Origin of the sequence: Burkholderia seminalis, from assembly GCF_001718535.1 — a bacterium.
In the GTDB taxonomy this organism is placed as follows: Bacteria; Pseudomonadota; Gammaproteobacteria; order Burkholderiales; family Burkholderiaceae; genus Burkholderia; species Burkholderia seminalis.
On record NZ_CP013398.1, the window covers coordinates 2,845,029 to 2,958,808 of the forward strand.

General features: G+C 68.7%; 102 protein-coding genes, 1 tRNA gene and 3 pseudogenes (2 of these 106 cut by a window edge). 51 read left to right on the forward strand and 55 right to left on the reverse strand.

Features of this window, described 5'->3' with window-relative positions; genetic code table 11:
- Together tsaE and WJ12_RS12895 are read left to right on the forward strand one after the other, a co-directional pair.
- Window positions 1-503, forward strand: partial view of a tRNA (adenosine(37)-N6)-threonylcarbamoyltransferase complex ATPase subunit type 1 TsaE gene (tsaE, locus tag WJ12_RS12890; protein WP_034190550.1) — the 3' portion only. It extends 49 nt beyond the left edge of the window; only the last 503 of its 552 coding nucleotides appear in the window; its start codon lies off the left edge, out of view; the stop codon is at window positions 501-503.
- Window positions 485-2,008 (forward strand): N-acetylmuramoyl-L-alanine amidase, encoded by a 1,524-nt coding sequence (locus WJ12_RS12895; protein ID WP_059560256.1) that lies wholly within the window; start codon window positions 485-487, stop codon window positions 2,006-2,008. Before tsaE ends, WJ12_RS12895 begins: the two co-directional genes overlap by 19 nt.
- 45 nt (window positions 2,009-2,053) lie before the next feature.
- Here the strand turns inward: WJ12_RS12895 and WJ12_RS12900 are convergent, their stop codons facing one another.
- The gene (locus WJ12_RS12900) at window positions 2,054-2,932 is read right to left on the reverse strand and encodes an EamA family transporter (protein ID WP_175905825.1); all 879 of its coding nucleotides are present in this window, start codon (window positions 2,930-2,932) and stop codon (window positions 2,054-2,056) included.
- Window positions 2,933-3,159: 227 nt separating this feature from the next.
- On the opposite strand from WJ12_RS12900, the gene WJ12_RS12905 reads away from it, so the two are divergent.
- Window positions 3,160-4,041, forward strand: coding sequence for a pirin family protein (locus tag WJ12_RS12905; protein WP_059560251.1), 882 nt, complete (start codon window positions 3,160-3,162; stop codon window positions 4,039-4,041).
- Between the two features lie 52 nt (window positions 4,042-4,093).
- On the forward strand, window positions 4,094-4,942 hold the full coding sequence (gene trxA / locus WJ12_RS12910) for a thioredoxin (protein ID WP_034190546.1): 849 nt from the start codon (window positions 4,094-4,096) through the stop codon (window positions 4,940-4,942).
- 109 nt (window positions 4,943-5,051) lie between these two features.
- On the opposite strand, the gene WJ12_RS12915 is transcribed toward trxA, so the two are convergent.
- Window positions 5,052-5,909: a tRNA threonylcarbamoyladenosine dehydratase gene (locus WJ12_RS12915; protein WP_034190545.1), complete on the reverse strand. Its 858-nt coding sequence runs from the start codon at window positions 5,907-5,909 to the stop codon at window positions 5,052-5,054.
- Between the two features lie 128 nt (window positions 5,910-6,037).
- On the opposite strand from WJ12_RS12915, the gene pdxH reads away from it, so the two are divergent.
- The 3 genes from pdxH to WJ12_RS12930 all read left to right on the forward strand — a co-directional run bounded on the left by pdxH (window position 6,038) and on the right by WJ12_RS12930 (window position 9,349).
- Complete coding sequence (gene pdxH, locus WJ12_RS12920; protein WP_049029783.1) at window positions 6,038-6,682, forward strand: pyridoxamine 5'-phosphate oxidase; 645 nt, start codon at window positions 6,038-6,040, stop codon at window positions 6,680-6,682.
- Between the two features lie 121 nt (window positions 6,683-6,803).
- Window positions 6,804-8,024, forward strand: coding sequence for an SAM-dependent methyltransferase (locus WJ12_RS12925; protein ID WP_069245693.1), 1,221 nt, complete (start codon window positions 6,804-6,806; stop codon window positions 8,022-8,024).
- Window positions 8,025-8,047: 23 nt separating this feature from the next.
- Complete coding sequence (locus WJ12_RS12930) at window positions 8,048-9,349, forward strand: DUF72 domain-containing protein (RefSeq protein WP_034190542.1); 1,302 nt, start codon at window positions 8,048-8,050, stop codon at window positions 9,347-9,349.
- A gap of 38 nt (window positions 9,350-9,387) precedes the next feature.
- Here WJ12_RS12930 and msrA read toward each other — a convergent pair whose 3' ends face one another.
- On the reverse strand, window positions 9,388-9,948 hold the full coding sequence (gene msrA / locus WJ12_RS12935) for a peptide-methionine (S)-S-oxide reductase MsrA (protein WP_034190541.1): 561 nt from the start codon (window positions 9,946-9,948) through the stop codon (window positions 9,388-9,390).
- 598 nt (window positions 9,949-10,546) lie between these two features.
- Between msrA and WJ12_RS12940 the strand changes: the two genes are divergently transcribed.
- From WJ12_RS12940 to WJ12_RS12950, 3 genes are all read left to right on the forward strand, one after another.
- The gene (locus tag WJ12_RS12940) at window positions 10,547-11,953 is read left to right on the forward strand and encodes a selenium-binding protein SBP56-related protein (protein ID WP_034190540.1); all 1,407 of its coding nucleotides are present in this window, start codon (window positions 10,547-10,549) and stop codon (window positions 11,951-11,953) included.
- Window positions 11,950-12,615 carry a hypothetical protein gene (locus WJ12_RS12945; protein ID WP_059560248.1) on the forward strand — a complete coding sequence of 222 codons (666 nt, stop codon included), beginning with the start codon at window positions 11,950-11,952 and terminating at the stop codon, window positions 12,613-12,615. The genes WJ12_RS12940 and WJ12_RS12945 overlap by 4 nt, the downstream gene beginning before the upstream one ends.
- Before the next feature lie 281 nt (window positions 12,616-12,896).
- On the forward strand, window positions 12,897-13,406 hold the full coding sequence (locus tag WJ12_RS12950) for a flavin reductase family protein (RefSeq protein ID WP_034190538.1): 510 nt from the start codon (window positions 12,897-12,899) through the stop codon (window positions 13,404-13,406).
- Here the strand turns inward: WJ12_RS12950 and WJ12_RS12955 are convergent.
- Complete coding sequence (locus WJ12_RS12955; RefSeq protein WP_006477992.1) at window positions 13,393-13,893, reverse strand: Lrp/AsnC family transcriptional regulator; 501 nt, start codon at window positions 13,891-13,893, stop codon at window positions 13,393-13,395. The genes WJ12_RS12950 and WJ12_RS12955 overlap by 14 nt on opposite strands.
- 130 nt (window positions 13,894-14,023) lie before the next feature.
- On the opposite strand from WJ12_RS12955, the gene kynB reads away from it, so the two are divergent.
- The 6 genes from kynB (at window position 14,024) to WJ12_RS12985 (ending at window position 21,213) form a co-directional block, all read left to right on the forward strand.
- Complete coding sequence (kynB, locus tag WJ12_RS12960; RefSeq protein ID WP_059560245.1) at window positions 14,024-14,665, forward strand: arylformamidase; 642 nt, start codon at window positions 14,024-14,026, stop codon at window positions 14,663-14,665.
- A 25-nt stretch (window positions 14,666-14,690) separates the two neighbouring features.
- Window positions 14,691-15,944, forward strand: coding sequence for a kynureninase (gene kynU, locus WJ12_RS12965; RefSeq protein WP_034190536.1), 1,254 nt, complete (start codon window positions 14,691-14,693; stop codon window positions 15,942-15,944).
- A gap of 68 nt (window positions 15,945-16,012) precedes the next feature.
- On the forward strand, window positions 16,013-16,936 hold the full coding sequence (gene kynA, locus WJ12_RS12970; protein WP_034190535.1) for a tryptophan 2,3-dioxygenase: 924 nt from the start codon (window positions 16,013-16,015) through the stop codon (window positions 16,934-16,936).
- Between the two features lie 256 nt (window positions 16,937-17,192).
- Window positions 17,193-18,587 carry a D-arabinitol 4-dehydrogenase gene (gene dalD, locus WJ12_RS12975; protein WP_034190534.1) on the forward strand — a complete coding sequence of 465 codons (1,395 nt, stop codon included), beginning with the start codon at window positions 17,193-17,195 and terminating at the stop codon, window positions 18,585-18,587.
- 83 nt (window positions 18,588-18,670) lie between these two features.
- Window positions 18,671-20,152 (forward strand): xylulokinase, encoded by a 1,482-nt coding sequence (xylB, locus tag WJ12_RS12980; protein ID WP_059560241.1) that lies wholly within the window; start codon window positions 18,671-18,673, stop codon window positions 20,150-20,152.
- A gap of 47 nt (window positions 20,153-20,199) precedes the next feature.
- A complete protein-coding gene (locus WJ12_RS12985) occupies window positions 20,200-21,213 on the forward strand; it encodes a sugar-binding transcriptional regulator (RefSeq protein ID WP_080287921.1) in 1,014 nt (337 codons plus the stop codon).
- A 19-nt stretch (window positions 21,214-21,232) separates the two neighbouring features.
- Here WJ12_RS12985 and WJ12_RS12990 read toward each other — a convergent pair whose 3' ends face one another.
- Window positions 21,233-22,444 carry an MFS transporter gene (locus WJ12_RS12990; RefSeq protein ID WP_059560238.1) on the reverse strand — a complete coding sequence of 404 codons (1,212 nt, stop codon included), beginning with the start codon at window positions 22,442-22,444 and terminating at the stop codon, window positions 21,233-21,235.
- 163 nt (window positions 22,445-22,607) lie between these two features.
- Between WJ12_RS12990 and WJ12_RS12995 the strand changes: the two genes are divergently transcribed.
- Window positions 22,608-23,492 carry a LysR family transcriptional regulator gene (locus WJ12_RS12995; protein ID WP_059560235.1) on the forward strand — a complete coding sequence of 295 codons (885 nt, stop codon included), beginning with the start codon at window positions 22,608-22,610 and terminating at the stop codon, window positions 23,490-23,492.
- A gap of 19 nt (window positions 23,493-23,511) precedes the next feature.
- Here the strand turns inward: WJ12_RS12995 and WJ12_RS13000 are convergent, their stop codons facing one another.
- The 8 genes from WJ12_RS13000 to WJ12_RS13035 all read right to left on the reverse strand — a co-directional run bounded on the left by WJ12_RS13000 (window position 23,512) and on the right by WJ12_RS13035 (window position 31,855).
- The gene (locus tag WJ12_RS13000; RefSeq protein WP_034190529.1) at window positions 23,512-24,621 is read right to left on the reverse strand and encodes an ABC transporter ATP-binding protein; all 1,110 of its coding nucleotides are present in this window, start codon (window positions 24,619-24,621) and stop codon (window positions 23,512-23,514) included.
- A 55-nt stretch (window positions 24,622-24,676) separates the two neighbouring features.
- Window positions 24,677-25,390 carry an HAD family hydrolase gene (locus WJ12_RS13005; protein WP_059560232.1) on the reverse strand — a complete coding sequence of 238 codons (714 nt, stop codon included), beginning with the start codon at window positions 25,388-25,390 and terminating at the stop codon, window positions 24,677-24,679.
- Window positions 25,387-26,238, reverse strand: a complete 852-nt coding sequence (locus WJ12_RS13010; protein WP_034190527.1) for a carbohydrate ABC transporter permease — start codon at window positions 26,236-26,238, stop codon at window positions 25,387-25,389. The genes WJ12_RS13005 and WJ12_RS13010 overlap by 4 nt, the downstream gene beginning before the upstream one ends.
- Window positions 26,235-27,188, reverse strand: a complete 954-nt coding sequence (locus WJ12_RS13015) for a carbohydrate ABC transporter permease (RefSeq protein ID WP_006496497.1) — start codon at window positions 27,186-27,188, stop codon at window positions 26,235-26,237. Before WJ12_RS13015 ends, WJ12_RS13010 begins: the two co-directional genes overlap by 4 nt.
- Before the next feature lie 112 nt (window positions 27,189-27,300).
- Window positions 27,301-28,626: an ABC transporter substrate-binding protein gene (locus tag WJ12_RS13020; RefSeq protein WP_034190525.1), complete on the reverse strand. Its 1,326-nt coding sequence runs from the start codon at window positions 28,624-28,626 to the stop codon at window positions 27,301-27,303.
- Between the two features lie 68 nt (window positions 28,627-28,694).
- Window positions 28,695-30,056 carry a D-tagatose-bisphosphate aldolase, class II, non-catalytic subunit gene (locus WJ12_RS13025; protein WP_059560230.1) on the reverse strand — a complete coding sequence of 454 codons (1,362 nt, stop codon included), beginning with the start codon at window positions 30,054-30,056 and terminating at the stop codon, window positions 28,695-28,697.
- A complete protein-coding gene (locus tag WJ12_RS13030) occupies window positions 30,044-31,000 on the reverse strand; it encodes a sugar kinase (RefSeq protein ID WP_034190523.1) in 957 nt (318 codons plus the stop codon). The genes WJ12_RS13025 and WJ12_RS13030 overlap by 13 nt, the downstream gene beginning before the upstream one ends.
- 78 nt (window positions 31,001-31,078) lie before the next feature.
- Entirely contained in the window at window positions 31,079-31,855 is a 777-nt protein-coding gene (locus WJ12_RS13035) for an L-iditol 2-dehydrogenase (protein WP_034190522.1), read from the reverse strand.
- Window positions 31,856-32,185: 330 nt separating this feature from the next.
- On the opposite strand from WJ12_RS13035, the gene WJ12_RS13040 reads away from it, so the two are divergent.
- Genes WJ12_RS13040 through WJ12_RS13055 form a run of 4 tightly spaced genes read left to right on the forward strand, consistent with a single transcriptional unit; the run spans window position 32,186 to window position 35,294 of the window.
- Window positions 32,186-32,647, forward strand: coding sequence for a Fur family transcriptional regulator (locus WJ12_RS13040; RefSeq protein ID WP_011546084.1), 462 nt, complete (start codon window positions 32,186-32,188; stop codon window positions 32,645-32,647).
- A 46-nt stretch (window positions 32,648-32,693) separates the two neighbouring features.
- On the forward strand, window positions 32,694-33,620 hold the full coding sequence (locus tag WJ12_RS13045; RefSeq protein WP_059560227.1) for a metal ABC transporter solute-binding protein: 927 nt from the start codon (window positions 32,694-32,696) through the stop codon (window positions 33,618-33,620).
- A gap of 14 nt (window positions 33,621-33,634) precedes the next feature.
- Window positions 33,635-34,519, forward strand: a complete 885-nt coding sequence (locus WJ12_RS13050; protein WP_059560224.1) for an ABC transporter ATP-binding protein — start codon at window positions 33,635-33,637, stop codon at window positions 34,517-34,519.
- Window positions 34,512-35,294: a metal ABC transporter permease gene (locus tag WJ12_RS13055; RefSeq protein WP_034190519.1), complete on the forward strand. Its 783-nt coding sequence runs from the start codon at window positions 34,512-34,514 to the stop codon at window positions 35,292-35,294. Before WJ12_RS13050 ends, WJ12_RS13055 begins: the two co-directional genes overlap by 8 nt.
- Before the next feature lie 113 nt (window positions 35,295-35,407).
- Here the strand turns inward: WJ12_RS13055 and fghA are convergent, their stop codons facing one another.
- The 3 genes from fghA to WJ12_RS13070 form a co-directional block, all read right to left on the reverse strand.
- Window positions 35,408-36,256 carry an S-formylglutathione hydrolase gene (fghA, locus tag WJ12_RS13060; RefSeq protein ID WP_034190518.1) on the reverse strand — a complete coding sequence of 283 codons (849 nt, stop codon included), beginning with the start codon at window positions 36,254-36,256 and terminating at the stop codon, window positions 35,408-35,410.
- Window positions 36,257-36,272: 16 nt separating this feature from the next.
- Entirely contained in the window at window positions 36,273-37,379 is a 1,107-nt protein-coding gene (locus tag WJ12_RS13065; protein ID WP_006483756.1) for an S-(hydroxymethyl)glutathione dehydrogenase/class III alcohol dehydrogenase, read from the reverse strand.
- 225 nt (window positions 37,380-37,604) lie between these two features.
- A complete protein-coding gene (locus WJ12_RS13070) occupies window positions 37,605-39,071 on the reverse strand; it encodes a xylulokinase (protein ID WP_059560222.1) in 1,467 nt (488 codons plus the stop codon).
- 439 nt (window positions 39,072-39,510) lie between these two features.
- Here WJ12_RS13070 and WJ12_RS13075 point away from each other — a divergent pair, with 439 nt between their 5' ends.
- Window positions 39,511-40,887, forward strand: a complete 1,377-nt coding sequence (locus WJ12_RS13075) for a nucleobase:cation symporter-2 family protein (protein ID WP_034190516.1) — start codon at window positions 39,511-39,513, stop codon at window positions 40,885-40,887.
- A 139-nt stretch (window positions 40,888-41,026) separates the two neighbouring features.
- Here WJ12_RS13075 and WJ12_RS13080 read toward each other — a convergent pair whose 3' ends face one another.
- The 4 genes from WJ12_RS13080 to WJ12_RS13095 all read right to left on the reverse strand — a co-directional run bounded on the left by WJ12_RS13080 (window position 41,027) and on the right by WJ12_RS13095 (window position 47,797).
- Window positions 41,027-41,596, reverse strand: coding sequence for a chloramphenicol phosphotransferase CPT family protein (locus tag WJ12_RS13080; RefSeq protein WP_069245694.1), 570 nt, complete (start codon window positions 41,594-41,596; stop codon window positions 41,027-41,029).
- A 187-nt stretch (window positions 41,597-41,783) separates the two neighbouring features.
- Window positions 41,784-43,307, reverse strand: coding sequence for an efflux transporter outer membrane subunit (locus tag WJ12_RS13085; protein WP_069245695.1), 1,524 nt, complete (start codon window positions 43,305-43,307; stop codon window positions 41,784-41,786).
- The gene (bpeB, locus tag WJ12_RS13090; protein ID WP_069245696.1) at window positions 43,307-46,507 is read right to left on the reverse strand and encodes an efflux RND transporter permease BpeB; all 3,201 of its coding nucleotides are present in this window, start codon (window positions 46,505-46,507) and stop codon (window positions 43,307-43,309) included. Before bpeB ends, WJ12_RS13085 begins: the two co-directional genes overlap by 1 nt.
- Window positions 46,508-46,522: 15 nt before the next feature.
- Window positions 46,523-47,797, reverse strand: a complete 1,275-nt coding sequence (locus WJ12_RS13095) for an efflux RND transporter periplasmic adaptor subunit (protein ID WP_069245697.1) — start codon at window positions 47,795-47,797, stop codon at window positions 46,523-46,525.
- A 399-nt stretch (window positions 47,798-48,196) separates the two neighbouring features.
- Between WJ12_RS13095 and WJ12_RS13100 the strand changes: the two genes are divergently transcribed.
- Window positions 48,197-48,838, forward strand: a complete 642-nt coding sequence (locus WJ12_RS13100) for a TetR family transcriptional regulator (RefSeq protein WP_034189098.1) — start codon at window positions 48,197-48,199, stop codon at window positions 48,836-48,838.
- 37 nt (window positions 48,839-48,875) lie between these two features.
- Here WJ12_RS13100 and WJ12_RS13105 read toward each other — a convergent pair whose 3' ends face one another.
- On the reverse strand, window positions 48,876-49,547 hold the full coding sequence (locus tag WJ12_RS13105) for a cysteine hydrolase family protein (RefSeq protein ID WP_069245698.1): 672 nt from the start codon (window positions 49,545-49,547) through the stop codon (window positions 48,876-48,878).
- Window positions 49,548-49,698: 151 nt separating this feature from the next.
- Here WJ12_RS13105 and WJ12_RS13110 point away from each other — a divergent pair, with 151 nt between their 5' ends.
- Complete coding sequence (locus WJ12_RS13110; protein WP_034189096.1) at window positions 49,699-50,688, forward strand: helix-turn-helix domain-containing protein; 990 nt, start codon at window positions 49,699-49,701, stop codon at window positions 50,686-50,688.
- A gap of 27 nt (window positions 50,689-50,715) precedes the next feature.
- Here the strand turns inward: WJ12_RS13110 and WJ12_RS13115 are convergent, their stop codons facing one another.
- From WJ12_RS13115 to WJ12_RS13140, 6 genes are all read right to left on the reverse strand, one after another.
- On the reverse strand, window positions 50,716-51,423 hold the full coding sequence (locus tag WJ12_RS13115) for a CoxG family protein (protein WP_034189095.1): 708 nt from the start codon (window positions 51,421-51,423) through the stop codon (window positions 50,716-50,718).
- 28 nt (window positions 51,424-51,451) lie between these two features.
- Window positions 51,452-51,811: a DUF427 domain-containing protein gene (locus WJ12_RS13120; RefSeq protein WP_034189094.1), complete on the reverse strand. Its 360-nt coding sequence runs from the start codon at window positions 51,809-51,811 to the stop codon at window positions 51,452-51,454.
- A gap of 136 nt (window positions 51,812-51,947) precedes the next feature.
- Window positions 51,948-52,385: a carboxypeptidase-like regulatory domain-containing protein gene (locus WJ12_RS13125; RefSeq protein ID WP_059560422.1), complete on the reverse strand. Its 438-nt coding sequence runs from the start codon at window positions 52,383-52,385 to the stop codon at window positions 51,948-51,950.
- Between the two features lie 100 nt (window positions 52,386-52,485).
- Window positions 52,486-53,967, reverse strand: coding sequence for a DegQ family serine endoprotease (locus tag WJ12_RS13130; RefSeq protein ID WP_034189092.1), 1,482 nt, complete (start codon window positions 53,965-53,967; stop codon window positions 52,486-52,488).
- A 111-nt stretch (window positions 53,968-54,078) separates the two neighbouring features.
- Window positions 54,079-55,425 carry an ATP-binding protein gene (locus WJ12_RS13135; RefSeq protein WP_034189091.1) on the reverse strand — a complete coding sequence of 449 codons (1,347 nt, stop codon included), beginning with the start codon at window positions 55,423-55,425 and terminating at the stop codon, window positions 54,079-54,081.
- 3 nt (window positions 55,426-55,428) lie between these two features.
- Entirely contained in the window at window positions 55,429-56,091 is a 663-nt protein-coding gene (locus WJ12_RS13140; RefSeq protein WP_034189090.1) for a response regulator, read from the reverse strand.
- 186 nt (window positions 56,092-56,277) lie between these two features.
- On the opposite strand from WJ12_RS13140, the gene dacB reads away from it, so the two are divergent.
- The 3 genes from dacB to WJ12_RS13155 all read left to right on the forward strand — a co-directional run bounded on the left by dacB (window position 56,278) and on the right by WJ12_RS13155 (window position 60,298).
- Entirely contained in the window at window positions 56,278-57,810 is a 1,533-nt protein-coding gene (gene dacB / locus WJ12_RS13145) for a D-alanyl-D-alanine carboxypeptidase/D-alanyl-D-alanine endopeptidase (protein ID WP_034189089.1), read from the forward strand.
- 338 nt (window positions 57,811-58,148) lie between these two features.
- Window positions 58,149-59,063 (forward strand): sterol desaturase family protein, encoded by a 915-nt coding sequence (locus WJ12_RS13150; RefSeq protein WP_059560424.1) that lies wholly within the window; start codon window positions 58,149-58,151, stop codon window positions 59,061-59,063.
- A 95-nt stretch (window positions 59,064-59,158) separates the two neighbouring features.
- Window positions 59,159-60,298 (forward strand): SGNH/GDSL hydrolase family protein, encoded by a 1,140-nt coding sequence (locus WJ12_RS13155; protein ID WP_059560427.1) that lies wholly within the window; start codon window positions 59,159-59,161, stop codon window positions 60,296-60,298.
- An 82-nt stretch (window positions 60,299-60,380) separates the two neighbouring features.
- Here WJ12_RS13155 and WJ12_RS13160 read toward each other — a convergent pair whose 3' ends face one another.
- From WJ12_RS13160 to pyk, 6 genes are all read right to left on the reverse strand, one after another.
- Window positions 60,381-61,409 carry an L-threonylcarbamoyladenylate synthase gene (locus WJ12_RS13160; protein WP_059560429.1) on the reverse strand — a complete coding sequence of 343 codons (1,029 nt, stop codon included), beginning with the start codon at window positions 61,407-61,409 and terminating at the stop codon, window positions 60,381-60,383.
- A gap of 11 nt (window positions 61,410-61,420) precedes the next feature.
- Window positions 61,421-62,617, reverse strand: coding sequence for a 5-(carboxyamino)imidazole ribonucleotide synthase (locus WJ12_RS13165; RefSeq protein WP_034189085.1), 1,197 nt, complete (start codon window positions 62,615-62,617; stop codon window positions 61,421-61,423).
- Between the two features lie 80 nt (window positions 62,618-62,697).
- Window positions 62,698-63,219, reverse strand: coding sequence for a 5-(carboxyamino)imidazole ribonucleotide mutase (gene purE, locus WJ12_RS13170; RefSeq protein ID WP_034189110.1), 522 nt, complete (start codon window positions 63,217-63,219; stop codon window positions 62,698-62,700).
- A 21-nt stretch (window positions 63,220-63,240) separates the two neighbouring features.
- Window positions 63,241-64,131 carry a phosphoribosylaminoimidazolesuccinocarboxamide synthase gene (locus WJ12_RS13175; RefSeq protein WP_034189084.1) on the reverse strand — a complete coding sequence of 297 codons (891 nt, stop codon included), beginning with the start codon at window positions 64,129-64,131 and terminating at the stop codon, window positions 63,241-63,243.
- Window positions 64,132-64,364: 233 nt separating this feature from the next.
- Window positions 64,365-65,429 (reverse strand): class II fructose-bisphosphate aldolase, encoded by a 1,065-nt coding sequence (gene fba, locus WJ12_RS13180; RefSeq protein ID WP_034189083.1) that lies wholly within the window; start codon window positions 65,427-65,429, stop codon window positions 64,365-64,367.
- 316 nt (window positions 65,430-65,745) lie between these two features.
- Complete coding sequence (pyk, locus tag WJ12_RS13185; RefSeq protein WP_059560432.1) at window positions 65,746-67,182, reverse strand: pyruvate kinase; 1,437 nt, start codon at window positions 67,180-67,182, stop codon at window positions 65,746-65,748.
- On the opposite strand from pyk, the gene WJ12_RS37035 reads away from it, so the two are divergent.
- A complete protein-coding gene (locus WJ12_RS37035; protein WP_021164118.1) occupies window positions 67,181-67,309 on the forward strand; it encodes a hypothetical protein in 129 nt (42 codons plus the stop codon). The two genes, pyk and WJ12_RS37035, sit on opposite strands and share 2 nt — an antisense overlap.
- Window positions 67,310-67,466: 157 nt before the next feature.
- Here WJ12_RS37035 and WJ12_RS13190 read toward each other — a convergent pair whose 3' ends face one another.
- From WJ12_RS13190 to WJ12_RS13200, 3 genes are all read right to left on the reverse strand, one after another.
- A complete protein-coding gene (locus WJ12_RS13190; protein ID WP_034189081.1) occupies window positions 67,467-68,663 on the reverse strand; it encodes a phosphoglycerate kinase in 1,197 nt (398 codons plus the stop codon).
- Between the two features lie 279 nt (window positions 68,664-68,942).
- A complete protein-coding gene (locus tag WJ12_RS13195) occupies window positions 68,943-69,266 on the reverse strand; it encodes an AzlD domain-containing protein (protein WP_034189080.1) in 324 nt (107 codons plus the stop codon).
- A complete protein-coding gene (locus WJ12_RS13200; RefSeq protein WP_034189079.1) occupies window positions 69,263-70,018 on the reverse strand; it encodes an AzlC family ABC transporter permease in 756 nt (251 codons plus the stop codon). Before WJ12_RS13200 ends, WJ12_RS13195 begins: the two co-directional genes overlap by 4 nt.
- A 194-nt stretch (window positions 70,019-70,212) precedes the next feature.
- Between WJ12_RS13200 and WJ12_RS13205 the strand changes: the two genes are divergently transcribed.
- The 6 genes from WJ12_RS13205 (at window position 70,213) to WJ12_RS13230 (ending at window position 74,770) form a co-directional block, all read left to right on the forward strand.
- The gene (locus WJ12_RS13205) at window positions 70,213-71,136 is read left to right on the forward strand and encodes a branched-chain amino acid transaminase (protein WP_034189078.1); all 924 of its coding nucleotides are present in this window, start codon (window positions 70,213-70,215) and stop codon (window positions 71,134-71,136) included.
- Window positions 71,137-71,186: 50 nt separating this feature from the next.
- Complete coding sequence (locus WJ12_RS13210) at window positions 71,187-71,381, forward strand: zinc-finger domain-containing protein (RefSeq protein ID WP_006749970.1); 195 nt, start codon at window positions 71,187-71,189, stop codon at window positions 71,379-71,381.
- 140 nt (window positions 71,382-71,521) lie between these two features.
- Entirely contained in the window at window positions 71,522-72,559 is a 1,038-nt protein-coding gene (gene waaF, locus WJ12_RS13215; protein ID WP_069245699.1) for a lipopolysaccharide heptosyltransferase II, read from the forward strand.
- Window positions 72,560-72,674: 115 nt separating this feature from the next.
- Window positions 72,675-73,121: a nuclear transport factor 2 family protein gene (locus WJ12_RS13220; protein WP_034178922.1), complete on the forward strand. Its 447-nt coding sequence runs from the start codon at window positions 72,675-72,677 to the stop codon at window positions 73,119-73,121.
- 34 nt (window positions 73,122-73,155) lie between these two features.
- Window positions 73,156-74,193 carry a hydrolase gene (locus WJ12_RS13225; RefSeq protein ID WP_034189076.1) on the forward strand — a complete coding sequence of 346 codons (1,038 nt, stop codon included), beginning with the start codon at window positions 73,156-73,158 and terminating at the stop codon, window positions 74,191-74,193.
- Window positions 74,186-74,770: a DUF2946 family protein gene (locus tag WJ12_RS13230; protein WP_059560438.1), complete on the forward strand. Its 585-nt coding sequence runs from the start codon at window positions 74,186-74,188 to the stop codon at window positions 74,768-74,770. Before WJ12_RS13225 ends, WJ12_RS13230 begins: the two co-directional genes overlap by 8 nt.
- A 48-nt stretch (window positions 74,771-74,818) precedes the next feature.
- On the opposite strand, the gene WJ12_RS13235 is transcribed toward WJ12_RS13230, so the two are convergent.
- Window positions 74,819-76,513: a M48 family metalloprotease gene (locus WJ12_RS13235; protein ID WP_034189074.1), complete on the reverse strand. Its 1,695-nt coding sequence runs from the start codon at window positions 76,511-76,513 to the stop codon at window positions 74,819-74,821.
- 178 nt (window positions 76,514-76,691) lie between these two features.
- On the opposite strand from WJ12_RS13235, the gene moaC reads away from it, so the two are divergent.
- The 3 genes and pseudogenes from moaC (at window position 76,692) to WJ12_RS13250 (ending at window position 79,233) form a co-directional block, all read left to right on the forward strand.
- Window positions 76,692-77,180 (forward strand): cyclic pyranopterin monophosphate synthase MoaC, encoded by a 489-nt coding sequence (gene moaC, locus WJ12_RS13240; RefSeq protein WP_034189073.1) that lies wholly within the window; start codon window positions 76,692-76,694, stop codon window positions 77,178-77,180.
- Window positions 77,181-77,209: 29 nt separating this feature from the next.
- Window positions 77,210-77,835, forward strand: a pseudogene (locus WJ12_RS13245) (type VI secretion system Vgr family protein); the annotation flags it as partial.
- A 219-nt stretch (window positions 77,836-78,054) separates the two neighbouring features.
- On the forward strand, window positions 78,055-79,233 hold the full coding sequence (locus WJ12_RS13250; protein ID WP_059560444.1) for a WD40/YVTN/BNR-like repeat-containing protein: 1,179 nt from the start codon (window positions 78,055-78,057) through the stop codon (window positions 79,231-79,233).
- Window positions 79,234-79,414: 181 nt separating this feature from the next.
- Here the strand turns inward: WJ12_RS13250 and WJ12_RS13255 are convergent, their stop codons facing one another.
- The 9 genes from WJ12_RS13255 to recA all read right to left on the reverse strand — a co-directional run bounded on the left by WJ12_RS13255 (window position 79,415) and on the right by recA (window position 88,582).
- Window positions 79,415-79,765, reverse strand: coding sequence for a TonB family protein (locus WJ12_RS13255; RefSeq protein ID WP_049035921.1), 351 nt, complete (start codon window positions 79,763-79,765; stop codon window positions 79,415-79,417).
- Between the two features lie 449 nt (window positions 79,766-80,214).
- Window positions 80,215-81,993 (reverse strand): PglL family O-oligosaccharyltransferase, encoded by a 1,779-nt coding sequence (locus WJ12_RS13260; RefSeq protein ID WP_059560446.1) that lies wholly within the window; start codon window positions 81,991-81,993, stop codon window positions 80,215-80,217.
- A gap of 153 nt (window positions 81,994-82,146) precedes the next feature.
- On the reverse strand, window positions 82,147-82,743 hold the full coding sequence (locus tag WJ12_RS13265) for a pilin (protein ID WP_034189068.1): 597 nt from the start codon (window positions 82,741-82,743) through the stop codon (window positions 82,147-82,149).
- A gap of 95 nt (window positions 82,744-82,838) precedes the next feature.
- Entirely contained in the window at window positions 82,839-83,543 is a 705-nt protein-coding gene (locus WJ12_RS13270) for a TerC family protein (protein WP_034189067.1), read from the reverse strand.
- A gap of 156 nt (window positions 83,544-83,699) precedes the next feature.
- Window positions 83,700-84,581, reverse strand: a complete 882-nt coding sequence (gene sucD / locus WJ12_RS13275; protein ID WP_006477916.1) for a succinate--CoA ligase subunit alpha — start codon at window positions 84,579-84,581, stop codon at window positions 83,700-83,702.
- Between the two features lie 69 nt (window positions 84,582-84,650).
- Complete coding sequence (gene sucC, locus WJ12_RS13280) at window positions 84,651-85,817, reverse strand: ADP-forming succinate--CoA ligase subunit beta (protein WP_006477915.1); 1,167 nt, start codon at window positions 85,815-85,817, stop codon at window positions 84,651-84,653.
- Window positions 85,818-85,885: 68 nt separating this feature from the next.
- A complete protein-coding gene (locus WJ12_RS13285) occupies window positions 85,886-86,494 on the reverse strand; it encodes a DUF2889 domain-containing protein (protein ID WP_034189066.1) in 609 nt (202 codons plus the stop codon).
- Window positions 86,495-86,639: 145 nt separating this feature from the next.
- Window positions 86,640-87,509, reverse strand: coding sequence for a recombination regulator RecX (recX, locus tag WJ12_RS13290; RefSeq protein WP_059560449.1), 870 nt, complete (start codon window positions 87,507-87,509; stop codon window positions 86,640-86,642).
- Window positions 87,509-88,582, reverse strand: coding sequence for a recombinase RecA (recA, locus tag WJ12_RS13295; RefSeq protein WP_034189064.1), 1,074 nt, complete (start codon window positions 88,580-88,582; stop codon window positions 87,509-87,511). Before recA ends, recX begins: the two co-directional genes overlap by 1 nt.
- 188 nt (window positions 88,583-88,770) lie before the next feature.
- Here recA and WJ12_RS13300 point away from each other — a divergent pair, with 188 nt between their 5' ends.
- From WJ12_RS13300 to WJ12_RS13325, 5 genes are all read left to right on the forward strand, one after another.
- Window positions 88,771-89,499 carry a response regulator transcription factor gene (locus WJ12_RS13300; RefSeq protein ID WP_034189063.1) on the forward strand — a complete coding sequence of 243 codons (729 nt, stop codon included), beginning with the start codon at window positions 88,771-88,773 and terminating at the stop codon, window positions 89,497-89,499.
- A 17-nt stretch (window positions 89,500-89,516) separates the two neighbouring features.
- The gene (locus WJ12_RS13305) at window positions 89,517-91,064 is read left to right on the forward strand and encodes a sensor histidine kinase (protein ID WP_034189062.1); all 1,548 of its coding nucleotides are present in this window, start codon (window positions 89,517-89,519) and stop codon (window positions 91,062-91,064) included.
- A gap of 227 nt (window positions 91,065-91,291) precedes the next feature.
- Window positions 91,292-92,950, forward strand: a complete 1,659-nt coding sequence (locus tag WJ12_RS13310; protein ID WP_049029339.1) for an MFS transporter — start codon at window positions 91,292-91,294, stop codon at window positions 92,948-92,950.
- A 162-nt stretch (window positions 92,951-93,112) separates the two neighbouring features.
- Window positions 93,113-93,189, forward strand: a tRNA-Met gene (locus tag WJ12_RS13315).
- A gap of 432 nt (window positions 93,190-93,621) precedes the next feature.
- On the forward strand, window positions 93,622-94,110 hold the full coding sequence (locus tag WJ12_RS13325; RefSeq protein ID WP_156444814.1) for a hypothetical protein: 489 nt from the start codon (window positions 93,622-93,624) through the stop codon (window positions 94,108-94,110).
- A gap of 73 nt (window positions 94,111-94,183) precedes the next feature.
- Here the strand turns inward: WJ12_RS13325 and WJ12_RS13330 are convergent, their stop codons facing one another.
- Both WJ12_RS13330 and WJ12_RS13335 read right to left on the reverse strand, forming a co-directional pair.
- Window positions 94,184-95,158, reverse strand: coding sequence for a LysR family transcriptional regulator (locus WJ12_RS13330; RefSeq protein WP_049034673.1), 975 nt, complete (start codon window positions 95,156-95,158; stop codon window positions 94,184-94,186).
- 176 nt (window positions 95,159-95,334) lie between these two features.
- Complete coding sequence (locus WJ12_RS13335; RefSeq protein ID WP_049034671.1) at window positions 95,335-96,306, reverse strand: GlxA family transcriptional regulator; 972 nt, start codon at window positions 96,304-96,306, stop codon at window positions 95,335-95,337.
- A gap of 117 nt (window positions 96,307-96,423) precedes the next feature.
- On the opposite strand from WJ12_RS13335, the gene WJ12_RS13340 reads away from it, so the two are divergent.
- Together WJ12_RS13340 and WJ12_RS13345 are read left to right on the forward strand one after the other, a co-directional pair.
- Entirely contained in the window at window positions 96,424-97,107 is a 684-nt protein-coding gene (locus tag WJ12_RS13340) for a DJ-1/PfpI family protein (RefSeq protein ID WP_049034669.1), read from the forward strand.
- Between the two features lie 59 nt (window positions 97,108-97,166).
- Entirely contained in the window at window positions 97,167-97,478 is a 312-nt protein-coding gene (locus WJ12_RS13345; RefSeq protein ID WP_059560527.1) for a cupin domain-containing protein, read from the forward strand.
- 46 nt (window positions 97,479-97,524) lie between these two features.
- Here WJ12_RS13345 and WJ12_RS13350 read toward each other — a convergent pair whose 3' ends face one another.
- The 4 genes and pseudogenes from WJ12_RS13350 to WJ12_RS13365 all read right to left on the reverse strand — a co-directional run.
- Complete coding sequence (locus tag WJ12_RS13350; protein WP_059560460.1) at window positions 97,525-97,809, reverse strand: PAAR domain-containing protein; 285 nt, start codon at window positions 97,807-97,809, stop codon at window positions 97,525-97,527.
- 144 nt (window positions 97,810-97,953) lie between these two features.
- Window positions 97,954-99,156 (reverse strand): porin, encoded by a 1,203-nt coding sequence (locus WJ12_RS13355; RefSeq protein WP_059560463.1) that lies wholly within the window; start codon window positions 99,154-99,156, stop codon window positions 97,954-97,956.
- A gap of 116 nt (window positions 99,157-99,272) precedes the next feature.
- Entirely contained in the window at window positions 99,273-100,745 is a 1,473-nt protein-coding gene (locus tag WJ12_RS13360) for an amidase (protein ID WP_082744749.1), read from the reverse strand.
- A gap of 114 nt (window positions 100,746-100,859) precedes the next feature.
- Window positions 100,860-102,101 (reverse strand): annotated as a pseudogene (locus tag WJ12_RS13365) (MFS transporter); the annotation flags it as partial.
- Between the two features lie 199 nt (window positions 102,102-102,300).
- On the opposite strand from WJ12_RS13365, the gene WJ12_RS13370 reads away from it, so the two are divergent.
- The gene (locus tag WJ12_RS13370; RefSeq protein WP_049029828.1) at window positions 102,301-103,218 is read left to right on the forward strand and encodes a LysR substrate-binding domain-containing protein; all 918 of its coding nucleotides are present in this window, start codon (window positions 102,301-102,303) and stop codon (window positions 103,216-103,218) included.
- A gap of 9 nt (window positions 103,219-103,227) precedes the next feature.
- Here WJ12_RS13370 and WJ12_RS13375 read toward each other — a convergent pair.
- Window positions 103,228-103,609: pseudogene (locus tag WJ12_RS13375) on the reverse strand (MAPEG family protein).
- A gap of 423 nt (window positions 103,610-104,032) precedes the next feature.
- Here WJ12_RS13375 and WJ12_RS13380 point away from each other — a divergent pair.
- Complete coding sequence (locus WJ12_RS13380; RefSeq protein ID WP_059560466.1) at window positions 104,033-107,140, forward strand: biosynthetic peptidoglycan transglycosylase; 3,108 nt, start codon at window positions 104,033-104,035, stop codon at window positions 107,138-107,140.
- Between the two features lie 304 nt (window positions 107,141-107,444).
- Entirely contained in the window at window positions 107,445-107,690 is a 246-nt protein-coding gene (locus tag WJ12_RS13385) for a DUF1272 domain-containing protein (RefSeq protein WP_034189046.1), read from the forward strand.
- A gap of 27 nt (window positions 107,691-107,717) precedes the next feature.
- Here WJ12_RS13385 and WJ12_RS13390 read toward each other — a convergent pair whose 3' ends face one another.
- Window positions 107,718-108,422: a FadR/GntR family transcriptional regulator gene (locus tag WJ12_RS13390; RefSeq protein WP_034189045.1), complete on the reverse strand. Its 705-nt coding sequence runs from the start codon at window positions 108,420-108,422 to the stop codon at window positions 107,718-107,720.
- 134 nt (window positions 108,423-108,556) lie between these two features.
- On the opposite strand from WJ12_RS13390, the gene dgoD reads away from it, so the two are divergent.
- Window positions 108,557-109,705, forward strand: coding sequence for a galactonate dehydratase (gene dgoD, locus WJ12_RS13395; protein WP_034189044.1), 1,149 nt, complete (start codon window positions 108,557-108,559; stop codon window positions 109,703-109,705).
- A gap of 123 nt (window positions 109,706-109,828) precedes the next feature.
- On the opposite strand, the gene WJ12_RS13400 is transcribed toward dgoD, so the two are convergent.
- Window positions 109,829-110,761 carry a CopD family protein gene (locus tag WJ12_RS13400; protein WP_059560469.1) on the reverse strand — a complete coding sequence of 311 codons (933 nt, stop codon included), beginning with the start codon at window positions 110,759-110,761 and terminating at the stop codon, window positions 109,829-109,831.
- A gap of 375 nt (window positions 110,762-111,136) precedes the next feature.
- On the opposite strand from WJ12_RS13400, the gene WJ12_RS13405 reads away from it, so the two are divergent.
- The 3 genes from WJ12_RS13405 to WJ12_RS13415 form a co-directional block, all read left to right on the forward strand.
- Window positions 111,137-111,901 (forward strand): c-type cytochrome, encoded by a 765-nt coding sequence (locus WJ12_RS13405; RefSeq protein WP_034189042.1) that lies wholly within the window; start codon window positions 111,137-111,139, stop codon window positions 111,899-111,901.
- 19 nt (window positions 111,902-111,920) lie between these two features.
- A complete protein-coding gene (locus tag WJ12_RS13410) occupies window positions 111,921-113,219 on the forward strand; it encodes a c-type cytochrome (RefSeq protein WP_034189041.1) in 1,299 nt (432 codons plus the stop codon).
- A 127-nt stretch (window positions 113,220-113,346) separates the two neighbouring features.
- Window positions 113,347-113,780, forward strand: partial view of a DEAD/DEAH box helicase gene (locus WJ12_RS13415; protein WP_059560472.1) — the 5' end (the start) only. The gene runs 1,018 nt beyond the window's last position; only the first 434 of its 1,452 coding nucleotides appear in the window; its start codon is at window positions 113,347-113,349; the stop codon falls past the right edge of the window.

Consider the following 113,780-nt stretch of genomic DNA (forward strand, 5'->3'; position numbering starts at 1 on the left):
TCGCGGAGCGCGTGATCGCACTCGCCGACGAAGCGGCGACCGAGGCATTCGGCACCCGCTTCGCGCACGCGCTCGACGCGGCGCGCATCGCGCTCGATCGCGCGCATGCGTTCGACGGGCTCCAGATCCAGCTGGTCGGCGATCTCGGCGCGGGCAAGACGACCCTCGTGCGCGCGATCCTGCGCGGCCTCGGCCATCAGGGCCGCGTGCGCAGCCCGACCTACACGCTCGTCGAGCCGTACGCGCTCGAACGCAGCGATGGGGAACTCGAGGTCTATCACTTCGATCTGTATCGATTCAACGATCCGGCCGAATGGTCCGACGCAGGCTTTCGCGAATATTTCAATTCGAGCGCGATCTGCCTCGTCGAATGGCCGCAACAGGCGGGCGCCCTGCTCGGCGTGCCCGATCTGGTTTTCTCGCTCGACGTGGATGGCGACGGCCGCGCCCTCACCGTCCGGGCGTACAGCGCTTCAGGAAAGGCATGTCTCGAAAGATGTTGATCAAACCGTTCCGCTCGATCGAATCGGCGGCCACCGCGACGCACAACTGGCGGCGCCGCCAGATCCTGCGCGCGGGTGCGTCGACGCTGGTGCTCGGTCTCGTCGCGCCGCGGCTCGCGCACGCGTCGTCGGTGCTCGGCGTGCGCGTGTGGCCCGCGCGCGATTACACGCGCGTCACGATCGAATCCGACCAGCCGCTGCAGAATAGCCAACAGCTGCTGCAGGGTCCCGACCGTCTCGTCGTCGACCTGACCGGCCTCGATCTCGACCAGGCGCTGCGCGACCTCGTGTCGAAGATCGCGCCGAACGACCCGCAGATCCAGTCGGTGCGGGTCGGCCAGTATCAGCCGCACGTCGTGCGGATGGTGTTCGACCTGAAGGGCTCGGTGAAGCCGCAGGTGTTCACGCTGCCGCCCGTCGGCACCTACAAGTACCGGCTCGTGTTCGACCTGTATCCGGCCGTCGCGCCCGATCCGCTGTCCGACCTGATCGCGCAGACGGAACGCAAGGAGCAGGCGCTCAACGACACGACGCGCGCGCAGCAGATGCAACCGCCGACCACGCTGTCCGGCCCCGGCACGCCGCCCTCCACGGGCGACAACAGCGACGCGTTCTTCCAGCGTTTCGCGCAGAACACGCCGGCCGCGCCGCATACGCCGCCGGCCGCCGGCACGCCTTCGACACCGCCGAAGCCGGCCGTCAAGCCGCCGCCCGTCATCGCGCGCCGCGACGACAGCGACGACGACGGCGACACCTACAAGTTCACCGCGCCGAAATCCGGCAAGGGCGGCACGGTGCGCCTGCTGACGGTCGCGATCGATCCGGGCCACGGCGGCGAGGATCCGGGCGCGATCGGCGGCGCCGGGACGTACGAGAAGCACATCGCGCTCGATATCGCGAAGAAGCTGCGCGCGAAGATCGACGGCGCGCCGAACATGCGCGCGATGATGACGCGCGACGCCGACTTCTTCGTACCGCTGAACGTGCGCGTGCAGAAGGCGCGCCGCGTCGGCGCCGACCTGTTCGTATCGATCCACGCGGACGCGTTCACGACGCCGTCCGCGCGCGGCTCGTCGGTGTTCGCGCTGTCCGACCACGGCGCGACGAGCGCCGCGGCGCGCTGGATGGCGAACAAGGAGAACTCGTCGGACCTGATCGGCGGCATCAACATCAAGACGGCGGACGCGGCCGTGAACCGCGCGCTGTTCGACATGTCGACGACCGCGCAGATCCGCGACTCGCTGCGCTACGGCAACTACGTGCTGAAGGAAGTCGGCGGCATCAACAAGCTGCACAAGGGCTCGGTCGAGCAGGCCGGGTTCGCGGTGCTGAAGGCGCCCGACATTCCGTCGATCCTCGTCGAGACCGCGTTCATCAGCAACCCCGACGAAGAGCGCAGGCTCAACGACGACAGCTATCGCGACGAGATGGCCGACGCGATCTTCCGCGGCATCAAGCGTTACTTCGCCGCGAATCCGCCGCTCGCGAAGAACCGGATGGCCTGACGGCCGCCCCTTCCCTGCCGCCGGCACGCGTGGCGTGCCGGCGCGTCACGACGCCGCGAAGCGGCTCAGCACTTTCCCGCCGAACACGTTCACGGCGAGCCCGCCCATCACGAGCACGGTGCCGATCAGCTGCGTGCGCGTCAGATGTTCGTCGAGCAGCAGCGCCGACGACGCGAGCCCGACGACCGGCACCAGCAGCGAGAACTGCGCGACCTGCGCGGCCGGGTAACGCGACAGCAGGCGGCTCCACAGCCCGTAGCCGAGCAGCGTCGCGACGAACGCGAGATAGACGACCGCGAAGATCGATGCGCGGTCGAGCCCGGCGAGCGCGGTCGCGATGCGCTGCGGCCCCTCGAACCACAGCGACAGCAGGAAGAACGGCACGGGCGGCACGAGGCTCGCCCACACGACGAGCGACACGAGGTTCGCCTTCCCGACCTTCTTCGTGACGATATTGCCGAACGCCCACATCGCGGCCGAGCAGATCGTCAGCAGGAAGCCCGCGAGCGTCATCGCGCGGCCGCCCTGTGCGGCGATCACGACGAGCCCGCCGGCGGCGATCGCGAGCCCGACCAGGTTCTGCACACGGAGCCGCTCGCCGAGAAACAGCATCGCGAACACGAGCGTGAAGAACGCCTGCGACTGCAGCACGAGCGATGCGAGGCCGGCCGGCATGCCGACGTACATGCCGGTGAACAGGAACACGAACTGGCCGAGCTGGATCGTCGCGCCGTACAACACCAGCAGGCGCCACGGAATCCGCGGCCGGCGCACGAAGAACACCGCGGGCACGGCCGCGAGCGTGAAGCGCAGCGCACCGAGCAGCATCGGCGGCATCCCGTGCAGGCCGACCTTGATCACGACGAAGTTCACACCCCACGCAAGGATCACGACCAGCGCGAGCAGCAAGTCCTTCGGGGCCATCATCGGCGTCTCCTCGATTCGAATCGTTGTGCAAAGCCCCCGTCCTGTCGCTTCGCGCCAGCCCCCGAGGGGGTCGGGAAAACCTGGGGCGGCCCGGCGTTTTCCCGAGAAGCGCGTCAGTCTACCGGGTTTCGCCGCGCGGCCCGATACCCGCGCGGCGCGCATGGAATCGACGGCGGGCGCCCAGTACAATGACCGGCATCCCCCGCCGCCCCACTGGAGCCGCCATGACCGACTCGATCAAAGCCCTGCTGAAGCCGCACGTGCGCGACATCGGCAACCTGCAGGTGCGCCGCACGCTGCCCGCACTCGCCGCGCGTCTCGTCGGCCCGTTCATCTTCTTCGATCACATGGGGCCGGCCACGCTGTCGGCCGGCACGGGGCTCGACGTGCGCCCGCATCCGCACATCGGGCTCGCGACCGTCACCTACCTGTTCGACGGCGCGATCCTGCACCGCGACAGCCTCGGCTCGCTGCAGGAAATCGTGCCGGGCGACGTGAACTGGATGACGGCCGGCCGAGGGATCGTGCACTCCGAACGCACGCCCGATGCGCAGCGCGCCAGCGGCCATACGGTGCACGGCATCCAGACCTGGGTCGCGCTGCCGCAGGCGCACGAGACGACCGAGCCGTCGTTCGAGCACCATGCGGCCGACACGCTGCCCAAGCGCAACGAAGACGGCGTGGCGCTGACGGTGATCGCCGGCGACGCATTCGGGCTGCGCTCGCCCGTCACGACGTTCTCGCGCACGCTGTACGTCGCGGCCGAATTCGCGGCCGGCGGCCGGCTCGAACTCGATGCGTCGCACGAGGAGCGCGCGGTCTATGTGGTCGACGGCGAGCTCGCGATCGACGGCACGCCGGTGCCGGCCGAACAGATGGCCGTGCTCGCGCCGGGCGCCACGGTCACGCTGACGAGCGGCAGCGGCGCGCGCGCGATGCTGCTCGGCGGCGACAGGATCGACGGCGAACGCTTCATCGAGTGGAATTTCGTCGCCAGCAGCCGCGACGCGATCGAGCGCGCGAAAGCAGCGTGGACGCGCCAGGAACTGGGCAAGGTGCCGGGCGAGACCGAGTGGATTCCGCTGCCCGAGCCGAAGCCGCGTTGAAAAAGGGGCGCGCCGCCCCCATCCTGACGATATTCGAACCGAAGAGAACGACATGGACACCACGCTTGCCACTTTCGAGAAAGACGTCATCGAGGCGTCGCTGGACACGCCCGTGCTGGTCGACTTCTGGGCGCCGTGGTGCGGCCCCTGCAAGACGCTCGGCCCGCTGCTGGAAAAGCTCGAAGCCGACTACGAAGGCCGCTGGAAGCTCGTGAAGGTCAACGTCGACGAGAACCAGGAACTGGCCGCGCACTTCCAGACGCGCAGCATCCCGCACGTGATCGCGTTCGCCGACGGCCGCCCGGTCGATCAATTCGTCGGCGTCCTGCCCGAAGGCCAGTTGCGCGCGTTCCTCGACCGGCTGCTGCCGGCGCCCGAGGAAGCCGAGCGCCGCGCCGCGCAATACGCGATCGCCGAGCAGCGCTACGACGATGCGCTCACGCACCTCGAAGCGGCGCTCGCGCTGAACCCCGGCTTCGACGACGCGCGCCTCGACCTGATCGAACTGCTGCTCGCGCACAACCAGGTCGACGCCGCGCGTGCCGAGACCGAGCGCCTGTCGCCGCAAACGGTGCAGAACGGCGATCCGCGCTACCAGGCGATCAAGACCCGGTTCGACGCGCTCGACGCCACGGCCGACCTGCCGCCGACCGACGCGCTCGAAGCCCGCATCGCGGCGAACCCGGCCGACCTCGACGCGCGCTTCGACCTCGCGCAGAGCCTGATCGCGCGGCGCGCGTACGAAGGCGCGGTGGAGCAGTTGCTGGAAATCGTCAAGCGCGACCGCGCATACGGCGACGATCTCGGCCGCCGCACGTTGATCTCGGTGTTCGAGCTGGCCGGCGATCGCCCCGATCTCGTCGCCGGGTGGCGACGCAAGCTGAGCATGGCGCTCAACTGACCCGATACGGCGATTCAGCCGGGCCGCCACGGCCCGGCCCGACGCCGGATCGCTTGCGGCGCACGACTCGCGCCGCACCCTCAATCGTCGATGCGCGCGCGTCGCTCGCTCAGCCGGCGGCCCGCGCCGCGATCGCGCGCAGCGCATGCGCGGCGGCCGCGAACCCGAAGCTCGCGGTCACGCACACGCTCGAGCCGAATCCCGCGCAGTTGAGCCCCGCGACATGCGCAGCCGCGGACGGCTCGGCACCGTCCTCGAGGTCGCACGCGGCCGCTTCCGGATAGATCAGCGGCTCGTCCGAATACACGGCGCTGACCTTGAAACGCGCCTTCGGCCCGCGCGGAAAACCGTGCTGCTTGCGCAACTGCGCACGCACCTTCGACAGCAGCGGATCCTGGATCGTCAGCGCGAGATCGTCGATGCGGATGCGCGTCGGGTCGAGCTGGCCGCCCGCGCCGCCGACGACGATCAGCGGCTGCCGCTTCGCGACGCACCATGCGATCAGCGCGACCTTCGTGCGCACGCTGTCGATCGCATCGATCACGTAGTCGAAGCCGCCGCCGAGCAGCGCGTCGAAGTTGTCGGGCTCGACAAAATCCTCGATCCGGTTCACACGGCACGCGGGATCGATCAACGCGATCCGCTCGGCCATCGCGTCGACCTTCGGCTTGCCGTAATTGCCGTCGAGCGCGTGGATCTGCCGGTTCGTATTGCTTTCCGCGACGTTGTCGAGATCGATCAGCGTCAGCGTGCCGACCGCGTTGCGCGCGAGCGCCTCGGCCACCCACGACCCAACGCCGCCGATGCCGATCACCGCGACGTGCGCGCGCTCGAACGCGGCGGCCGCCGGCGCGCCGTACAGGCGCGCGACGCCGCCGAAGCGCCGCGCGCGATCCACGTCAAGCTGGATTTGCGGGGTCGGGGTAAGATCAGAAGAACTGGGCGGGGCAGCGTCGGCAGCGGACATGGCAGCAAGGAAAACGTAAGTCGTGCAGCCCTCTATTTTGCCTGAACTCCCCGCTCGCACGCGCCACTGTGCACGCACGATTCCCGCGCGTTCGCTATACTGGCCCCAGATTGAAGCGTTTGCATAACATGACGACTCTCGCCGATCTCCGCATCAACTATTCACGCGCTTCGCTCGACGAAGCCGATGCCGCCCCCAACCCTTTCGCCCAGTTCGATCGCTGGTTCAAGGAGGCGCTCGCCGCCAAGCTGCCCGAGCCGAACACGATGACGCTCGCGACCGTCGGCGCCGACGGCCGGCCGTCGGCGCGGATCGTGCTCATCAAGGGCGTCGACGAGCGCGGGTTCGTCTTTTTCACCAATTACGAAAGCCGCAAGGGGCACGATCTCGCCGTGCATCCGCAAGCCGCGCTGCTGTTCTACTGGATCGAGCTCGAACGCCAGGTGCGCATCGAAGGCCGGATCGAGAAAACCAGTGCGGAAGAAAGCGACCGCTATTTCGCGTCGCGCCCGCTCGGCTCGCGCATCGGCGCATGGGCGTCCGACCAGAGCACCGTGATCGACAGCCGCGCGACGCTCGAAGCGCGCGAACAGGCCGTCAGCGAACGCTACGGCGACAACCCGCCGCGCCCGCCGCACTGGGGCGGCTACCGCCTCGTGCCCGACTCGATCGAGTTCTGGCAAGGGCGCCCGTCGCGGCTGCACGACCGCCTGCTCTATACGCGCGACGCCTCGACGGCGGCGGGCTGGACGATCTCGCGCCTGTCGCCGTAAGCGCGGCGCCGGCGCACGCCGGTCGTGTCTCGTGTTGCATCCGGGCGCCCGCTTCGCAAGCGGCGGGCGCCGGTCAAGATACTTGGCTGTATTCGATTCAACGAACAAACGGAGAATCCAAATGTTCTGGGAAAAGAAGCTGGCACAGTGGGCGGACGAAGTACGGGCGAAAGCGAACATACCGGCGCGCCTCGTGCTGTGGAACGGCGAGCAACTCGATTTCGGCACCTTCAGCGCACCGCAGGTCACGCTGAAGGTAAACAGCGCGTCGGCGTTGCCGCTGCTGCTCGAACCGAGCCTCGACAATCTCGGCGAGGCGTACGTGAAGGGCAAGATCGACATCGAAGGCAAGCTGTCGGACATCATCAACATCGGCTACTCGCTCGCCCGCAGCACCGTGACGAGCGCGAGCAAGCTCGCGCGCGTGAAACGCTACTTCAATCATTCGAAGAGTACCGACAAGAAGGCGATCCAGTACCACTACGACGTCTCGAACGCGTTCTACCAGTTGTGGCTCGACGAGAACATGGTGTACTCGTGTGCGTACTTCGAGAACGGCGACGAGGATCTCGCCACCGCGCAAATCAAGAAGATCGACCACATCCTGACGAAGATCCAGCTCGAGCCCGGCCAGCGCCTGCTCGACATCGGCTGCGGCTGGGGTGCGCTCGTGCTGCGCGCCACGCAGAAGTTCGGCGCGACGTGTCTCGGCGTGACGCTGTCGCAGAACCAGTTCGACCTGGCGACCGCGCGTGTAAAGGCCGCGGGGCTGGAAGACAGGATCGAGATTCGTCTGCAGGATTACCGCGAGATCGAAGGCCAGTTCGACCGCATCACGAGCGTCGGGATGTTCGAGCACGTCGGCCGCAAGAACCTGCCGCTCTACTTCTCGCGCATCCATGACCTGCTCGCCGACGACGGCATCGCGATGAACCACGGGATCACGTCGACCGACGCGGAAAGCGGCGAGACGGCGCTCGGCGGCGGCGAATTCATCGACCGCTACGTGTTCCCGGACGGCGAGCTGCCACACATCAGCCTCGCGCTCGAAGCGGCGCAGCGCGGCGGGCTCGAAGCGGTTGACGTCGAAAGCCTGCGCCGGCACTATGCGCGCACGCTCGACATCTGGACGGAAAACTTCGAGGCGAAGGCCGACCAGGCGAAAGCCCTCGTCGACGACGAAAAATTCCGCATCTGGCGCGTGTATCTTGCCGGCTGCGCGTATGCATTCGAGCACGACGACGTGTCGATCTTCCAGATCGTGTGCCGCAAGGCCGGACGCAGCGCGAAAACGCTGCCGTGGTCGCGGCGCTATATGTACGAACACGCGCTGCCGCGCTAGGCGGCGCTTCACGCTGGGCATGCATGGGTGACGGCAGGACGCGGCGCAAGACGCCGCCGGAACGACAGCAGCGCGACGACACGGACGGGTCGCACGCCGACGGGCAATTCGACCTGTTCGGCGTGCCGGCGGACGCGGCACGCGCGTCGCCGTCACCCACTGACGACCCCCGCCCCGCCCGCACCGATGACCCCGTGACGCCGCAGGCGCAGGACGAAGCGCCGCCGGCACCGCGTGCCAGGGCCCCCTCCCGCGCGGCCGACGACGAACCGGCACCGTCCTCGGGGCTGCTGTGGGACGAACCGTCGCCGCCCGCCGCGCCGCCGAAGAAGGGCCGGCGCAAGCGCGGCGTGCTGCCCGCGCCGATCTCGGCGGACGTTGCCGACGCCGCGGCCGGCCTGCCGCCGAACGTCCGGCTCGGCACGTCGTCGTGGTATTTCCCCGGCTGGAACGGCATCGTCTACGACGGCGATTTCGCGCAGACGAAGCTGTCGCGCGAAGGGCTCGAAGCGTACGGCGCGCATCCGCTCCTCAGGAGCGTGAGCCTCGACCGGTCGTTCTACGGCCCGCTGTCGGTGGCCGACTACCTGCGCTACGCGCAGCAGGTGCCCGACGACTTCCGCTTCGTCGTGAAGGCGCCGGCCTCGGTGACCGACGCGGTGATCCGCGGCCGCCGCGGCGAACCGTCGGGACCGAACCCGACCTTCCTCGACGCCGCGCTCGCGACCCGCGAATTCGTGCAGCCATGCCTCGAAGGGCTCGGCCGGAAAGCCGGCGTGCTCGTGTTCCAGTTCTCGCCGCTGCCCGACCCGTTGCTTGCCGAACCGGCCGCGCTGATCGACCGGCTGACCGCGTTCTTCGCGGCGCTCCCGCCGCTCGCGCCGGCAGCCGACGGCCCGCGTTATGCGATCGAGATCCGTGACGCGAGCCTGCTCACGCCGCGCTTCATCCGCGCGCTCGCGTCGCTCGGCGTGCGCTACTGCGTCGGGCTGCACGCGCGAATGCCCGACCCGCTGCGCCAAGCCGCCGCGCTCGCGCTGCTCGACGGCGACGCACCGGGCCCGCTGATCGTGCGCTGGAGCCTGCACGGCGGCTTCAAGTACGAACAGGCGAAAGCGAAATACGAGCCGTTCGACAAACTCGTCGACGAGGATCCGGCCACGCGCTCGGCGCTCGCCGAACTGGCCGCGCGCTACGCGCTGGCCGGGCAGCCGGTGATCATCACGATCAACAACAAGGCGGAAGGCTCCGCGCCGCTGTCATGCATCGCGCTCGCGCGCGAAATCGCCGCCGCGTGCGCGCAGTGGCGCAACGAGGCGGCGTAACGGAGGGGGCGTAACGCCCGGCCCGGCCGGCTACCCGCTTACGCGCCGCGCAGCGACTTCAGCCGGTGTGAGAACTTCTGCCGGAATTTCGCGAGCTTCGGCCCGATCACGACCGAGCAGTAGCCCTGCCCCGGGTTGCGCGCGTAATAGTTCTGGTGATAGTCCTCGGCCGGCCAGTAGTTGCCGTCGAGCGGCACGACCTGCGTGACGATCGGCTGGCCGAACACCTGCTCGCGCTCGAGTTCGCGGATCACGTCGAGCGCCGTGTCGCGCTGCGCATCCGAATGCGTGAACACGACCGACCGGTACTGCGTGCCGACGTCGTTGCCCTGCCGGTTCAGTTGGGTCGGATCGTGCGTCGCGAAGAAGATCTCGAGGATCTCGCGATACGCGATGCGCGCCGGATCGAACGTCACGTTGACGACTTCCGCGTGGCCCGTGTCGCCTTCGCAGATGTCGCGGTAGCCCGGATTGCGCGTATGGCCGCCCGCATAACCCGACTGGACGGCCGTCACGCCGTCGACGTCGAGAAACACGGCCTCCGTGCACCAGAAACACCCGCCTCCCAAAGTCGCGGTTTCAAGCATCTCGTTCCCCATGAATTCAGACCCTCGTTGATGACGGCCGCGGCACGCCCGTGCCGGCTGCCGCCGTTCCATCCCGCCGCCGCGCGGCCCGCGATGCGGGGCACGGCGACACTCCGGCAAGTATCTCACTCGCGCGCGAACCTGGCAGATTGCACAGGTGCCGCGCGCGACTCGCCGCACGTTTCTCGTCTACACTGAGGCACGCGCGAGCGGCGGCAAACCCGTCGCCGCGCACGCAGCGCCCGATGCATGCCCGACCCTGATGCAAACATCATCTGCCGGAACATCGATATGCACGCCTTAACAGAATTCGCCTGCATCGCCTGCATCGCCCGCGTGGCCGCTGTCGCGCCGCGGGCCGCCGCTTCAACCGTACCAACGCCAGGCCACGCGTCCGTCCCGCCCCCGGCGCGGCGCTCCCGCGTATTGCCTTTACCGGCTTTCCCCGCTTTCACGATCTGATGCATGGCAACGCGCGTGGCACCGACACGTGCGTCCGCCTGCCGATCGCATCCGCCGGCACGATGCGCGCCGCGCGGCCATCCCGACCCGCACGCCCGCAACGAACGGCCGTGCGTTCACGATCCGAACCCATCGAGAGGGCATCACCATGAGCATGCGGCCTGACCCGACGTTTCATGCTTCACCCGAGCTTGCGATGCAGGCGCCGGCGGAGGAATTTGCCTATACGTTGTTGCTGAGCCCCGATTTTTCCAGACCCGACGCGCTCGCCGTGATCGACGTGAAGCCCGGATCGCCGACCTACGGAAAAATCGTGCATACGGTGACGATGCCGAACACCGGCGACGAGTTTCACCACTTCGGCTGGAATGCGTGCTCGTCGTCGCTGTCGCCGCTGACCGGCCATGCGTTCCTCGAGCGCCGCTTCCTGATCATCCCGGGCCTGCGCTCGTCGCGCATCTACGTGATCGATACGAAACCGCACCCGACGCAGGCGCGCATCCACAAGATCATCGAGCCCGACGAGATCTTCGCGAAGACCGGCTACTCGCGCCCGCACACCGTGCATTGCGGCCCCGAAGGCATCTACGTGAGCACGCTCGGCGGCGCGGGCAAGGACGGCACCGACGGCGCGCCCGGCATCTTCATCATGGATTGCGAGACGTTCGACGTGCTCGGCCGCTGGGAGATCGACCGCGGCTCGCAGGACAAGCACTACGACTTCTGGTGGAACCTGCCGCGCGACTACATGGTGTCGAGCGAATGGGCGCTGCCGCCGCAGTTCGAGAACGGCATCGTCCCCGAGGACCTGCTCGCGAACAAGTACGGGCACCGGCTGCATTTCTGGGACCTGCGCGCGCGGCGCAACGTGCAGACGATCGATCTCGGCGCGCAGCACCAGATGGCGCTGGAGGTACGGCCCGCGCACGACCCGGCGCGCGAATACGGGTTCGTCGGCGTCGTGGTCGACACGACCAACCTCGAAGGCTCGATCTGGACCTGGTGGCGTGAGGACGGCAAGTTCCATGTGAAGAAGACCGCGACGATTCCCGCCGAGCCGGCCACGGCCGATGAGCTGCCGCCGCTGCTGCAGGGATTCGGCGCGGTGCCGCCGCTCGTGACCGACATCGACCTGTCGCTCGACGACCGCTTCCTGTACGTGTCGTGCTGGGGCACCGGCGAGATGCGCCAGTACGACGTGTCGGATCCGCACAATCCGGTGCTCGCGGGGTCGGTACGCATCGGCGGCATCGCGCGCCGTGCGCCGCACACGAACGGCCGCCGGTTCGCAGGCGGCCCGCAGATGGTCGAGATCAGCCGCGACGGCCGGCGCGTGTACTGGACCAATTCGCTGTATTCGACGTGGGACGACCAGTTCTATCCGGACGGCGTGCCGGGCGCGCAGGTGCTCGCGCATGCGGGGCCGGACGGCGGGCTGACGCTCGCCGACGACTACTGGGTCGAATTCCCCGACGGCTATCGCGCGCACCAGATCCGGCTCGAAGGCGGCGACTGCTCGACCGACTCGTTCTGCTATCCGTCGGTCAGGCGTTGAACGCCGGCCTGCACGCGCAGGTCGCCCTGTGGGCGGCCGTGCTCGCGAGCGGCGTCTATCACGGGCTCAATCCCGCGATGGGCTGGCCGCTCGCGGTATCGAACGCGCTGATGACGCGCCGCGGCACCGCGCTCGTCGCGGCGCTCGGCTATCTCGCGCTCGGCCATGCGCTCGCGGTCTTCGCGGTGATGCTGCCGTTCGGGCTGCTCGCCGCGCTGCTCGCGTGGCAGTCGGCGATCCGGATCGGCGCGAGCGCGCTCGTGATCGGCTTCGGCGCCGTGCTGCTGATCCGGCGCCGGCACCCGCGCGCGCTCGCGCGAATCCCGCCGGCGCGACTCGGCCTGTGGTCGTTCGCGGTCGCGATCGCGCACGGCGCGGGGCTGATGCTGGTGCCGGTCTACCTCGGGCTGTGCGGCTTCGACCGCGATGCGGGCCACCGCGCCGCGACCGTGCTCGTCGATGCGCATCTCGGGATGGCACTCGTCGTCGCGGCCGTGCACGCGGCCGCGATGATCGCCGCGGGCGGCGGGCTCGCATGGCTCGTGTACCGCTATCTCGGGCTGAAGTTCGTGTCGCGGAGCTGGTTCAATCTCGATGCCGTGTGGGCATCGAGCCTGATCGTGACGGGTGCGCTGTCGCTCGGACTGGCGGCGGCGCGATAGCGCGGGAGCGACGGCCGGCGGGATGCGCCGGCGCGGCACCCGAACGGGCACGACGGCCAGGCCGCCCGCCCGCGGCAGCGCATCCCGCCGCGCGACGCAGTGTTCGCTATGCCACCCTGCCCCCGCGATGCGCCGTCCGGCCGGGCCCGCCAGCCCCGATTCCGCTAAAATCGGGCCATGCGCACCCCTTCCCAATCGACCGCCTTGTCGCCTTTCGTCCGCCGTGCCCGCGCCACCCGCGTCGCGCCGCGCCTGCCTGTCTCGTTCCGGATGGTGGCCCGATGAGCCGCGCCAACCCGCCGGATTTCGACGCGACCGCCTTCCGGCAGGCACTCGGCCAGTTCGCGACGGGCGTGACGGTGATCACGACGCGCGCACCGTCCGGGCAGCTGATCGGCATCACCGCGAGCTCGTTCAACTCGGTTTCGCTCGATCCGCCGCTGGTGCTGTGGAGTCTCGCGCACAAATCGGCGTCGACGCCCGTGTTCCGCGGCAACAGTCATTACGTGGTGAACGTGCTCGCGGCGTCGCAGCTCGACCTGTGCAAGCGCTTCTCGACCTACAAGGGCGACCGCTTCGAAGGGATCGCGCATGCGGCCGGCAACTCGGGGATGCCGGTGCTCGACGGCGCGCTCGCGTGGTTCGAATGTCACAACCGCAGCCGTTACGACGAAGGCGATCACGTGATCTTCGTCGGCGAAGTCGAACGCTGCGGCGTGCGTGCGGTATCGGACGCGACCCCGCCGCTGGTGTTCCACGGCGGCGGCTTCCACGGCCTCACACCGCTTTGATCGCCCCCGTGCGCGCCAGCCCGACCGGCGCGCCGGCTTCATCCTTCAGCGTCTGCAGCACGATGTTCGAACGGATGTCCATCACGCCCGGCGCCTTGTAGAGCCGGTTCAGCACGAAATCCGAATAGTGCTTGAGGTTGTGCGCGAGCACGCGCAGCAGATAGTGGCTCTCGCCGGTCACGACGAACGCGCCGACCACCTCCGGCCATTCGCGCAGCGCTTCCGCGAAGCGCTCGTGCCATTGATTCTCTTCGTTGCGCATCGACACCTGTACGAACGCCTCGAGCTCGAAGCCGAGCTTCTCGCGGCTCAGGCACGCGCGATAGTGCTCGATCACGCCCTGCTCCTCGAGCAGGCGCATGCGGCGCAGGCAGGCGGACGGCGAAAGCGAAATGCGTTCCGCCAGGTCGAGATTGCTGATTCTGCCCTCCTCCTGCAGTACCGCCAGAATCCGGCAGTCGGTGGCATCGAGCGTGATCGCGTGCATTTTTGGTCCCCGTTTTCCCTCTCAGTCGAATTATCTGCCAATCCGGCGGATTGTCCATGTTTATTTCGCAAGCACTTTCTGCGAGCGTCCACCTATCATTCGAAGCATCGACTCACCGATTCGTCATGCCATGGACACCCTCTGGGACATCTCGCCGCCTGTCAGCCCCGCCACGCCCGTGTGGCCGGGCGATACGCCGGTTTCCGTCGAACGCGTATGGCGGATGGAAGCCGGCTCGCCGGTCAACGTCGCGCGCGTGACGCTGTCGCCGCACACCGGCGCGCACTGCGATGCGCCGCTGCATTACGACGCCGACGGCGCGCCGATCGGCGCCGTGCCGCTCGCCACCTATCTCGGCCCGTGCCGCGTGATCCATTGCATCGGCGCATCGCCGGTCGTGCAGCCGGCCGACATCGCGGCCGCGCTCGACGGCGTGCCGCCGCGCGTGCTGCTGCGCACCTGTGCGCGCGCCAGCGTCGAGCAGTGGGACAGCGATTTCTGCGCGGTCGCGCCCGCGGCCGTCGACCTGCTCGCCGCCCGCGGCGTGAAGCTGATCGGCATCGATACGCCGTCGCTCGACCCGCAGGAATCGAAGACGATGGACGCGCATCACCGCGTGCGCGCGCACCGGATGGCGATCCTCGAAGGCATCGTGCTCGACGACGTGCCGCCCGGCGACTACGAACTGATCGCGCTGCCGCTGAAATTCGCGACGCTCGACGCGAGCCCCGTGCGCGCGGTGCTGCGCGCGCTGCCCGCGCATGCTTCCTGATTACCCCGACCCACGACCCCACATCATGATCAAGACCCGTGAAGACGCGCTCGCGCTCGACCGCGACGACCCGCTTGCCCCGCTGCGCGACCAGTTCTCGCTGCCCGACGGCGTGATCTACCTCGACGGCAACTCGCTCGGCGCGCAGCCCCGCGCGTCGGCCGCGCGTGCGCAGCAGGTGATCGGCGCCGAATGGGGCGAAGGCCTGATCCGCAGCTGGAACACGGCCGGCTGGTTCGCGCTGCCGCGCCGTCTCGGCGACAAGCTCGCGACGCTGATCGGCGGCGCGCCCGGCGAAACGGTCGTCACCGATACCATCTCGATCAACCTGTTCAAGCTGCTGTCGGCGATGCTGCGCCACCAGGCCGGGCGCGCGCCCGAACGCCGCGTGATCGTGTCGGAACGCTCGAACTTCCCGACCGACCTGTATATCGCGCAGGGGCTGATCGAACAGCTCGGCGGCGCTTACGAGCTGCGCCTGATCGACGATCCGGCCGACCTGCCGGCCGCGCTCGGCGCGGACACGGCCGTCGCGATGATCACGCACGTGAACTACCGCACCGGCTACATGCACGACATGCCGGCCGTCACGCAGCTCGTGCACGACGCGGGCGCGCTGATGCTGTGGGATCTCGCGCACTCGGCCGGCGCGGTGCCGGTCGACCTGAACGGCGCGCGCGCGGACGGCGCGGTCGGCTGCACGTACAAGTACCTGAACGGCGGCCCGGGCTCGCCCGCGTTCGTATGGGTGCCGCAGCGCCATCACGCGCATTTCTCGCAGCCGCTGTCCGGCTGGTGGGGCCACCGCGCGCCGTTCGCGATGCAGCCGGGCTTCGCGCCCGATCCGGGCATCGCGCGCTTCCTGTGCGGCACGCAGCCGATCGTGTCGATGTCGATGGTCGAATGCGGGCTCGACGTGTTCCTGCAGACCGACATGCAGGCGATCCGCCGCAAGTCGCTCGCGCTGACCGATGCGTTCATCGCGCTCGTCGAAGCACGCTGCGCGGGCTTGTCGCTGAAGCTCGTCACGCCGCGCGCGCATCACCAGCGCGGCTCGCAGGCGAGCTTCGAACATCCGCACGGCTACGAAGTGATGCAGGCGCTGATCGCGCGCGGCGTGATAGGCGACTACCGCGAGCCGTACGTGCTGCGCTTCGGCTTCACGCCGCTCTATACGCGCTTCGCCGACGTGTGGGACGCCGTCGAAACGCTGCGCGACATCCTCGCCACCGACGCGTGGAAGGCGCCCGAGTTCGCCGAACGCGGCGCGGTGACCTGACCGTCATTACCCGGCGCGCGCCGCGCGTTCGTCATTCAAATCTGGAGAGAGTCGTGAATTCTGGTCATATGCAGCCACCCGGCGGCGACGCGCCGGCAGGCTGCCCGTTCTCGGGCGCACGCGCCCCCCAACCGGCACCGGCCGCGCACGAAGCGCCGCACGTGCCCGGCGATGCCGGCTGGCACAACGCGCAACTCGATTTCTCGAAGTCGATGAGCTATGGCGACTACCTGTCGCTGAATTCGATCCTCGATGCGCAACATCCGCTGTCGCCCGATCACAACGAGATGCTGTTCATCATCCAGCATCAGACGAGCGAGCTGTGGATGAAGCTCGCGCTGTTCGAGCTGCGCGGCGCGCTCGACGCGGTGCGCACCGACGCGCTGCCGCCCGCGTTCAAGATGCTCGCGCGCGTGTCGCGCATCCTCGAGCAACTGGTGCAGGCGTGGAACGTGCTGTCGACGATGACGCCATCCGAATACTCGGCGATGCGCCCGTACCTGGGCCAGTCGTCGGGCTTCCAGTCGTACCAGTATCGCCAGCTCGAATTTCTGCTCGGCAACAAGAACGCGCAGATGCTGCAGCCGCATGCGCACCGGCCCGACCTCCTCGAACAAGTGCGCGCGACGCTCGAAGCGCCGTCGTTCTACGACGAAGTCGTGCGCCTGCTCGCGCGGCGCGGGTTCCCGATCGCGGCGCAACGGCTCGATCGCGACTGGACGCAGCCGACACGGCACGACGAGACGGTCGAAGCCGCATGGCTCGAGGTGTATCGCCACCCGCAGCAGCACTGGGAGCTGTACGAGATGGCGGAGGAACTCGTCGATCTCGAGGATGCGTTCCGCCAGTGGCGCTTCCGTCACGTGACGACGGTCGAGCGCATCATCGGCTTCAAGCAGGGCACGGGCGGCACGAGCGGCGCGCCGTACCTGCGCAAGATGCTCGACGTCGTGCTGTTCCCCGAACTCTGGCACGTGCGCACCACGCTGTAACGCCCGTCATGCGCCCGCCGTCACGACGACGTGCGGGCCGCCCCCTGCCTTCATGCGGCCGCACGCCGCCGACACCGTTTTCCCATCCGGCCCTTTGCGCGCGCGGCTCCCGCGCCGTGCCCGCGCCGCCGCAGTGCACCATCGAAATGCCGTTTCCCCGCCTTGACTTTCGCTCGCCCGAATACGATCATTCGCTCACATAAAGAGCAAATGATCGTATTCGACTGAGAAGACTGGCACGAACAGGAGACAACGGATGAGCGAATCGCCCTCCGCCCGCGCGCCCGTGCTGCTGCACATCGGCGCTGGCTCGTTTCACCGCGCGCACCAGGCGTGGTATCTGCATCGCGTGAACGCGGCCGTCCCGGCCGACGAACGCTGGTCGCTGACCGTCGGCAACATCCGCGACGACATGCGCGCGACGATGGACGCGCTCGCCGCACAGCACGGCGCCTACACGCTCGAAACCGTCACGCCGCAAGGCGAGCGTGCGTACGAGACGATCCGCGCGATCACGCGCGTGCTGCCGTGGTCGATCGACCTCGCCGCGCTGGTCGACGCCGGCGCCGATCCGGCCTGCCGGATCGTGTCGTTCACCGTCACCGAAGGCGGCTACTACCTCGACGAACACAACCGGCTCGACGTCGCGAACGCCGATCTGGCGGCCGACCTGCAGGGCGCGCGCACGACGCTGTACGGCGCGCTCGCGGCGCTGCTCGCCGAACGCGTGAAGCGCGGCGCGGGCCCGCTCACGCTGCAGAGCTGCGACAACCTGCGCAACAACGGCGCGCGCTTTCGCGCGGGGATGCGCGAATTTCTCGAACGGCGCGGCGAAACGGCCCTTCTCGCGTGGTTCGACGCGCACGTCGCGACGCCGAGCGCGATGGTCGACCGCATCACGCCGCGCCCGACCGCCGACGTGCGCGAACGCGTGCGCGCGGCCACCGGCATCGACGATGCGTGCCCGGTGATGGGCGAATCGTTCATCCAGTGGGTGATCGAGGACCGCTTCGCGGCCGGCCGGCCGCGCTGGGAACTGGCCGGCGCCGAACTCGTCGACGACGTGCACCCGTACGAGGAAGCGAAGATCCGCATCCTCAACGCGACGCACAGCTGCATCGCGTGGGCCGGCACGCTCGCGGGCTACACCTACATTCACGAAGGCACGCACGACGCGGCGATCCGCCGCTTCGCGCACGACTACGTGACGCAGGACGTGATCCCGTGCCTGAGCCCGAGCCCGCTCGATCTCGCGCGCTACCGCGACGTCGTGCTCGAACGCTTCGGCAACCCGTACGTGCTCGACACCAACCAGCGCGTCGCGGCCGACGGCTTCTCGAAGATCCCCGGCTTCATCGCGCCGACGCTCGTCGAATCGTTCGCACGCGGCGCGGCGCCGGTGGCCACCGCGGTGCTGCCCGCGTTGTTCCTGCGCTTTCTCGAACGCTGGGCGCGCGGCCTGCTGCCGTATGCGTACCAGGACGGCGTGATGGACGACGGCGCCGCGCGGGCGATCGCCGAAGCCGACGACCCGGTCGTCGCGCTGGGCGCGAGCCGCGCGCTGTGGGGCTCGCTCGCCGGCAACGCGGCGCTGTTCGAGGCGCTGCGCGGCGCGCTCGCGCGGGTCGACGCATGGCTGGCGCAGCGCTGACGCGCATCCGGGCGAACCTGCCTTGGCACGTGCGCTGCCGCGCGGCTAAAGTAGCGACTCCCCACTGACGGAACGGATCGCTCATGTATCTCGGCATCGACCTCGGCACCTCGGAAGTGAAGGTATTGCTGCTGGCCCCCGACGGCACGGTCGTCGGCACGGCCGGCACGCCGTTCACCGTGTCGCGGCCGCATCCGCGCTGGGCGGAACAGCATCCGGACGACTGGTGGCAAGGCACGCTCGCCGCGCTCGCCACGTTGCGCGAGCGGCACCCGCACGCGTTCGCGCAGGTGCGCGGCATCGGCCTGTCGGGGCAGATGCACGGCGCCGTGCTGCTCGGCCGCGACGATCGCGTGCTGCGCCCGGCGATCCTGTGGAACGACATGCGCAGCGCCGACGAATGCGCGCTGCTCACCGAGCGTGCGCCCGATCTCCATGCACTGGCCGGCAATCTCGCGATGCCGGGCTTCACCGCACCGAAACTGCTGTGGGTCGCGAAGCACGAACCCGACGTGTTCGCCGCCACCGCATGCGTGCTGATGCCGAAGGACTACCTGCGGTTCCGGATGACCGGCGCGAAAGTGTCCGACCCGTCGGACGCGGCCGGCACGCTGTGGCTCGACGTCGCGCGCCGCGACTGGTCCGACGCGTTGCTGGCCGCCTGCGACATGACGCGCGACCAGATGCCGCGCATCGTCGAGGGCAACGCGCCGTCCGGCACGCTGCGCGCGGACGTCGCACGCGCGCTCGGGCTGTCGGAGGCCGTCGTGGTCGCGGGCGGCGGCGGCGACAACGCGACGAGCGCGCTCGGCATCGGCGCGATCCACGCGGGCGACGGCTTCGTGTCGCTCGGCACGTCGGGCGTACTGAGCGTGGTCGGCGACCGTTTCATGCCGAACCCCGCGTCCGCCGTTCATGCGTTCTGCCACGCGATTCCCGATCGCTGGCAATTGATGAGCGTCGTGCTGTCGGCCGCGAGCTGCCTGCGCTGGGTCTGCAAGCTGACGGGCACCGACGAGCCCGCGCTGCTCGCCGAAGTCGAAGCGCTCGACGCCGACGCGCTCGCGACGGCGCCGCTGTTCCTGCCCTACCTGTCCGGCGAACGCACGCCGCACAACGACCCGTATGCGCAGGGCGTGTTCTTCGGCATGACGCATGCGACCGAGCGCGCGCATCTCGGCTACGCGGTGCTCGAAGGCGTGACGCTCGGCCTCGCCGACGGCCTCGACGCATTGCATGCGGCCGGCGTCGAAACCGACCAGCTGTCGCTGATCGGCGGCGGCGCGCGCAGCGCGTTCTGGGCGCAATTGCTCGCCGACGCGCTGAACGTGCGCACGCGCCAGATCGGCGGCGGCGAAACGGGCGCGGCGCTCGGTGCGGCGCGGCTCGGCTGGCTGGCCGTCGGCGGCGATCCGCACACGGTGCTGACCAAGCCGCCGGTGCGTGCCGAATACGCGCCGGACGCCGCCCGCCATGCACGGCTGCGCGAACGCCTCGACGCATTCCGCTCGCTGTACCGTCACGTACAGCCGCTGTACGAACCGTCGCGCACGCGGCTCGCATAGGCGCGACCGCGAGGCAGCGCACGACATGCGTTACAGTGGACGCCGTCGTGCGGCCTGCCGGCCGGCCCGCGGGGCGGCCCCCTGATCCAAACCGAATCGCTATCGTGTCCAAGTCCTCAGAAAAACTCGATCTCGCCACCCGTGCCGCGTGGCTCTACTACGTCGCGGGCGACACGCAGAACGAAATCGCCGAGAAGCTGCAGGTCTCGCGCCCGGTCGCGCAGCGCCTCGTCGCGTTCGCGGTCGAGAAGAACCTGATCCGCGTGCGCGTCGATCACCGGCTCGCCGACTGCCTCGATCTCGGCGCGCAGCTGTCGAAACGCTACGGCCTCGCGATGTGCGAAGTCGTGCCCGTCGATGCCGATGCGCCCGACGCGATCGACCGCAAGCTCGCGGTCGCCGGCGCGCAGGTAATGGAGCGCTACCTGAACGAAACGCGGCCGATGGTGATCGCGGTCAGCAGCGGCCGCACGCTGAAGGCGGCGGTCGCGCAGATCGCGCAGATCGACCGCCCGCAGCACCGGCTCGTGTCGATGGTGGGCGCGATCGCGGCCGACGGTTCGTCGAACCGCTACGACGTCGCGCAGTACATCTCCGAGAAAACCGGCAGCAAGCATTTCCTGCTGCCCGCGCCGCTGTTCGCCGACAGCGACGCCGAGCGCGCGCAGTGGTGCAATCACCGGCTGTACCGGATCGTCGAGGCGCTGTCGGGCCAGGCCGACGTCGCGTTCGTCGGGATCGGCAACATCGGGCCGCACTGCCCGCTCTACGAAGACGGCTTCATCACCGAACAGGAACGCGACGAGATGACCGCGCTCGGCGCGGTGGCCGAGCTGCTCGGCGTGCCGATCGACGCGCAGGGTACGCAGATCACGGTGTCGACCAGCGCGCGCGTGACGAGCGTCGCACTCGCGACGCCGCCGAAGCTGCCGACGATCGCGTTCGCCGGCGGCCCGAAGAAACATGACGCGGTGATCGCCGCGCTGCGCGGCGGCTGGCTGTCGGGGCTCGTCACCGACGAAACCTGCGCGCGCGCCGCGCTCGCCGCGAAGGCGGCCTGACGCCGCCGGTGCCGCCCGCTTAGGCCGCGCGCGGCGCCGGGAACGCATGCCGGCGCGCGCGCCACGCGCCGATCCACGCGGCCGCCAGCAGCGCGACGAGCACCCACGGAATCGCGCCGGCGCCCGTCGCGCCGAGCAGCATCCCGCCCGCGATGCCGCCGCCGGCGATCGCGAGGTTCCACACCGTCACGAGCATCGACTGCGCGACGTCGGCCGATTCCCCCGCCGCGTTCGCGGCGGCCGTCTGGAACAGCGTCGGCGCGCCGCCGAACGCGAGCCCCCACAGCGCGACGCCCGCATAGACGATCGCCATCCCGGACCCGGCGCCGAGCATCAGCGCCGCGAGCGCGAACAGCGCGATGCTGGCGAGCGTCAGCCGTCGTTGCGCGGCGCCGATCCATGCGCCCGTCAGCGCGATGCCGGCCAGCGACGCAAGGCCGAACACGAACAGCACCACATCGACCTGCGTGCCCATCCGCACGCCTGCCAGGAACGGCGCGACATACGTGTACAGCATGTTGTGCGCGAGCACGTACGCGAACATCACGGTCAGCACCGGCCGCACGCCGGGCAGCATCATCACGCCAAGCACGGGCTCGCGCGCGCCGGCGGGCTGCCCCGCGTAATCGGGCACGCGCAGGCGGATCCAGCCGATCAGCGCGAGCGCCGCCAGCGTGATCAGCGCGAACGCGACGCGCCAGCCGAGCGCCGCGCCCAGCGCGGTACCGGCCGGAATGCCGACCGACATCGCGACCGGCGCGCCGAGCATCGCCACCGCGATCGCACGGCCGCGCAGCGACGCATCGACCATCCGGCTCGCGTAGCCGGCCAGCAGCGCCCACAGCAGCCCCGCCGCCATGCCGGCGACGAAGCGCGCCACGAGCGTGAGCGCGTAGTACGGCGACACGGCCGTCAGCGCGTTCGACACGACGAAGCCGGCGAGCGCCGCGAGCAGCAGGCGGCGCCGGCGCATCGCGCGCGTCGCGGCGACAAGCGGGATCGCCGCGACGATCGAGCCGAGCGCATACACGGTCACGAGCTGGCCGATCAGCGCCTCGGGCACGCGCAGGTCGGCGCTCATCAACGGCAGCAGGCCGGCCGGCAGCGCTTCGGTGAGGATCGTGATGAAGCCGGCGGTGGCGAGCGCCAGCAGGTTCGCGACCGGCAGCCGCTCGGCCGCCTGTGCCGGCAGGCCGGCAACGCGGCTGTCCATCGACGGGCAATCGCTCATGACGCGCTCCCGGTTTCGACGCGACGGGCGGTGACAGGCAGGAATGACATGGCGTGACCTCGAACGGTGAAGGAACGCCCATCGTAGGGAGCCGGCGCGGGAAGAAAAACCGGGGTAGAGTTCCGGACAATCCGGACATCGATGTCCGCAATCGGGAACCGGCATGGAAAATCTGGGCGGCTTCGTCGTGTTCGTTCAGGTCGCGGAAACGCGCAGCTTCGTCGCGGCCGGCCGCGCGCTCGGGCTGTCGGCATCGGCGATCGGCAAGCGCATCGCGCGGCTCGAGGCGCGCCTGAACGTGCGGCTCTTTCACCGCAGCACGCGCAGCATCACGCTGACGGCCGAAGGCGCGCGTTTTCTCGAACGATGCCGGCGCGTGATCGCCGAGCTCGACGCGGCCGAACAGGAACTGACGCACAGTGCCGAAGCGCCGCGCGGGCGGCTGCGCGTGAGCCTGCCGACGATCGGCACGCTGCTGCTGCCGGTGCTCGCCGATTTCATGGCCGCGTATCCGGAGATCGAGCTCGACATCGATTTCAGCGACCGGCTCGTCGACGTCGTCGACGAAGGATTCGACGCGGTGCTGCGCACCGGCCAGCCGTCGGACTCGCGGCTGTCGTCGCGGCTGCTCGGCCATTTCCGCCAGCACCTCGTCGCGTCGCCCGCCTATCTCGACCGGCACGGCACGCCGCGCACGCCGGCCGATCTCGCGCGTCACCGCTGCCTGCACTACCGCTTCCCGAGCAGCGGCCGGCTCCAGACCTGGCCGCTGCGCGTGCCGCGTCACGGCCCGCCGCCCGAGGTGCCGGTCACGATGGTCAGCAACAGCGCGGAAGCGCGCCTGTGCTTCGTGCTGCGCGGGCGCGGCATCGCGTGCCTGCCGGAGTTCTTCGTACACGACGCGCTGGCCAACGGCACGCTGCGCACGGTGCTCGACGAGCACGTCGCGAGCCGCACGCCGTTCCATGTGCTGTGGCCGTCGGGCCGGCACCCGACGCCGAAGCTGCGCGCGTTCGTCGACTACCTGGCCGACCACCTGCGCATCTGAGCGGCGCGGCCGCCGGTCGTCACGCGGCCTTCGCGTGCGCGCTCAGCCGACGGAACGCGTGGCCTTGCTCGTCGAACAGGTGGCAGTGCTCGGCCTGCGCATGCACGCGCAGCGCCTCGCCGGTGCGGTACGTGTCGAGCGGCGGAATCCGCGCGATCAGCCCGTCCGGCGCGGCGGCCGACTCCGCATACAGATAGGCGGCATCGCCGAGCGACTCGACCGCCATCGTCCGCGCGGCCACCCCGTCCGCGGCGGCGTCGACCAGCAGGTGCTCGGGCCGCACGCCGACGGTCACCGCGGCGCCGCGCTGCAGCGCGCTCGCGTCCACCGCCACGCGCTGCGTCTCGCCGCTGTCGAAGCGCACGAGCACGCCGCCCGCGTCGGCCGATTCGACCGTGCCCTTCAGGAAGTTCATCTTCGGCGAGCCGATGAAGCCCGCGACGAACTGGTTCGCCGGCGCGTGATACAACGTGTTCGGCGTGCCGACCTGCTGCACCGCGCCGCCCGACAGCACGACGATCTTGTCCGCGAGCGTCATCGCCTCGACCTGGTCGTGCGTCACGTAGATCATCGTCGTCTTCAGCTCGTCGTGCAGCCGCGCGAATTCCAGCCGCATCTTCACGCGCAAGGCGGCGTCGAGGTTCGACAGCGGTTCGTCGAACAGGAACACCTTGGGCTTGCGCGTGATCGCGCGGCCGATCGCGACGCGCTGCCGCTGGCCGCCCGACAGCTGCTTCGGCTTGCGGTCGAGCAGGTGATCGATGTGCAGGATCTTCGCGGCCTGCTTCACGGCCTGGTCGATCTCGGGCTTCTTCGCGCCCGCGAGCTTCAGGCCGAACGCCATGTTGTCGTACAGCGTCATGTGCGGGTACAGCGCATACGACTGGAACACCATCGCGATGCCGCGCTTCGCGCTCGGCACGTCGTTGACCTTCGCGCCGTCGATCAGCAGGTCGCCGTTCGAAATATCCTCGAGGCCCGCGATCATCCGCATCAGCGTGGATTTGCCGCAGCCGCTCGGCCCGACGAACACGACGAATTCGCCGTCGGCGATGTCGAGGTTGACGTTGCGCAGCACTTCGGTGTCGTCGTAGCGCTTCGCGATGTTGCGCAGGAGCACGCTTGCCATGATCTGTCTCCGTTCGTTCGTGATGCACCGCCTCGCCGGCGGCGCGCAATCGTTGCTAGTTCGGCAGCACCGCGCCCGTCGCCTGCCAGCGCGCGACGTAGCCGGGCAACTCGTGCATGTCGTCGAATACGTGACGCGCGCCGATCCCGCGCAGCGCGTCGATCTGGGCCGCCGACGCGTGCCCGCCGCCGACGAAGCCGAGCACGGTCATGCCGGCCGCGGCCGCCGCGGTGATGCCCGTCACGCTGTCCTCGACCACGAGGCAGTGCGCGGGCGCCGCGCCGAGCGAGTGCGCGGCCGCGAGGTACACGTCGGGCGCGGGCTTGGGCCGCGCGACGGCATCCGCGCAGAACAGCCGGTCGCCGAAGAAGCGCGCGAGGCCCGTGCGCGCGAGCGCCGCCTCGACGTATGCGCGGTAGCTGTTGCTCGCGCAGGCCGTCGTCAACGGGATCGCGGCCAGCGCGGTGTCGATGCCGTCGACCATCGGCGCATTGACGGCCGCCGCCTCGACCGCGCGGCGGATCGCGTCGACGTCGGCGGCCGACAGCGTGCGGCCAACGGCCTCGCCGGCACCGGCCAGCACGCGCTCGATGCGCAGCCCGAGCAGCGGCATCACGGCCGGCCGCGCGTCGACGCCCGGCCAGCGCGCATCGAGTTCGCGCACGATCACGTCGGCGGCCACGGCCTCGCTGTCGATCAGCACGCCGTCGCAATCGCAGATCAGGACGTTCGCGGCGTGGCCGGCAGCCCCCTCGCCGGCCGCGCTCATTTGACCGCCCCGAACGTGAGCCCGCGCACGAGCTGCTTCTGCGACAGCCAGCCGACGATCAGGATCGGCGCGACCGCGAGCAGGGAAGCGGCGGACAGCTTCGCCCAGAACAACCCTTCGGGGCTCGAGTACGACGCGATGAACACCGTCAGCGGCGCGGCGTTCGAACTCGACAGGTTGATGCTCCAGAACGCCTCGTTCCACGACAGGATCACGAGCAGCAGCGCGGTGGACGCGAGCCCCGGCAGCGCCATCGGCATCAGCAGGTAGACGATCTCCTGCCACGTCGACGCGCCGTCGATGCGCCCGGCCTCCAGGATGTCCTTCGGGATTTCGTTGAAGTACGTGAAGGTCATCCACACCGCGATCGGCAGGTTGATCAGCGTGTAGACGATCACGAGCCCCGATACCGTATCGAGCAGCCCCGCGTTCTTCCACAGCAGGTAGATCGGCACGAGCACGCCGACCGACGGCATCATCTTCGTCGACAGCATCCACAGCAGCACCTTCTGCGTGCGATGGTTCGGAAAGAACGCCATCGCGTAGGCGGCCGGCACCGCGAACAGCAGCGAGATCACCGTGACGCCGGCCGAGATCAGCACCGAATTCCACGCGAACGCGAAGTAGTTGCTGCGCGCGAACACCTCGCGGAAGCTGTCGAGCGTCGGCATGAAGAACAGCGTCGACGCGTAGGCCTGCTGCTCGGTCTTGAACGCGGTGATCGCCATCCAGAAGATCGGGAAGAACAGCAGCAGCGCGATCAGCCACGCGAGCGTGCCGGGCAACGCGCGCCGCACGAGGTCGAACACGGCCGGCCCGCGCCGGCCTTCGAAGGTCAGGTCGCTCATTTCTCGTACTCTCCCTTCAGGTTGCGCGCGAGCATCCGCACGAGGAAGAACGACACGACGTTCGCGACCACCACGGCGATGATGCCGCCCGCGGACGCGAGGCCGACGTCGAACTGCTGCAGGCCCAGCGCGTAGATCAGGTAGGACAGGTTGGTCGTCGCGTCGCCCGGGCCGCCGCCCGTCGTCGTATAGATTTCCGCGAAGATCGACAGCAGGAAGATCGTCTCCATCATCACGACCACGGCGATCGCACGCTTCAGGTGCGGCAGCGTGATGTAGAAGAACATCGCGATCGGGCCCGCGCCGTCGATGCGCGCGGCTTCCTTCTGCTCCTGGTCGAGCGACTGGATCGCGGTGAACAGGATCAGGAACGCGAACGGCAGCCACTGCCACGCGACGATGATGATCACCGCGGTGAGCGGGTAGTCGGCGAACCAGTCGATCGGCGTCATCCCGAGCGCGCGCATCGCGTTCGCGACGAGCCCGTACACCGGGTGCAGGATCATGTTCTTCCAGATCAGCGCGGAGACCGTCGGCATCACGAAGAACGGCGCGATCGCGAGCAGCCGCGCGACGCCCTGCCCGTAGAACTTGCGGTCGAACAGCACGGCCATCAGCACGCCGCCGACCACCGTGATCGCGAGCACCGCGCCGATCAGCACGAGCGTGTGCCAGATCGCGGGCAGGAACGACGGATCGGTCGCGAGGAAGCGGTAGTTGTCGAACCCGGCGAAACCTTTCACGTCCGGGTTCAGCAGGTTGTAGCGCGAGAACGAATACCAGATCGTCATCGCGAGCGGAATCGACATCCACAGCAGCAGCACCGCGACGGACGGCGACACGAGCCAGCTCGCGCCGCCGCGCGCACGGCGCGGCGCGCCCGGCGGCGACGACGCGTCGCCGACCGACGGCGCGTGGGCGTGACTCAGGGGAAGACGCAGGTGACGCATGATCGGAGTCCCTCCGGTTGATGCGCGGGCGCGAACGGCCTGCCCGCCTTTCGGCTTCGCCGGCCCGCGGTGCGCAACGGCGCACGCCGCGGGCCGCGTGACTGCCGGCGCGTTACTTCTTGTAGCCGGCCTGCCGCACCGCGCGGTCGGCGGCGGCCTGCCCGGCGGCGAGCGCCTGGTCGACCGTCATCTGGCCCGCGACCGCGCCCGCGATCGACTGGCCGACCACCGTGCCGAACGACTGGAATTCAGGAATCCCGACGTACTGCACGCCCGTGTACGGCACCTTCTTCAGCGACGGATCGTTCGGGTCGGCCGTCTCGATCGCCTTCAGCACGAAGTCGGAGAACGGCGCGGCGGCCTTGTACTCGGGGCGCTGGTACGTCGACGCGCGCGTGCCCGGCGGCACCGATGCCCAGCCTTCGTCCTTGCCGACCATCTCGATGTACTGCTTCGACGTCGCCCACGCGATGAACTTGCGCGCGGCGTCCTGCTGCTTCGACGTCTTCGGCACGGCCAGCGCCCATGCCCACAGCCAGTGCGAACCCTTCGGCGTGGCGGCCACCGGCGCGGCCGCGAAACCGATCTTGTCGGCCACCTGCGACTGCTGCTTGTTGTAGAGCATGCCGGCCGCGACCGTCGCGTCGATCCACATCGCGCACTTGCCCGAGGCGGTCAGCGTCAGGTTCTCGTTGAAGCCGTTCGAGCTCGCTCCCGGCGGGCCGTCCTTCTTCAGCAGGTTCACGTAGAACGAGATCGCCTTCTTCCATTCGGGCGACGTGAGCTGCGCGTTCCAGTTCTCGTCGAACCAGCGCCCGCCGAACGTGTTCACCACCGTCGACACGTACGCCATGTTCTCGCCCCAGCCGGCCTTGCCGCGCAGGCAGATCCCGTAGGTGCCCTTCGCCTTGTCGGTGAGCTTGTCCGCGAATTCGGCGATCTGGTCGTAGGTCGGCTGGTCGGGCATCTTCAGCCCCTTCGCCGCGAACAGGTCCTTGCGGTAGAACGTCATCGAGCTTTCGACGTAGAACGGCAGCGCGTAGAGCTGGCCGTTGTACGACAGGCTGTCGCGCGCGGTCTTCACGATGTCGTTCAGGTCGTAGTCGGCGGGCAGCCCGGTGATCGGCGCGAGCCAGCCGCGCTTGCCCCACTGCGGCGTCTCGTAGGTGCCGATCGCCATCACGTCGAACTGGCCGCTGCCGGTCGTGATGTCGGTCGTCGCGCGCTGGCGCAGCACGTTCTCCTCGAGGATCACCCAGTTCAGCTTGATGTCGGGGTTCGCCTTCTCGAACGCCGGCGACAGCTTCTTCAGCTCGATCATGTCGGGGTTGTTCAGCGTCGCGATCGTCAGCGTGCCGGCGGACGCGGCGCAGGCCGCCGTCGCGAGCGCGGCTCCGGCAAGGCAGCGTGCGGCGGCGTCGAGCATCTTTCGTTGCATGGCATGTCTCCTGTGTTTGTTCGAAGTGTCGTCGGTGTTGCGTGTTGCGTCGTTTCCTTCGCGGCCCGTCATGCCGGCCGCTGCATCCCGCACGCGCGCGCATAGTGCGCGATCACGTCGCGTATCCGGTGGCGCACCCAGGCGCGCGGCTCCTGCGCGAGGCCGCCCGCGCGGCACGCCGCGTAGACGTCCGGCAGCCACTGCGCGACGAGCGTCTCCGGCACCGGCTGCCGCGCGAGGTTACCGAACAGCTGCTCGACCGCGGCCGCGACGGCCGGCTGCAGCCAGTAGTAGCGGATCCGGTCGCTGTAGCTGAACTGGCGCGCGAGCCGCTGCTCGGCCTCGTCGCCGCGGTAGTACGGCGCCCAGTGCTCGGGCTGCGCGCGCATCGCGGCGTCGACGACCTCCCGCAGCCGCGAGCGCTGCGCGACGTCGTCGATCAGTGCCTCCTCGATGAACGTCAGCGCGAACAGCGCCTCGCGCAGCGCGAACGTCAGCGCCGGGCCGACTTTCAGCACCGCGAAGTGGTCGCGCACGAGCGCGGCGAGCGCGCCTTCGGTCTGGTAATCGGTCGAGTGCGCCTCGAACACGAGGCGCGGTGTCTGCAGGATACTCGCGCCGAGCGACGCCGCCTTCGCGCTGTCGTAGTCGAGCACGTGGCGATCGTCGAAGTCGACGCCCGGCTGCGCGACGACCGCGACCACGCGTGTCCATGCGTCGTCGAGGCCGGCCGCCGCGAACGCGCGGCGGTGCGCGTCGAGCGTCGCCGCGACGCTGCCGCTGCGCGTGACCGAGATCCGCGCGATCGCCGCATCGTCCGCTTCGTTCGCGCCGCCGCTCACTTCGCCGCCCGGCGTCGGCACCTCGGTGCCGATCACGTAGACGGGCGCGAGACCGGCACGCGCCGCCGCGTCTTCCGCCGCGCGGCACAGCTCGGCCGCGCGCGCGGCGATCGTGCGATCGTCGAGCCGCACCGGATCGTCCGCGCACGCCATGCTCGCATCGAGGTGGATCTTCTCGAAGCCGGCTTCGACATACGCGGCGACCATCGCGACCGCCTCGCGCATCGCGTCGGCCGCGCGGCGGTGCCGCCACGGGTTCGGGCCGAGATGGTCGCCGCCGAGCACGAGCGCCGACGGCGCAAGCCCGCAACGCGCGGCGATCGCATCGACGTCGCGGCGAAAATCGGCGGGCGTCATGCCCGTATAGCCGCCGAGATGGTTCACCTGGTTGCAGGTCGCCTCGATCAGGAGCGGCGAGCCGTCCGCGCGCGCGGCTTCGCACGCGGCCTCCAGCACGAGCCGGTGCGCGCTGCAGATCGAATAGATGCCGCGCTGCGCGTCGGCGCGGTTCGCGTCGAAGATCATCCGCAGCACCGCGTCCGCGTGCGCGGTGCGCGGACGGTCGGCAAGGGTCGTCAGGCCGGACATGCGATACCTCGTTCGGTCAGGAAACGGTCGATCTCGGCCGCGTCGCTGTTGCCCTCCATCGGGCCGCGCCGCGTCACCGCGATCGCGCCGGCCGCGTTCGCGCGGCGCAACGCGGCATCGATCGGCACGCCCGCGACGAGGCTCGCGACGAGCGTGCCGCCGAAGCAGTCACCGGCACCGGTCGGGTCGACTTCGTCGACCGGAAAGGCCGGCGCGTCGACGCGGTTCGCGCGATCGAACGCGACGCTGCCTTGCGCGCCGCGCTTCAGCACGACGCGCTCGAGCAACGGGTGCGTCGCGAGCAGGCCCGCGATCGCGCGCTCGGCCGGTTGCGGCCCGCAGAAGAACGGCAGGTCGGCCTCGCTCGGCAGGAACAGGTGGCACGCGGCGAGCATCTCGTCGAGCGCCGCGCGCATCGGGCGAAAGCTCAGCATCTCGGGGCGCACGTTCGGATCGAACGACACCTTCGCGCCGGCGCGCGCGGCCTCGATCACGCCGCGCTGCACGGCCGCGATCGCCGATTCGCTCGTCAGCGACGAGCCCATCACGTGGAAGTAACGGCAGCCGTCGAACATCGCGGCATCGACGTCGGACGCATCGACGCACGCGGCCGCGCTGGTGGACAGCGTGAAGACGAAGCTGCGCGAGCCGTCGTCGCGATACGCGACGAACGCGGTGCCGGTCGGGCGCGCGACGCGGCGGATGCGCGCGACCTCGACGCCGTCGCGTTCGAGCCGCGCGACGATCGCGTCGCCGAACGCGTCGCGGCCGACGCAGCCCGCATACGCGACGCGCGCGCCGAGCCGCGCGGCCTGGTCGGCGAAGATCGCCGGCGCGCCGCTCGGGAACGGCCCCGCGAACAGGCCCGGCGTATCGAAGCCCTGGCCGCGCTCGGCGGCGACGAATTCGGCGAGCAGTTCGCCGGCCACGACGATCTCGGCCATCAGGCGTGCCCTCCTCGTCCGACCGCGGCCGCGTCGTCGCGGGCCGGCCGGCAGGTTGCGCGTGCGAGCGACATCACGTCAGCTCATCCAGTTGCCGCCGTCGACGTTCAGCGTCTGGGCGGTGACGTAATCGGCGTCGGCCGATGCGAGGAACAGCGCGGCGCCCGTCAGGTCGCCCGGCACGCCCATGCGGCCGAGCGGCACGGCTTCGCCGACGAGCCGCTTCTTCTCGCCGAGCGGCCGGTTCTCGTAGCGCGCGAACAGCGCATCGACCTGCTCCCACATCGGCGTGTCCACCACGCCCGGCGCAATCCCGTTCACGTTGATCCGGTGCGGCGCGAGCGCGAGCGCGGCCGACTGCGTATAGCTGATCACCGCGGCCTTGGTCGCGCAGTAGTGCGAAACGAGTGCCTCGCCGCGACGGCCGGCCTGCGACGACATGTTGACGATCTTGCCGCCGCGGCCCTGCTCGACCATTCGCTGCGCGACGGCCTGCATCAGGAAGAACAGCCCCTTCACGTTGACCGAGAACAACCGGTCGAACACGTCCCACGATTCGTCGAGGAGCGGCCGCATGTCGAACAGCGCCGCATTGTTGAACAGGATGTCGACGCCGCCGAAGCGCTCGACCGCCGTGGCGACGATCCGCTCGATGTCGTCGCGGCGCGTGACGTCTGCGGTGACGGCCACCGCGCGGCCGGGGTTCGCCTCGATCAACCGCGCGAGCGAGCCGCCGGCGGGCTTCAGATCGACCAGCACGCAGCGCGCGCCCTCGTCCAGATAGCGTTGCGCGACCGCCTCGCCGATGCCGCTTGCGGCGCCCGTCAGGATCGCGACCTTGTCTTCCAGTCTCACTGGCTGTCTCCGGTTTGTTCTGCTGTACGACGGTCGCGAGGTGAGCGAACGCTCGCAAACCGATCAATTGCTCTGTTTGTGATCGAATGATCGGATACGCGATTCACGCTGTCAAGGCGACGCGACGGCTTTCTATGACGCGCTGCGGCACAACCGCGCACGACGGCGGCCCGTCGCGCACGCCCGGCAAGGCGCCGCGCACGCGGTGCGGCGCAGTGGGATCGACGGTGAAGGGGACGGAGCGAGGCAGGAAACGGGGAATTCACGCTGCACGGCGCGACGATACGTTATATCATCGCGATACTGTGTTTCACCGCCCTGCTTTACGCCATGGCTACCTCATCGTCCATTGACGCCCGGCTGTCCCGGGCCGACGCATTCGCCGCCGAGCACGGGCTCGCGTGGACGCCGCTGCGCCGCCAGGTCTACGAGCGCGTGCTGGCCGCGCAGCGCCCGATCGGCGCGTACGACCTGCTCGCCGAACTCGAACCGCAACGCGGCCGCGTGCCGCCGACGACCGTCTATCGCGCGCTGGATTTCCTCGTCGAGCACGGCTTCATCCACCGGATCGAATCGAAGAACGCGTTCTTCGCATGCTGCGAGATCGGCGTGCCGCACGAAGGCCAGTTCCTGATCTGCGATTCGTGCGGCGACACCGTCGAGATTCCCGGCGGCGACCTCGCGAAGCAATTGTCCGCGAGCGAACCCGCGCACGGTTTCGAAGTTCACCACCAGGTCGTCGAGCTGAGCGGCCTGTGCGGACACTGCAAGCGCAAGCCCGCGCAGCGCTGACGCCGAATCGCGCGGCGCATGCGCCGCCCTTCCAACGAGGAGTTCCATGTCCATTGCCCTGAAGCGCCGCACGCCGCGGCGTGCCCTGTCGCCTGTTCGCCGCGTCGCCGCCGCGTTCGCCACGCTCGCCGCGCTGTCGCTCGCGGCGCCCGCGTTCGCGCAGGCCGCGACCGTCAACGTCGTCGCCGCCGAGAATTTCTACGGCGACGTCGCGACGCAGATCGGCGGCAGCCGCGTCGCGGTCACGAGCATCCTCAGCAATCCCGACCAGGATCCGCACCTGTTCGAAGCGAGCCCGAAGACGGCTCGCGCGCTGCAGCACGCGCAGGTCGTGATCTACAACGGCGCCGACTACGACCCGTGGATGGCCAAGCTGCTCGGTGCGTCGAAACAGGCGAAGCGCGCGACGATCGTCGTCGCCGACCTCGTCGGCAAGAAGGCCGGCGACAACCCGCACCTGTGGTACGACCCGGCGACGATGCCCGCCGCCGCGCGCGCGATCGCCGCCGAGCTCGGCAGTGCCGATCCGGCGCACAAGGCCGAATACGATGCGAACCTGCAGAAGTTCGTCGCGTCGCTGAAGCCCGTCGACGACCAGGTCGCCGCGCTGCGCGCGAAGTACAAGGGCGTGCCCGTGACGGCCACCGAGCCGGTATTCGGCTACATGTCCGACGCGATCGGTCTCGACATGCGCAACCAGCGGTTCCAGCTCGCGACGATGAACGACACCGAGGCCAGCGCGCAGGACGTCGCCGCGTTCGAGAACGACCTGCGCAAGAAGCAGGTGCGCGTGCTGATCTACAACAGCCAGGCCGAAGAACCGATGACCAAACGCATGCTGAAGATCGCGCGCGACGGCGGCGTGCCGACCGTCAGCGTCACCGAGACGCAGCCGGCCGGCAAGACCTTCCAGCAATGGATGGCCGGCCAGCTCGACGCGCTCGGCGCCGCGCTTTCCGCCGGCAAGCCATAAACGACCGTAACGACATGACCGCCACTCCCCATGCACTCGCCGTCGATCGCGTCACGCTCGAACTGGGCGGACGCACGATCCTGCGCGACGTCAGCTTCTCGATCGAGCCCGGCGAATTCGTCGGCGTGCTCGGGCCGAACGGCGCGGGCAAGACGACGCTGATGCGCGCGGTGCTCGGGCTCGTGCCCGTGTCGGCCGGCACGCTGTCCGTCGGCGGCGTGCCGGTCGTGCGCGGCAACCCGTCGATCGGCTACATGCCGCAGATCAGGAGCGGCCTCGCGAACCGCCGGATGCGCGGCTACGACTTCGTCGCGATGGCCGCCGACGGCCACCGCTGGGGGCTGCCGCACACGAACGCGGCCACGCGCCACGACGTCGACCGCGTGCTCGATCTCGTCGGCGGCCCTACGCTCGCGCGCCGGCCGCTGTCCGAGCTGTCGGGCGGCGAACGGCAGCGCCTGCTGCTCGCGCAATGCCTGCTCGGCAATCCGAAGCTGCTGCTGCTCGACGAGCCGCTGATCAGCCTCGACCCGAACCACCAGCGCGGCGTCGTCGAGCTCGTGCGCACCGTGCAGCGCGAGCTCGGCATCACCGTGCTGTTCTCCGCGCACGAACTGAATCCGCTGCTGAACGCGCTCGATCGCGTGCTGTATCTCGGCAACGGCGTCGCGGCGCTCGGCACCGTCGACGAGGTGATCACGAAGCCCGTGCTGTCGCGGCTCTACGGGTCGCCGATCGACGTGATGCGCGTGAACGGCAAGATCTTCGTGATGTCGGGCGACGTCGAGATCGAGAAGCACGACCACGAACACGAGGACGACGACGGCCACTCGCACGGCGGCGGCCACGGCCATCACCACCACGGACACGCCCATCCCGGGCATTCGCACGATGTTTGACTACGACTTCATGATCAACGCCTTCGCGGCGTCGGGGATCGTCGCGGTGCTCGCGGGCATCGTCGGCTACTTCCTGGTGCTGCGCGGGCAGACCTTCGCCGGCCACGCGCTGTCGCACGTCGGCTTCACCGGCGCGACCGGCGCGGTGCTGCTCGGCATCTCGCCGATCTGGGGAATGGTCGGCTTCACGCTCGCGGCCGGGATCGGGATGGGCGCGCTCGGCGAAAAGCTCGCGGGCCGCGACGTCGCGATCGGCGTGATCCTGTCGGGCGCGCTCGGCTTCGGCCTGCTGTTCCTGCATTTCTATACGTCGTTCGCGACGCAGGTCACCGCGCTGCTGTTCGGCAACGTGCTCGCGGTCAGCCACGACACGCTCGCGGTGCTCGCGGGCATCGGCGCGGTGAGCCTCGCCGCGCTCGCGCTGATCGCGCGCCCGCTGCTGTTCGCGTCGCTGCAGCCCGAGCTGGCCGAAGCGAAGGGCGTGTCGCTGCGCACGGTGTCGATGCTGTTCCTCGCGGTGTGCGCGCTCGCGGTGGCCGCGGCGACGCAGATCGTCGGCGTGCTGCTCGTGTTCACGCTGCTGGTCGGGCCGGCCGCGGCCGCGCAGAACGTGTCGACGCGCTTGTCGACGGGCGTGCTGCTCGCCGCGCTGTTCGCACTGTTCGAGGCGTGGGCCGGCATCGTGCTCGCGTATCACACCGACTGGCCGACGAGCTTCTGGATCACCGCGCTGTCGGCGCTCGTGTACGGCGCGAGCCTGTTGCGGCGCAACTGACCGCCGCCCGACGCGAAGTCAAAACGCCGGCGTGCCCGAAGGCAGCGCCGGCGTTTTTTATTGCCCGCGAATTCGTGCGGCGCGCCCCGTGCGCGACCGGCTTCCCTCTCCGCTCACCCAACCAGCACACGCGCATGATGCGCAATGTGATCGGCGATGAACGTCGAGATGAAGTAGTAGCCGTGGTCGTAGCCCGGATGACGACGCAGCGTCAGCGGCTGGCCGGCCTTCGCGCAGGCGGCCTCGAACACGTCGGGATTCAGCTGGTTCGCGAGGAATTGATCGGCCAGCCCCTGGTCGACGAGGATGCCTTCCGCGAACTTAGGCGCATCGGCGCGCGCGACAAGCTCGCTCGCATCATGCGCCTTCCAGGCGTCGCGATCGTCGCCGAGGTAGCCCGAGAACGCCTTTTCGCCCCACGGGCAGCGCGTCGGCGCGGCGATCGGCGCGAACGCCGACACCGACCGGTACAGGCCCGGATGGCGCAATGCGAGCGTCAGCGCGCCGTGCCCGCCCATCGAGTGGCCGAAGATCCCGAGCCGCGCGCCGTCGATCGGCAGCTCGGCCGCGACGAGCGCGCGCAGCTCGCCCGTCACGTACGACTCCATCCGGTAATGCGCGGACCACGGCGCCTCGGTCGCATCGACGTAGAAGCCCGCGCCGACGCCGAAATCCCACGCATCGGTCTCGCCCGGCACGCCCGCGCCGCGCGGGCTCGTATCGGGCATCACGAGCGCGATGCCGTGCTGCGCCGCGTACTGCTGCGCGCCGCCCTTGATCGCGAACGTCTCGTCGGTACACGTGAGGCCCGCGAGGTAGAACAGCGCCGGCACGCGGCCGTGCGCCGCCTGCGGCGGCAGGTACACCGAGAACTTCATCGGCAGGCCGATGGCCGCCGAATCGTGACGGTAGAAGCGCTGCTCGCCGCCGTGGCACGCATGCGAGGAAACGAGTTCGAGCATGACGGTGCGCTCCCGCTCAGTACAGCACGACCGAACGGATCGACTCGCCGGCCTTCATCAGGTCGAAACCTTCGTTGATCCGCTCGAGCGGCAGCGTATGCGTGATCAGGTCGTCGATGTTGATCTTGCCTTCCATGTACCAGTCGACGATCTTCGGCACGTCGGTGCGGCCGCGCGCGCCGCCGAACGCCGAGCCCTTCCACTCGCGGCCCGTCACCAGCTGGAACGGACGCGTGCTGATTTCCTCGCCCGCCGCGGCCACGCCGATGATGAACGACTGGCCCCAGCCCTTGTGCGTGCACTCGAGCGCCTGGCGCATCAGCTTCACGTTGCCCACGCATTCGAACGAGTAGTCGGCGCCGCCGTCGGTCAACTGCACGATGTGGTCGACGACGTTCTCGACTTCGTTCGGGTTGATGAAGTGCGTCATCCCGAACTTCTTCGCGAGCTCCACGCGCTTCGGGTTGATGTCGACGCCGATGATCTTGTCCGCGCCGACCATCTTCGCGCCCTGGATCACGTTCAGGCCGATCCCGCCGAGACCGAACACGACGACGTTCGCCCCCGCCTCGACCTTCGCCGAGTACACGACCGCGCCGACGCCCGTCGTCACGCCGCAGCCGATGTAGCAGATCTTGTCGAACGGCGCGTCCTCGCGCACCTTCGCCACCGCGATTTCCGGCACGACGATGTAGTTCGAGAACGTCGACGTCCCCATGTAGTGGAACAGCGGCTTGCCGTCGAGCGAGAAACGCGACGTCGCGTCGGGCATCAGGCCCTTGCCCTGCGTCGCGCGGATCTTCTGGCACAGGTTGGTCTTGCGCGACAGGCAGAACTTGCACTCGCGGCATTCGGGCGTATAGAGCGGAATCACGTGATCGCCCTTGCGCACGGTGCCGACGCCGGGGCCGACGTCGACCACCACGCCCGCGCCTTCATGGCCGAGGATCGCCGGGAAGATCCCTTCCGGATCGGCGCCCGACAGCGTGTAGTAGTCGGTGTGGCAAATGCCGGTGGCCTTCACCTCGATCAGCACTTCGCCGGCGCGCGGCCCTTCGAGATCGACTTCCTCGATCGTCAGCGGCGCACCCGCCTTCCATGCAATCGCGGCTTTCGTTTTCATCGTGTCACTCCTGTCTGTCTGTGAGGTCGGCCCGGGTGCGCGCTGCGGCGCCCGCCGGGTTCCATGCAAAGCTGTCGAAGCCGTGCCGCGCGGCATCGTGCGCGGCACCGCAACGGAATCCCGTGCTCGCCATGATCGCCGCTCCCGGCACGCACCGCGTGCGGGAAACGGTCGTCGGCTTGCCACGATGCGTCATGGCTGACGCAAAAGAACAAGTGTTCGAGTTTAAACGCCCGTCGTGAACCATGCATCCGTGCGCGCATACAGATCGATGAAGCGCGCGTGGCGCGCGGCCAGCGAGCGGTCCTCGCGCGGCACGGCGACGGGCGACGCGGCGGGCGCCAGCGCGCGCAACGCGTCTTCCCGCCAATGCCCGATCGCGACGCCCGCGAGCAGCGCCGCACCGCGCGTCGCGGCATTCGGGCAGTCGATCGCGTGCAGCGACGCGCCGAGCGCGTCGGCGAGCAGCTGGCGCCAGCGCGAATCGACCGAGCCGCCGCCCGCGAGACGCAGCGTCGTCACCGGGTCGCGGCGGTCGGCATCGCGGATCGCATCGAGCCCCGCACGCAACGCGAACGCGACGCCTTCGAACGCCGCGCGCATCATCGCGCCGCGCGTGTCGCCGAGCCCGAGGCCGAGCCAGCCGCCGCGCGCGTCGGGGTTCATCCACGGCGAACGCTCGCCCGTCAGGTACGGCAGGAAGCACAGCCGTTCGGACGCCGGCCGCGCGAACGCATCGTCATACGCGTCGGCCCATCCCGCATAACCCAGCCAGCCGCGAACGGCTTCGAGAGCGAGCCCGACGTTCTGCATCGCGGCCATCGTGTAGTAGCCGCCGCCGGCCGCGGTGCGATAGCGGTGCAGCCCGCGCCGCGCGGGCGGCAGCGTATCCGCGAGCACGACGATCTGGCCGCCGCTGCCGGTCGTCAGCAGCGCGTCGCCCGCGGCAACCAATCCGCTGCCGAGCGCCGCGCACGCCGTGTCGGCCGCGCCCGTCGCCAGCGGCACGCCGGCGGGCAGGCCGAGCGCCGCGGCGGCCTGCGCGCCGAGCGTGCCGCCGCGCGCGGTCGACGCGCGCACCGGCGCGAGGCAGTCGGCCGGCAAGCCGAGCGCCTCGATCAATGCCCGATCCCACGCGCCATCGGGCGTCGCGAGCGCGGTCGCGCACGCGTCGCTCGGGTCGGCCGCGACGTCGCCGCCCAGCGCGATGCGCAGCCAGTCCTTCGGCTGCACGGCGCGGCGTGCGGCGCGCAGCGCATCGGGTTCGTGCGCGGCCAGCCAGCGCAGCAGCGGGCCGGCCATGCCGGGCGCGACGGGGTTCGGGGCGACGGGCACTCCGGCGACGGGCACTCCGGCGGCGGGCCAGCCGGCCGCGTCCGCTTCGCGCGCCGCGCGCGTGTCGGGCCACAGCAGCGCGGGCCGCACCGGTTGTCCGGCCGCATCGATCAGCACGACGCCGTGCATCTGGCCCGAGAAGCCGATCGCCGCGACCTGCGCGCGCTCGCCGGCCGGCAGCCGCGCGGCCGCGCGCACGAGCGCCTGCCACCACGTATCGGGCGCGATCTCGGCCCAGCCGGGCTGCGGCGACGACAGCGCATAAGGTTCGCTCGCGACTGCCCGCTCGACGCCATCTGCATCGAGCGTGACGAGTTTGATGGAGCCGGTGCCGAGGTCGATTCCGAGCAGGCGCATGACGGGTAGGCGAATTCGAATGAACGGATGTCGATGATAACGGGATCGCGATATGCGCCCCGGCTTTTGCCGCCACGCCGGCGCGCCGGACATGCGGCCGGCCGACCGGTTTCACCGGGCCGCAACCCGCACGCAAAAGCGGGCGTTAGCGGGTTAACCCGGCACGAATTTGCATCGGTCCTTTTTGCCACTATGCGGCCCGCCCGATACAGACCATAAAGCAGCCCATATTTGGCACGGGGGTCAGCGCTATTTTGAAGGGCTATAAAACCGGGGAACCTCACTCCTGCGGCAGTTTCCCGATGATCGACACCCTGCTCCATGCCGAAACGGCATATCGAACCAGCAAAGAACGGAATAGTACCCAGCGCTCTTGTTGCGTGGATTCATTCCGCATAACTTCGTATCACCCCGAAAACAAGATCATGGAGTGAGACAGATGCAATCGAACACGGTCCATCCGTGCGATGAGGTGCTGCCGACCGGCAAGCTGGTAACGCTTGGCCTGCAGCACGTCCTCGTCATGTACGCCGGCGCCGTTGCCGTGCCGCTTATCGTTGGCGCCGCACTCAAGCTGCCGAAAGACCAGATCGCGTTCCTGATCAGCGCCGACCTGTTTTCGTGCGGTATCGCCACGCTGATCCAGACGCTGGGCCTGTGGATCTTCGGGATCCGCCTGCCCGTCATCATGGGCTGCACGTTCGCGGCGGTCGGCCCGATGATCGCGATCGGCACGAACCCCGGCCTCGGCATTCTCGACATCTTCGGTTCGACGATCGCGGCCGGCATCATCGGCATCGTGCTCGCGCCGATGATCGGCAAGCTGTTGCGGTTCTTCCCGCCGGTGGTCGTCGGCACCGTGATCGCGGTGATCGGGCTGTCGCTGATGGAAGTCGGCATCAACTGGGCGGCCGGCGGCGTCGGCAACCCGGAGTACGGCAGCCCGGTCTATCTCGGCCTGTCGCTGCTCGTGTTGACGCTGATCCTGCTGATCAACAAGTACGGCCGCGGCTTCGTCGCGAACATCTCGGTGCTGCTCGGCATCGTCGCCGGCTTCGCGATCGCGTTCGCGATCGGCCGCGTGAATACCGACGGCGTCGCACACGCGCCGTGGGTCGGCTTCGTGATGCCGTTCCACTTCGGCCTGCCGCACTTCGACCCGCTGTCGATCGTGACGATGGTCACGGTGATGTTCGTCACGTTCATCGAATCGACCGGCATGTTCCTCGCGGTCGGCGACATGGTCGACCGCCCGGTCAACCAGGAGCGCCTGGTGCGCGGCCTGCGCGTCGACGGCCTCGGTACGCTGATCGGCGGCATCTTCAACTCGTTCCCGCATACGTCGTTCTCGCAGAACGTCGGCCTGATCGGCGTGACGGGCGTGAAGAGCCGGTTCGTGTGTGCGACGGGCGGCGTGATCCTCGTGCTGCTCGGCCTGTTCCCGAAGATGGCGCAGGTCGTCGCGTCGGTGCCGCCGTTCGTGCTCGGCGGCGCGGGCATCGTGATGTTCGGGATGGTGGCCGCGAACGGCATCAAGGTACTGTCCAAGGTCGACTTCGTGAACAACGCGCACAACCTGTTCATCGTCGCCGTGAGCGTCGGCATGGGCCTCGTGCCGGTCGTGTCGCCGCACTTCTTCTCGAAGCTGCCGCCCGCGCTCGCGCCGATCCTGCACAGCGGCATCCTGCTGGCGTCGGCATCGGCCGTGATCCTGAACATCGTGTTCAACGGCGTGAAAGGCGAGAAGGATGCGCGCTGCGAGATCCGCCGCGCCGGACACGACTTCGACGGACGTCCCGCCGACGTGCACCACTGATCGCCCCGCGCCGGACGATGGCGCGACGCGATAACGCAAGACGCCACGGCATGCCGTGGCGTTTTGCTTGTTCCCGGCTGGGCCCACGCGGCCGTGGCGCCGTGGACGCCACGTACGCGCCCCCGCGAGGCGCCGCGTGTCAGCCTCCGTGCAACGCCAGCGCCAGCGCCAGCATGATGTTTCGCGCGCAGGCCTCCGGCGTGGCCGTGCTGGTATCGACGCTCACATCGTAGGTCATGCCCGCATGCACCCTGTCGTACTGCCAGCGCGCGAGCCCCGCGAGACGATCGCCCCGTCGCCGCTCCCGTTCCTCGAGCACCTCCAGCGGACAGTGGACGCCGACCAGGCTGACCGTAAACGGCGCCAGCATACGGGCGTACTCGGCCTTCTCGTCGCCCAGCAGCACCTCGTCGACGATCAGGTTGTTGCCCTGCTCCGCCAGCGCGACGATCGCGTGGCGCATCCCCTGCATCGCTCGCCGGGCAACCGGCCCGCTGCTGATCGACACCACGTTCCTGCCGTCCTCGACGAACGACGAAAACGTGAATCCGGCCGCGTCGTTCAGGTAGCGCGCGGGCAGCATGTCGAGAAACGCATCCATCCGGACGTGCAGGTACGGGCTGGCCAGCAGCGCCTGGAGCGCATGCGCGAGCGACGTCTTGCCTGAACTGCCCGCGCCGTTGAGCAGGATGATCCGGGTCGTTTTCATGCAGCGAGTGTACCTGCGCGTGTTGAACGACGCCGGACGGGTGGACGGAACGCCGATGCGATTGCCGGCACGTCGGCGCGGACACAAAAAAGAAAACGCCACGGATTGTGGCCCGTGGCGTTCTCGTTTCCGCATACAGCCGGTTCCAGGGACAGGCGCGGCTGGCCGCCCCTGCCCTTCGTTGCACTTACCCGTTCGTCGCGGCCGCCGACGCAGCGACCGGAGCAGCCGCCTTGTCGTAGTCGACCGGCGCATCCGGCGCGCGCGGCGTTTCGCCGGCCCGCTGGATCCACCCGCCGCCCAACGCGCGGTACAGGTCGACCAGGTTCGTCCAGCGCGCCAGACGTGCGCTGATCAGCGTCTGCTGGGCCGAGTACAGGTCCGTCTGCGCGGTCAGCACCGACAGGTAGCTGTCGACGCCGTTCTTGTAACGCAGGTCCGACAGGTCGAAACGACGCTGCTGCGCATGCTCGTTGCGCTCCAGCGCCGCGATCTGCTGGTCGTACGTGCCGCGTGCGGCGAGACCATCCGCCACTTCGCGGAACGCCGACTGGATCGCCTTCTCGTAGTTCGCGATCTCGATGCGCTTCTGCACGTTCGCCAGGTTCAGGTTCGCGATGTTCTGCCCGCCTTCGAAGATCGGCATCGTGATCTGCGGCGCGAACGACCACGCCGCCGTGCCGGCCTTGAACAGGCCGCCGAGCGTCGGGCTGCCGGTGCCGAATGCGCCCGTCAGCGAGATGCGCGGGAAGAACGCCGCACGTGCCGCGCCGATGTTCGCGTTCGCGGCCAGCAGCGTCTGCTCGGCCTGCATCACGTCCGGACGACGCGTCAGCAGATCCGACGGCAGCCCGGCCGGCACGTCCGTCAGCAGGTTCTGCGCGTCCAGCGGCATGCCCGCCGGCAGGTCGTCCGGCAGCGGTTCGCCGATCAGCAGCACCAGTGCGTTCAGCGCCTGCGCACGCGCACGCGCCTGCGCCTGCTGGTTCGCGAGCGCCGTCTCGACCACCGTCTGCGCCTGACGCAGCTCGAGCTCCGAGCCCGTGCCGTTGTCGAACTGCAGCTTCGTCAGGTCGTACTGCGCCTGGGCGGACTTCAGCGTGTTCTCCGTGACCTTCAGCAGGTCGTCGGTCGACAGCAGCGTCAGGTACTGGTCGGCCACGGAAGACACCAGCGAGATCTCCGACGCCTGCCGCGCGTACGACGTCGACAGGTACTGCGCGAGCGCCTGGTCCTTCAGGCTCTGCACGCGGCCGAACAGGTCGAGCTCCCACGATGCCGACAGCCCGACGTTGTAGGCACGCGAGATATACGGCGCACCGGTCGTCGACAAGCCCTGCGGCACGCGCTGGACGTTGCCCGTACCCGTACCGTCGAGCGTCGGGAACAGGCCCGCGCGCGTGATCTGGTACTGCGCGCGCGCCGCCTCGATGTTCAGCACCGACACGCGCAGGTCGCGGTTGTTCTTCAGCGCGATCTCGATCAGCCGCTGCAGGCGCGGATCGACGAAGAATTCGCGCCAGCCGATGGCCGTCGCCGCCTGGCCGTTCGCGCTGCGCGCGCCGGCCGCACCCGGCTGCGTCGCGTAGACGCCGCCGGCCGGGTACGCCTGCGCGACGGGCGCATCGGGCCGCTTGTAATGCGGCGCCATCGTGCAGCCCGTGGCAAGGAGCGCGACCGCGATTGCAGTCAAAGCGTGTTTTTGCATCATCACTGTCCCTTGTTGCCTTCGTCGCCGTTGCCCGGCTTCTCTTCGTGGTGCGAGTGCTCCTGAGCCAGGCGCAGCGCCTCGTCGACGTCTTCCTTCTCGCCGCTGAAGATCGCGCGGATCTTCACGAAGAACATCGGGATCATGAAGATCGCGAGGAACGTCGCCGTGATCATCCCGCCGATCACGCCCGTACCGATCGCATGCTGGCTGGCCGAACCCGCGCCGTTGCTGATCGCGAGCGGCATCACGCCGAGAATGAACGCGAGCGACGTCATCAGGATCGGGCGCAGCCGCAGGCGCGCCGCTTCCAGCGCGGCCTCGATCGGCCCCATCTTCTCCGTCATCTGCAACTCGCGCGCGAATTCCACGATCAGGATCGCGTTCTTCGCGGACAAGCCCACGGTGGTCAGCAGGCCGACCTGGAAGAACACGTCGTTTTCCAGACCGCGCATCGTGGCCGCAAGCAGTGCGCCGATCACGCCGAGCGGCACCACCATGATCACCGAGAACGGGATCGACCAGCTTTCATACAGCGCCGCGAGACACAGGAACACGACGAGGATCGAGATCGCGTACAGGATCGGCGCCTGCGAACCGGACTGGATTTCCTGGAACGACAGGCCGGTCCACGAATAGCCGATACCGACCGGCAGCTTCTTCGCGAGCCCTTCCATCGCGGCCATCGCCTGGCCGGTCGACTTGCCCGGTGCGGCCTGACCCTGGATTTCCATCGCCGACACGCCGTTGTAGCGCTCGAGCTTCGGCGAACCGTACGTCCAGTGGCCGGTCGCGAACGAACTGAACGGCACCATCCCGCCCGACCCGTTGCGCACGTACCAGACGTTCATGTCTTCCGGCGTCATCCGGAACGGCGCGTCCGCCTGCACGTACACCTTCTTGATCCGGCCGTCGGTGTCGAGGAAGTTGTTCACGTACTTCGACGCCCATGCGATCGAGAACGTCTGGTCGATCGCATCCGCCGTCACGCCCAGCGCATTCGCCTTCTCGCGGTCGATGTCGACCTTGTACTGCGGCGTGTCGTTCAGGCCGTTCGGGCGCACGCCCTGCAGCGTCGGATCCTTCGAAGCCATCCCGAGCAACTGGTTACGCGCGGCCATCAGCGCATCGTGGCCGAGACCGGCGTTGTCCGTCAGCTCGAAGTCGAAGCCGGCAGCCGTGCCGAGTTCGGGAATCGACGGCGGGTTGAACGGGATCACGATCGCGTCCTTGTAGCCCGCGTAGCGCCCGAACATCCGGCCGATCAGCGCCTGCACCTTCTGGTTCGCGTGCTGACGCTGCGAGTAATCCTTCAGGCGCACGAACACGAGACCGGAGTTCTGGCCGCGGCCCGCGAAGCTGAAGCCGTTGACCGTGAACGCCGACTCGACGATTTCCTTCTCGTCCTTCAGCAGGTAGTCGGAAATGTTCGCGAGCGTCTTCGCGGTCGTTTCCTGCGTCGAACCCGACGGCGTCTGCACGATCACGAACATCAGGCCCTGGTCTTCATCGGGCAGGAACGACTTCGGCAGGCGCACGAACAGCAGCCCGACCGCGACGATCACGACCAGATAGATGATGAGCCAGCGGCCCGAGCGCTTGATCACGTGGTGCACGCCGACGTGGTACTTGTCGCGGCTGTTGTTGAACGTGCGGTTGAACCAGCCGAAGAAGCCCTTCTTCTCTTCGTGATGCCCTTGCGGGATCGGCTTGAGGATCGTCGCGCACAGTGCCGGCGTCAGAATCAACGCGACGAGCACCGACAGCACCATCGCCGACACGATCGTCAGCGAGAACTGACGATAGATCGCGCCGACCGAGCCGCCCGAGAACGCCACCGGCACGAACACCGCCGACAGCACGAGCGCCACGCCGACCAGTGCGCCGGTGATCTGGCCCATCGCCTTGCGGGTCGCCTCCTTCGGCGACAAGCCTTCTTCCGCCATCACGCGCTCGACGTTCTCCACCACCACGATCGCATCGTCGACCAGCAGGCCGATCGCGAGCACGAGGCCGAACATCGACAGCGTGTTGATCGAGAAGCCCACCATCGACATGATCGCGAACGTGCCGAGCAGCACGACCGGCACCGCGATCGTCGGGATGATCGTCGCCCGCAGGTTCTGCAGGAACAGATACATCACGAGGAACACGAGCACGATACCTTCGAGCAGCGTCTTGACCACTTCCTCGATCGACAGCTTCACGAACGGCGTCGTGTCGTACGGATACTTCACGACGAGGCCGTGCGGGAAGAACGGCGAGAGCTCGTCGATCTTCGCGCGCACGGCCTTCGCGGTCGCGAGCGCGTTCGCGTTGGTCGCGAGCTGGATACCGAGTGCCGCGGTCGGCTGACCGTTGTACTTCGTGTCGAAGTTGTAGTTTTCGCCGCCGAGGCCGATCTGCGCGACGTCCTTCAGGCGCACCTGCGAGCCGTCCTGGTTGACCTTCAGCAGGATGTTGCCGAACTGCTCGGGCGTCTGCAGCAGCGTCGATTCGGTGATCGTCGCCTGCAGCACGGTGCCCGGCTTCGCCGGCGTGCCGCCGAGCTGACCGCCCGCGATCTGCACGTTCTGCGCGGTGATCGCCGAGCTGACGTCGACCGGCGTGAGGCCGTAGTTGGTCAGGCGGGTCGGGTCGAGCCAGATCCGCATCGCGTACTGCGAGCCGAACAGCGTGACGGTACCGACGCCATTCAACCGGCTGATCGGATCCTTCACGTGCGACGCCACGAAGTTCGCGAGGTCGTACTTGTTCATGCTGCCGTCTTCGGAGTTGAAGGCGAGCACCAGCAGGAAGCTGCTGCTCGACTTCGTCACCGACAGGCCGAGCTGCTGCACGACCTGCGGCAGAACCGGCGTCGCGAGCGACAGCTTGTTCTGCACCTGCACCTGCGCGATGTCGGCGTTGGTACCCGGCGCGAAGGTCAGCGTGATCGTCGCGTTACCCGAGTCGTCGCTTGTCGACGACATGTACAGGAAGTTGTCGAGACCGCTCATCTGCTGCTCGATCACCTGCGTCACCGTGTCTTCCACCGTCTTCGCGGAAGCGCCCGGATAGTTCGCGGTGATCTGGATCGATGGCGGCGCGATCGTCGGATACTGCGAGATCGGTAGCGTGAAGATCGCCGCAACCCCGGCCAGCATCAGGATGATGGCGATCACCCACGCGAAGATCGGGCGATCGACAAAAAACTTTGCCATGAAACAGGCTCCCTGTTATTGCGCGCTCGAAGCAGCGGCAGCACTCGCCGGCGCGGCGCCCGATGCAGCGGCGCCGGATGCGGCAGCGGTGCCGGAACCGGCGGCAGCCGGCGCGGCGGAGGCAGCGGCACCCGACGCGGCATCGGCCGCCGGTGCGAGCTGCGCGGGGACCGACTTCACGGTCGCACCCGGGCGCACCTTTTCGCCGCCCTGCACGATCACGTGATCGCCCGCCTGCAGACCGCCTTCGACGATCCAGTTCTGACCCTGCATGCCGGTCGTCTTCAGCGGACGCGGCTCGACCTTGTTGCTGGCGTTCACCACCAGCGCGATCGCCTGCCCCTTCTGGTCGTGCGTGACGCCGATCTGCGGCACCAGGAACGCGTTCTCGTTCACGCCTTCCTCGATCCGCGCGCGCACGAACATCCCCGGCAGCAGCACGCGGCCCGGGTTCGGAAACACCGCGCGGATCGTCACCGAGCCGGTGGTCTGGTCGACCGTCACGTCCGAGAACTGCAGCTTGCCCGCTTCCGAATAGGTCTTGCCGTCTTCCAGGATCAGCGACACCTTCGCCGCGCCCGGGCCGCTCGTCTTCAGGCGCCCGCTCTGCACGTCCTGGCGCAGCTTCAGCCCTTCGAGGCTCGACTGCGTGAGGTCCACGTACACCGGATCGAGCTGCTGCACGGTCGACATCAGCGTCGCCTGGCTCGCCTGCACGTACGCGCCCGGCGTCACTTGCGAGATGCCGACGCGGCCCGTGATCGGCGACACGACATCCGTATAGCCGAGGTTGATCTGCGCGGTATCGACCGCCGCCTTGCCGGCCGCGACGTCCGCCGCGGCCTGGCCCTGCGTGGCCACCGCGTTGTCGTAGTCCTGCTTGCTGACCGCGTTCGCGGCCACCAGCACCTTGTAGCGCGCGACCAGCGCGTTCTGCGTGACGAGGTTCGCCTGCGCCTTCGCGAGCGTCGCCTTCGCGCTGTTCAGCGCGGCGACGTACGGCGCCGGGTCGATCTTGTACAGACGCTGACCGGCCTTGACGTCGCTGCCTTCGGTGAATTCACGGCGCAGCACGATGCCGTCGACCCGCGCGCGCACTTGCGCGACGAGGAACGCGCTGGTGCGGCCCGGCAGGTCGGTGAAGACCGGTACGGCCTGCGGCTGGACGGTGACGACGCCGACTTCAGGTGTTTGCGGCGGCGGTGCCGATTCTTTTTTTCCGCAGGCAGCCAGGAAAACCGCGGCTGCCGCGACAGTGATCAAGCGGTATGGAACCCGTTCGACGCGCATGGAGCGACCTCTGTGTGTAACCAATGGAATAAGTGCAGCACCCGGCGGGAGCGCAACACGGATGCGCCTCGCGGCGCAGATCGAACACCTGAATTACTGGACTGCTGGATACAGCACGTCGGCACGAAACCTCCATGCCGACGGGATGCCGCGAACTGCGGACTGGTACTTTGGCGGGAATCAGCAGAGTGGGATATTAACTGATTGCCACTTGGGTCATTCGATCGTAGGGTGGTATTGTATATACATTCATGGATGTATGTAAAAAGCCCGTTTGTACTCCGCCGACTGTCCAGTCTTACAGATTGTTACCCGTCGCAAGCATAGCCCGTCTCAATGATGGCCGGGAGGGGTTGCGGACCCTAAATTCACCTACGATCGATCCAATCAGGCCTGCACATGGTCAGACGTACCAAGGAGGAGGCGCTCGAGACGCGCAACCGCATTCTCGACGCCGCCGAGCACGTGTTCTTCGAGAAGGGCGTGTCGCACACGTCGCTCGCGGACATCGCCCAGCACGCCGGCGTGACGCGCGGCGCGATCTACTGGCACTTCGCGAATAAAAGCGAGCTGTTCGACGCGATGTTCGACCGCGTGTTCCTGCCGATCGACGAACTGAAGCGGATGCCGCTCGACGCACCGGGCGGCGATCCGCTCGAGAAGGTGCGCAAGATCCTGATCTGGTGCGTGCTCGGCGTGCAGCGCGATGCGCAACTGCGGCGCGTGTTCAGCATCCTCTTCATGAAGTGCGAGTACGTCGCGGACATGGGGCCGCTGCTGCAGCGCAATCGCGCCGGGATGAGCGAGGCGCTGCACGCGATCGACGCCGATCTCGCGATGGCCGTGCGGCTCAAGCTGCTGCCCGAGCGGCTCGATACGTGGCGCGCGACGCTGATGCTGCACACCCTCGTCAGCGGCTTCGTGCGCGACATGCTGATGCTGCCCGACGAGATCGACGCCGAGCAGCATGCGGAAAAGCTCGTCGACGGCTGTTTCGACATGCTGCGCTACAGCCCCGCGATGCTGAAGGACGGCGGCTGACGCGCGGCGGTCGTCGCACCGCCCCGCTGCTGCCGCGTCAGGCCGCCTTCGCGCGTTGCGCGCGGGCTCGCCGGTTCGACGCGGCCACCGAATCGCGCGCCGGCATCGCCGCGCCAGACAGTCCCGCGATCCACGCGTCGGTCGACATCACCGCCGCGAAATTCGACTGGAACACCACCGTGTACGCGCGGTGAATCTCCTCGGCGCTCGCCGTGCCCGCTTCGTTCTCGTAAGGCAGCGCGCCCGTCGCGTCGTTCAGGTACTCGATCTTCAGCCCCGCATGCGCGGCGTGATAGACGGTCGACGCATTGCAGTTGTGCGTCATGTAGCCGGCCACCGCGAGCGTGTCGATCCCGTGCGCGTCGAGCCACGTGCCAAGATCGGTCCCGGCGAACGAGCTCGCCTGCGTCTTCTCGACCAGATGCGCGTACGGCCGGCCGGCGACCACCGCGTGCAGCGCGACGCCGTCGGAGCCGGGCGCGAAGATCGGCGCGCCGGCCGGCGCGACGTGCTGGACCACGATCACGGGCACGCCTGCCGCGTGCGCGGCGTCGATCGCGCGGCCGATGTTCGCGAGCGACACGTCGAGCGGCGGATACTCGATCGGCAGGTTGCCCGTCACGTATTCGTTCTGGACGTCGATGACGATCAGGGCGCGGCGGGCAGCGGGATGAGCAACGGAAGACGGGACGGCGTTCGAATTCGACATGGCGGGCTCCTGGTCCTGGAGCGCTACCCCGCCCGGAAGGGGGCGGCCGGCAGCGCGATGGGATGCATTGTCGGGCCACGGCGTTTGCCCGGACAGTGGCCCGATAGCCATTCTTCGATAAAATCGGGCCATCCCCATTCCGGAGCCCGTCATGGCCGCTGCCGCGTTGCCCGCCCCGCCCGCGCCGACCGTCGTCGCCGTGATCGCATACGACGGCATCAGCCCGTTCCACCTGTCGGTACCGTCCGTCGTGTTCGGCAAGGAACGCGACGCGGCCGCGTCGCCCGCGTTCGAGTTTCGCGTCTGCTCGGCCGAGCGCGGCGCGCTCGCGACGACGGGCGGCTTCACGATCGCGGCGCCGTACGGGCTCGATGCGCTCGACGACGCGGACATCGTCGTCGTGCCCTCCTGGCGCGATCCGGACGAAGTGCCGCCCGATGAACTGCTCGACGCCGTCCGCGCGGTCGCCGCCCGCGGCGCGCAGCTCGTCGGCCTGTGCCTCGGCGCGTACGTGCTCGCCGCGGCCGGCCTGCTCGACGGCCGTCCGGCCACCACGCACTGGGCATGGGCCGACGATTTCGCCCGGCGCTTTCCGCGCGTGAAGCTCGATCCCGACGTGCTGTACGTCGACGACGGCAATCTGACGACGTCGGCCGGCACGGCTGCGGGGCTCGACTGCTGCCTGCACGTGGTGCGGCGGCGCTTCGGCTCGGATGCCGCGAACCGGATCGCGCGCCGCCTCGTGATTCCGCCGCACCGCCAGGGCGGGCAGGCCCAGTACGTGCCGCAGCCGGTCGCCGCGCACCCGCGCGATGCGCGGCTCGCGGGCCTGCTCGACTGGGTGCGCGCGCATCTCGACGCCGCGCATGGCGTCGATTCGCTCGCCGAACGCGTGCTGATGAGCCGGCGCACGTTCACGCGCCACTTCCGCCAGGCGACGGGTACGACCGTCACCGCATGGCTGCAGGCCGAGCGGCTCGCACGCGCGCAGCACCTGCTGGAAACCACCGGACAATCGATCGACGCGATCGCGCAGGCTGCCGGCTACGGGTCGAGCGTGTCGCTGCGCCAGCATTTCGCGGGCGCGCTCGGCACGTCGCCGTCCGCCTATCGAAGGGAATTTCGCGGCGCCGGCGCCTGAACCGGCGCCGACGCGCGGTAAGGCCGCTCAGCCGCCGTTGATCCAGCGTGCCGCGTAGAGCAGCAGCGCGACGAACACGATCATCGCCGCCCAGGCCCAAACCGGCACCGTGCCGGAGCCGCGATGCGGGAGCGCGCTGGCCGCGCGCCCGGTCAGCGCGCCGCCCAGGTGCGGCGGCAGCGCACGCTTCGTCGCGGCCATCAGCGACGCGGGCCGCAGGAACACATGCTGGCGGCGCGGCGCGGCCGAGCGCGCGCGATTCGGCGCGAGGCCGTGCTTTGCCTGCACGACCGCGCAGAACTCTTGGAAGAAATCATCGGTCCACTCGCGCAATGCGTTGTCGATCTGCCGCCCCGGCAGCTCGGCAAGCGGCCCGCTCGCCGTCGCCCAGACCACGTACTCGATGCGCGTCGCGTTCGCGTCGTCATCCGGCATCAGCACGAGTTCGACCTGGCCGCGCAGCGCGCCGAGGCCGTCGGCGCGCGCCTTGAAACTCAGCACACGGCGCGGCCGCCCTTGCGCGTCGCCCTGCTCGGCGGCCGCGTGTGCGCGCACGTCGTAGCGCGCGCGCAGCGGGCCGAGCGGCACCGTGATCGTCAGCGCGAACTCGCCGTGCGCGAGCTTCACGAACGATTCGCAATGGTCGAAGCTCGCCCGCAGCAACGCGAGATCCTCGAACGCCTCCCGCACGACAGGCGGCGCGAGCGCAACGCGTAACGTGTCGTTCAGTTCCATGACGCCTCCCCGATGAACCCGCGCCGCATCAGGACGTCTCGACGAGACTGTCGATCCGCGCGACATCGAAGGCGACGTAGTGCGCAAGCACGGACGCCGCCTCCGTCGGTTCCTCGTAACTCCATGCGGCGTTCTCGATCACGCCGTCTTCCGTCTGCAAGTCGAAATGCACGGCCGGCCCCCTGAACGGGCACGCGGTCGTGAAACCCGACTTCACGAGCCGGCGCATGTTGACGTCGCCGCGCGGCAGGTAATGGATGTCCGGCAGTCCCGTTTCGCGCACGGTCAGCGCGCGATGCGAATCGGCATACGTGATGCCGCGATGGATCACGCGAACGCGATGGCGGTTCGGCACGATTTCGAGTCGAGGGTCGGCTGCATCGGACATCGTTTCTCCTTCGGGCGCCCCGGCAGGCAAACCGGGCGCAGGAAACGAAAAAAAGCCACGGCACGCGTGCCGTGGCTTTCATTATGGGCGAAACTTCGTCCGATTGCGCGACCTGGGCGCGGCCGCGCGCGGCGGGCTACTGCGCGCTCCACTGGAACGCGGTTTTCGCGCCGCCCTTCGCGCCGACCGTGACGGCGCGCGATTCCTCGTTGCCCTGGTACGACGCATGCACCGTATAGCGTCCCGGCGGCACCTTCACGAGCATGTACGGCCCGCGCGCGTCGGTCTTCAGCACTTCCGCGCCCTTGCCGTCGACGATCCGCACGTGGACGTCGGCCAGGAACTCGCCGCCCTTGCCGGTGAAGCGCAGCGCCAGCGGCCACTTCGCCTCGTTGTGCTGGAACGCCGTCGATTCGTCCTGCCCGACGCCGCCGGACACGAAGGTGACGTCACCCTGCTGGCGCGCGGCCGGCAAGCCGTCGGACTGCGCGTACGCGCCGGTCGCACCGGCTGCGAGGCCGGCGGCCAACGCCACGGCGACGGCAAATCGGGACACGTTGCGTGGATATTGCATGGCTCTCTCCTTGGGGTCGGAACACATACGGGGCGCCGCGTCACGCGGTCGAGCGGCGGCGCCCGCCGCGGCCGGCCGAGCCGGCCGTCGGCCATGCCGGTCAGCTCAGGTCGACCGGCACGAAGATCTGCGCATTATCGCGCTGGATCAGAAGAGCAAGACTGTTGCCCGCGCCCTTGACCGCGTCGCGCAACTGCTCGGGGCTCGTGACCGGGCGGCCGTTGACCGCGAGGATCACGTCGCCGGGCTGGATACCCGCATTGGCGGCCGGACCGCCAGCCTGCTGAACGATCAGCCCGTGCGACAGGTTGTCGGCACTGCGCTCCTGCGGCGACAGCGGACGCACCGCGACACCCAGGCGGCCCTGCTCGACCGGCCCGCCGTCGTTCGACGCGAGCTTCGCATCGGCCATCGCGCCGAGCGTCACGCTGATCGACTTCTTCGACTTGTCGCGCCAGATCTGCAGGTCGGCCTTCGAACCGGGCTTCAGGTTCGCGATCTGCGCGGGCAGCGACGTCGAATCGGCGACCGGCGAACCGTTGACCGACAGGATCACGTCGCCCGGCTGCAGGCCGGCCTTCGCGGCCGGGCCGTTCGGGTCGACCGAGCTGACCAGCGCGCCGTCCGGCTTCGGCAGCCCGAACGAACTGGCGAGCGTCTGGTTCAGCCCCTGCACGGCGACGCCAAGGCGGCCGCGGCTCACGTGGCCGGTCTTCACGAGCTCGTCCTTGACCTTGATCGCCTCGTTGATCGGGATCGCGAACGACAGGCCCTGGAAGCCGCCCGTCTGCGAGTAGATCATCGAGTTGATGCCGATCACCTCGCCCTGCAGGTTGAACAGCGGGCCGCCCGAGTTGCCGGGGTTCACCGGCACGTCGGTCTGGATGAACGGCGTGTAGTTCTCATCCGGCAGCGCGCGCGACTTCGCGCTGATGATGCCCGACGTGACCGTGTTGTCGAAGCCGTACGGCGAGCCGATCGCGACGACCCACTGGCCGACCTTGCTCTGCGCCGGATCGCCGATCTTCACGGTCGGCAGGCCGCTCGCGTCGATCTTCAGCACCGCGACGTCGGACTGCTTGTCGGCGCCGACGACCTTCGCCTTGTATTCGCGCTTGTCGGTCAGCTTGACCGTGACGACGTTCGCGCCGTCGATCACGTGCGCATTGGTGAGGATGTACCCGTCGGAGCTGATGATGAACCCGGAACCGAGGCTCGCGCTCGGCTGGTCGTCGGGCTGCGCGTCGCCGCCCATGCCCGGCACCTGGCCGTAGAAGTGCTTGAAGAACTGGTAGAACGGGTCGCTCGGGTCGATCGGCAGCTGCGGCTGCGGCACGCGCCGCGACACCTGCTTCACGACGTGCTTCGCGCTGATGTTCACGACCGCCGGGCCATAGGTCTCGACGAGCCCGGAGAAATCGGGAATGCCGGTCTTGGCGGCCGCTTCGGCCGGCATCAGCGCGGCCTGCGCGGGCGTGATGATCTGCGGATCGGCGCGGCGCGTACCGGCGAAATAGCCGGCTGACAGGGCGGCCGCCACGGCGACCGCGACGGTGCCGCGCGCAAGGAATCGGGTATTCATCGTAGGACCTCCTCTTTGTTAGGACGCAGCGTAACGACCCTGACTTAAAGGAGGCTTAATCAGCCTTAAGCGGGGCTTAAGCGGCCGCCGGCGGCCGCCCGGCGGCACGCGTCACGCGGATTCGGAAGGCTGCGGCGCCTCGGCGGGCATCTCGGCGTCGCGGAACACGACGCTGACGAGCAGGCCGCCCGCGGCCGCGTCGCCGAGCGACACCGTCGCGCCCTGCTGGGCCGCCACGCGCTTGACGATCGCGAGCCCGAGCCCGCTGCCCGCCACGTCGGTGCGCGCCCGCGCGGAGCTGTCGCGGTAGAAGCGGTCGAACACGCGCTCGCGTTCGTCGGCCGGGATGCCGGGCCCGCTGTCGCCGATCTGGACGCACGCGCGGCCGGCCGCGTCGCGGGTCAGCGACACGTCGATGCGGCCGCCGTCCGGCGTGTACTTCACCGCGTTGTCGAGCAGGTTGCCGAACATCACGCGCAGCGCGCCGATGTCCGCGACGACGCTCGCCGCGCGCGTCTCCTCGAAGCCGAGATCGATGTCGCGCCGCTGCGCGAGCGGCGCATGCGCGGTCACGCATTCGGCGAGCAGCGCCTGCAGGTCGACCGGTTCGCGCATCGTCGCGCCGTCCGGCTCGGCACGCGCGAGCGCGAGCAGTTGCTCCGTGAGGCGCGTCGCGCGCGACACGCCGTCCTGGAGATCCGCGACCGCCTCGCGGCGCGATGCGTCGTCCTTCGCGCGGGCGACGAGCTGCGCCTGGATCTGCACGGCCGCGAGCGGCGTGCGCAACTCGTGCGCGGCGTCGGCGACGAACGCCTTCTGCGTGTCGAGCGCGGCCGACAGCCGCGCGAGCAGCCCGTTCAGCGCGCGCACGAGCGGCTGCACCTCGAGCGGCAGGCGCGCGTCGGGCAGCGGATCGAGCGCTTCCGGCCGGCGCGCCTCGACCGCGCGCGTCACGCGGCCGAGCGGCGCGAGGCCGCGCCCGACGATCACCCAGACGGCCGCGCCGAGGAACGGCAGCAGCACGATCAGCGGCCACAGCGTGCGCAGCGCGACGTTCGCCGCGAGCCGGTTGCGCACCGACAGCGGCTGCGCGAGCTGCACGACGTTGTCGCCGACGATCGCGCCGTACACGCGCCATTCGCCGCGATCGGTGCGCTCGGTCGAGAAGCCGAGTTCCGCGCGCGGCGCGATCGGCGCACGCGGATGCGAGAAGTACATCAGCACGCCGTTGCGGTTCCAGATCTGGATCACGATGCCTTCGTCGCCGTTGGTGCGCGAGCCGAACACCTGCGAGAACGGCTCCGACGGCAGCGCCGCGGCGATTTCCTGCAGCTGGTAGTCGAACAGCTCGTTCGCCTCCGCGAGCGCCTGCCGGTAGATGAGCCAGCCCGCGATGCCCACGCCCGCGACGACGATCGCGAGCAGCCAGATCAGCAATTGATGACGAATCGACCTCACGCGTCAGCTTTCCTTGACGACCATGTAGCCGAGCCCGCGCACGTTGCGGATCAGGTCCGAGCCGAGCTTCTTGCGCAGCGCGTGGATGTAGACCTCGACGGTGTTGCTGCCGATCTCCTCGCCCCAGCCGTACATCTTTTCCTCGAGCTGGCTCTTCGACAGCACCGCACCGGGCCGCGCGAGCAGCGCCTCGAGCAGCGCGAACTCGCGCGCGGACAGCGCGACGGGCGCGCCGTCGAGCGTCACCTGGTGCGAAGCGGGGTCGAGCGTCAGCGCGCCGTGGCGGATCAGCGACTCGCTGCGCCCGGCCTGGCGGCGGATCAGCGCGCGCATCCGCGCGCCGAGCTCGTCGAGGTCGAACGGCTTGACGAGGTAGTCGTCGGCGCCCGCGTCGAGCCCCTTCACGCGGTCGGCGATCGCGTCGCGCGCGGTGACGATCAGCACCGGCAGCGACAGCCCGCGCGCGCGCAGCGTGCGCAGCACGTCGACGCCGTCGCGCTTCGGCAGGCCGAGATCGAGCAGCAGCAGGTCGTACGTCTCGCCGCCGAGCGCCGTGAGCGCCGCGTCGCCGTCCTGCACCCAGTCGACCGCAAAGCCGTCCGAGCGCAGCGCCTTGCGCACGCCCTCCGCAATCATTCGATCATCTTCGACGAGCAGTATCCGCATCGGGACAGGTATCCATGGGGCGAGTCAAACACGCCGACCATTGTAGCGCCGCGAATCGCGTGCGCGGCACCGTGCAATGCAACAGTAAGGCGGATTGCAAGGGGCCCGCGCGGACTTGTCTCTACAATGTGCGCTTTGGCGCCGCCGCGCGCCCTGCCCGAGCCCCTGCTTTTCCCGTATTCGCCCATGCCGATTTCCGATCTTTCCGCCCGGTTCGCCCCCCGCGCCCGCCTGTGCCTGCGCGCGGCCGCCGTCGTCGCCACCTGCACGGCCCTCGCGTTCGCACCGCCCGCGCAGGCCCGCAAGAAATCCCACAAGGACGCGCGCAAGACCGCCGTCGTGTCGCCGGCCGCGCGCGCGGCCGGCCTGCCGGCGTCCGTGCTCGTCGCGCTGCAGCGCGCGAAGGTGCCGGCCTCGGCGATGAGCGTCGTCGTCGAGCGCGTCGGCGATCCCGAGCCGCTGATCGCGTGGAATGCGAGCCGGCCGATGCTGCCGGCCTCGACGATGAAGCTCGTGACGACCTTCTCGGGCCTGTCGATCCTCGGCCCCGACTACCGCTGGCGCACGACCGCGTACACGGACGGCACGGTCGATCCCGACGGCACGCTGCAAGGCAACCTGTACATCAAGGGCACCGGCGATCCGAAGCTCGTGCCCGAGGAGCTGATCGACCTCGTCGACAAGCTCCGCAAGGCCGGCGTCAAGCGCGTGGCCGGCGGCCTCGTGCTCGACAAGAGCTATTTCGCGGCGTCGACGCGCGACCTGCCGTCGTTCGACGACGATGCCAGCGCGCCGTACAACGTCGGCCCCGATCCGCTGCTGTACGCGTTCAAGGCCGTGTCGTTCACGGTCACGCCGGGCGACGACGGCAAGGTGGCCGTCGACGTGCTGCCGCCGCTCGCGAACCTGTCGATCGACAACCAGCTCGTCGAAGGCTCGGGCTCGTGCAGCGCGGCCGCCGCGGCCGCGCGCCCGACGCTGTCGGCCGGCGGCGGGATCATGACGGCGTCGTTCGCCGGCGACTACCCGCTGCGCTGCGGCGCGCACACGACCAACCTCGCGATCCTCGATCACACGACGTTCTTCGCGCGCGGCTTCCTCGCGCTGTGGCAGCAGGACGGCGGCACGATCGCCGGCCCCGTGAGCGAAGGCAAGGTGCCGACCACCGCGCGGCCGCTCGCGGTGCACCACAGCCCGGTGCTCGGCAGCATCGTCTACGACATCAACAAGTTCAGCAACAACGTGATGGCGCGCAATCTGTTCCTGACGATCGGCGCGGTCGGCGGCAAGCCGCCCGCGACGCCCGAACAGTCGAGCCGCGTGATCCAGGCATTCCTGCAGAAGAACGGCATCGCGATGCCCGACCTCGTGCTCGAAAACGGCTCGGGCCTGTCGCGCGAAGAGCACGTGAGCGCGCAGTCACTCGCCGCGCTGCTGCAGGCCGCGAACGCGAGCCCCGTCGCGCAGGCCTTCATCGATTCGCTGCCGATCGCCGGCATCGACGGCACGATGAAGAACCGCCTCACCAACGCCGGCGTGCTCGGCAACGCGCACATCAAGACCGGCACGCTGCGCGACGTGCGCGCGATCGCGGGCTACGTCGGCGGCGCCGACGGCCAGAGCTACATCGTCGTCAGCTTCATCAACAACGATCACGCGGAAGCCGCGCGCGCCGCGCACGACACGCTGCTCGAGTGGATCTACGCGGGCGCGCACTGACGCGTTGACGCACCGCACATCGCGCAACGGGCCGCCCTCGCGGGCGGCCCGTGCCGTTTTTCCGCCGCGCCCGCGCTCGCCTTTCGCATTGCCCGGTTTGAAACGCCGCCGCCGCCGGCGCGCGCCGCACCGCGCGCCGGCCGCGCCCGTAAAACAGGGCCGCACCGCCCGGCCCCGTGCCGCGCGGCTTCCGTAGAAACCCTGTCCTCAGAGGGAACCCTCTACGCTGCCCCCTCGCCTAGCGCGTGGCGATTGCGTAGGCTGTTGGCCTGACCGATATCTACAACGGGCCACACGCCCGGCCTCATGGCTTGCAGGGGAAAGAAGGAGACACGCCCATGCGATTCGACGTCGAATTGCTTCTGCTCGCGCTGGCGCCCGTCTTCCTGCTCTGCATCGCATGGGAGGCCTGGCACCTCGCCCGCACACGTGCGCAAGACCCTGTCTATGCGTGGCGCGACACGCTGTGCAACGCGGCGCTCGCGCTGATGCACCAGGGCGCCGACAAGATCGCGTGGCTGTTCGTGATTCCCGTCTATGCGTACTGCTACCGGCACTATCGTCTTTACACGTGGCACGACAGCTGGCTGTCGTTCGCGGTGCTGTTCGTCGCGCAGGACTTCCTCTACTACGTGTTTCATCGCGCGAGCCATCGCGTGCGCTGGCTGTGGGCCGCGCACGTCGTACACCACTCGTCCGAGCGGATGAATTTCTCGACCGCGTTCCGCCAGAGCCTGATGTACCCCGTCGCGGGCATGTGGGTGTTCTGGCTGCCGCTCGCGTTCGCCGGCTTTCCGCCGCAACAGGTCGTCGGCATCGTGCTGATCAACCTCGCGTTCCAGTTCTTCGTGCACACGCAGGCGATCGGCAAGCTCGGCTGGCTCGAATACGTGCTGAATACGCCGTCGATCCATCGCGCGCACCATGCGCGCAACGCGCGCTACATCGACCGCAATTACGCAGGCGTCCTGGTGATCTGGGATCGCCTGTTCGGCAGCTATGTCGAGGAAACGCCCGACGACCCGCCGCAGTACGGAATCGTCGAGCGGCTCGGCTCGAACAACCCGCTCGTCGCGACGTTCCACGAATGGGTGTCGATGGCGTCCGATGCGTTGCGCGTCGACGGATGGGGCAACAAGCTGCGCGCGATTTTCGGCCCGCCCGAATGGGCGAGCGCTTATCATGCGCAGATTGCCGAGGCCGCGAACCAGGATCCGCGCACCGTGCCGCTGGCGGCTGCGCGTGACCGATAAACCGTTTCAGCCAACGGCCGCCGCGCAGCCCGGAACCGAGCAGGCACGCGGCAGATGAGAAACACATCAGGCCATATCTACGAGGAGATCGAACGATGCAGACACAACAACACGCACCTTCCCGCACCCGTCAGCGCATGCTGCGCACCGCGCAGGTCGCGATCGCCGGCGCCGCGCTCGCGCTGCTCGCCGCGTGCGGCGGCGGTGACGACAACAACGGCAGCAGTTCGTCGAACACGCCGCCGTCGGGCGTGAAGATGCAGGTCGTGTCGTTCGGCGACAGCCTGTCCGACGCGGGCACCTACTCGCAGATCAAGCTCGGCTTCGGCGGCGGCCGCTTCACGACCAACCCGGGCCAGGTGTGGACGCAGAACGTCGCGCAGTACTACGGCGACACGCTGCAGCCCGCGAACCAGGGCGGCTTCGGCATCCCGCTGCAGGCCACCGGCGGCCTCGGCTACGCACAAGGCGGCTCGCGCGTGACGCTGCAGCCGGGCATCGGCCACGCGGACGCCAGCGTGCCGAACGCCGACTACGCGCAGGCAACGACGACGCCGATCGCCGACCAGGTCAAGCAGTACCTGTCGCAGCACGGCAGCTTCAACGCCGGCCAGATCGTGCTGATCAACGGCGGCGCGAACGACATCTTCTATCAGGCGCAGGTCGCGCAGGCGCAAGGCAACACGCCGGCCGCGCAGCTCGCGGCCGCGCAGGCGATCGGCCTGGCCGCGCAGCAGCTCGGCGGGATCGTCCAGCAGATCGTCGCGGCAGGCGCGACGCACGTGTTCGTCGCGAACGTGCCGGACATCGGCGGCACGCCACTCGCGCTGCAAGGCGGCACGCAGGCCGCGTTCACGCAACTGTCGGGCCTCTTCAACAAGACGCTCGTCGGCACGCTCGCCGCGCTGAAGGTCGATACGACGAAGTATGCGGTGGTCGATTCGTTCACGTGGCAGGACGGCATCGCGGCCAACTACCAGGCGAACGGCTTCAGCGTGTCGAACACCGACACCGCCTGCAACCTGAAGGCGATGGTCCAGGCCGCCACGCAGTACGGCGTCGCGAACGCAACCGCCTTCGGCTCGTCGCTGTTCTGCTCGCCGCAAACCTACACGGTCGCGAATGCGGACCAGACCTACATGTTCGCCGACACGGTCCACCCGACGACGCGCCTGCATGCGCTGTTCGCGCAGTACGTCGAGCAGCAGATCGCGAAGTCCGGCGTCGGCAAGTAAGCCGCCGGCCACGCGCCCAAACGAAAACGCCCGACCAGTTCGCCGGTCGGGCGTTTTTTTCATGCGTGAAGCGCGATGAACGTCAGTCGCGCGCCTCGAACGCGGCAGCCGCGCGGCCGAGGCGATCGTTGACCGCGATCCATTCGACGGTCTCGGGCAGGTTCTCGACGAGGATACGCGCGACTTGCGCACGGTCGAGCGCGCGCAGCATCCCGTACAGGTCGCGCGCATAGGCCCGCGGATCTTCCGGCGCCGCGACGAAATGCACGCCGTCGGCTTGCGCCCAGCGCCCCGCGCGCGAAGCACGGGCGACGAGCGCGACCCGTTCGCCATCGGTTTGCGCGGCCGCGAGCAGCGGCTCGAGCGCGTCGAACGGCAGCAGCGCGAGCGGCGTGCGCGGCGCGTAATGCGCTTTCAGCGTGCCCGACGCGCGCGGTGCGGTCGCGTCGCTGCCGTCCGGCAGCTTCGGCGCGCGGCCGAGCACGTCGGCGATCTGTTGCGGCGTCACGTGGCCCGGGCGCAGCAGCGCCGGGAAACCGCGCGACAGATCGAGAATCGTCGATTCGATGCCGACTTCGGATGCGCCGCCGTCGAGCACGTGCACGGTGTCGCCGAATTCGTCGCGCACGTGCTGCGCGGTCGTCGGGCTCACGTGGCCGAACCGGTTCGCGGACGGCGCCGCCACACCGCCGTGGCCGCCGCGCCGCGCGCTGAACGCGGCCAGCAGCGCCTGCGCGACCGGATGGGACGGGCAGCGCAGCCCGACCGAATCCTGTCCGCCGCTCACGGCATCCGGAATGCGGGCGTGGCGCTTCAGGATCAGCGTCAGCGGGCCCGGCCAGAATGCATCGATCAACGCGTGCGCGTCGGCCGGTACGTCGTCGGCCCAGTAGCCGGGGTCACCGCCCGGCGGCAAGTGCACGATCACCGGATGGTTCGCGGGCCGCCCTTTCGCCGCGTAGATGCGCGCGACGGCTTCGGGATTGGCCGCGTCGCCGCCGAGCCCGTAGACGGTCTCGGTCGGGAACGCGACGAGCTGCCCCGCGTCGAGCAGCGCGGCGGCCGCGTCGATCTGCGCGAGCGTCACGGAGGTCGGAAGATCGATGGACATCGGCCGGCGCCTCAGTCGAGCGGCACGCGCAGCAGCTGCGCGCACGCGGTGGCCGCGGCAACGGCCTCGTCGCGCGTCTCGGCCGTGAAGTTCACGTGGCCCATCTTGCGGCCGACGCGCGCTTCTTCCTTGCCGTACAGGTGCAGGTGCGCGGCCGGCATCGCGGCGACCGTGTCCCACGGCGGCGTGACGGCATCGGCCGCCGCACCGTGCGGAAACCACACGTCGCCGAGGATGTTCAGCATCGCGGCCGGCGAATGCTGGCGCGGATTGCCGAGCGGCATGCGCGTCATCGTGCGCACCTGCTGCTCGAACTGGCTCGTTGCGCACGCATCGACCGTGTAGTGGCCGGAGTTGTGCGGGCGCGGCGCCATTTCGTTCGCGACGAACGAGCCGTCTTCCAGCACGAAGAATTCGACGCACAGCACGCCGACGTAACCGAGCGTATCGGCGATCCGCACGGCGGCCTGCTGCGCCTCCGCGACGCGCGCGGCATCGGCGGCCGGCGCCGGCACGACCGTCAGCGCGAGGATGCCGTTGTGGTGCACGTTCTGGGCGAGCGGGAACGCGGCCGAGCGGCCGTCCGCGCCGCGCGCGATCAGCGCCGACACTTCGTATTTCAGCGGCAGGCGCTTCTCGAGCACGCACGGCACGCCGCCGAGCGCCGCATGGGCGTCGCGCGCTTCCCGCGCGGTGCTCACACGCACCTGGCCCTTGCCGTCATAGCCGAGGCGCGCCGTCTTCAGGATGCCCGGCAGCACCGCGCCGAGCGCGGCATCGTCGAGCGCGGCGAGCGCCGCCGGCGATTCGATCACGACGTGCGGCGCGACCGGCACGCCCGACGCCTCGATGAAGCGCTTCTCTGCGATCCGGTCCTGCGCGACCGCGACGCAGCGGCCGGCCGGCGCGACGAACGTCGTGCGTGCGAGGAAATCGAGGCTCGCGGCCGGCACGTTCTCGAACTCCGTCGATACGGCGTCGCACAGGTCGGCCAGTTCCGCGAGCGCGGCTTCGTCGTCGTACGCCGCGCGCAGGTGGCGGTCGGCGACCGTGCCGGCGGGGCTCGTCGGATCGGGATCGAGCACGGCGACGCGATAGCCCATCGACTGGGCGGCAAAGCAGAACATGCGGCCGAGCTGGCCACCGCCGACCATGCCCAGCCACGCGCCGGGCAGGATCGGGGAAACGGAATCAGGAGTTGCGGTCATGTCAGTGGTCGGTCGCGGCGGGCGCTGCCCGCCGCAGTGGGAAAGTCAGGCAGCCGCGACGCGCGGCCGCCGGTGCGCCGTCATTCGAGCGGCGGCAACACCATCGCGTGCGCGGCTTCGTTCTGGCGCACGCGGAACGCGGCGAGCCGGTTCGCGTAGTCGACCGAGTTGCCGGACAGGATCGACACCGCGAACAGCGCGGCATTCGCGGCGCCGGCCTCGCCGATCGCGAACGTCGCGACCGGCACGCCCTTCGGCATCTGCACGATCGAGTGCAGCGAATCGACGCCCTTCAGGTACTTGCTCGCGACCGGCACGCCGAGCACCGGCACCGTGGTCTTCGCGGCCAGCATGCCGGGCAGGTGCGCGGCCCCGCCGGCGCCCGCGATGATCGCGCGCAGCCCGCGCTCGCGCGCCTTCTCCGCGTAATCGAACATCTCGTCGGGCATCCGGTGCGCGGACACGACCTTCGCTTCGTACGGTACGCCGAATTCCTGCAAGATCGCGACCGCGTGCTTCATCACGTCCCAGTCGGAACTCGAACCCATCAGCACGCCGACGAGCGGCGCACCGTGCGTGTGGGCAGTCTGGACTTCACTCATGTCGTGCATTCCTTCCTTCTCTCAGACGAGCGACTGGCCCGTGATGCGCTCGAGCGCTTCCTGGTACTTCGCGGCCGTCTTCTCGACGACGTCGGCCGGCAGCGCCGGCGCCGGCGCCGTCTTGCCCCACGGCTGCGCCTCGAGCCAGTCGCGCACGAACTGCTTGTCGAACGACGGCGGGTTCGTGCCGACTTCGTACTGGTCGGCCGGCCAGAAGCGCGACGAATCGGCCGTCAGCACTTCGTCCATCAGGTACAGCTTGCCGTGGTTGTCGAGGCCGAATTCGAACTTCGTGTCGGCGATGATGATGCCGCGCGTCGCCGCGTAGTCGGCCGCTTCCTTGTACAGCTTGATCGAGATGTCGCGGATCGTCGCGGCCAGCTCGGTGCCGATACGGCGCTCGGTCTCCTCGAACGTGATGTTCTCGTCGTGCTCGCCCATCTCGGCCTTCGCGGCCGGCGTGAAGATCGGCTCGGGCAGCTTCTGCGCGTTCTGCAGGCCTGCCGGCAGCTGCACGCCGCACACGGCGCCCGATGCCTGGTATTCCTTCCAGCCGCTACCGGCCAGGTAGCCGCGCACGACCGCTTCGATCATGATCGGCTCGAGGCGCTTGACGACCACGCCGCGGCCCTGCACCTGCTCGACCTCGTCGGCCGCGACGACCGCTTCCGGCGCGTCGCCCGTCAGGTGGTTCGGCACGATGTGCGCGAGCTTGTCGAACCAGAAGTTCGCCATCTGGTTCAGCACGCGGCCCTTGTTCGGAATCGGCTCGCCCATCACCACGTCGAACGCCGACAGGCGGTCGGTCGTGACGATCAGGAGCTTGTCGTTGCCGACCGCGTAGTTGTCGCGGACCTTGCCGCGACCGAGGAGCGGCAGCGAGCGGAGCGTGGATTCGTAAAGGGTAGACATCGTCTTTTCGCAGATAAGGAGCCAAACAAAAAGGGAAACGCCGTTCCCCGCGGCAGGCGGGAACGGCGGTCTTGCAATGCGTCGGCGAACCGGCGGGCGACGGCGCCCGGCGGTTGCCGGCCGGCCCTTGTTCGGCCGGACGGAGCGGCTACCGGGGCCGGATCGAATCCGGCAACCGGGCGGCCAGCCCTTGCCCGGCGGCAGTACCGGGCGGGGGCAATCGTACTACAGTCTCAGCGCACGACCTGCGCGAGCGCGCCGGACTTGTACTGCTCGGCGATCTTGTCGAGCGCCACCGGCTTGATCTTGCCGGCCTGGCCTTCGCAGCCGAACGCGAGGTAGCGGTCGACGCAGACCTGCTTCGCCGCTTCGCGCGCGGGCTTCAGGTAGTCGCGCGGATCGAACTTGCCCGGGTTCTCGAACAGGTAGCGGCGGATCGCGCCGGTGATCGCGAGACGCAGGTCGGTGTCGATGTTGATCTTGCGCACGCCGTGCTTGATGCCTTCCTGGATTTCCTCGACCGGCACGCCGTAGGTTTCCTTCATGTCGCCGCCGAATTCGCGGATCTCGGCGAGCAGCTCCTGCGGCACCGACGACGAACCGTGCATCACGAGGTGCGTGTTCGGGATGCGCGCGTGGATTTCCTTGATGCGCTGGATCGACAGGATGTCGCCCGTCGGCTTCTTCGAGAACTTGTACGCGCCGTGCGACGTGCCGATCGCGATCGCGAGCGCATCGCACTGCGTGAGCTTCACGAAGTCGGCGGCCTGCTCCGGATCGGTCAGCAGCTGCTCGCGGGTCATCGTGCCTTCCGCGCCGTGGCCGTCTTCCTTGTCGCCCTTCATCGTCTCGAGCGAGCCGAGCACGCCGAGTTCCGCTTCGACCGTCACGCCGATCGAGTGCGCCATCTCGACGACCTTGCGCGACACGTCGACGTTGTACTCGTACGACGCGACCGTCTTGCCGTCGGCCTCGAGCGAACCGTCCATCATCACGCTCGTGAAGCCGCTGCGGATCGCCGCCATGCAGACCGCCGGCGACTGGCCGTGATCCTGGTGCATCACGACCGGGATGTGCGGGTAGGACTCGACGGCTGCTTCGATCAGGTGGCGCAGGAACGGCTCGCCCGCGTACTTACGCGCGCCGGCCGATGCCTGCATGATCACGGGCGCGCCGACCTGGTCCGCCGCCGCCATGATCGCCTGGACCTGCTCCAGGTTGTTCACGTTGAAGGCCGGCAGGCCGTAACCGTGCTCCGCCGCGTGGTCCAGCAATTGACGCATTGATACGAGAGGCATTGTGGAACTCCTTGGAATGAAAACCGGTGCGCCCTGACGCCGGCGCGGCATCCGCCCCCGTTCGACCCGGGGCGAGGCGGCGCGGCTGAGCGTCGAATAGCCGCATTTTATCGCGAAGCGCCTCCGATTCCGACCGCCCGGTGGCGCTCACTCGCAATTTGTTACGTTCGCACGGCACAATGCGGGCAAAAAAGAGAAAAAAAGCCGCGCGGGGCTTCGAACCCCACGCGGCTTTCGCGTGCAAAACGGTGCCAGACCAGCTTCCGGCCGATCCCGGCGGCCGGCCCGCCAGGCCGGCCCGATGCTCAGCGGGCGCTCAGTAGTGTTCGCCGACCCGCACGATCTTCAGCGTGTTGGTGCCGCCCGCCTGCCCCATCGGCTCGCCGACCGTCAGCACGACCATGTCGCCGTGCTGCACGTAGCCCTGCTTGACGACGATCTCGAGCGCCGCGTGCAGCGCCGAATCGCGGTCGCTGTTGAAGTCGACGTGCAGCGGCGTCACGTTGCGGTACAGCGCCATCGTGCGCTCGCTGCCGACGCGCGGCGTCAGCGCGAAGATCGGCACGTGCGTGTAGTGACGCGACATCCACAGCGCGGTCGCGCCCGACTCGGTCAGCGCGATGATCGCCTTCGCGCCGAGGTGGTACGCGGTGAACAGCGCGCCCATCGCGATCGACTGGTCGATCCGCGTGAACGTGCGGTCGAGGAAATCCTTGTCGAGCTCGACATGTTCCGACTTTTCCGCTTCGACGCACACGGCCGCCATCGTCTCGATCGTGACGACCGGGTACTTGCCGGCGGCCGTCTCGGCCGACAGCATCACCGCGTCGGTGCCGTCGAGCACCGCGTTCGCGACGTCCGACACTTCCGCGCGGGTCGGCACGGGCGCATGGATCATCGATTCCATCATCTGCGTCGCGGTGATCACGAGCTTGTTCGACTCGCGCGCCATCCGGATCATGCGCTTCTGCAGCGCCGGCACGGCCGCGTTGCCCACTTCCACCGCGAGGTCGCCGCGCGCGACCATGATGCCGTCGGACGCGTCGAGGATGCTCTGCAGCGCCGGAATCGCTTCCGCGCGCTCGATCTTCGCGATCATCTTCGGCTTGATGCCGTACGGCGCGCCCGCGATGTTCGCGAGCTGGCGCGCCATTTCCATGTCGGTCGCGTTCTTCGGGAACGACACCGCGACGAGGTCCGCGCCGAGCGACATCGCCGTGCGGATGTCTTCCATGTCCTTCGCGGTCAGCGCCGGCGCCGACAGGCCGCCGCCCTGGCGGTTGATGCCCTTGTTGTTCGACAGCTCGCCGCCCACCTTGACGATCGTGTGGATCTCGTCGCCGAGCACGCGCTCGACGGTCAGCACGATCAGGCCGTCGTTCAGCAGCAGCAGGTCGCCCGGACGCAGGTCGCGCGGCAGTTCCTTGTAGTCGAGGCCGACGCGCTCGTCGTTGCCGAGCTCGCAGGCGGCGTCAAGGATGAACGGCTGCCCCGGCACGAGCGTGGTCTTGCCGTTCTCGAACTTGCCGACGCGGATCTTCGGACCCTGGAGGTCGGCCATGATCGCGATCTCGCGGCCAACCTTGCGGGCGGCCTCGCGCACCATCTCGGCGCGCTGGCGGTGATCGTCGGCCGTGCCGTGCGAAAAATTGAGCCGCACGACGTCGAGGCCCGCCTGCATCATCTGCAGCAGAATCTCCGGCGAACTGGAAGCCGGGCCGATCGTGGCGACTATCTTGGTGGCGCGCTGCATGAAACTCCTCATCTGGATCAAGGTGGATGCGCTGGGTGAAACGCTGCGAGAGCCGGAAGCGGCGGGCCCAGCGGCGGCCGTTCCGGGGGGCGTGCCGGTGCTTGCGCCCGGCATCGCTTTGTTCTGAATCTCGTGGTGCTGGTCGGCCGCGTCGCCGGCGGCCGCCGGTGCGCGCGGGGCGGTGTTCGCCCGCGCGGGCGCGCGTTTGCGCTTGCCCGCGCCGGCCGGCGGCTCCGCTTTCGCGGAGCGCGCGGCCTTCGTCACCCCTGCGCGCGCCGCCACGCTCAGGCCGCCCGCGTTTCGAGCACTTCCACCGCCGGCAGCTTCTTCCCCTCGAGGAACTCGAGGAAGGCGCCGCCGCCCGTCGAGATGTAGCTGACCTGGTCGTGGATGCCGTACTTCGCGATGGCCGCGAGCGTGTCGCCGCCGCCCGCGATCGAGAACGCGGACGATTTGGCGATCGCTTCGGCGAGCGTCTTGGTGCCGTTGCCGAACTGGTCGAACTCGAACACGCCGACCGGGCCGTTCCACACGATCGTGCCGGCCTTCTCGAGCTGGCTCGCGAGCGCCTTGGCCGTATCGGGGCCGATGTCGAGGATCATGTCGTCCGCTTCGATGTCGGCGACCTGCTTCACCGTGGCCGCGGCCGTCGGCGAGAATTCCTTCGCGGTGACGACGTCGGTCGGGATCGGCACCGACGCGCCGCGCTCGCGCGCCTCGTCGATGATCGCCTTCGCCTCGGCGACGAGATCGGCTTCCGCGAGCGACTTGCCGATCGACAGGCCGGCCGCGAGCATGAACGTATTCGCGATGCCGCCGCCGACGATCAGCTGATCGACCTTGCCGGCCAGCGACTTCAGGATGGTGAGCTTGGTCGATACCTTCGAGCCGGCGACGATCGCCACCAGCGGGCGGGCCGGGTTGCCGAGCGCCTTGCCGAGCGCGTCGAGCTCGGCGGCCAGCAGCGGGCCCGCGCACGCGACCGGCGCGTACTTCGCGATCCCGTGCGTGGTCGCTTCCGCGCGGTGCGCGGTGCCGAACGCGTCGTTCACGTACACGTCGCAGAGCTTCGCCATCTTCTGGGCGAGCTCGTCCGAATTCTTCTTCTCGCCCTTGTTGACGCGGCAGTTCTCGAGCAGCACGACCTGGCCCGGCGCGACGTTCACGCCGTTCTCGACCCAGTTCGACACCAGCGGCACGTCGCGGCCGAGCAGCTCGGCGAGGCGCTTCGCGACCGGCGCGAGCGAGTCTTCCGGCTTGAATTCGCCTTCGGTCGGACGGCCGAGGTGCGACGTGACCATCACGGCCGCGCCGGCGTCGAGCGCGGCCTGGATGGCCGGCACGGACGCGCGCACGCGGGTGTCTTCGGTGATGTTGCCCTGGTCGTCCTGCGGGACGTTCAGGTCGGCGCGGATGAACACCCGCTTGCCGGCGAGCTGGCCGGCGGCGATCAGGTCGGTAAGACGCTTGACTTGGCTCATGTTGAACAGATTGAAGTAGTGGATGGGGAAAGGGGGTTCACGCTGGACGTGCGCGGGCTGCCGCGAAAGGGCGCCGGATGCGGCCGTGGCTGGCGGTTCGCATGACGCGCACGGGTAAAAAATCTCGAACGGGCATTCTAGCCGATCCACCCGGCAGACTGACCCGCGGGCGGCGAATTCCGCCTATTTGGGATCGCGCGCGCAAACCGGCACATTGCCGCGGCGCAGCAATGGCCGCCCGCGGGCGGCCCGTGCCCGGCAGGCCGGAACGACGATTCATCAGAAGATCAGGCGCAGCACGGTGAACACGACCATGCCGACCACGATCGTGCCGAGCATGCTGCGGCGCCACAAAAACCAGCCGAGGCCGGCGAGCGCCGCGTAGAACGGATGGTTGGACAGCGCGAACGACAGCCCGGCCGGCGTTTCGAGCACGTCGGGCAGCACGACGGCGACGAGCGCGGCGGCCGGCGCGTAGCGCAGCGCGCGCTGCGCGCGTTCGGGCAGCACGGTGCGCTCGCCGCCGATCAGGAACAGCGCGCGCGTGACCGCCGTGACGATCGTCATCCCGATGATGACGATCCAGATCTCCGTCGCGCTCATTCGATCTCCTTCTCGTGCACGGTTTCGGTGCGGATGCGCCGCCAGTCGGCCCGTTCGACGAAGAAGTCGGCCGTGCAGCCGGCCGCCAGCGCGGCGAGCACCGCGAGCGGCAGCGCGAGCCGGTACGGCAAGTCGAACGCGACCAGCGACACGATGCCCGCGACCGCGACGGCCGCGAGCGTCGAGCGGTTCGCGACCGCCGACACCATGATCGGGATCAGCGCGAGCGTGCCGGCCAGCTCCAGCCCCCAGCTCGCGGGAAAGAAGCTCGCGAGCAGGATGCCGGCGAGCGACGACACCTGCCACGACACCCAGCTCGCGAGCGCCATCCCCCAGAAATACGCTTCCTTGCCCGGCACGTGGCCGTAGGCGAAACCCTGTTTCTGGAACAGCAGGTAGATCACGTCGCCGTTGAAATAGCCGATCGCGAGACGCCGCCACAGCGGCAGGTAGGAAAAATGGGGCGCCAGCCCGGCGCTGAAGATCACGAAGCGCGTGTTGACCATCGCGGCCGTGAGCAGCACGGTCCAGATCGGCAGCTTCGCCGCGAGGAGCGGCAGCACCGCGAGCTGCGACGAGCCCGCGTAGACCAGCAGCGACATCGCGCTCGCCTGCCCGAGCGTCATGACCGACTTGCTCATCGCGATGCCGGTGACGAGGCCCCAGGACAGGATCGCCATCAGTGTCGGGGAATAGTCGCGCGCGCCCTGGATCAGCGCGAAGCGGTCGGTGGCGGACAATCGAGCGAGCATGGGAAAACGGGCCGCAGCGGGCGGTTCGTCGGAACGCCGGCGCCTCCTGCCGATGCATCCCGTCATTATTGGAATCGGTACCGGCCGATTATAGCGCCGGCCCCGCGCCGACCGACCGGATCGCCTTCAAATGACGCTAAAATATGCGTCTTTCCGGCTCAACGCTGCATACAACCGCATCCCAGGAGAAATCTATGTCAATGGCCGACCGCGACGGCAAGATCTGGATGGACGGCAAGCTGATCGACTGGCGCGACGCCAAGATCCACGTCCTGACCCATACGCTGCACTACGGCATGGGTGTCTTCGAGGGCGTGCGCGCGTACAAGACGGCCGACGGCAGCACCGCGATCTTCCGCCTGCCCGAGCACACGAAACGTCTGCTGAATTCGGCGAAGATCTTCCAGATGGACGTGCCGTTCGACCGGGAAACGCTCGAAGCCGCGCAGCTCGCGGTCGTGCGCGAGAACAAGCTCGAGTCGTGCTACCTGCGCCCGATCATCTGGGTCGGCTCGGAAAAGCTCGGCGTGGCCGCGAAGGGCAACACGATCCACGTCGCGATCGCCGCGTGGCCGTGGGGCGCGTACCTCGGCGAGGACGGCCTCGCGAAGGGCATCCGCGTGAAGACGTCGTCGTTCACGCGCCACCACGTGAACGTGTCGATGGTCCGCGCGAAGGCGTCGGGCTGGTACGTGAACTCGATCCTGGCGAACCAGGAAGCGACGGCCGACGGCTACGACGAAGCGCTGCTGCTCGACGTCGACGGCTACGTGTCGGAAGGCTCGGGCGAGAACTTCTTCCTCGTGAACAACGGCAAGCTGTACACGCCCGACCTGGCGTCGTGCCTCGACGGCATCACGCGCGACACGATCATCACGCTCGCGCGCGACGCCGGCATCGAGGTCATCGAGAAGCGCATCACGCGCGACGAGGTCTACACGGCCGACGAAGCGTTCTTCACCGGCACGGCCGCCGAAGTCACGCCGATCCGCGAACTCGACAACCGCACGATCGGCAGCGGCGCGCGCGGCCCCGTCACGGAAAAGCTCCAGTCGGCGTTTTTCGATATCGTGTCGGGCAAGAACGCGAAGTACGCGCACTGGCTGACGAAGGTCTGAGCGCGCCGCGCCACCGACCGCCCCACACAAGAGTGATAAGAGAAAGTCTCATGAGTGAAATCAAGGAAATGCCGCTGGTCGAGCTGACGGCCAAGGATCTTCCCGCCTACTGCCCGAACCCGGCGATGGCACGCTGGAGCGCGCACCCGCGCGTCTTCATCGACGTGTCGCACGGCGAGGCGCGCTGCCCGTACTGCGGCACGCGCTACAAGCTGCGCGACGGCGAAGTCGTCAAGGGCCACTGAGCCCGGCCGGCCGGGCCCGCGGGCCCGCCGACCGCAAGGCGGCGCAGCCGGACAGCCGGCGCGCCGCCCTTCCCCATTCTGGCAACCCGAACGCGGCGCGACGCGCGCCGTGCTTCATTACGACATCGGAAGTCCACCTGATGCGTCGAGCGCTGGTTATCGCACCGAACTGGATCGGTGACGCATTGATGGCGCAGCCGCTTTTTGCGCTGCTGAAGAAACTCCATCCCCGCATCGCGATCGATGCGGTCGCACCCTCATGGGTCGCGCCCGTGCTCGAGCGGATGCCCGAGATCCACGATGTCTACGCGACCGATCTCGCCCACGGCAAGCTGCAGCTGCTGCGCCGCTGGCAGCTCGCGAGCGACCTGCGCGACGTCGGCTACGACGCGGCGTACGTGCTGCCGAATTCGCTGAAATCCGCGGTGATCCCGTGGCTCGCGAACATTCCGCTGCGGATCGGCTATACGGGCGAGCACCGCTACGGGCTGCTGAACGTGCGGCACGCGAATCCGGCCAAGTCGGGCGAACGCCCGCCGATGACGACCCACTACGCGGCGCTCGCGTACGCGCCGGGCGCGAAGCTGCCCGAGTCGATGAAGACGCTGCCCGCGCCGCGCCTCGACGCGGACCTGAACGAGACGGCGCGCGTGTCCGCGCGTTTCAATCTCGATACGCGCAAGCCGCTCGTCGTGTTCTGCCCGGGCGCCGAATACGGCCCGGCCAAGCGCTGGCCGCCCGAGCACTTCGCGACGCTCGCGACGATCGTCCACCAGTCGTTCCCGTACACGCAGATCGTCGCGCTCGGCTCGCAGAAGGACGCGGCCGCCGCGCAGGCGATCGCCGACCACGCGCCGAACGTGCGCAACCTGTGCGGGCAGACGTCGCTGTCGGAGGCGTGCGCGCTGATCGCGCGCGCGAACGCGGTCGTCACCAACGATTCGGGGCTGATGCACGTCGCGGCCGCGCTGCGCCGGCCGCTCGTCGCGCTGTACGGATCGACCGATCCGCGCCACACCCCTCCGCTGTCGGACCTGGCGAAGGTACAATGGCTGCATCTCGAATGCAGTCCCTGCTTCGAACGCGAGTGCCCGCTCGGCCACCTGAACTGCCTGCGCGAACTCGGTCCCGAGCAGGTATTCGGCGATTTGCGCGGCATGCTCGTCGGGCAGCGCTGACCCTGACCGGCAGCGTCGCACGGCGCGCCGGGCAATCCGATTCACCGGTGTACGGCGGCTCCATCCGGGCCGCCGTGCTGAATACGGCGCGCGACGCGCGCGAGAGATAACCCCGATGCCACGTTTTGCCCGCCTTTTCGAAGCCGCTGCCGATACGCTCAACGCCTACTACCAGGCCGTCGCCGATGCCAATCTCGACGCGCTGCTGGCGTTGTGGATCGACGAGGATTTCGCCAGCTGCGTATGGGCGGACGGCGAGCATCTGCACGGCCTCGACCAGATCCGCAGCGGGCTCGCGAACCGGCTCGCCACGCGCCCCGTGACGATCGAGCCGCTCGACATCCGCGTGTACGACAGCCTCGGCACGGTCGTCTATACGATCGCCGAAGCGCATCAGCAGGCCGACCTGACGGCCGAACCCGACATGGTTTTCGCGACGTACGTGATGATTCACGAACGCGGCGAATGGCGCATCGCGCACATCCACGCGAGCCCGATTCCCGAACAGGCGGCCGGGCAGTTCGCCGCCAAGATCCGTCACGGTCAGGGTCCGCTGCACTGACGAAAAGACGAAGCAACGCATACGCGGGGCGATCATGAGTACGGCTTCTCCGCCCACTTCGCCGCTGACCGGGGCTCCGGCTCCGGACAACGACACACTGCGCTATCGCGCACCGCGCTGGCTGCCGAACAGCCATGCGCAAACCATCGTGCCCGCGCTGTTCGCGCGGCGTCCGGTCGTCGCCTACCGACGAGAGCGATGGGAAACCCCCGACCACGACTTCATCGATCTCGACTGGGTCGCCCATCTCGACAGCGCGGCGCCCGCGCCCGACGCGCCGCTGTTCGTACTGTTCCACGGCCTCGAAGGCAGTTCCGGCTCGCACTACGCGCTCGCGATGATGGCCGCCGCGCGCGCGAAGGGCTGGCACGCCGTCGTGCCGCACTTCCGCAGCTGCAGCGGCGAGCTCAACCGCCAGCCGCGCTTCTACCATCTCGCGGACAGCGCCGAAGTCGACTGGATCCTGCGCCGGCTCGCCGCGCAGCATCGCGGGCCGCTGGTCGCCGCCGGCGTGTCGCTCGGCGGCAACGTGCTGCTGCGCTGGCTCGGCGAGCATCGCAGCGACACGTCGATCCTGCGCGCCGCCGCCGCGATCTCGACGCCGATCGACGTGCACGCCGGCGGCCGCGCGCTGTCGCAGGGGTTCGCGATGGTCTACACGCGCAGCTTCCTGAAGACGCTCAAGCGCAAGGCGCTGGCGAAGCTCGACCAGTACCCGGGGCTGTTCGACCGCGAAGCGATGCTGCAGGCCGTGACGATGCGCGACTTCGACGAGGTCGTGACCGCGCCGCTGCACGGCTTCGCGGACGCCGACGATTACTGGACGAAGGCGACCACACGGCCGCTGCTCCCCGCGATCGACGTGCCGACGCTGATCCTCAACGCCCGCAACGACCCGTTCCTGCCGGAATCGGCGCTGCCCGGCCCGGCCGACGTGTCGCCGGCCGTCGAGCTCGACCAGCCGGCGGACGGCGGGCACGCGGGCTTCATGACCGGGCCGTTCCCCGGCCGCCTCGACTGGCTGTCGGCGCGGGTGTTCGGCTATTGCGCGAAATTCGTCGACCATGGATGACATCGTCCGGCAGGCGCTCGCCAAATGGCCCAACGTGCCGCACTGTACCGGCTGGCTGCTGCTCGACCGGCGCGGCGAATGGCGGCTGCGCGACGACGCGGCCCAGGCGGCCGGCGAGCTCGGCTCGCCGATCCGGCATGCGGCGCTGAACGCGTTCATCGGCCGCAACTACGAATGCGACGCGCAGGGCCGGTGGTTCTTCCAGAACGGCCCCCAGCGCGTCTACGTCGAGCTCGCCTATACGCCGTGGGTCGTCCGGCTCGCCGAGCGCGACGGACAACTCGTGCTCGCCGACCAGACGGGTGCGCCGTTCGAGCCGGACGAAGCGTGGCTCGACGATGCGGGCGGCGTGCTGTTTCGCGACGGCGGCACGCGGCGCATCGCGGCGCTGCACGATCACGACCTCGGGTTGTTCGCCGATCACGCGGATTTCGATGCGGAGCCGCCCGTGCTGCGCTGGCGCGACGGCCGCACGCTGCCGCTCGGCAGCATCGCCTGCGCGGACGTGCCCGCCCGGTTCGGCTATGTCGCGAGCCCCGCCCATGACGCAGGACAGGCGGCCGGCAGCGGCAACTGACGCACCGCCGCCTCGCCCACGCAAGCCGCACAAGCCGCGCGACGGCCGCTATCCGCGGCCGTTCTTCTCGTCCTCGCGCTCTTCCTTGTAGCGCGCCTCGAACTCCAGCAACCGCGCGCCGATGATCGACTGCTCGTAGAACGACACGTCCTTCGCGTCGCGCGCTTCCTTCAACTGCCGGATCGCCGACGGCCACGCGCCGTCGAGCGCCAGTTTCTCCGCGAGCGCGCGGCGCCGCGCGAGCACGTCCCCCTTCCCGTCGCTCGCCTTCGCGAGATAGTCCCACCAGTCGGGCTGCTCGGGATCGGCCTTCGCCTGCGCCCGCGCGAGCGTCTGCGCGTCGGCAAAGCGGCGCGCGGCGATCAGCGCCTGCAGATGCGCGACGATCGCCGCGTGCGACGCCGGCCAGCGCCGCTGCGCGAGCGCCGCGAGCCGCACCGCGTCGTCGGTCCGGCCCGCGCGGCGCGCGATCTCGGCGGCCAGCACGTCGAGGCTCGGCGAACTCGTGTCCGGATCGTTCTCGCGCCGCTCGCGTGCATCGAACGCCGCGCGCGCCGACGCGAGTGCGTTGCCGGCCGCGTCGTATTCGCCGAGCAACAGGTCCGCGAGCGCGATGCCGTACCAGTTCGCCGCGACGTTCGGCGCCGTCCGGTCGTCGATCTCGAGCTGCATCCGGCGGGCCTCGGCCGAGATGTCGGTCGGCGCGCGGTTCTGCAGGATGCGCAGCCGCGCGCGCACGAACCCGTATTCGGCCGACTGGCGCGGTTGCCGGTACGGCGCGCGGCGCGCGCGATCCTCCATGTCCGCGATCCGCTCGCCGGTCAGCGGGTGCGTACGCGCGTAGGCCGGCACGCCCGCGTCGCCCGTCGACGCGCGGTCGAGCCGTTCGAAGAAGCCCGGCATCCCGTACGGGTCATAACCCGCGCCCGCGAGCAGCTGGAAACCGACGCGATCGGCCTCGCGCTCGGCCGAACGCGAGAAGCGCAGCTGGTTGTCGACCGCGTACGCCTGCCCGCCCATCGCGATCGCGCTGCCGAGATCGCCGCTGCGCGCGAGCACGCCGGCCAGCACGCCGAGCAGCATCGTCGCGAGCGCCGTGTAGCCGCTCTTCTCGCTCGCGCCGATCATCCGCGCGATGTGCCGCTGCAGTACGTGACCCATCTCGTGGCCGACCACCGACGCGAGCTCCGACTCCGTCTGCGTCGTGACCACGAGCCCGCTGTTGATTCCGATGAAGCCGCCCGGCATCGAGAACGCGTTGATCTGCGGATCGCGCACCGGGAACAGGTCGAAATCCGGCGTGTAGCCGCCGATGAAGCGCGCGGCGGCGGCCGCCGCGAGCCGTGCCGCCATCGCGTTCAGGTAGTCGCGCACGAGCCAGTCGTCGAGATAGTCGGGATCGCGCCGCACTTCGCGCATCACGCGCTCGCCGAGCCGGCGCTCTGCCTGCGGCGTCAGCGAACCGCCGGAACCGTCGCCGAGGTCGGGCAGCTCCAGCGCACGAAGCGGCGCGCGCAGGCTCGCGACCGGCGCCGACGCGCCGCCGGCGCCCGAGAACCGGCTCTCCGCGCCGCCGTACGTGCCGAACACGCCGGTCGCGATGCCGGACGGCACGGTGGAAATCGCCGGGGAGCCGCCCGTCGCCGGCTCGAGCGGGGGCGCGGGCGTGCTCTGCGCATGGCCGCCCGGCGGCAGCGCGAGCGCGGCCGACAGCGACACGGCAAGCAACTGTTTGACACGCATGGCAGGATGAAAACGACGCCGTCCCGCGCGCCCGGCGCGCATCGCGGCGTCTGGTCTGAATATTCGGGTCATTGTACCGGCGCGGCGGCCACTGTCCCGTGCCGCGCATGCGCCATCTGCGCCCCCGAGGACGCGAACGCCGCTGCTATGATAAGCGCCCGTTGAGACGGAGCATGACATGTCAGGACTCACCCATTTCGACGCCGCCGGCCATGCGCACATGGTCGATGTCGGCGACAAGCAGGAAACCCGGCGCATCGCGATCGCGCGCGGCACGATCCGGATGCTGCCGGCCACGTTCGCGCTGATCCGCGACGGCAAGGCCAAGAAAGGCGACGTACTCGGCGTCGCACGCATCGCGGCGATCCAGGGCGCCAAGCGCACGGCCGACCTCATCCCGCTGTGCCACCCGCTCGCGCTGACGCGCGTGGCAGTCGACTTCGAACTCGACGACGCGCTGCCGGGCGTCCACTGCGTCGTGCAGGTCGAGACGTTCGGCCGCACCGGGGTCGAGATGGAAGCGCTGACCGCCGTGCAGGTCGGGCTGCTGACCGTCTACGACATGTGCAAGGCGGTGGATCGCGGGATGGTGATCACGGAGGTGAGCGTGCGCGAGAAGCGCGGCGGGAAGTCGGGGGACTGGAAGGCGGGAGACGCGGCGGAGTGAGCGCCCGGGCGCCGCCTGCCCGTTATTGCGAGGAAATCCACATCGACTAGCTCAACCGGGTCAAGGTCCGCTTCCCCTGAGACCGCCTCAACAACGTCGACGAGCAAGCGTCGTGCTGGCTGCGCGCCGCGACGTCGGACTCGGGCAGCGGTTACGGCGCCGTCCACCCGCACCGCGCCGGCGAGGAAGTGCTGGTCGTTTTCTCGGCGGCGACTGCGATCGCCCGATCGTCGTCGGCAAGCTGTACAACGGCGCGACGAGCCCGCAGAACCGCGTGCACCTGTACAGCAGCCAGACCAACGCGTATCTGCATCTCGGCTACCTGATCGACCACACGGGCAACAACCGCCGCAGTTATCTCGGCAGCGGCTTCGACCTGCGCTCGGACGCATTTGGTTCGGTTCGTGCGAACCGCGGCCTGTACGTCACGACGTATCCGAAACCACCGGCGGGCCAGCCACTCGACGTCCAGGAGACGCAGCAGCAGCTCAGGGCGGAAGGCCTGATGGAGGCCATGCCGGAAGTCAGCGCACGTCATCAGGGCGAGTCGCTCGCCCCCGGCCACTCTGCGCTCAAGCAGTTCATCGATGCGACGCGGAACAGCGTGAGCGGCGGCGTGTCGGGCGGCCGAACCGCCGGCGGCGGGACCGGCTCTACCAAGCATTCGACAGTGGTGTCGGCGTGGGCAAACAATACGTCGACAATACCGTGGAATACGCGAAAAAAGCAGGTGACGCGGTCAACGAGCATGTCATCGACCCTGTTGCACAGGCAATCGAAAAACTGATGCCGAAATGAAATGACGAGAAAACTCCTGAAGCTGTCGCTGGGTGCGGCAGTCGCGCTCATTGTATTGATTGTCGGGTACTCATATATGTCGAATGACTGGCAGGTCGTTTCCAACACTTTCATGAAGAACAGCAAGCCCTATGGCGGGGGCGATTTCGCGATATCGGGAAACGAGGCGATCACGCTGAAGATCAGCGACCCTGAAATCACCTTCAAGCCATACGCCGAATGGAAGGACAAGGAAAAGGCCGAGCCGACCGAAGCCTGGATGAACGACAGCCGTGAAACGCTGAACCGGACGTCGGTCGAATTCTGGCGGGGCCCGGTAAACGGTGACATGACGCGCCATTTCACCCAGGCAGGCCAGAACGCCGCCTGGTGGCACGCGAAGGATTGGACGGTCGAATTCATCAGCACCGGCTGGATGGACTACAAGTCCCCTCAGCCTGCCGACGGCCTGACGCCGCAAGTGACCAAGCTCTGGAAGTCATCCAACGGCGGACGCGACTGGATGCAGCTCGCGTGGCCAGAAGACCGGAACATCGGTCGCCTGCTGTTTCTCGATCCGCAGCGCGGCTATGCGATCGGCTGGGGCCCGCACGTGTGGCGCACGTCCGACGGCGGTCAATCGTGGCGGGAAGTCGAACTGCCGCCGGGCGCCGCGGAGGCCGGCCAACCTCGCCGCACATTGGACGGCATCGACCTCGGCCCGGACGGTACCTTGCGCGTGGCATACCACGTCGAGAAATCCGCGCACGCTTTCGCCGGAAGCGTCGTCTATCGGCTCGGTTGGGAGCAATCCGCGTTCGCCCTGGATGCCGTTTTTCCTGAACAGGTGATCGTCAACCTGTCCTCGTCACCGGTCGCGTCGAATCGCTATGCGCTCTACGCCCTGTCGCGCCTCGGTGAACCGCTCAATTCCGGCAATCCCGCCGACAAAGGACAACGCGTCGGTGCCATTTCCACCTGGACGAACAGTGCACCCGAGCAGGTTCAGCAGTTGCATACGTTTGACGACAAGCTGACGCTCGATAGTATGAGCATCGGTCGCAACGGCCTCCTGCTCGTCCACGCAACCGATCCGAACTCCGGAAGCGGCGGTACCGGCGGCGGCGCACCGATCGACCTGACGTTCAGCAGCACCGACGCCGGCAAGACTTGGAATAAAACGACCGACAAGTCCGCACGGGGCGGCTACTTCGACGCACAGACCAACACGCTGTACTGGCTGCACGGATTCACGCTGAAGAAGCGGACCTTCTGATCGCGTGCTGGAGGCGTTGCCGGCCGGTCTGCGCCGATACGGCGAGCCGGCCCGCTACGGCTTGCCCGCGATGCTGCGCACACGAACCGCGAGCGCTCGGCACCCCTACCGCGTATATCGACTTTCGATAGCCACGCACAACCGGTGCAGCCGCCGACGCACGACGTGCACTGCCCGCGCTTCACTGGCCGCGTGACGGCTCGAACACGAACGGTTGGGTCAGCAGGAACGGATTCGCGGTCGCGCCCGTCTGCACGCAGGTCGCGTGCGTCATCGCGTCGACGGCCGCGCGATCGGCCGCCGCGTTGCGGCTGCTCGTCGTCACGGTGACGTTCTGCGCTTCGCCGGACGTCGTCATCAGCGCGCGCACGAGCACGGTCGCCGGGCGGGTGAGCGGCTTCGCGGTATCCGGATAGACGGCGCGCGGGATGTGACAGGTCAGCTTGCTCTCCTGCGACGACGACAGCATCGCGCAGCCGGAAAACAGCATCGCGACGGCGGGCAGGATCAGGTAGGTCGAGCGAATAGCCATGGTCGAATATCGTTCTGGGTATTGTTCCGTTCCGGACGAACGCGCCTTCCCGCGCAAGCGTGCCCCGGGCCGCATCACGTGCGTCACACTGCGCCGCGGCCAGCGGACCGGCGCCCCGTTACGGCCGCGCGGCCAACGATGCTCGGCCGCGATCCTGTCTGGCGGCGCTCCCGGATGACCGGAACGCTGCCTGTCTTCAAGCCCCCAACCCCGACGGCCGCGGGCACGCGAGCGCTTCCGCGCATTGTGCACGCGCCGCCCGGTCAGCGGCGGCAATTTGACAATGGTTGACGCGAATCGGCGCGCATGCAGCCCGAATCCACACGATTCGCGACGTAATCGACATGCGGCGGGCTTCGCCCCGTTCGTCCCGTTTCCCCGGGCCACCCCGCCCGATGCCCGCCGCCGCCGCATCACACTGCGGCACGCGCCGGCGTGCGCCGCGTACCTCAATCCGAATCGTCGTCGTCCGAATCGTCGGCCGCATCGGCCGGCACTTCCCCGTACTTCGCGACGACGGCCGCCTTGAACGTCTTCAGCGCCGGCTGCTGCTCGCAGAGCTTGTACAACAGCGCCAGTTGCTGCGGCCAGTCCTTCAGTTCCTTCGCGAACACGTGCAGGCGTGCGACGGTATCGAGCGCGTCGGCTTCGCGGCCCGCCAGCGCCTGCAGCGCCGCGTAGCGACGCAGCACCGTCTCGCCGGGCAGCAGCGCGATCGCGCGCTCGTGCGCCGCGAGCTTGGCCGGCAGGTCATCCGCCGAAATCGGCAACAGCGTGGCCGCACCGTACTCGCCCCACGCGCCGAACAGCCGCGACGGCGCCTCGCGGTACTGCGCGGCCGGATCGCTGCCGTAATAGAGCACTTCCGCGCGCTGGTAGTCGCGCAGCACGGGTACCGCCGCCAGCACGCCGCCGAACGACAGCACCGCGAACAGCCCGAACGCGACGCGGCCCGGCAGGATACGCAACGGCTTCACGTCGAGCAGCCCGATCACGAACATCGCCGGCAGCAGGAAGAACATGTACTGCTGCGGATACTCGACCAGCGCGTGCATCAGTAGGATGCCGATCAGCGCGAAGCCGAACACGCGCATGCTCGACTGCGGCGCGCGCACCGCCCGCACGAACCACGCCACGAGCGTGACGACGAGGATGCCGAGGCCGATGAGGCCGGACTTCGCGAGCAGGTCGATGAAGATGTCGTGCGAGTTGTTCGCGATCTCGACGCCGCCGAGCGTACGCACGAGCGCGAACTGATGCGACGGGAATTCGCCCCAGCCGACGCCGAGCAGCGGATGCTCGCGGAACATCGCAAGCCCGTACTTCCACAGCGCGAGGCGCGGCGCGATCTGCCCCGCGTCGCGCATGCGGTCGGCCGCCGATTCCGCGAGATTCAGGTGATAGTGCACGTTCGCCCAGCGCACCGCGACGTTCACCGCGATGAACGCGACCGCGAGCACGACCGGGATCAGCCACGCTCGCGCATTGCCCGGCGCGCGGCGCGATTCGAGCCACGCCATCCAGAAGCCCGCGACGACCATCACCGCGACCTGCAGCCACGGCCCGCGCGACACCGTCAGCGCGAGGCCGACCGACAGCACCAGCGACAGCGCGAGCCATGCCCACACTGCGAGCCGGCGCGTCTGCACGAGGTACAGCGCACCCGCGAGCGCGAACGCGATGTAGCTGGCCAGGTGGTTCGCCTGCGCCATGTTGCCGTACGGACGGCGGTCGACCGCGATGTTGTACATCACGACGAACGGCGAAACGGACGATTCGAGGTGAAACAGCTGCACGATCTGGGTGCCGACCGCGAACACGCCGCCGACGATCAACGCGCCAGCCATCATCCGCGACACCGCTTCGGCCAGCCCGTCGCGCGCGAGCGCATACCCGGCCTGCATCGCGACCAGCGCGGCCGCGAGGTAGCCGACCGCCAGCCAGTTCATCGACGGCACCTTGAGCGGGATCAGCGCGGTCTGCGCGATCAGCACGGCGGCAAACCCGAGCGGCACGACGAACGCGGCCGGCGCGGCAAACGGCTCGGCCGGCCGGTCGGTGCGCGTGAGCAGCACGACGGACAGCCCCACCAGCAGATACAGCACCAGCGCGGAAAATTCGGAATAGAAGGTCGGGATCGGATACGTGTGATTCGTGATCGCGTACGGCACGATCAGGGCGACAGCCAGCGCAACGAGCGACAACGAACGGGAAAAAGTAGAAGGCATGAGCGAACCGGATGTCAGCAACCGGCGCACTATACAAAACTTTCCCCCCTCTGTGCGGGGCCGTCGCGCCGCAGCCGGGCGCGAAACGACGCCCCCGGCCGGCCGAAGCGGCGGCCCGCACGCCGTACGCGCCGCCGACCGCCGCCTCCGGCGCTATGCGCGGCACTCCGCGGGCGCGAATTTCGCGGGCAGCGTCGCGGTGGCGCTCGGCAACGGCCCGGCCCCCGGCGCCGGCAGCGACGACGCGTCCTTGCCGGCGGCGAAGCACTCCCACGCAATCGCACCGGCCTGCATCGCACCCTTTTTAAGCGCCACGCGCGCGGTGGGCGCATCGGCCTTGTCGGGTACGGACGGCACGAGCACCAGCGTATTCGCGCCGGCCGCGGCGACGCGGGGGGTAAACGCGACGGTGATCTGGCCGGTGTTGCCGTCGATGGCCACCGATTCGACGTTGCGGGTCGCGGCCGGCGGGCCGTAACCGCCATCGAGGCTCGCGCCGCTCGCCGCGTTGTCGGCCACCGCGAGCCGAGCGGACGACGCAAGCGCAAGCCCCTCGCCGACCCGGGAACGCGCGAGGTAATCCTGATACGCGGGAATCGCATAGGCCGCGACGACGCCGACGATCGCCAGCACGATCATCAATTCGATCAGCGTGAAGCCGGCCGGCCGCCAGCGCGGCGCGGGCCGGTTCGCGCGCCGCAGATCGGCGGCCACGCGACGGAACAGGGAAACGGAAAAGGCTTCGAACATGGCAGGCTCCGGAAACGAAAAACGCCTGCCGATCAAGGCAGGCGTTTCGATCGTAGCCAGCGGGCCGTGAAGCCGGCAGTCGGCCGGACGGCCAGTCAGCGCGCGTGCGGCGCGCCGTGGCGCTTCCTGAGTGCGTAGCCGATCGCCACGACGAACAGCGCGCCCGCGATGCTCGCGCCGTAGAGCACCGGCTGTGTATCCAGCACCGCCCAGCGGTCGCCGACCGGGTCGTTGACGATCAACCCGCCCGCGATCCAGCCGAGCAGTCCGGCGCCGAACGCCACGACGATCGGGAAGCGGTCGAGCAGCTTCAGCACCAGCGTGCTGCCCCACACGATGATCGGCACGCTGACGACGAGCCCGAAGATCACCAGCGCGATCCGGTGCGACGGATCGGCCTGCTCGGCCGCGCCGGCGATCGCGATCACGTTGTCGAGGCTCATCACCGCATCGGCGATCACGATCGTCTTCACGGCGTCCCACAGCCGGCTGGCCGGCTTGATGTCGTCGTGCGCGTCGGCGGCCGGCGCCATCAGCTTGATGCCGATCCACAGCAGCAGCAGCCCGCCGCCGAGCTTCAGGAACGGCACGTCGAGCAGCGCGACCGCGAAGGTGATCAGCGCGACGCGCAGCAGGATCGCGCCGGCGGTACCCCAGACGACGCCGCGCAACCGCTGGTTGGCCGGCAAGTTGCGGCAGGCGAGCGCGATCACGACCGCGTTGTCGCCGCCGAGGAGGATGTCGATGACGATGATCTGGAGAATGGCGCCCCAGTGCAGCGATGTCAGGAATTCGAGCATGGCGGTGAGGACAGGACAGCGGCCGCGTCGCAGGCGGCCCGGTTCATCGCCGGCACATGCGCGACGCATGCCCGGTGCTTACGAATTCATTGCGCGAGCATAACAAAAAACGCCGGCAAAGCCGGCGTTTTCTGCAGGACGAACCCCGGGGAAATATTACAGCGCCTTCTTCAGCAGACGGCCCATTTCCGACGGGTTGCGCGTGACGGTGATGCCACACGCTTCCATGATTTCCAGCTTCGCTTCGGCCGTATCCGCACCGCCCGAGATCAGCGCGCCGGCGTGGCCCATGCGCTTGCCCGGAGGCGCCGTGACGCCCGCGATGAAGCCGACCACCGGCTTCTTCATGTTGTCCTTGATCCACTCCGCCGCATTGGCTTCGTCCGGACCGCCGATTTCGCCGATCATCACGACCGCATCCGTGTCCGGATCGTCGTTGAACATCTTCATCACGTCGATGTGCTTCAGACCGTTGATCGGGTCGCCGCCGATACCGACCGCCGACGACTGGCCGAGGCCCAGTGCCGTCAGCTGCGCGACCGCTTCATACGTCAGCGTGCCCGAACGCGACACGACGCCGATGCGGCCCTTGCGGTGGATGTGGCCCGGCATGATGCCGATCTTCAGTTCGTCCGGCGTGATCGTGCCCGGGCAGTTCGGCCCGAGCAGCAGCGTCTTGCGGCCTTCGCGACGCATGCGGTCCTTCACTTCGATCATGTCGCGCACGGGGATGCCTTCCGTGATGCAGATCGCGAGATCCAGGTCGGCTTCGACCGCTTCCCAGATCGCAGCCGCCGCGCCTGCCGGCGGAACGTAGATGACCGACACGGTCGCGCCGGTTTCCGCCTTCGCTTCCTTGACGCTCGCGTAGATCGGAATGCCTTCGAAGTCTTCGCCGGCCTTCTTCGGGTTCACGCCCGCGACGAATGCTTCGCGGCCGTTTGCGTATTCACGGCAGGCGCGCGTATGGAACTGACCGGTTTTGCCGGTAATGCCCTGCGTGATGACCTTCGTGTCCTTGTTGATCAGAATCGACATGTATTTTGACCTCTGTTCGATGGGCGTCGCGTGCAAACCGCGCCGCCCTACGTGTTCATTAGCGCGTGCTTACTTGCCTGCGGCAGCCGCGACGACCTTCTGCGCAGCCTCTTCCATGCTGTCGGCCGAGATGATCGGCAGGCCCGAATCGGCCAGCATCTTCTTGCCGAGGTCTTCGTTCGTGCCCTTCATGCGCACGACGAGCGGCACGTTCAGGTTCACGGCCTTCGAACCGGCGATCACGCCTTCCGCGATCACGTCGCAGCGCATGATGCCGCCGAAGATGTTCACGAGGATCGCCTTCAGGTCCGGGTTCTTCAGCATCAGCTTGAATGCTTCCGTGACCTTCTCGGTCGTCGCGCCACCGCCGACGTCCAGGAAGTTCGCCGGCTCGCCGCCGAACAGCTTGATGGTGTCCATCGTGGCCATCGCGAGGCCTGCGCCGTTCACGAGGCAGCCGATGTTGCCGTCGAGCGAGATGTACGCGAGGTCGAACTTCGACGCTTCGATTTCAGCCGGATCTTCTTCGTCCAGATCGCGGTACGCGACGATTTCCGGGTGGCGGAACAGCGCGTTCGAGTCGAAGTTGAACTTCGCGTCGAGTGCGGTGACCTTGCCGTCGCCGGAGACGTTCAGCGGGTTGATTTCAGCCAGCGATGCGTCGGTTTCCCAGAATGCCTTGTACAGGCCTTGCAGGATCGCGCGCGCTTGCGGGATCGAAGCAGCCGGCACGCCGATCTTCGCGGCGAGATCGTCGGCCTGGGCGTCGAGCAGGCCCGTCGACGGCTCGACGATGACCTTGTGGATCAGTTCCGGGTGCTTCTCGGCAACTTCCTCGATGTCCATGCCGCCTTCGCTCGAACCCATCAGCACGATCTTTTGCGAGATGCGGTCGACGACGAGGCTGACATACAGTTCCTGCTTGATGTCGGCGCCTTCCTCGATCATCAGACGGTTGACCTTCTGGCCTTCCGGACCGGTCTGGTGCGTGACGAGTTGCATGCCGAGGATCTGGTTCGCGTATTCGCGCACCTGCTCGATCGACTTCGCCACCTTCACGCCGCCGCCCTTGCCGCGGCCACCCGCGTGGATCTGAGCCTTCACGACCCATACCGGGCCGCCGAGCTCTTCCGCCACCTTGACGGCTTCGTCAACCGAGAACGCCGGCTTGCCGCGCGGTACCGCGACTCCGAATTTCCGCAGGATTTCCTTACCCTGGTACTCGTGAATCTTCATGCGTGATTCCCTTCAGTCTGAGAGTTGGATGAAAAGTCGCTTAAGACGCTTCTTCGAATGATTTCCGTTCATTCCTTCGTGCTGCCGTCACCGGGCATATCCGGCCGAATCGGGCCGTACCAGCGCGGGTAGTACTGCCGCACGACCTCGCCGTCGAACCGCAGCGCACGGCAGCGGCCGAGCTGGAACGGCGGTTCGGCGGGCGCGCCGTCGTGATCCGGCCCTTCGCCGCCCTCCTCGCGCACGTTCCACACGTCACCGGCGAACGCCTGGATCGCCGCCGTCGGCAGCACGGCGCACAGTTCGGTGAGATGGGAGCAGCCTGCGACGCCGGCGAGCAGCCGGTTCGCGTTGCGGCGGAAATTGCGGAAGAGATTGAGCCCGATGAGGGCCCGGTAGGCAGGCGGGGCGGATTGACAGTGACCGGGATACGGCACCCATTCCGAAGACGCTTCGGCGTCGACGACATTGAGTTCACGATCGATAGTCACGCGCAGCCAGAGTTCGTGGATCGGCAGGCCTTGGGGCCGGATGCCCGACGCAAGCGCGACATCGCGCGGCTTGTGGTCGGTCAGGCAGGCTTCGATGTCCCACAAGCCGTCGCCGCGCTCGTAAGCTTCCGCTCGGATTGCGCGTCGATGTCGCAACTGACGGGGCACGGGCTCGGATAGCGGCATGCTGGAGGTTGAGGCCGAAGAGGAAAACCCATGGATTTTAGCATATTGGGTATTTGAGACAGTTTGACGCGACGGCGGGTATTCCCGCCTGTCCGGAGGCGGTTGCATTGCAGCAAAATCGCGCGCCACGCGCGCGACCGGCCGGTCAGTCGTCGATCGGGAAATCGTCGCCGACCTTCAGCAACTTCACGATGGTCGAGCTCGAGAAGCCGCGCGCGGCAAGAAAGCGGGCCTGCTTCGCACGCTCGGCCGGCGTTTGCGGCAGTGCACCGAATTTCTTGCGCCAGACGGCCTGCGCACGGGCCCATTCGGTCTCGCGCAACTGCGCGTTCACTTCCTCGACGAGCGTGTCGCCGACTGCGTGACGCTTCAGCTCGCTGACGATGCGCGCGACGCCGACGCGCGATGCGCGGCGATGCACGAGGCTCTCGGCGAAGCGCGCATCGGACAACCAGCCGTCCTTTTCCAGCGCATCGAGCACCGGCTCGACGGATTCTTCTTCGCCGACGTAAGGCGCGAGCTTGCGCGCGAGTTCCACGCGACTGTATTCACGCCTCGACAAATAGCCGAGCGCACGGCCCTTCAATGAACGTGGCGGTTTCGACGACTTGCGTTCGGCGGTCCCGGGCGTGTCGCCGGATGAAGTACCGGAAGACGCACCGGACGCACGGCGCGTGCGGCGCGGATGCTGGCTGCTGCGGGTATAGACGTCTTCCCGTGCCGGCGCCGACGCATCGGCTGCGCGATCGCCCGGGAAGCGGACACCGGACACGCGACGGCGTGACCGGTCGTGCGCGTCGAACGATTCGTCGTCGTCGAACGGATCGTCGGGCGCGGCAATCTCAAACGAAACGAGGGCATCGCCGGATGCCCTCGTCACGGTGCGGTTCGCGGCATCGCTGCCCGCGGCCCGCCGGTCGGCGCCCGAGGATCCGGCTCGCCGGCCGGAGCGACCCGCCGCTTCGGGCGCGTCGCTCTCCGCCGGCTCGCCAGCCTGACCTCGGCGCGCAACCATCACTCTTCTTCGTCCACCGCCTCGGCTTCGTTGCCGACTACGCCATCGGGCATGCTGGCGACACCGAGCGATTCACGGATGCGGTTCTCGATCTCGCGTGCGATTTCCGGATTTTCACGCAGGAATTCACGCGCGTTGTCCTTGCCCTGGCCGATCTTCTCGCCGTTGTAGCTGTACCAGGCGCCCGCCTTGTCGACGATCTTCGCCTGCACGCCGAGATCGATGATCTCGCCCTGGCGCGAAATGCCTTCGCCATACAGGATGTCGAAAATCGCTTCGCGGAACGGCGGCGACACCTTGTTCTTGACGACCTTCACGCGGGTTTCGTTGCCGATCACCTCGTCGTTCTTCTTGATCGAGCCGATCCGGCGGATGTCGAGACGCACTGACGCATAGAACTTCAGCGCGTTGCCGCCCGTCGTGGTTTCCGGGTTGCCGAACATCACGCCGATCTTCATCCGGATCTGGTTGATGAAGATCACGAGGCAGTTCGTGCGCTTGATCGTGCCGGTCAGCTTGCGCAACGCCTGCGACATCAGGCGGGCCTGCAGACCCGGCAGCGAATCGCCCATCTCGCCTTCGATTTCGGCCTTCGGCACAAGCGCCGCGACCGAGTCGATGACGATCATGTCGATCGAGCCCGAGCGCACCAGCGCGTCGGTGATTTCGAGCGCCTGCTCGCCGGTGTCCGGCTGCGAGATCAGCAGTTCCGGCACGTTCACGCCGAGCTTCGACGCGTATTGGACGTCGAGCGCGTGCTCGGCGTCGATGAACGCCGCGGTGCCGCCCAGCTTCTGCAGTTCGGCGATGACCTGCAGCGTGAGCGTGGTTTTACCCGACGATTCCGGACCGTAGATCTCGACCACCCGGCCGCGCGGCAGGCCGCCGACGCCCAGCGCGATGTCGAGACCCAGCGAGCCCGTGGAGACGACCTGGATGTCCTCGGCCGCTTCGCCGTCGCCCATCCGCATGATCGACCCCTTGCCGAACTGCTTCTCGATCTGCGCGAGTGCGGCCGCCAGCGCCTTGCTCTTCTCGGCGGTCATCCCGGAGCCCTTCTTGCTATCTTCCATGAATCGTCCTTTGCTATGATGAGCAGCGTCTGTTAAAGGCGCGCCCGCTTTCAAGCGCCGCCCACGAATGCAGACACTGTATAAAAAAACAGTAGTTTATGCAAGCCCGCAATGCGGGGCGTTGTACACGAATAACTCCGGAGACAGCCGCGTCGGCGCGAACGCCTCGCCGGCCATCGGTCAGCAACATGCGAATCCTCATCGCCGAAGATGACAGCATACTCGCGGACGGCCTCACCCGGTCACTCCGCCAATCGGGCTATGCGGTCGATCACGTGAAGAGCGGCGTCGATGCCGACACCGCGCTGTCGATGCAGACTTTCGACCTGCTGATCCTCGATCTCGGACTCCCGAAAATGTCCGGGCTCGAAGTGCTCAAGCGCCTGCGCGCGCGCAACTCCAACCTCCCCGTGCTGATCCTGACGGCCGCCGACAGCGTCGACGAACGCGTGAAGGGGCTCGACCTCGGCGCCGACGACTACATGGCCAAGCCGTTCGCGCTCAACGAGCTCGAGGCGCGCGTGCGCGCGCTGACCCGGCGCGGCGCGGGCGGCGGCCCGACCGTCGTGCGCCACGGCTCGCTCGCGTTCGACCAGGTGGGCCGCATCGCGTACGCGAACGATCACGTGCTCGATCTCTCCGCGCGCGAACTCGGCCTGCTCGAAGTGCTGCTGCAGCGGATCGGCCGGCTCGTGTCGAAGGAGCAGCTCGTCGATCACCTGTGCGAATGGGGCGAGGAAGTCAGCAACAACGCGATCGAAGTCTACGTGCACCGGCTGCGCAAGAAGATCGAACCGAGCGGCGTGCGGATCTCGACCGTGCGCGGCCTCGGCTATTGCCTCGAGAAGGCCGCGCCCGCCGCGCCGGCCGATACGGCAGCGCCCCAGCCCGCGACGGCCGGCACGCCGCTGCGCTGACGGCGGGCGGCGCCGCGATGGCCACGCCGGCCCATTCCCGCCATCCGACCGGCGCGCCGTCGTCGGCCGCCGACGAGGCGCGCGACGCGCGCTACGAGAACCCGTTCGCGCCGCCCGACGAAACCGAATCGCCCGAGGCGCCGCGCCCGCGCTCGCTGTTCGGCGAGATCCTCGACTGGATGCTCGCGCCGCTGCTGCTGCTGTGGCCTATGAGCATCGCCGTCACCTACCTCGTCGCGAAGACGATCGCGAACGGCCCGTTCGACCGTGCGCTCGAAACCAACGCGTACGTGCTCGCCCGGCAGATTCATCCGGTCAACGGCGTCGCCGAGCTGACGCTGCCGGAGCAGACGCGCGACTTCCTGCGCGCGGACAACGTCGACAGCGTTTACTTCCAGGTGCTCGGCACGCGCGGCGAACTGGTCGCCGGTGAAGCCGACATGCCGCTGCCGCGCGACGAGGACCGCCCGCCGCCCGGCGTCGTCGTGTTTCGCGACGACCTGCTGCGCGGCAACGACGTACGCGTCGCCTATACGACGGTCGCCCTGCCGCAATCGAGCGGCGCGCAGCCCGTGCTCGTGCAGGTCGGCGAGACGCTCGACAAGCGCAACGCGCTCGCGAACGACATCATCAAGGGCGTGATCCTGCCGCAGTTCGTGATCCTGCCGCTCGCGATCCTGCTCGTGTGGTTCGGGCTGTCGCGCGGGCTCGCGCCGCTCAACGCGCTGCAGGCGCACATCCGCGCGCGGCGGCCCGACGACCTGTCGCCCGTCGAGGCGCAGCGCGCGCCGCCCGAGATCGAACCGCTCGTCACGTCGTTCAACGACCTGCTCGCGCGCCTCGAACAGAACATGGCGCTGCAAAAGCGCTTCATCGCCGACGCCGCGCACCAGATGAAGACGCCGCTCGCGGGCCTGCGCACGCAGGCCGAGTTCGCGCTGCGCCACCCGGTCCCGCCCGACGTACAGCGCTCGCTCGAACAGATCGCGACGAGTTCCGAGCAGGCCGCGCGGCTCGTCACGCAGCTGCTGGCGCTCGCGCGCGCCGAGAACCGCGCGAGCGGCCTCACGTTCGAGCCGGTCGAGATCGCCGCGCTCGCGCGGCGCGCGGTGCGCGACTGGGTGCAGGCCGCGCTCGCGAAGCGGATGGATCTCGGCTACGAAGGGCCGCCGGACGACGCGCCGCTCGACGTCGACGGCAATCCGGTCATGCTGCGCGAGATGCTCGGCAACCTGATCGACAACGCGATCCGCTACACGCCCGAAGGCGGCCGCATCACCGTACGCGTGCATGCCGACCCGGCGGCGCGGCTCGTGCATCTCGAAGTCGAGGATACGGGCCCCGGCATCCCGGCCGCCGAACGCGAACGCGTCGTCGAGCGCTTCTACCGGATCCTCGGCCGCGAAGGCGACGGCAGCGGCCTGGGGCTCGCGATCGTGCGCGAGATCGCCACCCAGCACGGCGGCACGCTGACGCTCGACGATCACGTCTACCAGCAGGCGCCCCGCCTGGCCGGCACGCTCGTGCGTGTCAGCCTGCCGCTGACCGGCACGGCCCCGGATTAACCCTGACGCGCGCCGCCGGCGGCCGGCGAAAATGCGTCGAAACCGGCGATTTACCGGACGATCGCGCCACAATCGACGCGTGTAGCGGCCGATTCGGCACGGGTTAACGTGCAGTCGTTTTGTGCGCGCGAGTCAGTCCGCCGTAAGTTTCCGTGCCAATAATCGTCGTCAGGCCCGCCCCTCCCAAGGCGGCCGCATATCTATATCAAGGGACTTGGAGACGATTCATGGCAACGTTAGGCGGGCAAATTTCGCACTCGCCGATGACGGGCGAAGAGAAGAAGGTGATCTTCGCGTCGTCGCTCGGCACCGTGTTCGAGTGGTACGACTTTTACCTGGCCGGCTCGCTCGCGGCCTACATCAGCAAGAGCTTCTTCTCCGGCGTCAATCCGACCGCCGCGTTCATCTTCACGCTGCTCGGCTTTGCAGCCGGCTTCGCGGTGCGGCCGTTCGGCGCGATCGTGTTCGGCCGGCTCGGCGACCTCGTCGGCCGCAAGCACACGTTCCTCGTGACGATCGTGATCATGGGCGTCTCGACGTTCGTGGTCGGCTTCCTGCCCGGCTACGCGTCGATCGGCATCGCCGCGCCCGTGATCTTCATCGCGATGCGGCTGTTGCAGGGCCTCGCGCTCGGCGGCGAGTACGGCGGCGCGGCGACCTACGTCGCCGAACATGCGCCGGCGAACCGTCGCGGCTTCTACACCGCGTGGATCCAGACGACCGCCACGCTCGGCCTGTTCCTGTCGCTGCTCGTGATCCTCGGCGTGCGTACGTTCATCGGCGAGGAAGCGTTCGGCAGCTGGGGCTGGCGCGTGCCGTTCGTCGCGTCGATCCTGCTGCTCGCCGTGTCGGTGTGGATCCGGATGCAGCTGAACGAATCGCCGGTGTTCCTGCGCATCAAGGCGGAAGGCAAGACGTCGAAGGCGCCGCTGACCGAAGCATTCGGCCAGTGGAAGAACCTGAAGATCGTGATCCTCGCGCTGATCGGCCTGACGGCCGGCCAGGCCGTCGTGTGGTACACGGGCCAGTTCTACGCGCTGTTCTTCCTGACGCAGACGCTGAAGGTCGACGGGGCCAGCGCGAACATCCTGATCGCGATCGCCCTGCTGATCGGCACGCCGTTCTTCCTGTTCTTCGGTTCGCTGTCGGACAAGATCGGCCGCAAGCCGATCATCCTCGCGGGCTGCCTGATCGCGGCGCTGACCTACTTCCCGCTGTTCAAGGCGCTCACGCACTACGCGAACCCGCAGCTCGAGCTCGCGACGCAGAAGGCGCCGATCACGGTCCTGGCCGACCCGGCCACCTGCTCGTTCCAGTTCAACCCGGTGGGCACGTCGAAGTTCACCAGCTCGTGCGACATCGCGAAGAGTGCGCTCTCGAAGGCCGGCCTGAACTACGAGAACGTCGCGGCACCGGCCGGCACGCTGGCCCAGATCAAGGTCGGCGACACGGTGATCCAGACCTACGACGGCAAGGCGGCCGACGCGAAGGCGCAGGGCGCGGCGTTCGACAAGACGCTCGCATCGACGCTGAAGGGGGCCGGCTACCCGGCGAAGGCCGACCCGGCGCAGCTCAACTGGCCGATGACGATCGTGATCCTGACGATCCTCGTGATCTACGTGACGATGGTGTACGGCCCGATCGCCGCGATGCTGGTCGAGATGTTCCCGACGCGGATCCGCTACACGTCGATGTCGCTGCCCTATCACATCGGCAACGGCTGGTTCGGCGGCTTCCTGCCGGCGACCGCGTTCGCGATCGTCGCGGCGAAGGGCGACATCTATTCGGGCCTCTGGTATCCGATCGTGATCGCGCTGGCCACCTTCGTGATCGGCCTGCTGTTCGTCAAGGAGACGAAGGACTCGAACATCTACGCGCAGGATTGAGGTTGTCCGGGCGGGCGGATGCGGGTTGCCGGACGGGTGTTCCGGCGACCGGCAAACCGCCCTGCCGCGAGGGCGTCGCGGGTCATCCGGCAACTTTTTTCACGGGAGATGGAAAAAGCTGTTGACAGCCAGGCGGCCGACCGACATAATTCAATTCTTCACGGCGAATTAGCTCAGTCGGTTAGAGCGACGGAATCATAATCCGCAGGTCCGGGGTTCGAATCCCTGATTCGCCACCAAATGCGAAAAGCCGCTGTTTCGAAAGAAACAGCGGCTTTTTTCATTGCTGCGTGGCTCCGGCAGCAGCCCCCGCCGATAAACATCGCGTACGCCCGGTCCAGCGGGTTCCGCAACCGGGATCCGTCATGCGCTTAATGGCATCCGCCAGCATGGCCCGTTCCGGCGTGTCGCGACCGCCCACCCATCCCGTTTTTTCCCGACGTTCGTCGCTCCCGCGGCGAAATCACATCGCGTCGACCGCTCCGGTCTCCGCCAGCATCCGCCGGCTGTAGGCAAGATCGCGAACCGGCCACGACGAAATCCTGAAGGCCGCGCTCGCGGACAAGAACACCGCTCCGACCGACGCCTGCGTCAGCCTGGCCGGCGCCGAACTTCCTGCGGACGTCAATGCGAAGGATTTGCCGAGGGTCGACGGCGTAGTGAGATCAGACGTGCAGGCATTGATCAACCGCGGACTGATTACCGTGAAATTCAATGCAGGCAAAGGACGACCGACCGTGAGAAATCCGGACTACGAATCACGCGGCACCCATGTCCCGTTGAGCCACATCGCGCTCACCCCCGTCGGAAAGTCGTTCTACCGGTACGAGGAACTCGAGACGACCGACGGGTCGGTTCCCGGTGGACGGGCGCTGCTCATGGTGAACCTGTTCTGCGCGCACGTGACCTATGGTGGCGTCGAAAAATTCATGGAGCCGTCCAAGAATCCGTTCGACGATAATCCGCACCTGGTCTCGTGGGTCAATTTCCCGTGGAAGCCGGGTCGGCCAGCCACGCCGTGGCTGGCCGACCCGGACCTGCTGGGCTCGCTGACGTTTTATCCCGAAGAGGACGGCTGGGCGCACAAGGGCATTCTCCTCGAACGGGACGACAACGGGCACTGGACGCTCGGAGAAAATCCGTACGCGATCCGCTGGTAGGCCCGCCATAAGACGTGACGGTTCAGCTGCCCGACGATCGACGGATGAGGCATTCACGGCAAGTCTCGTCGCCTTACGCCGCTACCGCCCCTCTCTGCTGCTTCGCCGCCTGCGCCCCCACCCGCCCCCGCCAGTTCTCCCCGCCCTCCAGCGCCGGCGTCGACTCGAACACCTCCGCGATCCAGTCGGCGAACACCCGCACCTTCTGCGACAGATGCCGGTTGTGCGGATAGACGATCGAAATCGGCTTCGGCTTCGGATTGCAGTCCGGCAGCACCTCGACCAGCGAACCGTCGAGCAGGTTCGGCAGCACCATGAACAGCGTCGGCTGGATCATCCCGAACCCTTCGAGCCCGCACGTCACGTAGGCATCCGAATCGTTGACCGTTACGCTGCCGTTCATCCGCACCTCGAACGGCTTGCCGTCGATCATGAACACCCATGGAATCGCCCGCGCACCGTGGCTCGAACGGAAATTCACCGCATGGTGCTCGGCAAGATCGGCGATCTCGTGCGGCTCGCCGTGACGCTCCAGATATTCCGGCGACGCACAGGTCACGCGCTTGAGCATGCCGATGCGCCGCGCGACCATCGACGAATCCTCGAGCGGCCCGACGCGGATCATGCAGTCGATGCCCTCCTCGACCGGATCCACATAGCGATCGGACAGCCCCAGCTCGAGCGTGATGTCCGGATAGCGCTGCCGGAAAATCGACAGCGACGGCAGCACGATGCGCCGCCCGAGCGAGCTCGGCATGTGGACGCGCAACACGCCGCTCGGCTTGCGGTTGCCGGCCTGGAAACTCGCGTCGGCTTCCGCGATCTCCGAGATGATCTTCGTGCAATGCTCGTAGTACGCGGCGCCCTCCGGCGTCAGCGACAGCCGGCGCGTCGTCCGGTGCATCAGGCGCACGCCGAGCAGCGCCTCGAGATTCTGGATGATGGTCGTCACCGACGCGCGCGGCATCGCGAGCGTATCGGCCGCGCGCGTGAAGCTGTTCGCGTCGACCACACGGGTAAAAACTTCCATTGCCTGGATTCGGTCCATCCTGCTTCCCCCTTCGAATCGCCAACAGAACAGAATAGAGCGCGCGACGGGCGCGGCACAAGCCCCCGTCTATTGTTCTCCGATCCTGAATAGTTTCGGCATTTCGGACTCGAAACCGACCGGTTTCCGTTCAGTTCCGGACAGCAGCCGCTCCGTCCTCGATCACGCCCCGCACGTCATCGCACGAAGCGTTCGCGATAGCCCTGCGGCGACACACCGAGCACGCGCACGAAACTGCGCCGCAGCGTCTCCTCCGAACCGAAGCCGCAGCGCGCGGCGATCCGCTTGACGGGCCACGCCGTTTCGCCGAGCAGGCGCTGCGCGGCCTCGACGCGGATCTGCTCGACCGCGCGTGCGGGCGTACGGCCCGTGCCCGCGCGATAGTGGCGCACGAAGCTGCGCTCGCTCATGCGTACGCGCTCGGCCAACGCGGGCACCGACAGGTCGGCCGTCAGGTGCTCGGCCATCCATGCATGCAGTTCGCCGAACCGGTCGTCGGTGCGCTGCATCGACAGCATCGCGCTGAACTGCGCCTGCCCGCCCGGACGCTTCAGGAACACGACGAGTTCGCGTGCGACGTCGAGCGCGGTCGCGCGCCCGAGATCCTCCTCGACCAGCGCAAGCGCGAGATCGATGCCGGCCGTCACGCCGGCCGACGTCCACAGCGCGCCTTCGCGGATGAAGATCGGATCGGACTCGACGCGCACGTTCGGGTAGCGCGCCGCGAATTCGTCGCAGCGCGCCCAGTGCGTGACCGCGCGCCGCCCGTCGAGCAGCCCGGCCTCGGCGAGCAGGAATGCGCCGGTACAGACCGACGCCACACGCCGCGCGCGCCCGGCCTGCTGCCGCACCCAGCGCACCAGCCGCGCATCCTTCGACGCCGCATGCACGCCCTTGCCGCCGGCAACGATCAGCGTATCGGGAGGGCGGGCGGCCGAGCGCAGCGACTCGGCCATCACGACGAGCCCCGACGACGTCTCGACGGGCCCCGCGTCGACCGCCACGACGCGCGGCGCATACGGCGCCGGCTGCCCGCGCTCCAGCGCGAGCTCGTTGACGGAGGCGAACACCTGCAGCGGCCCCGACACGTCGAGCAGTTGCGCGCGCGGGAACGCGAGGACCAGGATCGAACGCGGAGCGGCAGGCATGGCGATTGGCTGAAAACGTGGGTGATATGGCAATTTCGCCAAACACTACGCGCCTAGAATCGATCTGTCCATCCTGTGCCGGCAACGGCGCGCTTCACTTCCACTCGGAGTCTTCGCATGACCCTGCATATCGGCCTTCTCGTGTTTCCGGGCGTCCAGCAACTCGACCTCACCGGCCCGCACGACGTGCTCGCGTCGCTGCCCGACGCGGCCGTCCACCTGGTCTGGAAGTCGCGCGACGCCGTGGCGTCGAGCAGCGGCCTCGCCCTCACGCCGACCTGCACGTTCGACGACTGTCCGCCGCTCGACGTGATCTGCATTCCGGGTGGCATCGGGATCAACGAACTGCTGCTCGACGCCGAAACGATCGCGTTCGTGCAACAGCGCGCGGCCGCCGCACGCTATGTGACGTCGGTCTGTACGGGTGCGCTGCTGCTCGGCGTGGCCGGCCTGCTGCACGGGCGGCGCGCGACGACGCACTGGGCGTTCCACGCGCTGCTCGAACCGCTGGGTGCGGTGCCCGTGCGCGAGCGCGTGGTGCGCGACGGCAACCTGATCACGGGCGGTGGCGTGACGGCCGGCATCGACTTCGCGCTGACGATCGCCGCCGAGCTGGTTGGCGACGAAGAAGCGCAGGCGATCCAGTTGCAGCTCGAATACGCGCCCGCGCCGCCGTTCGCTGCCGGCTCGCCCGACACCGCGCCGGCAGCGGTCGTGAAGCGCGTCACCGAACGGTCGGCCGCCGGCTTCGCGAAGCGCAAGGCGATCGTCGAGCAAGCGCTGCGCGCGACGTCGCGCTGAATGCGGATACCAGTGAAATGACGGAAACACGACGCGCATTCGCGCCGGAGCACGCATCGATGAACATTGTCCGGAGTGCCGACTACACGGCGGACCGCGCATGGGGCGCGCTCGACATCGCGAAACTGAACGGCATCACGGTCCGGCTGCACTGGACCGACGCGCCCTATCGATGGCACGTGAACGACGGCGAGGAGGTGTTCGCGGTACTCGACGGCCGCGTCGAGATGCGCTATCGCGAAGCGGGCGTCGAGCATGCGGCGGTGCTGGAAACGGGCGATGTCTTCCACGCGACGGCCGGCACCGAGCATGTCGCGCATCCGCTCGGCGAAGCGCGCATCCTCGTGATCGAGACAGAAGGCAGCGTCTGACGGCGGCCCGCGGCCGCGAGACGACGACGTGCAACGAAGGCGGGCTTCAGCCGGTGATCGTCCCCGTTGCCTGCGACGGAATCAGCTTCGGCTGCGGCGTGCACAGACACTGGCACAGGTCGTGTTCGAGCGCGACGACCTTGCCCATCACGGTCATCGTCCGCTCGCCGCCGTCCGACACGATCACGCCGGTGGTCTTGCACGCGGCGCAGAGCACCGATGCGCCGAGATAGGCGAGTTCGCGTCCGTCGAACGACGAGTTGGCGATCCCTTCGAGCACCACGCCACCGTGGTCGGTCGTGTCGCCTTTCAGAATGAATTTGCGGCTCATGTGTCGGCTCTTCCCTCGGAAACGCCGCGCGGCGCGGCAACGCGGCCGCATGCGGGCAATCGGAATCCGCCCGTCGGTCGCGGGCGTTCCGCGAGCATATCACCGCGCGCGGCGGCCGCCTGCCGGTTGCCGCGCCCGCCCCCGTCAGAACTTGTGCCGGATGCCGATCCGCGCCTCGAACTGGCGGTCGTTCGCCGACGCGCCGGGGCCGTTGATCGCGGCGACCGCCGCGCGCCCCGTCGAGTCGGTGCCCGATGCGCGCTGATAAACGGCGGTCAGGTACACGTCGGTGCGCTTCGACAGGAAGTAGTCGAGCCCGGCCGCGACCTGGTGGTACGTCGCACCGTCGCGGCCGTTCACGCCACCGCCGCGCGTGTAGTCGTACGCGACGCCGCCGAACAGGTAAGGCGTGAACTGGTAGCGCACGCTGGCCTCGACGTTGTTGAACACCGCGTTGCCGGACACGCCGCCGGGGTTCGGCCCGGACGACAGGTCGCCGAGTCGACGGAACGACGTGTTCGTGTACATCGCGCCGAGCGTCACCGCGCCGATCGCGTAGGTGCCGCCCGCCGCCGCCACCTGCAGCGTGCGCGCCGACGCATAACCGGCATACACGGGCGACAGCATGTTGTTGCCCGGCACGCCGCCGACGACTGGCGCGGGGCTGCCGGTCGTGCCGAAGAACGACACGTTCGGATTGCGCGCATTCAGGTAACCGGCCGCGACCACGAGCGGCCCGCGCGCGTAGCCGGCCGTCATCGACCACACCTGGTTGCGCGTCCCCGCGCCCGCGATGCCGCCCACGCCGTACATGGCCGCGAAGCGGAATCCGCCGTAGTCGCGGCTCGTGAACTTGATCGCGTTGTTGGTCGAGTTCGCGTTGTTCACGTTGTCGAGATCGCCGGGGTGCGCAACCATGTAGCCGCCGAACAGCGCGGCGGCCTCGAGCGGCCCGAGGAAATCGACGTTGGTGTCGTACTGACGCCCGAGCGTGACGGTGCCGAACGGCCCCGACAGCCCGACGAACGCCTTCTTGCCGAAGATCAGCCCGCCCTGCCCGAGCTTGCCGGTGCTCGGGTCGAAGCCGTTCTCGAGCGTGAAGACGGCCGCCAGCCCGCCGCCGAGATCCTCGACGCCGCGCAGCCCCCAGCGGCTCGCCTGCTGCACGCCACCGAGCATCCGCCACGCCGGCTTGCCGCTCACGGCACCGTTCGGGCCGGCGACCGCGAGATTGCTCGTGTAGGTCAGCCCCTCGTCGATAATGCCGTACAGCGTCACGCTGCTCTGTGCGTGCGCCGCACCCGCGATCAGCGCGACGCCCGCGCCTGCCAACAGCCGTTTTTTCATCGGAAGGTCTCCATTGCGCGGGTCGAATGGCAAAACGCAGGCGTGCGCGTCCCCCGCAGGCGCGCGGCCTGCTCCGGTGCACACCGGAACGGTCAGCGGTGAATCGGGGAAGACGGCTAGCGCATCGCGTCGGCGACGACGGCGGGCGAAACCCGGCGGCGGCCGGCCGCGACTTCGTACGCGTGACCGAACTGCAGCACGCCCCAGTCGTCGCGGTAGCGGCCGACGATCTGCATGCCGATCGGCAAACCGGTCGCGCCGAAGCCGCACGGCACCGACAGGATCGGCGCCTCGGTCGACGACAGGTACCAGCACACGCGCATCCAGTCGATGTACGACGTGCTCGCGACACCCTGCACGTGCGCAGGCGAGCGCAGGTCGACGTCGAACGGCATCATCTGCGTGGCCGGCAGCACGTAGAACGCGTAGCGCTGCATGAACGCGCGCATCCGCTCGAACAGCCGCGTCTTGCGCACGAACATGCGGCCGAGATCGGCGGCCGTCAGCGACCGATGCAGCCGGTATTCATCGTGAATCTCGGGCTTCAGCGCCGCACGCTGCGCTTCGTCGAATCCGTCGACCAGCGTGCCGATCATCCATGCGCGCTCGATGCGGAATACGTCCTCCGCATCGGACAGGTCGGGATCGTCGAATTCGACTTCGCAGCCAAGCGCCGCGAACACACGCGCCTGCGCATCGACCGCCCGACCGATCTCCGGATCGACCGGCACGCCAGGCAAGCCGCGCGACATCGCGATGCGAGTGCCGCGGAAGTCGCGTTCGAGCGGCTGCGCGAAGCGTACGCCCGGTTCCGCGAGTTCGGTCGCGGTCTCGCCGCTCGGCCCGGCGATCGCCGACAGCAGCAGCGCGGTATCGGCCACGTCGCGCGCCATCGGCCCGTCGACGCCGAGCGTCGCCCAGCCGTTCAGGTCCGGCGCGCGCGGCACGCGGCCCGGCGACGGCCGCAATCCGACCACGTTGTTCCACGCGGCCGGATTGCGCAGCGACCCGCCCATGTCGCTGCCGCACGCGAGCGGATTCATCCCGCACGCGAGCGCGGCGGCCGCGCCGCCGCTGCTGCCGCCCGCCGAACGCGTCAGGTCCCACGGGTTGCGCGTCGCGCCGAACACGTCGTTGAACGTGTGCGACCCGGCGCCGAATTCGGGCGTGTTCGACTTGCCGATCATCAACGCACCGGCGCTCGCGCAGCGGCGCGCGACGAGCGCGTCATGCTGCGGCACGTGAGCGGCGAACAACGCCGAGCCGTACGTCGTGCGCACGCCGCGCGTCGCGGTGAGATCCTTCTGCGACACCGGCAGACCGTGCAGCGGCCCCTGCCATGCGCCGCGCATCCAGCCGGCGTCGATGTCGCGCGCACGAGCACGCAGCAGGTCGGGATCGACGACGGTCACGAGCGCGTTCACGCGAGGGTTCACCGTCGCGATCCGGGCGAGATGCGCGTCGAGCAGGTCGCACGCGCTGATCTGCCGGGTCATCAGCAGGTCGAGCATCGTGCGGGCGGACAGGTCGCACAGTTCGCCGGCCGTGACGTCGGCGGGCGGTGAGGAAAGCGAAACGGTGGCGGTCATACGGTTCGGCGCGAGGAGGAAAGAAGGAGACGGCGGCAATCACGCATCGTGTTCGCTGCGATCCGACGCGAACGCGAGCGCGACGAGCGACAGCACGCCGCAGACGATCACTTACCACGCGGGCGCAGCCGGATTGCCGGTCGCGCCGATCATCCACGTGACGATGAACTGCGCGAAGCCGCCGAAGATCGACACGCCGCCCGCATACGCGATCGACAGCGCGGTGGCGCGCGTGCTCTTCGGGAACAGCTCGGCGAGGATCACGCCGTTCGCGCCGGCGTTGATCGAGTGCAGTGCGGCGAGCAGCATCACGACCGCATACATCGTCGCGATCGACGGCACCGCGCGGATCAGCCAGAAGCCCGGCAGGATCAGCACGGTCAGCGCGACGCGCGACCACAGCGCGACGCGCTTGCTGCCGGTGCGGTCGGACAGCCGCCCACCGATCGGCGCGGCGACGAACATCACCGCGCCGGAGAGGATCCCGCACCACAGCGCGGTATCCATCGGCAGGTGCAGCACCTTGATCGCGTATGTCGACATGTAATACAGCACGATGAAGTGCGCGGCCGTGCCGCCGACCACGAGGCCGAGCGCGGTCAGCACGGCACCGCCGTCGCGCCGCAGCACGGTGCCGAGCACCGCCGACGAACGCCGCGCGGCCGCGGCCGGCGCGTGCTGCTCGATCGCGCTGAAGCGTGCGCGCAGGTAGAGGCCGATCGGCGCGATCAGCACGCCCAGCAGGAACGGCACGCGCCAGCCCCACGTTTCGAGCGAGGCGGTATCGAGGAAATGCGACAGCAGGAAGCCGACGAACGAGCCGGCGAGCGCCGCGGCACCCTGGCTCGCGAACTGCCAGCTCGTGTAGTAGCCGCGTTCGCCGGCCGGCGCGCGCTCGGCGAGCAGCGACGTCGACACGCCGACCTCGCCGCCGGCCGAAAAGCCCTGCAGCAGCCGCGCGACGACGACCAGCACGGGCGCCGCGAGGCCGATCTGCGCATGGGTCGGCAGCACGCCGATCATCCCGGTGCCGATCGCCATCGTGACGAGCGTGAGGTTCATCGCGGGCACGCGGCCGAAGCGGTCGGCGACGAGCCCGATCACGACGCCGCCGACCGGCCGCGCGATGAAGCCGACGCCGAAGGTCGCGACCGACATCAGCAATTGCTGCTGCGCGGAGACCGCGGGAAAGAACAGTTTGCCGAGCAGCACCGCGAAGAAGCTGAACACGGTGAGATCGAAGAATTCGAGGCCGTTGCCGATCGTGATCGCGACAATCAGCTGACGATTGGACGGGGATGCGGCAACGTCGCCGACATGCCCGCCGAACATGCTGTCTGCTCGGGGCGCCTTCATGAAGGTATGTCTCCGTACTGGTTACGCGTGTCGTGTGCCCGGCCCGTTCGACGGCCTGCGCACGCAGTCTAGGCATTCAAAATACGCAGCCCGGAGCGACATTTTTCGATCGTGATAACGCACGGTTATCGCGTGCTTTCCCCGCCGCGACGCGGTGTAGGATACGAACGTCGCCACTGCCGCCGCGCCCCGCCTCGCCGTGAAACACCACCAGCTCCGGGCGCTTGCCGCCATCGCCGAACACGGCAGCCTGCGCGCGGCCGCGCGCGCGATCCATCTGTCTCAGCCCGCGCTGACGAAGGCGATTCGCGAACTCGAACTCGATCTCGGCGTGCCGCTCGTCACGCGCAATGCGCGCGGCGCGCAGCTCACGCGTTTCGGGCAGGCCGTCTACGCACGCGCGCGGCTGATCCTCGCGGAGATGCAGCACGCGCGCGACGACGTGATCCAGCTGTCGGGCGGCAAGGAAGGCGCGCTCGCATGCGCGCTGACGCCGCTGGTGTCGCTCGGCTTCCTGCCGGCCGCGCTCGACGCCTTCCGCCAGCGGATGCCGACGATCCGCCTCGACGTGCGGGAAGGGTTTCTCGACACCGCGCTGCCGCGGCTGCGCGACGGCTCGCTCGACTTCGTGATCGCGATCGTCGATGCGGCACGGCTGTCGCCGGAATTCACGTTCCGGCCGCTGCTCGAATCGGAACTGATCCTGATGACGCGCGCGAGCAATCCGCTGCGTCACTGCACGTCGCTCGCGCAGTTGCAGGACGCGCAATGGATCCTCAACACGTCGCCGGAAAGCATCGGCCGGCTGCTGCAGGACGTGTTCGTCGCGCACGGCTATCCGGCGCCGCGGCCGATCGTCGAATGCACGTCGTTCAGCGCGGCGTTTTCGCTGTCCGTCCACACCGACACCGTGTCGTGCGTGCCGAAGCGCTTCATGGAAGTCGACTGGATCCGCGAGCGGATGGTCGCGATCGACGTGGCGGAAACGATTCCGTCCGTGTCGGTCGGCGTGCTCACGCGCCGCGATGCGCTGAACACGCTGGCCTGCGACTACCTGATCCACTGCTTCGTCGAAGCCGTGCGCCGGCACGATCGCGCGGCGCTGCTGTGGCGGTAGCGGCGCCGCTCAGGCGAACAGCGCGATGCACGGCGCGGCTCCGCACGGATAGGTGCCGAGCGCGCCGGTGAACCGCACGGGATTCGGGTCGGCCATCGTCGGCCAGGCGAGCAATAAGACGACCAGCAGGCAGCGGCACACGGTTGCCGCGACGATCAGCGCGAGGATCACGCGCGCCGACATGGAGAAACAGCACGGCGAGAAACGGCGCATATTCGGCTGTCTTGCCATGCGCGCGCGCGACCTTGTGGAGCCCGTTCGTCGGGTCGGGCGCATACCCGGCTCCAATGGTGTGCCGAAAGCGCGTGACGGACACGACGAGCCCGAGCCCGCCGAACGGCAGCAGCCCGAGGATGGCCGTGCACACGAGCGCGACGGGATGGATCGTCATGGGACGCCGGGGCGTAAGCGGAAATGCGCCGTACCTCCGGCGATCGTACTCGCCGCCGGCGCGCGCGGCTATCGCGGAAACCCGTAGCGTCGCCGGGCGACGGCGCGCGTTCCACACGCGGGTTCCGGCCCGAATTGCAGCGGCACCGCAACGCACGAAATCCGTGCATCGTCCGGCGGCCCGACCACGCGGGCCTGCCCGCCGCCGCTTCCTGCCGCGCGGGCTGCGCCGCGCGCCACGCGCAAACGTTACGCCGCGGCGGCGCGCACCATCGCGGCGCGGCGCCCGTTGCCGCGCCTCACGGGCACGCGCGTTGCATCGGCGCATCTCGGTAGTCGACGCCCTTGGCAGCCCGCTGCGGAGGACTACACTAATCCTTAATGGGGTGCGGCCGGACAACCGCGCCCTCAGGGAGACGCCGCCATGAATCGGCCGCTGAATCGTATCCTGCCGCGCGTGACCGGTCCCGCATCGGTCTGGACGTGGGTCAAGTGGTCTTTGCTCGCCGCACTGCTGATCGCGGTGGCGATCGTTGCGCGGCTCGTGCAGACCGAGATCGAAACGTCCCGGATGCAGGCGCATTACCTGTCCGAACTCACCCGCGACGTCGGCTACACGATCGAAACGGGCCCGAGCGATCACATCCGCTTCCCCGCGAACGGCCCCTACGACCAGCGCCTCGGCTACGCGCTGCTTCCGGCATTCCAGCAGCGGCTGCTCGCGCGCGGTTTCGTCGTCGGCAAGCAGGCGCGCGATTCGCAGCGGATGCTGTCGCTCGGCGATCGCGGGTTGTTCCTCCCTTACGAAGAGAAGGACCAGGCCGGCCTGATGCTGTTCGATTCGACCGGCGCACCGCTGTTCGCGACCGTGTTCCCGCAGCGCGTGTACGCCGACTTCGACACGGTGCCGCGTGTGGTCGTCGATTCGCTGCTGTTCATCGAGGATCGCTATCTGCTCGACGCGAACGAGCCGAACCGCAACCCTGCGATCGACTGGGGTCGCTTCAGCCGCGCGCTCGCCGACCAGGCGCTGCACGTCGTCAACCGTCACCAGGCGCGCCCGGGCGGCAGCACGCTCGCGACGCAGATCGAGAAGTTCCGCCATTCGCCCGAAGGCCGCACCGCGACGCCGCCCGAAAAGCTGCGGCAGATCGCGTCCGCGTCGGTGCGCGCGTACCTGAACGGTCCGCAGACGATGCTCGCGCGCCGCACGATCGTCGTGCGCTACCTGAACTCGGTGCCGCTCGCCGCCCGGCCGCATGTCGGCGAAATCACCGGCATCGGCGACGGTCTCGCCGCCTGGTACGGCCGCGACTTCAACGACGTGAACCGGATCCTGTCCGCGCCGACGACCGGTGACAACATCGACGAACAGGGCAAGACGTTCCGCGAGGTGCTGTCGCTGATCATCGCGCAGCGCGCGCCGTCGTATTTCCTCAACCGCGGTTATCCGGCGCTGCAGAAGCTGACCGACAGCTATCTGCGGCTGCTGTCGAACGGCGGCGTGATTTCTCCCGCGCTGCGCGATGCCGCGCTCGCCGCGCAGATCGAGCGCAGCGCGCCGCCCGCCGCCGCGCACGTGCAGTCGTTCGTGTCGCGCAAGGCCGTGACGTCCGCGCGCGCATCGCTGCTGTCGGCGCTCGGCATCAGCGACCTGTACCAGCTCGACCAGCTCGACCTGCAGGCGACCAGCACGCTCGACAACGGCGTGCAGCAGGCCGTCGCCGAACGGCTCGCGCAGGCGTCGACGCGCGACGGCGCGCAGGCCGCCGGCCTGTACGGTTTCGAGATGCTCGCGCCGAAGGACGACCCGTCGCACCTCACGTACAGCTTCACGCTGTACGAACACCGCAACGGCGCGAACCTGCTGCGCGTGCAGACCGACAGCGTGAACCAGCCGTTCGACGTGAATCGCGGCGGCCGCATCAACCTCGGCTCGACCGCGAAGCTGCGCACGCTGATCACGTACCTGCAGATCGTGTCCGACCTGCATGCGCGTTACGCGAGCCTGTCAAACGCCGAGCTCGCGCGCGTGAAGCCCGACCCGATCGACGGGTTATCGCGCTGGGCGCTCGACTATCTGTCGCATACGCGCGACCGCTCGCTGCAGGCGATGCTCGACGCGGCCGTCGAACGCAAGTACTCGGCGAGCCCCGACGTGTTCTACACGGGCGGCGGCGCGCAGGTGTTCTCGAACTTCGAAAAGTCGGACAACGGCCGCATCCTGACGCTGCACGCGGCGTTCGAGCACTCGGTCAACCTCGTGTTCGTGCGGCTGATGCGCGACATCGTCCACTACGAGATGCTGCAGGCGGCCGGCCCCTCGTCGTCGTGGCTCGGCGATCCCGACCAGCGCCGGCGTTACCTGCAGCAGTTCGTCGACGGCGAAAGCCAGGTCTACGTGAGGCGCTATTACACGCGCTACGCGGGCAAGGCACCCGACGATGCGCTCGCGCTGCTGCTGCGCGACGTGCGCAAGTCGCCGCCGAAGATCGCGACCGTGCTGCGCAGCGTCGCGCCGAACGAATCGCTCGCCTGGTTCGATGCGCAGATGCGCGCGCAGCTGAAGGGCACGCCGGCCGCGACGCTGTCCGACGACGATCTCGCCGCGCTCTACGCGAAGTACGCGATCGGCCGCTTCAACCTCAACGACCGCGGTTATATCGCAAGCGTGCATCCGCTCGCGCTGTGGACGCTCAACTACCTGCGCGCGCACCCGGCGGCGTCGCTCGCCGAGGTCCAGCGCGACAGCCGCGATGCGCGTTTCTACACGTACTCGTGGCTGTACAAGACGCGCTACCACGCGACGCAGGATCGGCGCATCCGCCGCATGGTCGAGCTGCGCGCGTACGCGGAGATCACGAAGTCGTGGCGCGCCCTCGGCTACCCGTTCGCGGAAGTCACGCCGTCCTATGCGGCGGCGATCGGCGCGTCGGGCGACCAGCCCGACGCACTCGCGAAACTGATCGGCCTGATCGCGAACGGCGGCCAGAAGGCGCCGACCGAGACGATCACGCGGCTCGACTTCGCGAAGGGCACGCCGTACGAAACGCGCTTCGTGCGCGCGGCCGCGCAACCGCAGCCGATGCTGCCGCCGGAGGTCGTCAACGTGGCGCACACGCTGCTGCGCGACGTCGTGCTGAACGGCACCGCGCGCCGCCTCGCGGGCGGCCTCACGCTACCCGACGGCAAGACGCTCCCGGTGTACGGCAAGACGGGGACGGGCGACCAGCGCTTCAACGTCTACGCGCGCGGCGCGCGGCTGATCGAGTCGCGCAAGGTCAACCGCAGCGGCACGTTCGTGTTCGTGATCGGCGACCGGTTCTTCGGGGTCCTGACGGCAACCGCGCACGAGCCGTACGCGGCCCGCTACGACTTCACGAGCGCGATGGCCGTGCAGTTGCTGAAGTCGATGGCACCGGCGCTCGCGCCGCTGATCGAGCGCCCGGCCGGCACCGGCACGCGGACGGCCGGCCCGGCGCCGCAAGCGGAAACGCCCGCGCCGGACGCCGCGTCGGCGCAACCGTCCTGATTCCTGATGACTGCACGACCGGTCGCGCCGCCGCGCGCCGCTCGGCGCGGGCGGCCATCGTCGTGCCCGGCGGGCGGCGCGTCGAGGTAGACATTCTCGAGACGGCAGACGTTGGCCGCCGCCGCACGGCGGCGGTTTCCGCGATCCAGCACGTCCGTCTCCCGGAGCGGCGCGCGCCTCGCACGACATCCGGGCGAACACCGTTGGCCAGGCCGATCCAAACGCGTACAGTAGCGCTCGCATGCGCCGCCCACGACGTCGGGCGGCACGCGTCCCGCCCCTCGTCGACCCAGGAAAAACCATCATGCTCGAACTGCGTCCCGGCTGCGAATGCTGCGACAAGGACCTGCCGCCCGATTCGGCGGAGGCGCGCATCTGTACGTTCGAATGTACGTTCTGCGCGACCTGCGCCGACGACGTGCTGAAGGGTCGCTGCCCGAACTGCGGCGGCGACCTGGTCGCGCGCCCGCGCCGGCCGGCGAGCCTGCTCGCGAAATACCCGGCGTCGACGGAACGCGTCGTCAAGCCGGGCGGCTGCGCGAACGCCTGACGGCGCCGCGCCGCCCGCCTCTTTCCGTCACGACATCTCGATCCGCGCGCGCGTCACCGCGAGCAGCGACGCCATCGCGCGGCGCGCACCGTCCTCGTCGCGCACGCGGATCGCGTCGCTGACGGCCAGGTGCTCGGCGAGCGACGCGTTGTAGACGTCGGCCCGGCGCGCATTCAGGTGCAGTTGCGCCTCGAGCGTGCGGTCGATCAGCGTGCCGAGCGGCACCAGCAGTTCGTTGCCGCCGGCCTCGAGCACGCTCAGGTGAAAGCGCAGGTCGGCGCGCACCCATTCGTCGACGGTGCGTGCGGCGGCCATCGCGCGCGCCGCGCCGTCGATCGCGGCGAACGCTTCCGGCGTATGCGCGCGCGCGGCCAGCGCGGCCGCGTACGGCTCGATCATCTCGCGCATCTCCTGCAGCTTCAGCGCGAAGGCGAGCGGCGGCGCGACGCGCGCATACCAGTCGAGCAGATCGGCATCGAGCAGGTTCCACGCACGGCGCGGCCGCACGCGCGTGCCGACCTTCGGCCGCGACTCGACGAGCCCCTTCGACGTCAGCGTGCGCAACGCCTCGCGCATCACCGTGCGGCTCACGCCGTACCTCTCCATCAGGTCGGGCTCCCTCGGCAGCAGCGATTCGGGCGGATGGTCGCCGCGCAGGATCGCCGTCGCCAGCTGGAAGGCCGTCTGTCCATGCAGGTCGCGTTGAATGGTCGTTCTCCGTTGATCCGGCAGGCCGGCTGCCCACTATCTGCACAATAATGCTATTAATACTATTTTTTATCGGGCTACGCTAGGATAACCGTGAAAGCACGCGACCGTGCGCCGCGCCCGAGCGGCCGCGCCGGTCAACCATGGAGACTCGCGTCATGAAAATCACCCGCCTCGAAACCTTTGTCGTCCCGCCGCGCTGGCTGTTCCTCAAGATCGAAACCGACGAGGGCATCGTCGGCTGGGGCGAGCCGGTCGTCGAAGGCCGCGCGCACACGGTCGAGGCCGCCGTGCAGGAGCTGGCCGACTACCTCGTCGGCCGCGACCCGCTGCTGATCGAAGACCACTGGCAGGTGATGTACCGCGCGGGCTTCTACCGCGGCGGCCCGATCACGATGAGCGCGATCGCCGGCGTCGACCAGGCGCTGTGGGACATCAAGGGCAAGCATCACGGCGTGCCGGTGCACGCGCTGCTGGGCGGCCAGGTGCGCGATCGCATCAAGGTGTATTCGTGGATCGGCGGCGACCGGCCGAGCGACGTCGCGAACAATGCGCGCGCGGTCGTCGAGCGCGGCTTCAAGGCCGTCAAGATGAACGGCTCCGAGGAACTGCAGATCGTCGATACCTACGACAAGGTCGAGCAGGTGATCGCGAACGTCTCGGCCGTGCGCGACGCGGTCGGCCCGCACGTCGGGATCGGCGTCGACTTCCACGGCCGCGTGCACAAGCCGATGGCGAAGGTGCTCGCGAAGGAGCTCGACCCGTACAAGCTGATGTTCATCGAGGAGCCGGTGCTGTCGGAGAACGCCGAGGCACTGCGCGACATCGTCAACCAGACCAACACGCCGATCGCGCTCGGCGAACGGCTGTACTCGCGCTGGGACTTCAAGCACATCCTCGCGGGCGGCTACGTGGACATCATCCAGCCCGACGCATCGCACGCGGGCGGCATCACCGAGTGCCGCAAGATCGCGACGCTCGCGGAAAGCTACGACGTCGCGCTCGCGCTGCACTGCCCGCTCGGCCCGATCGCGCTCGCCGCGTGCCTGCAGCTCGACGCGGTCAGCTACAACGCGTTCATCCAGGAACAAAGCCTCGGCATCCACTACAACCAGGGCAACGACCTGCTCGACTACCTGCGCAACCCCGAGGTGTTCCGCTACGAGGACGGCTTCGTCGCGATCCCGCAGGGCCCGGGGCTCGGCATCGACGTGAACGAGGAGAAGGTGCGCGAGATGGCGAAGACCGGCCACCGCTGGCGCAATCCGGTATGGCGCCATGCGGACGGCAGTGTCGCCGAGTGGTAAGCGCGACGCGCATCGCGCGCGGCCGAGGCCCGCGCGGTACGCCCCGATGTCGGCACGGCCGCCCGACAGGCGGCCGTGCCTGCATGCGCGGCACCGTTGCGTGGCGCCGCGCGCAACGGGCCGTCAGCCGAGCGCCGCGAAGCCCGGCACGCTGAACGACAGCACGGCTGCCGCGACGAACACGCCGATCATCGTCATCCCCTCGAGATGCAGGATATTGCGGAACGTGTGCGCGTCCTCGGTCGACGCGGTGCGGCGCAGGCGCGGCAGCGCCGAGAAGCGGTTCAGGCCGCCGAGCACGAGCGCGAGCGCGACGAGCAGCAGCTTCAGCAACAGCACGCGCCCCCACGTGCTGCCGTCGAGCGGCGCGAGCGAGCCGCCGAGCCCGCGGATCGCGTTGAGCGCGCCCGTGCCGAGCACGAACACGACCGCGGCGATCGACGTGCGCGACAGGTGCTGGCCGATGCGGATCAGCGCGCCGCGCGCGACCGACGAGCCGAGTGCCGGCAGCACCGCGAGCCCGCCCGCGAGCACGAGGCCGCCCCACACCGCCGTCGCGAGCAGGTGCAGCGTCTGTACGCCGACCGCCGCGGACAGTGCGCCCGTATCGGCCGCATGGCCGAGGGAAGCCTTGCCGGCCGCGATCACGATCACCGCGAACCACAGCACCGCGTGTGCGACGGGGCCGTCCGGCTTCGCGAGCGCGACGATCGCGAGCACCAGGGCGCCGGCGAACGCGACGCTCCACGCAAAGCCCGTATGCGTCTGCATCAGCATGACCGGGATCGCGGCGAACGCGCCGCCAAGCCCCGCGCCGCTCATCGTCACGGCCTCGTAGACGAGCCAGCCGAGATCCGCGAGCACCAGCGCCAGCGCCGCCGCGACCAGCGAATGTTGCGCGCGCAGCCACGCCGGATGCGACGGCGAGATGACCGGCCGTGCGCCGTCCTTGCCGAGCCACGCCTTGAGCAGCGCCGAGCCGACCGCCATCGCGAACGCGGCGTCCATCAGCGCCGCGAGCGCGACCTGACCGATCCACAAGCTGTCGAACTTCATCGCGCGCACCCTCCCGAAAGCGACGGGCCGGCGAGGCGGCAACGGGACGGACGGCGTGAGGAAGGCAACGGCACGGTAGAAAACGTCATTGATGAATCCGGAAACGGGAGAAATGACTGGACCAGCGGCGGAGGCGGCGCCGCGCGACCCGCGAGTGTACGGTCTTCGATGGGGAAAACGCACGCCGGTTCACACAGCGGCGTCGCAATACGCGTCAAATTGTCGCAAGTCGCAAACAGACAGGAACCGATGTCCTTTTGCCAAATAGCCGTCATTACCCATCGATGATAGAATGCCGCGTCGCAGCAGCCCGGCTGTCCTGCCGTCCATGCGCCGAGCCGATCGTAGCCCGGACAAGGTCCCCGACGAATAATCATGGAGTCTCGTGTGTCTTCAAGACGCCTCTTCCGTCCGCTGCTCGCCGTTCTGATGATCGGCGGCGCGGGCCTTATGAGCGCTGCCCAAGCGCAGACCAAGCCCACGGAGCAAGCGCACGCCCAGCAGGCGCCGCTCAAGGCACCCGATACCATGGCCGAGCGTGTGCGCGGCTGTACTGCATGCCACGGCGTCCACGGCCAGGGCACCGACAACGACTATTTCCCGCGTCTTGCCGGCAAGCCGGCCGAGTACCTGTACAACCAGCTCGTCAACTTCCGTGACGGCCGGCGCAAGTACCCGCCGATGAACTACCTGCTGACGTACCTGAACGACGACTACCTGCGCGAAATCGCCGAGCACTTCTCGGCCGAACGTCCGCCGTATCCGACGCCGGCGAAGCCGACGCTGCCGGCTGCGACGCTGGCACGCGGCAAGCAGCTCGTCACGCAGGGCGATCCGTCCCGCAAGCTGCCGGCCTGCGTGGCCTGCCACGGCGCAGGGCTGACCGGCATGCAGCCGGCGATCCCGGGCCTCGTCGGCCTGCACGCCGATTACCTGAGCGCGCAGCTCGGCGCCTGGCGCTCGGGCAACCGTCACGCGAAGGCACCGGATTGCATGCACGACATCGCGTCGAAGCTTTCCGACGAAGACGTGACGGCCGTGACCGCATGGCTCGCCGCGCAACCGGCGCCCGCCAACCCCGTGCCGGCCCCGGCGCGTTCGATGAAGACTCCGCTCGCCTGCGGCAGCGAACCGCAATAAGGCAAGGGAGACAGACACAATGAAACGCAAGTCCCTGTTTGCACTCTCGGCCGCCGCGATCGTCGCGGCCGCCGCCCTCGTGCCGGTCCTGTGGCCGGGCAACGACACGCTGCACGGCGCTTCCGCCGTCGCGGCCACGCCGGCCGACCAGGCCGCGCTGATCAAGAAGGGCGAATACCTCGCGCGCGTCGGCGACTGTATCGCGTGCCACACCGTGCGCGGCGGCAAGTCGTTCGCGGGCGGCCTGCCGATGGCGACGCCGTTCGGCACGATGTACACGCCGAACATCACGCCGGACGACCAGAACGGTATCGGCAAGTGGACGTCGGACGACTTCTACCGCGCGATGCACACGGGTCGCTCGAAGGACGGCAGCCTGCTCTACCCGGGCTTCCCGTTCGCGAGCTACACGAAGGTCACGCGCGCGGATTCGGACGCGATCTACGCGTACCTGCGCTCGGTCGCGCCGGTGTCGGTGCCGAGCCGTCCGCACGAACTGAAGTTCCCGTTCAACAACCGCAACCTGCTGATCGGCTGGCGCACGCTGTTCTTCAAGGAAGGCGAATACAAGCCGGATCCGACGAAGTCGGTCGAATGGAACCGCGGCGCGTACCTCGTCGAAGGCCTCGGCCACTGCTCGATGTGCCACACGTCGATCAACATGATGGGCGGCCCGGTGAGTTCGTCGGCGTTCGCCGGCGGCCTGATCCCGCTGCAGAACTGGTATGCGCCGTCGCTGACGAACGACAAGGAACTCGGCCTCGGCGACTGGCACGTGCAGGAGCTGTCCGACCTGCTGCAGGCCGGCGTGTCGCAGAAGGGCGCGGTGTTCGGCCCGATGGCGGACGTGGTCCACAACAGCCTGCAGTACATGACCGACGAAGATACGCGCGCGATGTCGACGTACCTGAAGTCGATCCCGCAGAAGGCTGAAGCGCCGAAAAACATGCAGTACGAGCCGTCGAAGCAATTCGGCAACGCGCTGTTCGACCAGGGCAAGAAGATCTACGCAGACAACTGCGCGACCTGCCACGCCGAAACCGGCGCGGGCAAGCCGCCTGCTTATCCGCCGCTCGCGGGCAACCACTCGATCATGATGGAATCGGCGGTCAACCCGATCCGCATGGTGCTGAATGGCGGCTATCCGCCGAGCACGTTCAAGAACCCGCGTCCGTACGGCATGCCGCCGTTCGCGCAGTCGCTGTCGAACCAGGAAGTCGCAGCTGTAGTAACGTACATCCGGATGTCGTGGGGCAACAACGGTACGCCGATCTCGCCGCAACAGGTGAGTGACCTGCGTTCCGCGCCGCTTGACTAAATAACGCGTGACGCAAACGGGGCGCGGCTGCGGGAAACCGCAGCCGCGCCCCTTTGCTTTTTGCGACGCCAGTCCCCGCGCGGGCCGCGCGAGGTGTCGCCGATCATAAAACTCAAGAGTGGTATCTATGTCTTTCGAATCTCTCGGCTTGGCCGAACCGCTGGTCAAGGCGGTCAACGAGCTCGGCTACACATCGCCGACCCCGATCCAGCAGCAGGCGATCCCTGCCGTCCTCGGCGGCGGCGACCTGCTCGCCGGCGCGCAAACGGGCACCGGCAAGACCGCCGGCTTCACGCTGCCGATCCTGCAACGCCTGCATACGTTCTACGCGGACAATCGCGGGGCGAAGCGCGCGGTGCGCGCGCTGATCCTCACGCCGACGCGCGAACTCGCCGCGCAGGTCGAGGAAAGCGTCCGTGCGTACAGCAAGTACCTGAAGCTGCGCTCGACCGTGATGTTCGGCGGCGTCAGCATCAATCCGCAGATCGATGCGCTCAAGCGCGGCGTCGACATCGTCGTCGCGACGCCGGGCCGCCTGCTCGACCACATGCAGCAGAAGAC

Coding starts and splice junctions, on each gene's coding strand:
- WJ12_RS12895 (WP_059560256.1), top strand. CDS start 485: ATGTCTCGAAAGATGTTGATCAAACCGTTCCGCTCGATCGAATCGGCG.
- WJ12_RS12900 (WP_175905825.1), bottom strand. CDS start 2,932: ATGGCCCCGAAGGACTTGCTGCTCGCGCTGGTCGTGATCCTTGCGTGG.
- WJ12_RS12905 (WP_059560251.1), top strand. CDS start 3,160: ATGACCGACTCGATCAAAGCCCTGCTGAAGCCGCACGTGCGCGACATC.
- trxA (WP_034190546.1), top strand. CDS start 4,094: ATGGACACCACGCTTGCCACTTTCGAGAAAGACGTCATCGAGGCGTCG.
- WJ12_RS12915 (WP_034190545.1), bottom strand. CDS start 5,909: ATGTCCGCTGCCGACGCTGCCCCGCCCAGTTCTTCTGATCTTACCCCG.
- pdxH (WP_049029783.1), top strand. CDS start 6,038: ATGACGACTCTCGCCGATCTCCGCATCAACTATTCACGCGCTTCGCTC.
- WJ12_RS12925 (WP_069245693.1), top strand. CDS start 6,804: ATGTTCTGGGAAAAGAAGCTGGCACAGTGGGCGGACGAAGTACGGGCG.
- WJ12_RS12930 (WP_034190542.1), top strand. CDS start 8,048: ATGGGTGACGGCAGGACGCGGCGCAAGACGCCGCCGGAACGACAGCAG.
- msrA (WP_034190541.1), bottom strand. CDS start 9,948: ATGGGGAACGAGATGCTTGAAACCGCGACTTTGGGAGGCGGGTGTTTC.
- WJ12_RS12940 (WP_034190540.1), top strand. CDS start 10,547: ATGAGCATGCGGCCTGACCCGACGTTTCATGCTTCACCCGAGCTTGCG.
- WJ12_RS12950 (WP_034190538.1), top strand. CDS start 12,897: ATGAGCCGCGCCAACCCGCCGGATTTCGACGCGACCGCCTTCCGGCAG.
- WJ12_RS12955 (WP_006477992.1), bottom strand. CDS start 13,893: ATGCACGCGATCACGCTCGATGCCACCGACTGCCGGATTCTGGCGGTA.
- kynB (WP_059560245.1), top strand. CDS start 14,024: ATGGACACCCTCTGGGACATCTCGCCGCCTGTCAGCCCCGCCACGCCC.
- kynU (WP_034190536.1), top strand. CDS start 14,691: ATGATCAAGACCCGTGAAGACGCGCTCGCGCTCGACCGCGACGACCCG.
- kynA (WP_034190535.1), top strand. CDS start 16,013: ATGCAGCCACCCGGCGGCGACGCGCCGGCAGGCTGCCCGTTCTCGGGC.
- dalD (WP_034190534.1), top strand. CDS start 17,193: ATGAGCGAATCGCCCTCCGCCCGCGCGCCCGTGCTGCTGCACATCGGC.
- xylB (WP_059560241.1), top strand. CDS start 18,671: ATGTATCTCGGCATCGACCTCGGCACCTCGGAAGTGAAGGTATTGCTG.
- WJ12_RS12990 (WP_059560238.1), bottom strand. CDS start 22,444: ATGAGCGATTGCCCGTCGATGGACAGCCGCGTTGCCGGCCTGCCGGCA.
- WJ12_RS12995 (WP_059560235.1), top strand. CDS start 22,608: ATGGAAAATCTGGGCGGCTTCGTCGTGTTCGTTCAGGTCGCGGAAACG.
- WJ12_RS13000 (WP_034190529.1), bottom strand. CDS start 24,621: ATGGCAAGCGTGCTCCTGCGCAACATCGCGAAGCGCTACGACGACACC.
- WJ12_RS13005 (WP_059560232.1), bottom strand. CDS start 25,390: ATGAGCGCGGCCGGCGAGGGGGCTGCCGGCCACGCCGCGAACGTCCTG.
- WJ12_RS13010 (WP_034190527.1), bottom strand. CDS start 26,238: ATGAGCGACCTGACCTTCGAAGGCCGGCGCGGGCCGGCCGTGTTCGAC.
- WJ12_RS13015 (WP_006496497.1), bottom strand. CDS start 27,188: ATGCGTCACCTGCGTCTTCCCCTGAGTCACGCCCACGCGCCGTCGGTC.
- WJ12_RS13020 (WP_034190525.1), bottom strand. CDS start 28,626: ATGCAACGAAAGATGCTCGACGCCGCCGCACGCTGCCTTGCCGGAGCC.
- WJ12_RS13025 (WP_059560230.1), bottom strand. CDS start 30,056: ATGTCCGGCCTGACGACCCTTGCCGACCGTCCGCGCACCGCGCACGCG.
- WJ12_RS13030 (WP_034190523.1), bottom strand. CDS start 31,000: ATGGCCGAGATCGTCGTGGCCGGCGAACTGCTCGCCGAATTCGTCGCC.
- WJ12_RS13040 (WP_011546084.1), top strand. CDS start 32,186: ATGGCTACCTCATCGTCCATTGACGCCCGGCTGTCCCGGGCCGACGCA.
- WJ12_RS13045 (WP_059560227.1), top strand. CDS start 32,694: ATGTCCATTGCCCTGAAGCGCCGCACGCCGCGGCGTGCCCTGTCGCCT.
- WJ12_RS13050 (WP_059560224.1), top strand. CDS start 33,635: ATGACCGCCACTCCCCATGCACTCGCCGTCGATCGCGTCACGCTCGAA.
- WJ12_RS13055 (WP_034190519.1), top strand. CDS start 34,512: ATGTTTGACTACGACTTCATGATCAACGCCTTCGCGGCGTCGGGGATC.
- fghA (WP_034190518.1), bottom strand. CDS start 36,256: ATGCTCGAACTCGTTTCCTCGCATGCGTGCCACGGCGGCGAGCAGCGC.
- WJ12_RS13065 (WP_006483756.1), bottom strand. CDS start 37,379: ATGAAAACGAAAGCCGCGATTGCATGGAAGGCGGGTGCGCCGCTGACG.
- WJ12_RS13070 (WP_059560222.1), bottom strand. CDS start 39,071: ATGCGCCTGCTCGGAATCGACCTCGGCACCGGCTCCATCAAACTCGTC.
- WJ12_RS13075 (WP_034190516.1), top strand. CDS start 39,511: ATGCAATCGAACACGGTCCATCCGTGCGATGAGGTGCTGCCGACCGGC.
- WJ12_RS13080 (WP_069245694.1), bottom strand. CDS start 41,596: ATGAAAACGACCCGGATCATCCTGCTCAACGGCGCGGGCAGTTCAGGC.
- WJ12_RS13085 (WP_069245695.1), bottom strand. CDS start 43,307: ATGATGCAAAAACACGCTTTGACTGCAATCGCGGTCGCGCTCCTTGCC.
- bpeB (WP_069245696.1), bottom strand. CDS start 46,507: ATGGCAAAGTTTTTTGTCGATCGCCCGATCTTCGCGTGGGTGATCGCC.
- WJ12_RS13095 (WP_069245697.1), bottom strand. CDS start 47,797: ATGCGCGTCGAACGGGTTCCATACCGCTTGATCACTGTCGCGGCAGCC.
- WJ12_RS13100 (WP_034189098.1), top strand. CDS start 48,197: ATGGTCAGACGTACCAAGGAGGAGGCGCTCGAGACGCGCAACCGCATT.
- WJ12_RS13105 (WP_069245698.1), bottom strand. CDS start 49,547: ATGTCGAATTCGAACGCCGTCCCGTCTTCCGTTGCTCATCCCGCTGCC.
- WJ12_RS13110 (WP_034189096.1), top strand. CDS start 49,699: ATGGCCGCTGCCGCGTTGCCCGCCCCGCCCGCGCCGACCGTCGTCGCC.
- WJ12_RS13115 (WP_034189095.1), bottom strand. CDS start 51,423: ATGGAACTGAACGACACGTTACGCGTTGCGCTCGCGCCGCCTGTCGTG.
- WJ12_RS13120 (WP_034189094.1), bottom strand. CDS start 51,811: ATGTCCGATGCAGCCGACCCTCGACTCGAAATCGTGCCGAACCGCCAT.
- WJ12_RS13125 (WP_059560422.1), bottom strand. CDS start 52,385: ATGCAATATCCACGCAACGTGTCCCGATTTGCCGTCGCCGTGGCGTTG.
- WJ12_RS13130 (WP_034189092.1), bottom strand. CDS start 53,967: ATGAATACCCGATTCCTTGCGCGCGGCACCGTCGCGGTCGCCGTGGCG.
- WJ12_RS13140 (WP_034189090.1), bottom strand. CDS start 56,091: ATGCGGATACTGCTCGTCGAAGATGATCGAATGATTGCGGAGGGCGTG.
- dacB (WP_034189089.1), top strand. CDS start 56,278: ATGCCGATTTCCGATCTTTCCGCCCGGTTCGCCCCCCGCGCCCGCCTG.
- WJ12_RS13150 (WP_059560424.1), top strand. CDS start 58,149: ATGCGATTCGACGTCGAATTGCTTCTGCTCGCGCTGGCGCCCGTCTTC.
- WJ12_RS13155 (WP_059560427.1), top strand. CDS start 59,159: ATGCAGACACAACAACACGCACCTTCCCGCACCCGTCAGCGCATGCTG.
- WJ12_RS13160 (WP_059560429.1), bottom strand. CDS start 61,409: ATGTCCATCGATCTTCCGACCTCCGTGACGCTCGCGCAGATCGACGCG.
- WJ12_RS13165 (WP_034189085.1), bottom strand. CDS start 62,617: ATGACCGCAACTCCTGATTCCGTTTCCCCGATCCTGCCCGGCGCGTGG.
- purE (WP_034189110.1), bottom strand. CDS start 63,219: ATGAGTGAAGTCCAGACTGCCCACACGCACGGTGCGCCGCTCGTCGGC.
- WJ12_RS13175 (WP_034189084.1), bottom strand. CDS start 64,131: ATGTCTACCCTTTACGAATCCACGCTCCGCTCGCTGCCGCTCCTCGGT.
- fba (WP_034189083.1), bottom strand. CDS start 65,429: ATGCCTCTCGTATCAATGCGTCAATTGCTGGACCACGCGGCGGAGCAC.
- WJ12_RS37035 (WP_021164118.1), top strand. CDS start 67,181: ATGAAACTCCTCATCTGGATCAAGGTGGATGCGCTGGGTGAAACGCTG.
- pyk (WP_059560432.1), bottom strand. CDS start 67,182: ATGCAGCGCGCCACCAAGATAGTCGCCACGATCGGCCCGGCTTCCAGT.
- WJ12_RS13190 (WP_034189081.1), bottom strand. CDS start 68,663: ATGAGCCAAGTCAAGCGTCTTACCGACCTGATCGCCGCCGGCCAGCTC.
- WJ12_RS13195 (WP_034189080.1), bottom strand. CDS start 69,266: ATGAGCGCGACGGAGATCTGGATCGTCATCATCGGGATGACGATCGTC.
- WJ12_RS13200 (WP_034189079.1), bottom strand. CDS start 70,018: ATGCTCGCTCGATTGTCCGCCACCGACCGCTTCGCGCTGATCCAGGGC.
- WJ12_RS13205 (WP_034189078.1), top strand. CDS start 70,213: ATGTCAATGGCCGACCGCGACGGCAAGATCTGGATGGACGGCAAGCTG.
- WJ12_RS13210 (WP_006749970.1), top strand. CDS start 71,187: ATGAGTGAAATCAAGGAAATGCCGCTGGTCGAGCTGACGGCCAAGGAT.
- waaF (WP_069245699.1), top strand. CDS start 71,522: ATGCGTCGAGCGCTGGTTATCGCACCGAACTGGATCGGTGACGCATTG.
- WJ12_RS13220 (WP_034178922.1), top strand. CDS start 72,675: ATGCCACGTTTTGCCCGCCTTTTCGAAGCCGCTGCCGATACGCTCAAC.
- WJ12_RS13225 (WP_034189076.1), top strand. CDS start 73,156: ATGAGTACGGCTTCTCCGCCCACTTCGCCGCTGACCGGGGCTCCGGCT.
- WJ12_RS13230 (WP_059560438.1), top strand. CDS start 74,186: ATGGATGACATCGTCCGGCAGGCGCTCGCCAAATGGCCCAACGTGCCG.
- WJ12_RS13235 (WP_034189074.1), bottom strand. CDS start 76,513: ATGCGTGTCAAACAGTTGCTTGCCGTGTCGCTGTCGGCCGCGCTCGCG.
- moaC (WP_034189073.1), top strand. CDS start 76,692: ATGTCAGGACTCACCCATTTCGACGCCGCCGGCCATGCGCACATGGTC.
- WJ12_RS13250 (WP_059560444.1), top strand. CDS start 78,055: ATGTCGAATGACTGGCAGGTCGTTTCCAACACTTTCATGAAGAACAGC.
- WJ12_RS13255 (WP_049035921.1), bottom strand. CDS start 79,765: ATGGCTATTCGCTCGACCTACCTGATCCTGCCCGCCGTCGCGATGCTG.
- WJ12_RS13260 (WP_059560446.1), bottom strand. CDS start 81,993: ATGCCTTCTACTTTTTCCCGTTCGTTGTCGCTCGTTGCGCTGGCTGTC.
- WJ12_RS13265 (WP_034189068.1), bottom strand. CDS start 82,743: ATGTTCGAAGCCTTTTCCGTTTCCCTGTTCCGTCGCGTGGCCGCCGAT.
- WJ12_RS13270 (WP_034189067.1), bottom strand. CDS start 83,543: ATGCTCGAATTCCTGACATCGCTGCACTGGGGCGCCATTCTCCAGATC.
- sucD (WP_006477916.1), bottom strand. CDS start 84,581: ATGTCGATTCTGATCAACAAGGACACGAAGGTCATCACGCAGGGCATT.
- sucC (WP_006477915.1), bottom strand. CDS start 85,817: ATGAAGATTCACGAGTACCAGGGTAAGGAAATCCTGCGGAAATTCGGA.
- WJ12_RS13285 (WP_034189066.1), bottom strand. CDS start 86,494: ATGCCGCTATCCGAGCCCGTGCCCCGTCAGTTGCGACATCGACGCGCA.
- recX (WP_059560449.1), bottom strand. CDS start 87,509: ATGGTTGCGCGCCGAGGTCAGGCTGGCGAGCCGGCGGAGAGCGACGCG.
- recA (WP_034189064.1), bottom strand. CDS start 88,582: ATGGAAGATAGCAAGAAGGGCTCCGGGATGACCGCCGAGAAGAGCAAG.
- WJ12_RS13300 (WP_034189063.1), top strand. CDS start 88,771: ATGCGAATCCTCATCGCCGAAGATGACAGCATACTCGCGGACGGCCTC.
- WJ12_RS13305 (WP_034189062.1), top strand. CDS start 89,517: ATGGCCACGCCGGCCCATTCCCGCCATCCGACCGGCGCGCCGTCGTCG.
- WJ12_RS13310 (WP_049029339.1), top strand. CDS start 91,292: ATGGCAACGTTAGGCGGGCAAATTTCGCACTCGCCGATGACGGGCGAA.
- WJ12_RS13330 (WP_049034673.1), bottom strand. CDS start 95,158: ATGGACCGAATCCAGGCAATGGAAGTTTTTACCCGTGTGGTCGACGCG.
- WJ12_RS13335 (WP_049034671.1), bottom strand. CDS start 96,306: ATGCCTGCCGCTCCGCGTTCGATCCTGGTCCTCGCGTTCCCGCGCGCG.
- WJ12_RS13340 (WP_049034669.1), top strand. CDS start 96,424: ATGACCCTGCATATCGGCCTTCTCGTGTTTCCGGGCGTCCAGCAACTC.
- WJ12_RS13345 (WP_059560527.1), top strand. CDS start 97,167: ATGAACATTGTCCGGAGTGCCGACTACACGGCGGACCGCGCATGGGGC.
- WJ12_RS13350 (WP_059560460.1), bottom strand. CDS start 97,809: ATGAGCCGCAAATTCATTCTGAAAGGCGACACGACCGACCACGGTGGC.
- WJ12_RS13355 (WP_059560463.1), bottom strand. CDS start 99,156: ATGAAAAAACGGCTGTTGGCAGGCGCGGGCGTCGCGCTGATCGCGGGT.
- WJ12_RS13360 (WP_082744749.1), bottom strand. CDS start 100,745: ATGACCGCCACCGTTTCGCTTTCCTCACCGCCCGCCGACGTCACGGCC.
- WJ12_RS13380 (WP_059560466.1), top strand. CDS start 104,033: ATGAATCGGCCGCTGAATCGTATCCTGCCGCGCGTGACCGGTCCCGCA.
- WJ12_RS13385 (WP_034189046.1), top strand. CDS start 107,445: ATGCTCGAACTGCGTCCCGGCTGCGAATGCTGCGACAAGGACCTGCCG.
- dgoD (WP_034189044.1), top strand. CDS start 108,557: ATGAAAATCACCCGCCTCGAAACCTTTGTCGTCCCGCCGCGCTGGCTG.
- WJ12_RS13400 (WP_059560469.1), bottom strand. CDS start 110,761: ATGAAGTTCGACAGCTTGTGGATCGGTCAGGTCGCGCTCGCGGCGCTG.
- WJ12_RS13405 (WP_034189042.1), top strand. CDS start 111,137: ATGGAGTCTCGTGTGTCTTCAAGACGCCTCTTCCGTCCGCTGCTCGCC.
- WJ12_RS13410 (WP_034189041.1), top strand. CDS start 111,921: ATGAAACGCAAGTCCCTGTTTGCACTCTCGGCCGCCGCGATCGTCGCG.